This is a genomic window from Roseibium sp. M-1, from assembly GCF_054515675.1.
Window position 1 is genome coordinate 3,558,863 of sequence record NZ_CM137257.1, and the last position, 113,433, is coordinate 3,672,295.

The window sequence follows — 113,433 nt, forward strand, 5'->3', positions numbered from 1 at the left end:
ATCAGCACGGCGTCGGTGGTGCCGGCGACAACCAGATCGAGCTGGGATTCCGGCATGTCGTCAACCAGCGGGTTGAGGACATATTCGCCGTTGATGTAGCCGACGCGGGCGCCGCCAATCGGGCCCATGAACGGAACGCCGGAGAGCGTCAGCGCGGCGGAAGAGGCCACCATCGCGAGGATGTCCGGAGCGTTTTCCAGATCGTGCGACAGCACGGTGATGATCACCTGGGTGTCGTTCTTGTAGCCGTCCGCGAAGAGCGGGCGGATCGGACGGTCGATCAGGCGGGACGTGAGGGTTTCGTGCTCGGACGGGCGGCCTTCGCGCTTGAAGTAGCCACCCGGGATCTTACCGGCGGCAAATGCCTTTTCCTGGTAGTTCACGGTGAGCGGGAAGAAGTCCTGGCCCGGCTTCGGGGACTTGGCGGAAACGACGGTCGCCAGGACCTTGGTTTCGCCATAGGTCGCCATCACGGCACCGTCTGCCTGACGGGCAACCTTGCCCGTTTCGAGCACGAGCGGACGTCCGCCCCACTCGACTTCTACACGATGAATATCGAACATTATCTGTCCTTACAGCTTTGCCGGTTCCGGCTGCGTTCCTCGCAGCACCGTTCTGGAACCAGGCACGTTCCCGGTCGGCCCCGTATGGGCCGGTTACCGGCGGACAGGCCACGGGCAAGACGACGGGCTGCTTTCAGCATCACTTGCAAAAAGAAGCCGGCAATCCTGCCCCATGACTTGTCACGAGGTCTCTATAGTGCGTTTGCCATCAAATGGAAACGCCCTTGAGTCATTTGAGCGCCTGGCTTTTGCCGGACCCGGAACTCACCGCTCCGGCACCCTGCCGCCATGCGCCTTCAGAGCACGTCTCGTCTGATCTGTATCGCTTTTCACTGCCTGAATTCGAGGATTTCAACGAAACTAGCGATGCAAGACTTTCTTGTTGGACGCAACGCGCTTTAATAGAAAAACGCGGCGGACATTCCTGCCCACCGCGTTTTGAAAGTTTGGATCTTAGCGGCGAATGCCAAGACGCTCGATCAGCGACTTGTAGCGTTCTTCGCTCTTGCCGCGCGCGTAGTCCAGAAGGGACCGGCGCTGCGCAACCATCTTCAGAAGACCGCGGCGGGAATGGTTGTCCTTGCCGTGACCCTTGAAGTGTTCGGTCAGGTTGTTGATGCGCTCGGTGAGGATCGCAACCTGCACTTCCGGGGAACCGGTGTCGCCTTCCTTGATGGCGTATTCCTTGATGAGCTCAGCTTTGCGCTCTGCAGTAATCGACATCGCTCTTTCCTTTCAAAGAGTGGTGGCCCGTTGGCCGGGCGCGTTGAACTGCCGGAGACCGGCCTGATCCGGATGTTTCCAGAGCCGAGATGTCGTTCAGCAAAGGATCCTTCCGGACGAATTGGGCATCAGTGCCCAATGGCGGCGGTATATGGCAGAAAACCCCGCGGAAAGCCAGAAGAATCTCGCAGCTTTTCGCCATTTCCGAAATCAGAGATGAAACACACGGCTTGGCTGGAACCGGCCCTTGTCAATTGAGCCGATGGCGACCGGTACGTCGGCGTGGCTGGCGAAGGCGACCTCCGTGTTGAGCGGGGCATCGCGGCCACGCAACAGCACGGCCATGCCCTTGCGGATCCTGGCCGCATCGTCGAGCGAGACCGGGACTTCGACCAGTGCATCCATAGCATCGCGCACCGGCAGGACGAACTCCGCCACCAGATCCCCGATGCCGGCGCTTTCTTCCAAGGCTTCGGCAGCTTCCAGAAGTTCGTCCAGCCCGACCATGTCTTCTTCGCCGAAAGGGCCGACCAGCAGACGGCGCAGTTCCGTAACGTGACCACAGGTACCGAGGCGGCGGCCGAGATCGCGGGCGAGCGCGCGCACATAGGTGCCCTTGCCGCATTCGGCTTCGAAGACGGCACGATTTTGGTCCGGACATTCGACAAGGTTCAGCCGGTGCACGTCGATCGGGCGGGCTTCCAGCACAACCTCCTCGCCGTCGCGGGCAAGATCATAGGCGCGTTCCCCGGCCACCTTGATGGCGGAGAAGATTGGCGGCACCTGCATGATCGTGCCGACGAACTCGCCGAGAACGGCGGCAATCTCTTCCGGCGCGGGACGGACTTGCGAGGTGGCAATCACCTCGCCCTCGGTGTCGTCGGTATTGGTCTCCTCGCCCCAGGTCACTTCGAACCGGTAGACCTTGCGGCCATCCATGACGAAAGGCACCGTCTTGGTGGCTTCTCCAAAGGCGACCGGCAACAGACCCGAGGCACGCGGATCAAGCGTGCCGGCATGGCCGACCTTCTCCGGCGAGAAGATCCGCTTCAGCTTGCCCAGGGCATCGTTGGAAGTCAGCCCGTAGGGCTTGTCCAGCACCAGCCAGCCATTGATGGCGTTTCTTTTTCTTTTGACTTGTTTCTGACGTGCCATGTGTCTGCTGTTGGTTCGTTGAAGAGAGAGCGCAAGATCCTCTCCCTCTTGTCATCTATTCGCTTCGATCGCCGCATGCCGCGCCCTCACCCTGAGGAAGCGCGTAAGCGCTGTCTCGAAGACGGGCCGCTTGCTCCTGAGCGTGCCGCCCATCCTTCGAGACAGGCCTAGCGGCCTTCCTCAGGATGAGGTGGGTAGGTGCGGCGGCTAAGTTCCTGTGCCAGATCTCGCGGAACCCGATCTGCCGTTGCACTACAATACGGATGACAAATCAGAGATCTTCGCGCGATATCTTCGCCTAATCCTATTCCTCTTCGTCCGCTGCCAGGTCCCGGGAGACTTCCGGCGAATGCAGCAGCGTGCCGATGCGGTCGTCGTCGTCGAAGCGGGTGTCGAGCACGAAGCGCAGGTCCGGCATGTATTTCATGGTCAGGCGGCGCGAGACCTGGCCGCGCAGGAACTTGGCGCTGCGGTTGAGCGCCTTTTCCACCTTGTCCGCGTCCTTGCCGCCAAGCGGCATCACCAGGCAGGTCGCCAGGCGCAGGTCCGGGGTCATGCGCACTTCGGGAATGGTGACGATGACGCCGTCGAGATCGGGATCGGAGAAGCCGCCGCGGGTCAGAATGTCGGACAGCTCCTTGCGCACCGTTTCGCCAACGCGCAACTGGCGCTGGGACGGGCCACGGCTGTCCTGTCCGTGATGTCTTGCCATTGTTATTGTCCTTGCCGCCGTGCGGCCAGACCAGCCCGATACACTAAGCTGAGCCCGCCCGGTTTCCGGCGAATGTAACGCGCCGCATTGGCGCCAAATGAGAAAAGAGCGCGCTTTCGCGCGCTCTCATGTCTGAATTTCGGGCATGGCAGCTGGCCGCACATGCCCGGAAGGACTGGATCCGGCGATCAGATCAGAGCGTACGCGCGATCTGTTCGACGCGGAAGCACTCGATGACGTCGCCCGGACGCATATCCTGGTACTTCACGAAGTTCATGCCGCATTCCTGACCGGACTCGACCGACTTGACCTCGTCCTTGAAGCGCTTGAGCGTGCCCAGTTCGCCTTCGTGGATGACGACGTCGTCGCGGATGAGGCGGACATTGGCGCCGCGCTCGACCACACCTTCGGTAACCAGACAGCCTGCCACCTTGCCGACCTTGGAGATGTGGAAGATTTCCTTGATCTCCGCATTGCCGAGGAAGGTTTCGCGGCGTTCCGGCGACAGCATGCCGGAGAGCGCTGCCTTGATGTCGTCGACGAGGTCGTAGATCACGTTGTAGTAGCGGATCTCGATACCGTCGCGGCTGGCTGCTTCACGGGCCTGCTTGTTGGCACGCACGTTGAAGCCGAGGATCGGCGCCTTGGAGGCGGCCGCCAGCGTGATGTCACTTTCGGTGATGCCACCGACGCCGGAGAGCAGGATGCGGGCGCCGACTTCCTCGTTGCCGAGTTCGGTAAGCGCGTGGGCGATGGCTTCCGCCGAGCCCTGCACGTCGGCCTTGAGAACCAGCGGGAATTCCTTTTTGCCGGTTTCCTGCAGGCGGTTCATCATCTGCTCGAGCGAGCCGCGCGAACCGGAGGCGACCACGGAGGCCTTCTCGCGGATCTGGCGCTGACGGTAGTCGGTGATCTCGCGGGCACGGGCCTCGTTCTCGACCACAGCGACCATATCGCCGGCTTCCGGAGTGCCCTGGAAACCCAGAACCTCGACCGGCTTGGCCGGGCCGGCTTCCTTCACCTGGTTGCCGTTCTCGTCGAGCATGGCGCGGACACGGCCCCACTCGGCACCGGCGACGAGAATGTCGCCCGGCTTGAGGGTCCCCTTCTGCACCAGCACGGTCGCGACCGGACCGCGGCCCTTGTCGAGCTGCGCTTCGATGACGATGCCTTCCGCGGTGCGGTCCGGATTGGCCTGGAGTTCGAGAACTTCGGCCTGCAGCAGGATCATTTCCAGCAGCTTGTCGAGGTTCTGGCCGCTCTTGGCCGAGACTTCCACGTCGATGACGTCACCGCCCATGCCTTCCACGACGAGGGACTCGCTGAGGAGTTCGGTGCGGACCCGGTTCGGATCGGCGCCAGGCTTGTCCATCTTGTTGATGGCGACGATGATCGGCACGTCGGCAGCCTTGGCGTGCGCCACGGCTTCCTTGGTCTGCGGCATGACGCCGTCGTCCGCGGCCACGACCAGGATCACGATATCGGTCGATTTGGCACCGCGGGCACGCATCTGCGAGAAGGCCGCGTGGCCAGGCGTATCGATGAAGGTGATCTTGTTGCCGTCCTGATCGACCTGGTAAGCGCCGATATGCTGGGTGATACCGCCAGCTTCGCCGGTGACAACCTTGGACTTGCGGATCGCGTCGAGCAGCGAGGTCTTGCCGTGGTCGACATGGCCCATGATGGTCACGACCGGCGGACGCGGCTTCAGCGTGGAGGCCTCGTCTGTGGTGGTGAACAGTCCGGTTTCCACATCGGATTCGGAGACGCGCTTGACCGTGTGGCCCAGCTCCTCGGCGATCAGCTCGGCCGTGTCGGCGTCGATGACGTCGTTGATCTTGAGCATCTGGCCCTGCTTCATCAGAAGCTTGATCACGTCCACTGCGCGCTCGGCCATTCGGTTGGCGAGTTCCTGGATCGTGATGGCTTCCGGCAGGACGACTTCACGCGAGATCTTCTCGCGCACCACCTGCTGCTGGCCGCGCTTGGCCTTTTCCTGGCGGCGGCGCATGGAGGCAAGCGAGCGGGCGCGCTGGCCGTCGTCGCCACCCGTGGCAGCCGAAATGGTCAGCTTGGAGCGGCGGCGGTCTTCGCCGGCACGCGGACGGGCTGCCGGCGCAGGTGCCTGCTTCGGCCGCTTGACAGCGCGCACGCCCTTGTTGCGATCGTCGTCTTCGCCTTCTTCGCGGGCCGGCTTCGGACGCGCGGCGGCTGCCGGCTCCTTGCGCTTGCCCATGTCGTCAAGGCTGGGCGGCTTGCCGCCGTCGGCGTGGGCAGGCTTGCGCGCCACCCTGGACGTCGCTGCCGGTGCAGCCGGAGCGGGTGCGGCTTCTGCGGCAGGCGCAGCCGGTTCCTGCTTCGGCGCTTCAGCGGCAAGGCGTGCTTCCTCGGCTTCGCGCTTGGCGCGTTCCTCGGCTTCCACCTTGGCCTGGGCTTCTTCCTCGGCCTGACGCTGTGCGGCCTCGACGGCCCGGCGCTTTTCGTCTTCCACGCGCTGCTTGCGTTCTTCGGCGTCGCGTACCTTGGCCATTTCCAGGGCAGCCATACGGGCGGCGGCCTCTTCCTTGGTCAGGGTGCGCAGAACGTTGCCGTTGCCTTTCGGGCGCTGGCCGGACGCGGCGCGGCGCGCCTGCTTTGCGGCCTGCGGATCAGGCTGCGGTGCGGTGCGCGGTGCTTCGGCGGGCCTGTCGAGACGCTGGGTCGTCGGTGCCGGACCTTCCGGTTTCGGCTCCTGTCCCGGGATCACGACACGGCGCTTCTTCTTCTCCACGACGACGGCTTTCGACCGGCCGTGCGAGAAGGACTGCCGAACAGTTCCCTGATCGCCACCGCCGCGCTTGAGGCCAAGCGTCTTGCCACGCTCAACGCTGATTGTCTTGTCGCCCGGATTTTTCGTATCGCTCATATTGCCTTCAGTCCTGCGCAACTGCCCTTAATCAGGCGTCGCCATTAGCGCCGCTTGCCGCGGAAAAGCTGCGAAAATGCTCCAGATCACGTGCCCGTGCCAGGAAATTTTCGCTCGCCTGCCCCGCAAGCAGTGCAGCATGTATCACATTTGACCGGCCCAATGCCAAATCCAATTGGTCCGAATCGAACAAACGGACGAATTGGCATCCGTTTGTCGGCTCCTCTCTTGCCGCGGCCACCGCCGCCAGCTTCCGCACCCCGTCCTCTGCAGCGTCCGTGGCGTGGATCAGCCCCACGACGGGATCCCGCCGCAGAGCCGCTTCAACCTTTGCGAAACCGGTCACCAGCTCACCGGCCTTGCGCGTCATGGACAGCGCCTGTAGCGCCAACCGTTCCATGAGCGCATCGACCCGATCCGCCAGTCCCGGCTCGACACGGACTTCCGTCTTGAAGCCCCTGCCGAAAACTTTCTTCCGGTCCTTCTCGGCAACCGCCACGATCTCTCTCGTGGCGCTCACCCAGACACCCCGGCCCGGAAGAACCCGTTTCAGATCCGGGACCACCTGGCCCTCGGGATCGAGGACGAACCGGATCAACGAACTGACCGGTTGAACCTCCCGGGTGACGGCGCATTGCCGTTCGGTCGGTTCGTTCTTCCTTGGCACGCCGCCGTTCCTCCGGATCACCCGACCCGCCGCACCTGGCGCCGGGTCAAAAGCCGATTGCCTCTTGGTTATCCGTTCAGGATGGCGCCGCCATGCGGCTCTTCCTGAGCGACTTCGACCTCTTCGGCTTCCTCATCCTCATCGGCATACTCCCCGGCCTGGGCCGCGAGTTCCTCTTCGGTGATCCAGCCGGCCGCGAGACGGGCCGCCATAACGATGTTCTCTGCTTCCGCGCGGGACATGTCGAACCCGGTAAGAGCGCCGTCGAAGCGCTTGGTTTCGCCGTCCTTGCGTTCGGTCCAGCCGACGAGATCGTCGGCGGCACAGCCGGCGAGATCTTCCATCGTCTTGATGTCGTCCTTGCCGAGCGCAACCAGCATAGCCGTTGTCAGGCCGTCAATCGAGCGCAGGTCGTCGGAAACGCCGAGTTCGATGCGTTCCTCGTCGAGCTTGGCTTCGAGTTCGGCCAGATAGTCGCGGGCGCGGGCCTGGATCTCGACGGCGGTGTCGTCGTCGAAACCTTCGATCATCGCGATTTCGTCGAGCTCGACATAGGCCACTTCCTCAACCGAGGTAAAGCCTTCGGTCGCCAGAAGCTGGCCGACCATCTCGTCGACATTGAGGGCTTCCATGAAGAGTTGCGAACGCTCCAGGAATTCCTTCTGGCGGCGGTCGCTTTCTTCCTGCTCGGTCATGATGTCGATGGCCCAGCCGGTGAGCTGGGACGCCAGACGGACGTTCTGACCGCGGCGGCCGATCGCCAGAGACAATTGGTCATCCGGGACGACAACTTCAATACGCTCGGCGTCTTCGTCGAGAACGACCTTGGCGACTTCCGCCGGCTGCAGGGCGTTGACGATGAACGTCGCGGCTTCGTCGTTCCACGGAATAATGTCGATCTTCTCGCCCTGAAGTTCACCGACAACGGCCTGAACGCGGCTGCCGCGCATACCGACGCAGGCGCCGACCGGGTCGATCGAGCTATCCTTGGAGATCACGGCGATCTTGGCGCGCGAGCCCGGGTCACGGGCAACCGACTTGATCTCGATGACGCCGTCATAGATTTCCGGTACTTCCTGGGCAAAGAGCTTGGCCATGAACTGCGGATGGGTGCGCGACAGGAAAATCTGCGGACCGCGCTGCTCGCGGCGCACGTCGTAGATATAGGCGCGGATGCGGTCGCCGGTGCGGAAGATTTCGCGCGGGATCAGCTCGTCGCGGCGCACGATGCCTTCACCACGGCCCAGATCCACGATGACGTTGCCGTATTCGGCGCGCTTGACGACACCGTTGATGACTTCGCCGACGCGGTCCTTGAATTCGTCATACTGGCGGTCGCGCTCGGCTTCGCGCACTTTCTGCACGATGACCTGCTTTGCGGACTGGGCGGCGATACGGCCGAAATCGAGTGGCGGCAACGGTTCAGCAATGAAATCGCCAAGACCGGCTTCCGGGTTGCGGGCCTGCGCCTCGTCGAGCGCAATTTCCGTGGAGACGTTTTCTACGCTGTCAACGACCTGAAGCAGGCGCTGCAGACGGATCTCACCGGTCTTCGGATTGATTTCCGCACGGACTTCCGTCTCGGTGCCGTAGCGGGAGCGGGCCGCCTTCTGGATTGCGTCTTCCATCGCGTTGATGACGATCATCCGGTCGATGGATTTCTCCCGTGCGACCGCGTCAGCGATTTGCAGCAGTTCCAGCCGGTTCGCGCTGATTGCCATATTCCACTCCTCTTGCGCCAAGGATCGGTTCGGGCGCGTTCTTCTTTTCTCCGCCTGAGCTTGAGGCTCAGTTGGGCCTGTTGTCCTGTGTCAGCTCTTCGTCTTCGCCGCGCGCGGCAAGCGCTGCTTTTTCGGCCTGAAGAGCTGCGGTAATCAAATCGTCGGTCAGCACCAGCTTGGCTTCGCCGATATTTTCCAGCGGCAGCGCAACGGTGTCGTCCTCTCCCTCGCGCACATCCGGCAGGCGCAGCTTTGCGGTGCCGTCCCCGGCGCCGAGCAACTTGCCACGGAAGCGCTTGCGGCCGTCCAGCATCACGGCCATCTCGACCTTCAGCTCGTGACCGGCCCAGCGGTTGAAGTCGCCGGCACGCACCAGCGGCCGGTCGATACCCGGAGAAGAAACTTCAAGGTGGTAGGCCCGGTTGATCGGGTCCTCGACATCGAGCGCCGGCGATACGGCGCGGCTGATGGTTTCGCAGTCCTCGACGGTCATCGTGCCGTCCGGGCGCTCGGCCATGATCTGCAATGTGCAGCCGTTCTGGGCGCTGATCCGGGTCCGCACGAGCCGGTAGCCAAGGTCTTCGATGACCGGCTCCACAATTGCGGCAACACGGGCGTCAAGGCCCTGTTCCGTCACAATTCTCGGTTCGTGTGCGCTCACACCTGGCTCCTCGATGCGGCCGCTTCCGGCCTTGACTTTATTCACGCGATCAATCTCCGCCGGCTGACGCGAAGCGCCTCTGGCGGGTCGATCCTGAGCATCGGATGCCTGATCTGGCGTTTACATAGGGCAATCCTGCTCGAAATCCCGAATTCGACCGTTTCCGGATTATGTAAGCAAAAAAGAGCGGGTCCCCGGCGGGCCCACTCTCAAAGTGCTCAGATAAGCCGTTTGAGGTGAAACACGGGCTGTATAACGCCAAACTTGTCAAAAAGGCAAGAGGCCCGGCCAAATTCCTCAAAGAAGTTGCGGCAGGCCGGAAATGCGACCCGAATGCCTACGCTTTACGGCTAAACCCTGCGGAACGTCAGATAGCGGCCGATGCGGCCCTCGCGGTTGGCCTTGGCCTCGTAGCGGGTGCCCGGCCAACCGTCCCATGGGGTCTTCCAGTCGGCAGACGTTTCTGCCGTCCAGTCAAAGGCCGCATGGTCGCGGCAATGGCGCAGGGTCCAGTCGACATATGTGTCGATATCGGAGGCAAACCGGAACTCGGCACCGGGCTTGATTGCGCGGGCGTAGCGGTCGAGATTCTCTGCGTTGATAAAGCGGCGCTTCCAGTGACGCTTCTTCGGCCAGGGGTCCGGGTAGAGCTGGTAGGCAAGATCGAGACTCGCCTCCGGCAGCCAGTCGAGCACATTTATGGCATCGTCGTCATAGAGGCGGACATTCTGCAGGCCTTCGCCCACAACGGCGGTAACGGCCTTGGCCATGCTGCCGACAAACGGCTCGACACCAATGAAGCCGGTGCGCGGATTGGTCCTTGCCCGGTGAAGCAGATGCTCGCCGCCGCCGAAACCGACCTCCAGGCAGACCGTGTCGACATCCGCATCGAACAGATCTCTCAGATCCGCAGGCGCAGGCGCAGACAGGTCCAGCGACAGGCGCGGCAATTCGTTTTCCATCAGCGCCTCGCGGCGCGGGCTCAGTGGCTTGCCCTTGCGGCGGCCGAAAAAGGAACCTTCGTAACGGTCGGTCATCTTGCTACTTCAAAACGACAGATCGCCGGAGCGGAGCCGGCGATCTGCTTCTTCATCTTTATCCGGTCAGCGGGTACGTCGCTTATCCCGCAAGCGGGCGGAGCGCGTCAACCAGGTCGGTCCTCTCCCAGGAGAAGCCGCCATCGGCCTCCGGCTCACGGCCGAAGTGGCCGTAAGCGGCGGTGCGCTCATAGATCGGATTGTTGAGCTTCAGGTGCTGGCGGATGCCGCGCGGGCTGAGGCCCATGACATCGCGCAGTGCCTTTTCCAGCTTCGCCTCGTCGCAGCGGCCCGTGCCATGCAGGTCGACATAGACCGAGAGCGGCTCCGGAACGCCGATGGCGTAGGAAAGCTGGATGGTGCAGCGGTCGGCCAGATCTGCTGCGACAACGTTCTTGGCGAGATAGCGCGCCGCATAAGCCGCGGAGCGGTCCACCTTGGTCGGGTCCTTGCCGGAGAAAGCACCACCGCCATGGGGAGCTGCACCGCCATAGGTGTCGACGATGATCTTGCGGCCTGTCAGGCCTGCATCGCCGTCCGGGCCGCCAATGACGAAAGCGCCGGTCGGGTTGACGTGCCACACGGTCTCGCCGGTGATGAAGCCGTCAGGCAGCGCCGTGCGAATGTAAGGCTCGACGATTGCCTTGACGTCGGAGGAGGTCAGGGCCGGATCGAGATGCTGGGTCGACAGCACGATGGAGGTGGCAGCAACCGGCACGCCGTTTTCGTAGCGCACGGTGACCTGGCTCTTGGCGTCCGGGCCGAGCACCGGCTCCTTGCCGGATTTGCGGGCTTCTGCCAGCAGGCGGAGGATCTTGTGGGAATAAAGGATCGGCGCCGGCATCAGCTCTTCGGTCTCGCGGCAGGCGTAGCCGAACATGATGCCCTGGTCGCCTGCACCTTCGTCCTTGTTGTCAGCCGCATCGACGCCCTGCGCGATATGCGCGGACTGGGCGTGCAGGTGAACGGCGATATCGCAGTTTTCCCAGTGGAAGCCTTCCTGCTCGTAGCCGATGTCCTTCACGGCCATGCGGGCAAGATGGGCGATGTAATCGTTGGTAATGGTGGCCGGACCGCGGGTTTCTCCGGCGATCACGATGCGGTTGGTCGTTGCCAGGGTTTCACAGGCAACACGCGCTTCCGGCATTTCTCTGAGATAGGCGTCGACGACGGCATCGGAGATCCGGTCGCAGACTTTGTCCGGGTGTCCTTCGGAAACGGACTCGGAGGTAAACAGGTAATTCTGACGTGCCATTGGCGATCGTCCTTCTGGGAATGAATATGACAGAAGCGGCGATGAAATCGCCGCTTCGCGTGCATCAATCTTAGAAGTTCTTCGCCACGTCAAGCGTGAGGGAGAAATTTTGTCAGTCGTCGCCTGCAAGCGAGCGCACAAGATCAACGATCCGGCGGCGAACCTTCGGGTCTTCAATCCGCACGAAAGCCTTGTTCAGAGACAGGCCTTCGGAAGATGACAGGAAATCGACGACATAGGAAGTCGGCTGGGTTTCGCCGAAACCTTCCGCTTCTTCAGGCGTACCGGGTGCGTCTTCGAAGAAGAAGGACACCGGGACCTTCAAGATGGTCGCGATGTGCTGCAGGCGGCTGGCGCCGATACGGTTGGTGCCTTTTTCGTATTTCTGGATTTGCTGGAAGGTGATGCCAAGGGCTTCGCCGAGCTTTTCCTGACTCATGCCTAGCATCATGCGCCGGAGCCGTACGCGGCTGCCAACGTGAATATCGATCGGATTCGGAGACTTCTTACTGGGCATCTGTGTCGGTCTTTCTTGTTCTCGCGGAAGGCTCCGCTTGTTTTCGTTTGCACAAGCTCCCCTGAATTCCCCCCACAGGCTCAGAAGATCGAAGTTTGCCCGCAACCTTTCACTTGTACATGAAGCAGCCCTCAATCGGCTATTTCACGGTTGTATCACACTTTCTTCACTCAACTCAAACAAAAAATATCAATTTACGCGCGAATCGCGGTTGTATTGCCAAAATATGGCAAATACAACGCTAAGGATTGCAACAACCAGCATCGGTAGATCGCCAAAAATACCGTAGAGAGGAGTACCTATTCTCTGCGGAAGTTTGCCATCAATAAGGCCTCGCTCGAAGATGGCGAGCTCTTCGACCACCTCTCCCCTTGCATCGACAATCGCGGAAATGCCTGTATTTGCTGCCCTAATCAGCGGCAGCCCGGTTTCGATCGCCCGCATGCGCGCCTGGGCGAAATGCTGGTGCGGCCCGGGCGTGCGTCCGAACCAGGCGTCGTTTGTCACGTTGAGAAGAAAAGTGGGAGTTCCGGCAACAGCGCCCGGGCCGCCCGGAAAAATTGCCTCGTAACAAATCATGGGTAGAAAACTAAAACTTTCGGAGGTGGTCAATACACGCGACTGATACCCTGCCTTGAAGCCGTCAAGAGGGCCGGCAAGATTTAATATTCCGAGTTTTTCCAGCACAGGTTTCAGCGGCACATACTCGCCGAAGGGCACCAGGCGAACCTTGTCGTAAATGCCGCGCAGGGTGCCGTCGCCACCGACAATGAAGACGCTGTTGAAATAGTCCGGGCCGTTTGCACCGTTCTCTGCGCGGATTGCACCGGTCACAAGTTCCGACCGCCCGCCAAGTGCCTTGCCGATCCGGAACAGCGCGCCCGGCTCCTGCATCAGCAGGAAGGGAACCGCCGATTCCGGCCAGACCACGAGGCGCGGCTGTCCGATGCGGGCATTGCCGCCGAGCGGTGCCTCGGTCATATCGAGAAAGGTTTGGAAGATTTCGTCGCGCAGCTCCGGCCGCCATTTGTCCCGCTGGTCGATCGACGGCTGGACGATGCGCAGATCCAGCTCCGCCGGCGGCAGATCTGTCTGCCAGAGCCGGACGGTTCCGAACACGGCCGTCAGGGCCAGCACCGCCGCAGCACAAGCAACAGCCCTGACACGGGCACGAAAGGGACGGGAATCTGCGAGCAAAGCCGGCGCGGCAAAGACCGCGACCGTCAGGAAACCGAGACCGTAGATGCCGAAGAGACTCGCCGCCTGCGAGAGGGTCAGCGAGCCGGAAAGACCATAGCCGAAGGCGTTCCAGGGAAAGCCGGTGAGTATGTGGCCGCGCAGCCAGTCGGTTAGCGCAAGGCAGGCCGCAAGGAGCAGAATGCGCCGGAACTGGTCACTCCAGAGCATTGCCGCGACAGCGACGCCGAGACCGGTGAAGAGCGCAAGGCCCGCCGGCATGGCGAGCACGGCAAAAGGCATCAGCCAGGCGAAACGCTCCGCCTCGACCAGGAAGGCCGCACCGATCCACCAGAGGCCTGCGAGGAAATAGCCGAAGCCGAAGAGCCAGCCGAGCGCAAAGCCTGTCCTGAACCGTTTGCGCTTTCCGCCCTGCCCCGGATCGACCGCACCATCCAGCAGCCAGACAAGACCGGGAAAGGAAATCAGCAGCAGGACCGTGACATTGTAAGGGGGAAGCGCGGCGGCGGCGAGCGCCCCGCACAGCAGACACAACAGGCGGCGCTGCCAGCCCCATGCCAGAAGAAACGTGTTCGGCAGGACTGAAAGGCGTTGCGACAACCAGTGCATCAGGGGATTTCTCCAGTTCCGGCGCATTTGGCTGCGCCTGCGGACAGGAGATTTGTCGGCTCACAGGAACCGGGTCAAGGCCTAATCTGTTTCCGATGCCTTCCCGGAGGCGGCGTTTCAGCCGCCCCGGCTGGATACCACGGCCTTTCCGGGAGACGTTTCCGACTCTTCCCGCGCGCCCGGTTGAGCAGGGCCGGCGGTCGACGGTTCGGCTGCTCCCGCCTCCCCTTGCGAGCTGTCCGATTTCTTGGGCCTGCGGCGGATTTCCGGCTGCCGGATTTCCGTGCGCCGGCGGCGGATCTTCAGCCGCTTGATGCGCCTCGGATCGGCGTCCATCACCTCGAATTCGAAGCCCGGCACTTCTTCCGGCACCAGCAAAAGCTCGCCACGGACCGGCACGCGCCCGACGGAGAAATAGAGCAAGCCGCCGAGCGTATCGACGTCCTCGGAAATCTCGCCATCCGTCAACTGGGTGCCGAGCACTTCGTCGAGATCTTCCAGCGGCAGGCGCGGATCGGCGATCCAGACGCCGTCACCGGCAACAGCCAGCATCGCCTCTTCGTCCTCGTCGTGCTCGTCCTCGATATCGCCGACGACCTCCTCGACAAGGTCTTCCAGCGAGACCAGGCCATCGGTGCCACCATATTCGTCGATGACAAGCGCCATCTGGATACGATCTGCCTGCATCTTCGCCATCAGGTCGGTTGCCGGCATGGAAGGGGGGACGAACAGGAGATTGCGGATAAGGTCCGTCGACTTGAGCGTCACCGACAGGTCGACGCAGGACAGATCCAGATCCGGCATGTTGTGGCCATTGCGGGCGGGAACGCCCGAAGAAAGCGGTTGCAAGTCGGTTGCATCCGCATCCTTGTCCACAAAAGTTGCAGAACGGCCCGATGCACCTCGCTCCGCGATATAGGCCATCAGGTCCTTGATGTGAACCATGCCGCGCGGGTCGTCGAGGGTTTCCTCGTAGACCGGCATGCGCGAATGACCGCTTTTCTGGAACAGCTCCATCACCCGGCTGAGACTGGTTTCCAGTTCGACCGCGTCGATATCGGCGCGCGGGATCATAACGTCATCGACGCGCAGCTCCCTGAGACGCAGGATGTTGCCGAGAAGCATGCGTTCTTCCGGTGAGAAGGCAGCATCGCCCCCCTCACGCGCAAGCTCGTCTTCCAGGTTCTCGCGCAGGCTCGACGACTGGCGCCCCAAGCGCAGCATGCGTTTGAGATGATCGAGTATGGCCGCAGACTTCTGCGGCTTCGGCTGTTGCGGGTCTTCCCCGTCCTGTGACTGCCCGGTACTTGCGGATTTTTGCCCGCCCGCCGGACTTTGCGGTTCAACTGCGCTCATTGTCCATCAATCAAGAGGTCACACCCCATGATGCCCTCAAGCGCCATCGGCCACAAGAGGCCGGTCCGCATAAGGGTCATCGATACCCAGAGAGGCCAGGATGGCTTTCTCGAGGCTTTCCATCAATTCCGCTTCATCGCTTTCCTGGTGATCGTAATCGAAAAGGTGAAGCAAACCGTGAACTGTCAGATGGGTAAGGTGATCATTAAATTCAATTCCCATGTCGTCGGCTTCCGCCGCGACGGTTTCGTAGGCAAAGACGATGTCGCCGAGCAGCGGCCCGTAGACGTCGCCTTCAGGATCACTGCCGGGAAAGGACAGCACGTTCGTCGGCTTGTCCTTGCCGCGCCACTTGGCGTTCAACCCCTGGATCGTCCCGTCATCGGTGAAGAGGAGGGAGACTTCCGTTCCCTCCATCACCTGCAGGCCAGCCTCGGAAAAAGCGGCCGCAACCGCCCGGTCCGCCAGCTCCGCAAGGTCATCCTCATCGGGCCATGCGCCCGCCTCGATCGAGAGGTCGATCTGAAATCCGTGCGGCAGGGGGTCAGGCATGGTCTCGCATGGCTCTTCAGGAAGCTGCGGCTTCGCGCTGGCGTGGCGGCACGCCGTCACGGTCGGTGTGACGCTGGCGCTCGGCAAAGCGGCGCTCACGCGCTTCGGACTCTTCGCGGGAGGCGTTGTCATAGGCCGTGACGATGCGTCCGACCAGCTCGTGGCGGACGACATCGGTCTCGTTGAAGCGGATATGGGAGACTTCCTGAATATCCGTCAGCAGTCCGAGGGCCTCGCGCAGGCCGGACTTCTGGCCCGACGGCAAGTCGATCTGGCTCGGGTCGCCGGTGACGATCATCTTCGAGCCTTCGCCGAGACGGGTCAGGAACATCTTCATCTGCATCGACGTGGTGTTCTGCGCTTCGTCAAGCAGAACGACGGCGTTGGAGAGCGTGCGGCCGCGCATGAAGGCGAGCGGCGCCACCTCGATCATGCCCGACTGCAGGCCGCGATCGACCTTTTCCGCCGGCATCATTTCATAGAGCGCATCGTAAATCGGGCGCAGATACGGGTCGACCTTGTCCTTCATTTCCCCCGGCAGAAAGCCAAGGCGCTCGCCGGCTTCCACGGCGGGACGGGAAAGGATCAGGCGGGCCACATCGCCGCGTTCCAGAAGGGCAGCGGCATAGGCAACGGCCAGGAAGGTCTTGCCGGTACCGGCCGGACCGGTGCCGAAGATCAGGTCGGCGCGGTCCATGGCGCGGATATAGGCGTCCTGGGTCGGCGTGCGGGCGACGATGGTCTTGCGGCGCGTTGCGATCTGGGCAAAGGCAAGACGTGACTTGGGCTCCAGGGTCGGCAGCGGCAGCTGTGCCTCGGCGGTCGCCGCCATGCGCAGGGCGCCATCGACGTCGCCCGGATGGATCTCCTGTCCCTGCAGCAGGCGTTGATAGAGCGCTTCCAGCGCGTTGCGCGCCTGGGCGCAGCCGACCTGGGAACCCTTCAGCGTGACCTGATTGCCGCGGGCAATGGCGTCGATGCCGAGCCGTTGCTCGATCAGGGCGAGATTCTGGTCGAACTGGCCGAAGAGATCGCCGATCAGCCGGTTGTCTTCAAAGGCAAGGACAATATGGGTCATGTCGGAGGCCGAAGCGGCCGCAGCTGATTGAACCGAAGACTTGCGGGATGAAGAGTGGCTGTCGCGCGTCAAATGACGTCTCCTTTAGGCCGCCGGGGCCGGAATGGCGCCGGACCTTCCAGCTTCATCTTGCCCCGCAATCAGCCGTCCGAACAGAGAATTGGTCCCGATCTCAACGATTTCCACCGCTTGTATGGATCCGATCAGATGCTCGGGCGCGTCCACTTGCACCGGCTGCAACCAGGGCGACTTGCCGACCAGTTGTCCGGGATCGCGGCCGGTCTTCTCCAGCAGCACGTCGCAGGTCATGCCGCGGCGCGACGCATTGAAGGCTTTCTGCTGTTCTGCGACCAGTGCCTGCAGCTCGAGCAGCCGGGCGGATTTGACGTCTTCGGGCACCTGATCGTCCATGGTGGCGCCCGGCGTTCCCGGCCGCGAGCTGTATTTGAACGAGAAGGCCGAGCCATAGCCGACGCGGCGAATCAGATCCATCGTGTCCTTAAAGTCCTGATCCGTCTCACCCGGGAACCCGACGATGAAGTCGCCGGAAAGGGCGATGTCCGGCACGGCCGCGCGGATCCGGTCGAGCAGACGGAAATAGTCCTCGCGCGTGTGCCGCCGGTTCATCGCTTTCAGAATCCGGTCCGAACCGGACTGCACAGGCAGGTGCAGGTAGGGCATCAGGCTCTTGAGATCCCGGTGCGCCTCGATGAGGTCGTCGTCCATGTCGCGCGGATGGCTGGTGGTGTAGCGCAGCCGGTCGAGCCCGTCGATTTCCGCAAGGCGGCGCAGCAGACGGCCGAGCCCCCAGGTTTCGCCATCCTGAGCCAGCCCATGATAGGCATTGACGTTCTGGCCGAGCAGCGTGACCTCGCGCACGCCGGACGCCGCCATGCGCGTTGCCTCGGTGACGATCTGCTCCACCGAACGGGAAACCTCCGCGCCGCGGGTATAGGGCACCACGCAGAAGGTGCAAAACTTGTCGCAGCCTTCCTGAACGGTCAGGAAGGCGGACGGCGCCCGCTTCTGCAGCGGCCTTTCGGCCCGCTCCGACAGGTGATCGAATTTCGCGTCGATATCGAACTCGGTTTCGACGACCTTGGTGCCTGCGCGTGCTTTCTCAAGAAGCGAGGGCAGCTGATGATAGCTCTGCGGGCCGACCACAAGATCGACGATCGGTGCACGGCGGGAGATTTCCTCGCCTTCCGCCTGGGCGACGCAGCCGGCGACGCCGACCATCATGTCCTTGCCTGCCTTTGCCCGTTCTTCCTTGACCTTGCGGATGCGGCCGAGTTCCGAATAGACCTTCTCGGCGGCCTTTTCACGAATATGGCAGGTGTTGAGGATGACGAGATCCGCGTCCTCCATGTCTTGCGTCGTTTCGAAGCCCTCGGGTGCCAGCACGTCGGTCATGCGGTCGCTGTCATAGACGTTCATCTGGCAGCCATAGGTACGCACAAACACCTTGCGGGTGTTTCCTGCCTTGGCATTGCCGGTCGTCTCGACGGCGGTGGCAGCCGTTTCCTGCTCTCGTTCCATGCGGGTCGTCATTCGCTTCAAACAGCGCTCCCTGGCGCTTTACTCGGCCCTATCCGGCGGCCGGCATGTCGTGGGTTGGGTGCCGATGGGCGGGACCTTGTGGCCCTTCACGCCTGCCGTTCCAGCCAATTTCCGGCTCCGGGCAGCACCTGTCTAAATCAAGGCGCCAGCTTTAGCGGTTTTTTCCGCGTTTGAGAAGAACTCGATTGGCTTGATTTCGCCAGTTTCTTCGCTTTCGCCAGTTTCTTCGCCTTCAACGGTTTCTTGGCTTTCAATGGGCTTTTGCAGGAGCGAGGCGACAGTCATCGCCCGTACATCCGTTTCAAGCCGGCGCGTGAGCGCCTTCCGGTCCGTATCCCGGTCGACCAGAACCGGCTCGCCCCAGCGCACAACCACGTCCAATGCCCCGTGGGTAAAAATGCCCCACAAGTGCCCCGCAAGTTCCATATCGCCGTACCAGGCCACATGCGGCCGGTGTGCGCGTCCCATCGGCAGGCCGTAGAAACCCTGGTAGGCGACGGAGAGCGGCTGGACCCAGACCTTCCGTGTCTCTTCCCCGCCGACGGCACGAGTCGCCGCCCCCAGCAATGCGGAGCGGAACGGCAGCACGCAATTGCCGTCGTTCGACGTTCCTTCCGCAAAAAGAACCATGGCGTCGCCCTCCGCCATGCGCACTGCGATGGCATCGGCCACCTGGGCGGTTTCCGTCCGACGGGTGCGGTTGACGAAAACCGTGCGCTGGAGCTTGGCGAAGAGGCCGAAGACGGGCCAGCCGGAAACCTCCGACTTGGCAATGAAGGAGAGCGGCATCAGCGAGCCGATCACGGTGATATCGACCCAGGAGGCATGGTTGGCGGCGATCAGCAGCGGCCGGTCGGCGGCCGGTGTCCCGATCTGCCGGATCTTGATGCCGACAAGGCGGGTCGCGACCCGGTGCCAGAGATGGGGCAGGTTTCTTTGCGCCGGCAGCTTCAGTTTCACGGCGATCCATTGAAGCGGGATCAGCACAAGCGAGACCAGCGTCAGCACAAGGATGATGAAACCGCCCTTGATCTCAGCCATCGCCCTTGCCGCCTTTGTTGTCCTTGGGCGCATTCAAGGGAACGCCGTAGAGTTCCAGACGGTGATCCACCAGTCTGTACCCCAGTTTCTTGGCGATGAGATCCTGCAAGGCCTCGATTTCCTCGCTGCGGAACTCAATCACCTGACCGGAGCGCAGGTCGATGAGGTGGTCGTGGTGTTCGTCGGGAACAGTCTCATAGCGCGAGCGGCCATCGCGAAAATCGTGCCGTTCGATCATGCCGGCATCCTCGAACAGCTTCACCGTGCGGTAAACGGTGGAAATGGAGATGCCCGGGTCGATCTCGACGGCGCGGCGGTAGAGCTCTTCCACATCCGGGTGCTCATCGGAGGCGGCCTCGATGACCGAGGCTATGACCCGGCGCTGCTCGGTCATGCGCATGCCCTTGGCGATGCACATATCCGCCAGTGCCGATTGCCGCTCTTCAGCCATGGGTGCCGTCCGCTGTCTGGTTACCGTTCGTCGCTACAGCGCTTAACCAAGATCGATGCGCATGACAAGCGCCGTGCCGTCTCCCCCACTGGCGCCGTAATAGCCCTTGCGCGTGCCGACCTCCTTGAAACCGAGGCCGCGATAGAGCAGCAGCGCCGATTCATTGGCCGCGTCGACTTCCAGGAACAGGTGCTTGCAGCGCTCGCCATAGAGGCGGAAGAGAGCATCTTCCATCAATTTCTTGCCGATGCCGCGGCCACGCTGGCGCGGATGCACGGCGATGGTGATGACCTCTGCCTCGTCGGCGGCCCGACGCAGGATCATGAAGCCGAGCGGTGCGCGCGTGCCATAGGGGCTCGCCCGGCGGGCCACCAGGAACGTCGTGCCGTCCTGTGCCATCATCCGGCTGAGTTCATCGACATTCCATTTGTGCTTGAACGACAGCGCGTGAATTTCGGCAATCTTCGGCAGATCCTCGTCCAGCGCCTGTTCGATTACCGGCGGCTGGGTCCAGAACCACCAAAAGCTCATTGCCTCTCGATCCTTCCCTTCTTTTGCGGCGTCGCATCGGGCGGCCGCAAATAAAGCGGTGAAGGGGATGATTTCGCCGGTTCCGCGATGATCCCCAGTTCGGCTACGTCCCGAATACAGGGGAATGCGAGGCTAGACAATATCCGGCCGGACGGCAGGCCAAGGTGTTCCGAGATTTTTTCCGCGGCCGATCCGGCAAGTCGCGTGCCGTCGGGCAGATATTCCGCCAGCCCGGCGATGGCCCGGACACCCGCCTCTTCGGCCGGCGCACCCGACGCATGGAACAACTGGCAATAGACCTCGTCGCCCTTGCCCGAGAGCGCGACCAACAACGGCGCGCCTCCGTCCTTCGGCGCGGCGGCACGGGCGATGGCGGCGAGCGTCGTCACGCCGACGACTGGTTTGCCCAGCACCAGCCCGAAGCCGCGGGCAACAGCCAGCCCGACGCGCAGGCCGGTGAAACTTCCGGGTCCGACGGTGACCGCCACCCGGTCGAGATCGGAAAAGGCCGTCGACGTCTCGGCCATGACTTCGCCGATCATGTCCATCAGCTTTTCCGCATGTCCACGGCCGATCTCCTCGCCGCAGGCCTCATAGCACGCGGTTTCCACACCGTCGTCGAGGACGGCGGCAGCGCAATTGGCAAGGGCAGTGTCGATGGCTAGGACGCGCATTCCGGTTTGGCTCAAGGTTTTTCTCCACCCTGCCACTACCCCGGAGCGGTCCTTCTGTCGAGCGGGGCTTTGGACCTAAGTCCAATGGGGGGCTTGCGTTCCACAAGGAACGGGAGTCGGGAATATTACGGGTGCCCGTCGCGGTCCGGAAATTGATCCCCCGCAAAAACAGTCTCTCCGTCGTCATCCCGGATCTCCGCTTCGCTGCGTCCGGGATGACGATCTGCGAAGTTGAAACAAGAAAGGCCCGGCGGTTAGGCCGGGCCTTTGAAATTCTTCGGAAAACTCCCGATCAGATCGGGCGGACTTCCTCGACTTCCGGCACGAAATGGCGCAGCAGGTTCTGGATGCCGTGCTGGAGCGTCGCCGTGGAGGACGGGCAGCCGGCGCAGGCGCCGCGCATGGAGAGGTAGACGATGCCTTCCTTGAAACCCTTGAAGGTGATGTCGCCGCCGTCCTGGGCGACTGCCGGGCGGACCCGGGTCTCCAGCAGTTCCTTGATCGTGTTGACGGTTTCCTGGTCGCCTGCCTCGAAGAACTCGCCTTCCTCGATATTTTCGGACTCGTCCGTCGCCATGACCGGCTGACCGGACATGAACTGTTCCATGATGACACCGAGGATCGCCGGCTTCATATGCTGCCAGTCGGTGTCGTCCTTGGTGACGGTGACGAAGTCATGGCCGAAGAACACGGCGACGACACCCGGCACATCGAACAGCTTCTCGGCGAGCGGCGAGACGCCGGCATCCGCCTTGGAGCGGAAATCATAGGTGCCTTCCGGCAGCACGACGCGCCCCGGCAGGAATTTCAGCGTGGCCGGATTCGGCGTTGCTTCCGTTTGAATGAACATTTTCTTCGTCCTTGCGCTTCGTTCTCGCGCCCTTTTTCGGCCGTGTTCCGCGCATCCCCTCAAATCGCAAAACACCGATGAGTTCTTTTAGCGTAACTCGCTACAGTTTGGAACAGTTAAAAACTAGATAGGTGCAGATCCGCGCCGGTCAACCGGCACAGCGGAAGGATTTTTTAAGGACTGCCCCGTGGTTACGCCAGTGCTGCAATGGAATCGTCGTCCAGGTTGCCCGGAACGATGGTCACGGGGATCGGGAAGGTTCCCGCGGACTTGCCGGCAATGGAGGAGACGAGCGGACCCGGGCCTTCGGACCCGGTGCTTGCGGCCAGGATCAGGATGGCGATGTCGGCATCAGCCTCGATCAGGTCCAGGATCTCCTCGGCCTTGGTTCCCTCTCGCACGACGGTTTCCGGCTCGGTGCGGGCAACGGAGCGCACCCGCTCGGCAGCCTTGGCGAGCGAAGCCTCGGCTTCCTCCTGGGCTTCGGCCCGCATGATGTCCTCGACCCCCAGCCAATGCTGGAAGTCGCCCGGGGCGATGATGAAGACCAGCGTCACCACGCCGCCTGTCCGGGCCGCGCGCTTGGCGGCATAGACAATCGCCCGGTCACATTCGGGCGTTTCGTCGACCACGACCAGAAATTTCCGGCGGTGGCCTTCCTCGTTGCTTTTACGAATGGCTACCATGGAGCGCATGCTGCCATCGGTCCGCGCGCACCGCAAGCGGCGAAATCGCCGCGTTCACAGCCTGCATTTCCCCTCGACGGCGACCCGGGAAAGTCTACTTTAGAAAGGAGCAAGCGGGACAGCGGACACCGAGCGCATGGTGCAAGTCGACTGGTCAGCAAGAGGGCGCGCGCGCGTTTATACCTGTACCGTACTGGGGACAGCAGGCTGTATCGCGGCTGCCTTTGTCCTCGACAGCTTTTCCTTTATCGACGGGACCTGGCGCTGGGGCAGCAATCCACTCAGCAATCTCATCATCCCACTGCTGATCGCCCCGCCGATTTTCCTGTACCTTCTCAGCCGGATGCGGCTGCTATCCATCGCACATCAGGAGCTCGCCCAACTGGCTGCGACCGACAGTATGACCCAGATGCTCAACCGGCGGGCGTTTTCGGAGAAAGTCGAGAGATTGTTGCAACGGACGGATCCTGCGGGCGGTTACGGCACCGACGCACTTCTTGTCATCGATGTCGATCACTTCAAACAGGTAAACGACTGCTATGGCCACGATGCCGGCGACGACGCTCTGGTGCTGATTGCGGAAGCGATACGCGGCTGCCTGTGCACGGCCGATCTGGCCGGCAGGCTCGGCGGCGAAGAATTCGCCCTTTTTCTGCCCGGGCAGCCGCCTGACAGCGTCGCCAATTTCGCCGAGCGGCTGCGGCAGGCCGTCCGCAATATCCGGTTCTCGCCCGAAGGCAAACCGCATCCGCTGACGATCAGTGTCGGCGGCATCATTTTCGACGGCGCGCCGACTTTCAGGGAGCTCTACCGGCGCACCGACAAGCAGCTTTATCTCGCCAAGCACAACGGCCGCGACCGGGTCGAGCTCAAAGTTGTTGCCAGGGATACGGTCGAACCTGCCTGAACGGTCGGCTCTTTTGCATCGCTGAAACGGCAATACAATCCCAGCCTCATCCTGAGGAGCCTGGCGATGCCAGGCGTCTCGAAGGATGGGCCGCTTGCTCCGAGTGTGCTGCCCATCCTTCGAGACGGACCTAAAGGTCCTCCTCAGGATGAGGGAGTGAGTTGTTGAACCAACCGGTAAGAACTCGCAACCTCTCCGACTAAAGAATGAACTTCGACAGGTCGACGTTCTTGGCAAGGTCGCCGATGTTGTCGCGGACAAGCTTGGCCGTGATCTCGATCTCCTCGCCCGGCCGGTCGGGCGCGGTGTAGGAGATTTCGTCGAGGATCCGCTCCATTACCGTCTGCAGCCGGCGGGCGCCGATGTTTTCGACCGAGGCATTGAGATCAACCGCAATGGAGGCGATTTCCTCGATGGCATCCTCGGTGAAGGAGAGCTTCACCTTTTCCGTCTCAAGAAGGGCCACATACTGCTTGATGAGGCTGGCTTCCGGCTCGGTCAGGATCGCCCGGAAGTCGTCCTTGTCGAGGGCGCGCAGCTCCACCCGGATCGGCAGACGGCCCTGCAGCTCCGGCAGGAGATCGGACGGCTTGGCGACGTGGAACGCACCGGAGGCAATGAAGAGGATGTGGTCGGTCTTCACCGGACCGTGCTTGGTGGAGACGACGGTGCCCTCGATCAGCGGCAGCAGGTCGCGCTGCACGCCCTCGCGGGAAACATCACCTCCTGCACGGCCTTCGCGGGCGCAGATCTTGTCGATCTCGTCCAGAAAGACGATGCCGGAATTTTCCACCAGCGAGATCGCTTCCTCGACCACCTTGTCCTCGTCGAGCAGCTTGTCGGATTCCTCGTTGATCAGGAGCGCGTAGCTGTCGCGCACCGTGGTGCGCTTGGTCTTGGTCTGGCCGCCGAAGGCCTTGCCGAGGAGGTCGGAGACATTCATGACGCCGACGCTGGCCCCCGGCATTCCCGGCAGCTCGAAGCTCGGCATCTGGGCATTGGCCCGCACTTCGACCTCGATTTCCTTTTCGTCCATCTCGCCGTTGCGCAACTTGGACCGGAAACTCTCGCGGGTGGCCGGGCTGGCATTCTTGCCGACAAGCGCATCCAGCACCCGTTCCTCGGCAAGCACGTGCGCCTTGGCCTTTACCGCCTCGCGCTTCTGGTCGCGCACCAGCGTGATACCGGCTTCCACCAGATCGCGGACGATCTGTTCGACGTCGCGGCCGACATAACCGACCTCGGTGAACTTGGTGGCTTCCACCTTGGTGAAGGGCGCATTGGCGAGCTTTGCCAGGCGGCGGGATATTTCGGTCTTGCCGACGCCAGTCGGGCCTATCATCAGGATGTTCTTGGGAAGAACCTCCTCGCGCATCTGGCCTTCGAGCTGCTGGCGGCGCCAGCGGTTTCTGAGAGCAATGGCGACCGCGCGCTTTGCGTCCTTCTGGCCGACGATGTAGCGGTCGAGTTCTGAAACGATCTCACGCGGAGAAAAATCGGACATTTTCTAAGACACGCCTTCCGTGTTTTTAAGTTCCATCAGCAAGCTGTCGCCGGTGCGGCCCAGAAGCGCTTCAATCTCCGTAAACCCCGCCTTGCGGTAGGCCTTGACGGCCCTGAGGTTTTCCGGATCGGGATCGATGACGATCCGTTGATGGCCTTCCTGACGCAGGGTGCGAATGAACGCCTGCAATACTTGTGTTCCGAGACCCCTGGACAGATCCTCCGGTGCCGCGATCGAGAGATCGACACCCACAGCGTCCGAGGGAAGTTCGTTCAGCCAGGGATAGTCCCTGGCAAATTCCGTATGCTGCTGGTCGCCAACGAACCAGACCTGGATGTAACCCATATCCCTGCCGTCCATCTGGAAGATGAACGGCTTGGTCGTATCCCGTCCCTCGATCATGTCCCGGACGTAGCCGACCTCTTCCTGAGGGTCGCCCCACCATTCCCGCCAATGCGGCCTCTGCATCCAGTCCAGGAGCATCGGCAGATCGTTCTCGGAGACCGGTCGGAACGTGATCATCGCGGCCTAGTCCGCAGTGTCCAGCGATTCCAGCGTCACGCTGGTATTGGTGTAGACGCAGATTTCCGCGGCAACCGCCATGGCCTTGCGGGCGATGGTTTCCGCGTCAAGGTCCGTGTCGGAAAGCGCGCGGCCGGCGGCAAGGGCATAATTGCCGCCCGAGCCAATGCCCATGATGCCGCCTTCCGGTTCCAGGACGTCCCCGGTACCGGTCAGCACCAGCGAGACATTCTTGTCGGCCACCAGCATCATCGCTTCGAGGCGGCGCAGGTAGCGGTCGGTGCGCCAGTCCTTGGCAAGCTCCACGCAGGCGCGCATCAGCTGTCCCGGATACTGCTCCAGCTTGGCTTCCAGACGCTCAAACAGGGTGAAGGCATCGGCGGTCGCCCCGGCAAAGCCGGCGATGACGGCGCCCTTGGCCAGCGGCCGCACCTTGCGGGCGGTGTGCTTGATCACGGTCTGGCCGAGGGAAACCTGGCCGTCGCCGGCGATCACCACCTTGCCACCCTTGCGCACCATCATGATCGTCGTCCCGTGCCACTGGGCCGGTTCGCGCGTTTCGTTCATAAAGTCCTCTCGGGTTTCTTTTTCTGCCGCCCTATGTAGGCGGCAAATCCGGCATTTCCAAGCGGTCAATGCCGCGCAGGCCCAGGAGGGTCCTGAAGAAGGTGTCTACGATTGTTCTTCAAGCGTCAGTGGGACATCTCGATCCGGGTCGCCCTGAGCAGCGCCTCGACCAGCCGGTCGAGCTGCCCGCCCGCCCGCTCGTCAGTCAGTTCGCCCTTGTCGTCAAAGGCGCTTGCGGCTTTCGCCACGACGACCATCTGCGGAAGCACCATCGCTCCGAGACCGACTTCCAGGATGGTGCGCATGCCGATGAGGCCGCGCATGCCGCCAAAGGAACCGGGGGAGGCGGAGCCCAGCGCAAAGACCCTGGTCTTGAACGGATCGCCCGCCTCCTTCACCCGGCTGATCCAGTCCAGCGTGTTCTTCAGAAGCGGGGTGATACCGGCATTATATTCCGGACAGGCAAGGAAAATTCCGTCCTGACTCTGGAACAGGCGCTTGAGTTTCTTGGCGTTTTCCGGAACGCCATTGCTCCCTTCCAGATCGCCGTCGTAGACCGGCAGGGGATAGTCTTTCAGCGACAGGTGTGTCACCCCGGCATCCAGGATCGCCAGTTTCTTGGCGGCCAGCGCTGCCAGCTTGCCGTTGTACGATCCGCTCCGGCTCGATCCGGAGCAAACAAGGATTTTCGGGTTTCGCATCAACAGGTTCCCTGACCGCCTTCACCATCCTGCCCGTCAGAAGCCAGGCTGGTTCTCATTACGGGTCAGTGTAATCGGTTTTGCCGGAAATGGGAGATCAGGCTGTGGGCAACCCTGCCGGAAGCCGGTCAATGCCCCTTGCGATAGACCCAGACACGGGCCGGCGGCAGGTTCTTCCAGACCCATTCGGAACTGAGCACCGACACGGCCCGGCTTTCGGGCTTCACCGGCGCCGTCAGGCCATAGGAAAACTGGATGAAAGGTGCCCCCGGCTTCAAGAGCTCCAGAGCCTCGTCCAGGAGGGCCTTGCGTGCCGGTTCCGGCCGCGTCAACAGCGGCAGCGACGAGACGATGCCATCCAGCTGATGGCCCCGTTCCGCGCTGTCTTCCAGTACACCGCCAGCGGCAGACAGGGTCTCCCGCAAGGCATAGGCATCGCCGCGCACCACCCGCATGCCCGGATAGCGCAAGGCCAGAAGCTCGCAGAAATCGGAACAATATTCCACCAGGCTCAGCTGCTGGGTGGAAAAGCCGCGGTCGAGAAGAGCCCTGGTGACAACGCCTGTGCCCGGTCCGAGTTCAACCACGCGAGAATGCGGCCGCGGCGTCAGGTAGGAGGCCATTTTTGCGGCAAGCTCCGGTCCCGACGGCGTGACGGCCCCCGTCCTTAGCGGATTTTGCGCCCAGGATCGGATGAATTTGACTTCATCAAGGACCTTTGCCCGGACAGCGCTTGCCTTTTCGAGTTTCTCCCGAAGGGCTTCCCGGTGCCCGCCATTGCGTTTCAGCATTTTACCTCATTCTCCCCCACGGGGCGAATATAGGAGTGATTGCAACAAGATGCTATGGGCAAGCGCAGATACTGCATGCCGCGTCGAAACGGGTTCGGCCGGTTATGCACCGAGATTGTCGATGAAATCCTTCACCTTGGAGAAAAAGCCGGCCGATTCCGGATTGTTCTCGCCGGAGGATTCCTTTTCGAACTCCGCCAGCAGCTCGCGCTGGCGCCGTGTCAGGTTGGTCGGGGTCTCGACCGTGACCTGGATATACATGTCGCCATGCTGGCTGGAGCGCATCACGGGCATGCCCTTGCCGCGCAGGCGGAACTGCTTGCCGGTCTGGGTGCCTTCGGGAACCTTGACCCGGCTGGTGGCGCCTTCCACCGTCGGCACGTCGAACTGGCCGCCGAGCGTTGCCGTTGTCATGGAGATCGGCACGCGGCAGTAAAGATCAGCGCCATCGCGCTGGAAGAGTTCGTGCGGCTTGATCGACAGGAAGATGTAGAGATCCCCCGCCGGGCCGCCGCGGACGCCCGCTTCGCCTTCGCCGGCAAGGCGGATCCGGGTGCCGTCCTCGATGCCGGCCGGAATATTGACCGAAAGCGTGCGCTCCTGGGTCTTGCGGCCGGAACCGCCACAGCTGTTGCAGGGATCGGTAATGACCTGGCCGCGGCCCTGACAGCTCGGACAGGTGCGCTCCAGCGTGAAGAAACCTTGCGCTGCGCGCACGCGGCCGGCACCGCCGCAGGTGCGGCAGGTGCTGGGGCTGGTACCGGGCTTCGCGCCCGAACCGGAACAGTTGTCGCAAGTGACGCTGGTCGGCACTTCGATTTCCACCGTCTTGCCGGTGTAGGCCTCTTCCAGGGAGATATCGAGATTGTAACGCAGGTCCGCCCCGCGTTCGCGCCCGCCGGAGCGGCGCCCGCCACCCATGCCGAAGAATTCCTCGAAGATGTCCGACATGGTGGAGGAGAAGTCGTGCGCGCCCGCACCGCCGCCGCCGCCGAAACCGCCGTTTTCGAAGGCCGCATGGCCGAAACGGTCATAGGCGGCCCGTTTCTGGCCGTCCTTCAGCGTGTCATAGGCCTCGTTGACTTCCTTGAACTTGGTTTCGGCCTCGTGGTCGCCCGGATTGCGGTCCGGATGGAATTGCATCGCCATCTTGCGGTAGGCGCTTTTCAGCACCTTGTCGTCCGCATCGCGCGAAACACCCAGCACCTCGTAGAAATCACGTTTCGACATCAAGATCTTCCGGTCTTGTTGTTGCACCGCTGGCGGCCCTGGCAAAAGCCGGCGCCAATTACGGCGAAGGCGCCGGGCACTTATGCCCTTTTCATCAGGCAGTCAGGCAACCGGCGCCGGGAATTCCGCAGCCAGCCGTTTCCGGCTGGCTGCCTTTTTACAGTTAAGCGGATTTTTTGTCGTCTTCGTCTTTGACTTCTTCGAAATCCGCATCGACGACATCGTCGGCCTTGGCCTTCGGGTCGGCTTCTTCCTCGCCTTCCTGGGCTTCAGCTTCCGCCTGGGCGGCCTGATACATGGCTTCGCCAAGCTTCATGGACGCTTCGGCAAGTGCCTGGGTCTTGGCCTTGATGTCTTCCAGGTCCTCGCCTTCCAGCGATGACTTGAGGCTTTCAAGCGCGGTTTCGATCGCGGACTTGTCGTCGCCGGAAACCTTGTCGCCATAATCCTTCAGCGACTTCTCGGTCGAGTGCACGAGCGACTCGCCCTGGTTCCTGGCTTCAACCAGTTCTTTCCGCTTCTTGTCCTCGTCGGCATGGGATTCAGCGTCCTTGATCATCTGTTCGATGTCATTATCGCTGAGGCCGCCGGAGGCCTGGATGCGGATCTGCTGTTCCTTGCCGGTGCCCTTGTCCTTGGCGGACACGTTGACGATGCCGTTGGCGTCGATGTCGAAGGCAACCTCGATCTGCGGGACGCCGCGCGGTGCGGGCGGCAGGCCGACCAGGTCGAACTGGCCGAGGATCTTGTTGTCCGCCGCCATTTCACGCTCGCCCTGGAAGACGCGGATGGTCACGGCCGTCTGATTGTCTTCAGCGGTCGAGAACACCTGGCTCTTCTTGGTCGGGATCGTCGTATTGCGGTCGATCAGACGGGTGAAGACACCGCCGAGGGTCTCGATGCCGAGCGACAGCGGGGTGACGTCGAGCAGGAGAACGTCCTTGACGTCGCCCTGCAGAACGCCGGCCTGGATCGCCGCGCCCATGGCCACGACTTCATCCGGGTTCACACCCTTGTGGGGCTCCTTGCCGAAGAACGTCTTCACGGTTTCCTGGATCTTCGGCATGCGGGTCATGCCGCCGACCAGAACCACTTCGTCGATCTCGCCCGGTGCGAGGCCTGCGTCTTTAAGCGCGGCCTTCATCGGCTCGATGGTGCGCTTGACCAGGTCTTCGACCAGCGATTCAAACTTGGCGCGGGTCAGCTTCAGGGTCAGGTGCTTCGGACCGGAAGCGTCCGCCGTGATGAACGGCAGGTTGATTTCGGTCTGGGACGAAGAGGACAGCTCGATCTTGGCCTTTTCTGCAGCTTCCTTCAGGCGCTGCAGGGCAAGCTTGTCGTTCTTCAGGTCGATGCCCTGGTCCTTCTTGAACTCGGCCGCCAGATAGTCGACCAGGACCATGTCGAAGTCTTCACCGCCGAGGAAGGTGTCGCCGTTGGTGGACTTCACTTCGAAGACACCGTCGCCGATTTCCAGAACGGACACGTCGAAGGTACCGCCGCCAAGGTCATAGACCGCGATGGTCTTGCCGTCGTTCTTGTCGAGACCGTAGGCAAGCGCTGCCGCCGTCGGCTCGTTGATGATGCGCAGCACTTCAAGACCCGCGATCTTGCCGGCATCCTTGGTTGCCTGGCGCTGCGCGTCGTTGAAGTAGGCCGGAACGGTGATCACCGCCTGGGTCACTTTTTCACCGAGATAGCTCTCGGCGGTTTCCTTCATCTTCTGCAGAATGAAGGCAGACACCTGAGACGGGGAGTATTTGTCGCCGTTGGCTTCCACCCATGCGTCGCCATTGTCGGCCTTGACGATCTCGAACGGGACGAGCTTCTTGTCCTTCTCGACGGTCGGGTCGGAATACCGGCGACCGATCAGGCGCTTGACGGCGAAGAGGGTGTTTGTGGGGTTCGTAACGGCCTGGCGCTTCGCCGGCTGGCCGACGAGACGTTCGCCGTCGTCGGAGAAGGCCACCATCGACGGGGTGGTGCGGGCGCCTTCTGCGTTTTCGATAACTTTGGAATCCTTGCCGTCCATGACGGCGACGCACGAGTTGGTCGTGCCGAGGTCGATACCAATGACCTTTGCCATTTTAAGCCTCTCTTTCTAGCAAACCGGAAAGACCCATGAAGGCGTCAGTCCGGCTCCTCTCACTTGGGTTCCGGGTTTCCCCGGACAACGCACCAGAACCAGGGGTTCGGGATTTGGCGCGAAGCTTGACCGCTATATAGGTGGATGAAACTTTGCCTGCAAGACATCTGTCCACCGGCAATGCGCGAGAGCGGAGATTCTCGCGAAAGTCTTGCCTCAAGGTTACCGGCTTCAGGATCTGCACTGGAAAGATCTTTTCCCCGACAAAGCACCTTCAATCCCGGCGTCACCCGGGCAAGCAAGACGCTCTTACAAACAGGGGTAACACCGGGATCGGCCCGATGCCGTCAATTGCTCCGAAGTCCCGATAGCTGAATTCGGTGCCCGATTCCGGAATTGATAAGAGCTTTGACGTACGATCGGTTCAAAGTCCCGCTGCGCCTGAGAGGGAGGACCTGAATGCAGAATGCCGCGCTTTGGACCCGGATCGCCGCCTGCCATCCCGACGATGTGGAGGCCGATTTTCGCTTTTCGCACCGGCTTGCCCGCGACAATGGCTGGAGGAAACGCTATGCGGAACGGGTCGTGCTGGAATATCTGCGCTTTGTCTATCTCAGCCAGCTGAAGGCGGGTATCGTAACGCCGAGCGACGAGGTCGATCAGGCCTGGCACCTGCATCTGACCTATACCAAACATTACTGGGGTTGCTTCCGCGAAGCGCTCGGCCAGCCGCTGCACCACATGCCGACAAAGGGTGGACCGGACCAGGCGGCGCTGTTTCGGCAGGCCTACGCTCGCACGCTGGATCTCTACCGGGACGAATTCGGCGAACCGCCGGCCGATATCTGGCCGCCGGAGGACATCCGCTTCGGCAAGGCCCCCCACTTCCAGCGGGTCAACACCCGGGATGTCTGGCTGATCAGCAGGCCGACCCTGCCCGGCAGACTGAGCACGGCGCTCAACCATTTCGGCCGGCTGCCGTCGAAAGCGAGTGTCGCAGCACTGGCCATCGCTGCCTTCGCCTTCGGCACCGGGCTGGCCTTTGCGCACGGCGAACCACAGGGTGACACATTCATTGAACGTCTGCGCAGCATGGTCTGGCACTGGGCGACGGAGCACACAATCATCTTCCTGGCGGTTGTCTTCGTGATCTTCATCGTGGTGCGCGCCATTTTCATCAAGGCGACCGGAGGCGGTTCTTCCGGCTGCGGGGCCGGATCCGGCTGTGGCACCCATGGGAGCGGAGACGGTGGCGGTTCTGGCTGCAGCGGATGTGGTGGCGGCGACTGAAGTCATTCGCTAGAAAGGCCTCATGCAGGACCTTTCGATCAATGGCCTTCACGGCCTTTCCTATCTGCCCGGCCACTTCGACCGCGCCGGCCAGGAAGCGCTTCTGGAAGAGATCCGTGCAATCGTCGCGGAGGCCCCCCTGTTTCGGCCGGTCATGCCGCGCACGGGCAAGCCGTTTTCGGTCAGGATGAGCAATTGCGGTCCGCTCGGCTGGGTGTCTGATATCAAGGGCTACCGCTATGAGCCGACCCATCCGGAGACGGGCTGTCCGTGGCCTGCAATGCCGGAGCGGTTGCTCGGCCTCTGGGCCGGGGTTGCCCCGGACCCCCCTGAACCCGAGGCCTGTCTCATCAACTTCTATGAGCCCGGCGCCAGGATGGGCCTGCATCAGGACCGGGACGAGGAGATGTTCGACGCGCCGGTGGTGTCCATTTCCCTCGGCGACAGCGCGACGTTCCGCGTCGGCGGGCTCACCCGGAAAGACCCGACGAAATCCTTTCGCCTGCAATCCGGCGACGTCGTCGTCCTCGGCGGCGAGGCTCGGCTCGCGTTCCACGGCATCGACCGGGTGCTGGCGGGCACCTCCACGCTTCTCAAAAGCGGCGGCCGGATCAACCTGACGCTAAGGCGGGTGACGCCGGCTTGATCTTTCGGCTCAGGCTTCGACGTAGCGCGCCTCATAGCTCACCGGAAAACTCACCGACCGGGCGATGTAACACACCTTGTGGATCTCGTGATGGATGGCGTCCGCCCTTGCCAGATCCGTCCCCGCCGGCACCGTGATGACGGGCTTCAGGACGGCACGCAGGAAACGGCCCGCACCCGAGGCCTCTGTCTCGCCCACGGCCACCGGCGCATCCTCATAAGAAGAGACCGCGATGCCTGCATTGCTGGCCAGGTGCAGGTACCAGAGCATGTGACAACTTGCCAGGGAAGATAACAGCAGGTCTTCCGGGTTGTGCAGGGTTGGGTCGCCGCCGAGAAGCGGGTCGTTCGAACAGTGAACCACCGGTTTGCCCGGCGTCCGGATCTCCCAGGTCCGGTCATAACCGCGATAGGTTCTGGTGCCCTCGCCCCGGTTGCCGGTCCATCGGATCAGCGACGAATAGTCATGCTCTTTGCCCATAGGCACCTCCAAAATGTATACATTTATACATTTTTCAATTGCCCGCCGGTGTCAAGAGGTCTATAGGCAAATTACAGAGGAGACTTCATGTCTGCAGAAAAGATCGCGACCGCGCTGGAAGACGAGATTGTCAGCGGAGCCCACCGGCCCGGCGTGGAATTGAAACAGGGAGAAATTGCGGCCCGGTTCGCCGTCAGCCGCATCCCCGTGCGCGATGCGCTGCAGCTTCTGGCCGCGCGCGGGCTGATCGATCTTGTGCCCAACCGGCGGGCCCGGGTCATCCGCCTGTCGGCCGCCGAGATCGAGGAAGTCTACGATCTGCGCGTTCTTCTGGAAACGGATTGCCTGCGACAGGCCATCCGGCGGGTGACGCCGGCGGAGCTGGAGCGCATCGACAAGGCGCTCGCCCATTCCAACATCGATGCAACGACAAGCCGATGGGCCGAGAGCGACTGGATGTTTCACGAGACGCTCTATGCGCCGGCCCGCCGCCCGCGACAAATTGCGATGATCGAAGAACTGCGCCGGACCTGCCGGATCCACATCGCCGGCTACGGAATTCTGCCGTCGCGCACGGAAGACTGGCTGCAGGACCATGCAGACATAGTGAAGGCGATGAAGACCGGGGCGGAGGACGAAGCCGTCAGGATCCTCGAGCGCCACATCGCGACCGCGCGCGGTACATTGCTCGCGGCGTTGGCGGACTGAGGCCGGGAACCGGCATCAGGGGCACCCCGCCAAAGACCAGCCTGGAAAACTCTAGAACAGCAGATAGGTAGCGACGACCGCGCAGGCGGCGATTACCCAGAGCGCGGCCCGGCCGGACCTCGTGTGTCTGGCTTCTGCCTTGCCGATCGCCTCGGAAGTTTCCTCGTCGAAGCGCAGGCCGCCCTGCGTCATGCGCTCAAGCTCTTCCGACATACGGCCGATCCGGTCCGCAAAAAGCGGCAGGTCGTTGGCGATCCTGGCCAGGGCGCCCAGAACATCGCCGGCATCGCGCAGCTTGCCGACCGGACCGAGATTGTCCTTGATCCAGCTGCCGACTACCGGCTCGGCCGTCCGCCACATGTCCAGATTCGGATTGAGCGAGCGCGCGACACCTTCCACCACGACCATGGTCTTCTGCAGCATGATCAGCTGGGTCTGGGTGTGCATCTCGAAGAGCTCGGTCACTTCGAAGAGCTGCGTCAAGAGCCGCGCCATCGAAATCTCGCTGGCGTCATGGCCGTGGATCGGCTCGCCGATGGCGCGGATCGCCTGGGCGAACATGTCGACATCCTGGTGCGCGGGCACATAGCCGGCCTCGAAATGCACCTCCGCCACCCGGCGGTAGTTGCGGGTGATGAAGCCGAAAAGGATTTCGGCGAGGAACCGCCGCTCGCGCTTGTTGAGCCGGCCAATGATGCCAAAATCGACCGCGACCAGCGTGCCGTCCGGCTGGACGAAGAGATTGCCCTGGTGCATGTCGGCATGAAAGAAGCCGTCGCGGAGCGTGTGACGCAGAAAGCTCTGGATCACGGCGGCACCGAGCGCCTCCAGGTCATGACCGTCCTCGATCAGGCCCTCGACGTCCGACATCTTGCGGCCGTCGATCCATTCCATGGTGAGCACGCCCTTGGCGGTGCGCAGCCATTCGACGGAGGGGACCCGGAAGCCCGGATCATTGGCCGTGTTTTCCGCCATTTCGGAAAGAGCGGCCGCTTCCAGGCGGAAATCCATTTCCATCGCGACCGACTGGGCGAGCGTATCGACGACAGCCACCGGCCTGAGGCGGCGTGCCGGCGGATGGAACCGTTCGGCGAGGCGGGCGACGAGGTAATAGCTCTGCAGGTCACGCTGGAAGCGCCGGGCGACCCCAGGCCTCAGGACCTTGACGGCGACCTTGCGCTCCGACCTATCCTTGTCGCGGATGATCGCGGGATGCACCTGAGCGATGGAGGCCGCGGCGACAGCCTCGCCGAACTCGGCAAAGACTTCTTCCACCGGCTTGCCAAGCTGTTCGGCGACGGCGGCACGGGCTGATTCATGATCGAAGGCGGGCAGCCGGTCCTGCAGCGCCGACAATTCGCGCGCGGCTTCCTTGCCGACCACATCGGCCCTGGTTGCCAGGAACTGGCCGAGCTTGACGTAGGAAGGTCCGAGCTTGTTGAGCGCGTCCGAAAGGCGCAGGTCTGCGCGTTTGTTGCGCACCGCGCGCCGTTCCAGAAGCCGCGCGCAGGCAATGGCAAAGCGCGGCCCGGCCGGAAGGTCCGGCAGGGACACAAGGCCGAACACGCCTTCGCGCGCCATCACGAAACCCGCCCGCACCAGGCGGAGGAAGGGCATTACCTGAACGGCCATGGATCAGAGTTTCCAGCCGGAATGCAGCGCGGCGATGCCGCCGGAATAGTTGCGGAAATTCACCCGCTCGAAGCCGGCTTCGCGGATCATGTCGGCGAAGCGCTCCTGGTTCGGGAAGTTGCGGATCGATTCCACCAGATACTGATAAGGGTCGCCGTCACCCGTGACCCAGCGGCCGATGGCCGGGATCGCGTTGAAGGAGAAACTGTCATAGACCTTGTCGAGCAGCGGCACATCGACCTCGGAAAATTCCAGGCACAGGAAGCGACCGCCCCGTTTCAGCACCCGGTGCGCCTCCCGCAGGGCCTTCGGGATATCCGGCACGTTGCGGATGCCGAAGGCGATCGTATAGGCATCGAAGCTCTTGTCCGGGAACGGCAGCTCTTCCGCATTGCCCTGGCTGAAGGTGATGAGATCGGAAAGGCCCGCCTTTTCGGCGCGGTCGCGGCCGACGCCCAGCATGCTCTCGTTGATGTCGCAGACAGTGGCCCGAACGGTCCCGCCCGACCGGTTGACGACGCGCGTGGAAATATCGCCGGTGCCGCCGGCAACATCCAAAAGACGCCAGCCGGAGGTGGACGACTTGGGCGGCGCCAGGTACGAGACCATGGCGTCCTTCCAGACCCGGTGGAAGCCGCCGGACATCAGGTCGTTCATCAGGTCGTAACGGTCCGCGACCTTGTGAAAGACGTCGTCCACCAGCGCCTGCTTCCGGCCTTCGGCAACCTTCGTAAAGCCGAAGCTGGTCGGCATCTCTTCCGGCGCGCGGCCGGTTCTGCCGGACTGGCTATGAGCCTGTTGCGTCATGAAAGCGCCTCCAAGGTCGACCCCGCCGCCCGCATCCACTCACCGGATTTCAAGCGGTTCTTCATTTCAAAATGTCTTCAAAGTGCGCCGGACCATAGTACAAGCCTCTGACAAGCGCTATCTCTACCGGACAGATTAGCCATATGCCGCAGGCCTATAGCCTGCCGCAAGACCGGATACCAGACCCCAGATGCCCGAATTGCCGGAAGTCGAGACCGTAAAGCGGGGGCTAGCCCCGACCTTTGAAGGCGCCTTGATCACGAAGCTCGACCAGAACCGTGCCGACCTGCGCTTTCCGTTTCCCGACAGGTTTGCGGACCGGCTGACCGGACGGCGGGTGACCGCCCTGTCGCGGCGCTCGAAATATCTTCTGTGCGATGTCGACAGCGGCGATGTCCTGGTCATGCATCTGGGCATGTCGGGCTCGTTTCGCGTCGAAAACGACCGGCTGGCGCACTCGCCGGGCGCTTTCGTCCATGAGCGGAGCAAGAACCCGAAACACGACCATGTGGTCTTTCACTTGCAGACCGCGGCGGGAGACCCCGCGCGCATTCTTTACAACGACCCGCGCCGTTTCGGCTTCATGGACCTGATCCCGCGCCCTGACCTGGCTGCCCACGCCTTTTTCCGCGAACTCGGGATGGAGCCGCTCGGCAACGATTTGAGCGGGGAAACGCTGGCGCGGCTTTTCGCAGGACGCAGGACGCCGCTGAAAGCGGCCCTCCTCAACCAGAAGCTCATTGCCGGTCTCGGCAATATATATGTGTGCGAGGCGCTCTGGCGGACCGGACTCAGTCCGGAGCGGGCAGCCGGCACCCTGGTGACGAAGACCGGGCGCCCGACCCGCAAGGCGGAGGAACTCGCCGACAATATCCGGGCGACCCTGGAAGAGGCGATCCGTGCGGGCGGATCCTCGCTTCGGGACCACACGCAGGCGGACGGTTCGCTCGGCTATTTCCAGCATTCCTTCGCCGTTTACGATCGCGAGGGGGAGGCTTGCCGGACATCCGGCTGCAAGGGCACAGTGACGCGGCTGGTCCAGTCGGGCCGCTCGACCTTTCACTGCCCGGCCTGCCAGACCTGACTCTTCGGACAAGCTTGCCAGACCCGCACGCGGTCGGTTAGGCATGGCCCGTAGAAATTGCATGTCCAGGGATCCTCCGGACCGGATGCGGGTCTTGCGGCCTTCTTCTCGTCCCTGGCGGACCCCACCACTGGGAGCGGGCAACATGGGATATGAGAACATCCGCGTCGAAAAGCGCGGCAAGGTCGGAGTGATCACGCTGGACCGGCCGAAGGCGCTGAATGCGCTGAACAAGGCCCTGGTCGACGAACTCGGCAGCGCGCTCGACGGCTTCGATGCCGACGAAAAGATCGGCTGCGTCGTCATCACCGGCTCGGAAAAGGCCTTTGCCGCCGGTGCGGACATCAAGGAGATGCAGCCGCACGATTTCTCCTCCGCCTACCAGACGGACCTGATCACGCCTTTCGATCGCGTTTCGCGCAACCGCAAGCCGATCATCGCGGCCGTTGCGGGCTATGCTCTTGGCGGTGGCTGCGAGCTGGCGATGCTGTGCGACTTCATCATCGCGGCGGACACGGCAAAATTCGGCCAGCCGGAAATTACACTCGGTGTCATTCCGGGAGCCGGCGGCACCCAGCGCCTGACGCGCTTCGTCGGCAAGTCGAAGGCCATGGACATGGTCCTGACCGGCCGCATGATGGATGCGGAGGAAGCCGAGCGCAGCGGTCTTGTCAGCCGGGTCGTGCCCGCGGACGACCTTTTGGAAGAAACCATGAAGGCGGCGGAGAAGATCGCCGACTTCTCGCTGCCCGTCGTCATGATGGCCAAGGAAAGCGTCGACCGCGCCTATGAGACGACCCTTTCGGAAGGGGTGCGTTTCGAGCGGCGTGTATTCCAGGCGCTCTTTGCCCTTCAGGACCAGAAAGAGGGCATGACCGCCTTTACCGAGAAGCGGGCACCGCAATTCCGCAACAAATAAACTTCCGGCAAACGCCGATAAGCCGTTGACGTCGCCCAATAGCGCGATTATAAGCAGCGCCCAATCGGTGGCGGTTTTCCGCCGCCGTTGTTTTTTGATCGGGTCTTGCCGCCCTCGCGCCTTGGTCCCGATCGCCACCGGACATTTGTCCCAATTACCGATCAGGATTGAGCCCATGGCCAACACACCATCGGCCAAGAAGGCGGCCCGCAAGATTGCCCGCCGGACGGCCACGAACAAAGCCCGTCGCAGCCGCGTGCGCACCTTCCTGCGCAAGGTTGAGGAAGCGATTGCTTCCGGCGATCAGGCAGCTGCAAACGAAGCCTTCAAGGCCGCACAGCCGGAAATCATGCGCTCTGCCAGCAAAGGCACGATGCACGCCAATACGGCTTCCCGGAAAGTTTCCCGCCTCAATGCCCGCATCAAGGCACTCGGCGCGTAAACGACCCGTCATACGACCGTTAAAAAGACCCGGCCTCAGTGCCGGGTTTTTTTTAGCCACGCAATTTTGTGGATGACCAAAATCGACAACCTGAACGGGCAATATTGGAATTTCTACCAAGTATTACGCTGACAAGGAATTGTTTTAATTTTCAATGATTTGCACACATGTAGGTGCGAAGGATCGCGATCGATACGGATTCGATACGAGTCAAGCTATCAGTTCCGAATTTTTTTTTGAAATTGTAGTTTTTGCTTTGTGACAGTCCGCGTCAGAGCAAAAAGTCATTGCGGTAAAACGCATTTGTTCGCTCCTTCGCCGGAGCCCAAAACCCCGTCCCCAAGGGGTGAAAACCGCCGCTTTCCGCCCTAAGGAAAAACACGCGGTTGCCCCGTCGGTCGCGGTCTGTATATTAACAATACGGCTGGCGGGAAAGACCAGCGATCAACTGAAAAATCGGTGCTTGGAACAAAAATGAAAAAGTCTAATCGAACCATAGCTAAGCACACGGCATTTAGACCGGAGAATGAATACATTCCTGTATTCGGCATTCCGGGCGCTTAGCGCCGATCTAGACTAGAATTTCTTCCCGAACATCGTGAATATTATTTTAAGTCAATAGCGCTTCGCTATTGAAGGGGGCCGTTTTGCAAATTGAAGATGGATACGCAGGCAACGTGAGCGTCCAGGAGGCTTTCGACAAGCTCTCCAGCGACGACGCCGCGATGCTCGTCGATGTGCGCACGCAAGCCGAATGGTCCTTTGTCGGCCTGCCGGACCTGCGGCCGATCGGCAAGGAACCGGTGCTGGTGGAATGGCAGAGTTTTCCGCCGTCGGGAGCTAATCCTGATTTTGCAAGTTTTCTTTCCGACTTTTTGGTCAAAAAAGGACTTGACCAAAACGCCCCGATCTATTTTTTGTGCCGCTCCGGCGCACGCAGTCAGGCAGCAGCAATTGCCCTGACGCGGGCCGGTTACACGCAATGCTTTAACATCTCTGATGGGTTCGAAGGCCCCCTCGATCAGGAGGGCCACCGCGGAACCCGGTCCGGCTGGAAAGCCGCCGGACTGCCCTGGATACAAAGTTAGCAACCCCGCCTCAGGTCGGGGGCAAGCGACGGGATACGTCCCTTCGCCGAACGGATAACCGTCCCAAAAGGGACATTATAATGCTGCAAAAGCAGCAAGGCGTCGAAGACCGGCTGTGGCGGATCGTTCTTCAAGTGTACAGGAGGCAGATGACATGCAGGTTCAGGAGGCAGGCGGCTCCGAACAGTGGAAGCGGGTCAAGAAACAGCTCCGCGCCGAACTGGGGGACGATGTGTTCACCAGCTGGTTCGCGCGGGTGGATCTTGAGGAACATCAGGACGGCACGGTCCGTCTGTCGGTTCCCACCCGGTTCCTGAAGCAGTGGATCCAGAACAACTACAATGACCAGCTGATGGGTCTGTGGCAGCGCGAATGCGACAATGTGCACCGCATCGAGCTGACCGTGCGCGGCGCTATCCGTCCGCGTCAGACCCCGGTTGCCCAACCGAGCCTCGCAGCACCGCAGGGCCCGAAGCCGGCCGCCGTCGACAGAGGCGGCGACGCGCTTGCCGATGCGGCTCAGGTCACCCGCGCCCAGGCTGTTACCGCTGCCCTCGGCCGCGGTGAAAGCAGCCAGGACAGCGCCCGGGACGTCCTTCAGGGTGCCGCACTGGACCCCAAATACACGTTCGAGACCTTTGTTGAAGGCGAGTCCAACAATCTGGCTCTTGCGGCGGCCCGTCAGGTTGCCGCCGGCGGCCCGGTGACCTTCAACCCGCTCTATCTGCATGCGTCCGTCGGGCTGGGCAAGACCCACCTGATGCAGGCCGTGGCAGCCAAGGCCCGCGCCGGCGGCCGCAAGGTGCTTTACCTGACGGCAGAGCATTTCATGTACAAGTTCGTGGCCGCGCTGAAGTCCCAGTCCGCGCTCGCGTTCAAGGAAAACCTGCGCACGATCGATCTGCTTCTGATCGACGACATGCAGTTCCTGCACGGCAAGCAGGTGCAGCAGGAATTCTGCCATACGCTGAACGCACTGATCGACGGTGCGCGCCAGGTGATCGTTGCCGCCGACCGGGCTCCCTCCGAGCTCGACACGCTCGACGACCGCGTCCGCTCGCGTCTCTCCGGTGGCCTTGTGGTCGGCATCCAGGAGCCGGATTTCGTGCTCCGCCGCAACATCCTGGTTTCGCGCGTGGAAGCGGCCCGCAAGACCTATCCGCAGTTCGACGTTCCGGACGGCGTGCTGGATTATGTCGCCCGGCATGTGGCTTCTTCGGGCCGCGACCTGGAAGGTGCCCTCAACCGCCTGATTGCGCATAATCAGCTGACCAACCAGCCGATCACGCAGGAGATGGCGGAAATGACCCTGCGCGATCTGGTTCGCTCCAGCGAGCCGCGCCGGGTCAAGATCGAGGACATCCAGCGGGTGGTCTCCAAGCACTACAACGTGACCAAGGCAGACCTTCTGTCGGCCCGCCGCACCCGGACGATCGTGCGCCCGCGCCAGATCGCCATGTATCTGGCCAAGGTCATGACCCCGCGTTCGCTGCCGGAAATCGGCCGCCGCTTCGGCAACCGGGACCACACCACAGTGTTGCACGCAGTGCGCAAGATCGAGGAAATGGCCCGCGCTGACTACGCACTCGCACAGGAGCTGGAACTGCTGAAGCGGATGCTGGATGCCTGAGCCCGGAAGGGCTTTGGCAATAGGGTTAAAATACCCGATATTCTCATGAAATTGGGGGCGTTCCGGCGGAACGCCCCCTTGCTTTTGGAGCCGGTTAAGGGCAGTGTCGTCCCCCCGCTCCTCACCGGAGCCAACAATATTCAATCAGCCCGGCAGTCCAGCCAGGCGTTTCATGAGTACGGAACGAGAGTATGAAAGCGACCCTCGAGCGGACCGACCTCCTCAAGTCCTTGACCCATGTTCACCGGGTGGTAGAGCGCCGGAATACCATACCCATCCTGTCCAACGTTTTGCTGCGGGCAGATGGCGGTGCCATCAATCTAAAGGCGACCGACCTCGATCTCGAAATCGTCGAATCCGTACCGGCCATGATCGACATGCCGGGCGCAACCACCGTTCCCGCGCACATGTTCTACGACATCGTGCGCAAGCTGCCGGAAGGCTCGCAGGTGGTGCTGGAAACCACCAGCGACAACGCCACGCTCGAAATCCGCGCCGGCCGGTCTAAATTCACCCTGCAGATGCTGCCGGAAACCGATTTCCCGGATCTCACCGCAGGCGACTTCAGCCACGGCTTCTCCTTGACCGCAGGCGATATCCGCAAGCTGATCGACGCAACCCAGTTTGCGATCTCCACAGAGGAGACCCGCTATTATCTGAACGGCATTTACCTCCACACCGTCGATGCGGGTGCAGGCATGCAGTTCCGCGCCGTTGCGACTGACGGTCACCGTCTTGCCCAGGCGGAAGTGCCGGCTCCGTCGGGTTCCGCCGGCATGCCGGGCATCATCGTACCGCGCAAGACGGTCGGCGAAATCCAGAAGCTCCTGGAAACGCCGGATGCCAATGTGCAGGTCGAACTCTCCGACACCAAGATCCGCCTCACCACAGGCTCGGTGATCCTGACGTCCAAGCTGATTGACGGCACCTTCCCGGATTACGGCCGTGTGATCCCGCAGAACAACGACAAGGAAATGCGCGTTGACCGGGACGAGTTCAAGGAAGCTGTCGACCGCGTGTCGACGATTTCTTCCGAACGTGGCCGCGCCGTGAAACTGTCGCTGTCCGAAGGCCGCATGGTGCTGACGGTGAACAACCCGGATTCGGGCAGCGCCACGGAAGAGCTGGCCGTCGAATACGATGCAGATCCTCTGGAAATCGGCTTCAACTCACGCTACCTGCTCGACATCGCCACTCAGCTCTCGAGCGACACCGCTCTTTTCCGTCTGGCCGACAGCGGTTCCCCGACCCTCATCCAGGACAACACGGTCGATGACTGCCTGTTCGTCCTGATGCCGATGCGGGTCTGATCCGGACACGAACGGATAACAAAGCGGAAGCGGGACGATGACAGCATTCCGGACGGCGCAGCTGACCCGTCTGTCCCTGACCGGCTTCCGCAACTACACCTCCCTCACAATCGCGCTTTCCGCCAGGATGGTCGCCTTTGTCGGCGCGAACGGCGCCGGCAAGACCAATATCCTGGAAGCCGTGTCATTCCTGACCGCCGGACGCGGCCTGCGCCGTGCCGCCCTCGCCGATATCGCCCGCAAAGACGGCGACGGCAGCTGGAGCGTCGCGGCCACCATACTCCTCGACGGTATGGAAACGAAGATCGGCACCGGTCTTGCCGCCGGATCGCCCGGCCGCAAGGTGCGCATCGACGGGGAGGAGATGCGCGGTTCGGAAACCCTGCTCGACTATATGCGCGTCCTGTGGCTGGTGCCGGCGATGGACGGGCTCTTCACCGGCCCCGGCTCCGACCGGCGGCGTTTTCTCGACAGGCTGACACTGGCTCTCGATCCGGCCCATGGCCGGCGGGTCAGCGATTTCGAAACGGCCCTGCGCCAGCGCAACCGCCTGCTCGACCAGGGCGGTTCGGATGCATATCTCAGCGCTCTGGAACAGCAGGTGGCCGAACTCGGTACGGCCGTCTCCATCGCCCGCAGCGAGACGGTCGGCCTCCTCGGCCGCATGATCGCGGAGCAGGCCGCAACGGATCTGCCTTTCCCCCATGCCGCCGTCGCGCTGGAAGGCGCTTTCGAGGCGGAGACGATCGGCCTCAGCGCGTCCGACCGGGAAGACCATTACCGAAGGCTGCTGCGCGACGGCCGCTCGCGGGACCGGGCCGCCGGGCGCACGCTGAACGGTCCGCATCTCAGCGACCTTGCCGTACAGCACGCGGCCAAGGCGATGCCGGCGGCGCAGTCCTCGACCGGCGAACAGAAGGCGCTGCTGATCGGACTGATCCTGGCCCATGCCGAACTGACCACGAAAGTCTCCGGCATGACACCGGTGCTGCTGCTCGACGAAGTCGCTGCCCACCTCGATCCGAACCGCCGCGCGGCCCTCTTTTCCAAGCTCGATTCCCTCGGCGGACAGGTCTTCATGACGGGCACGGACGCGGCCTTGTTCGAGGCCCTTCCCGGCGGCTCGGAGCTGTTTGATGTGAAGGATCACCAGAGCCGCCTGATCAGAGGCTGATCAGACCCTTAAATCCGCCGGATTCTTATGGTTTTCCACCAGAATCCCCTTGCTGGCTTGCCTGAGGCCGGCGCGCGGTTGAACCCCCGCCGGAACCCCGTATAACGGGGTAAGAAACGATAAATCGATTGGTGATTGATTCGCATGAGCGACATGTCCACGTCCGAGCCCAGCCCGACCCCGGAAACCAATGGTGCCGCCGAATACGGCGCCGACAGCATCAAGGTCCTGAAGGGCCTCGACGCGGTGCGCAAGCGGCCCGGCATGTATATCGGCGATACCGATGACGGCTCCGGCCTGCACCACATGGTCTACGAAGTGGTCGACAACGCCATCGACGAAGCGCTGGCCGGTCACGCCGACCATGTGACGGTCACCCTCAATCCGGACGACTCGGTGACCGTCTCCGACAACGGTCGCGGCATCCCGACGGACCTGCATTCGGAAGAAGGCGTCTCGGCTGCCGAAGTGATCATGACCCAGCTGCATGCGGGCGGGAAATTCGACCAGAATTCCTACAAGGTCTCCGGCGGTCTGCACGGCGTGGGTGTTTCGGTGGTGAACGCGCTCTCCACGCGGCTGGACCTGCGCATCTGGCGCAACAACCAGGAACATTTCATGTCCTTTGCCCATGGCGACGCCCAGGCACCGCTTGCGGTGGTGGGGCCTGCCAATGGCAAGAAGGGCACCGAGGTCACGTTCCTGCCCTCGCCGGAAACCTTCACCAAGACCGAGTTCGACTTCAGCACGCTGGAACACCGCTTGCGGGAACTCGCCTTCCTCAATTCCGGCGTCCGCATCATCCTGACCGACAAGCGCGGCGTGGAGCCGCGGGTCGAGGAACTCTTCTATGAAGGGGGCCTCGAAGCCTTCGTGCGTTATCTCGACCGGGCCAAGCACCCGCTGATCGAGGCGCCGATCATCATGCGCGCCGAAAAGGACGGCATCACCGTCGAGGCGGCCATGTGGTGGAACGACAGCTACCACGAGCATGTGCTGTGCTTCACGAACAACATTCCGCAGCGCGACGGCGGCACGCACCTTGCCGGTTTCCGCGCCGCCCTGACGCGCCAGGTCACCGGCTATGCCGAGGCCACCGGCCTGATGAAGAAGGAGAAGGTGAACCTTTCCGGCGACGACTGCCGCGAAGGCCTGACCTGCGTCCTCTCCGTCAAGGTGCCCGACCCGAAGTTTTCCTCCCAGACCAAGGACAAGCTGGTCTCCTCGGAAGTCCGTCCGGTCGTGGAAAACCTGATGTCGCAGACCCTGAGCGACTGGCTGGAGGAAAACCCGGCACCGGCCCGCGCCATCGTCTCCAAGGTGGTGGAAGCGGCTTCCGCCCGCGAAGCTGCCCGCAAGGCGCGTGAGCTCACCCGCCGCAAGGGGGCGCTCGACATTGCTTCGCTGCCGGGCAAGCTTGCCGACTGCCAGGAGCGCGATGCCTCCAAGGCCGAACTCTTCCTGGTGGAGGGCGATTCCGCTGGCGGCTCGGCCAAGCAGGGCCGCCACCGCGAGAACCAGGCCGTGCTGCCGCTGCGCGGCAAGATCCTGAACGTGGAACGGGCCCGCTTCGACAAGATGCTGTCGTCGAACGAGATCGGCACGCTCATCACCGCGCTCGGCACCGGGATCGGCAAGGAAGAGTTCAACATCGAGAAGCTGCGCTACCACAAGATCATCATCATGACCGATGCTGACGTCGATGGCGCGCATATCCGTACCCTGCTGCTCACCTTCTTCTTCCGGCAGATGCCGGAGCTGATCGAGAACGGCTACATCTATATCGCCCAGCCGCCGCTCTATAAGGTCAAGCGCGGCCAGTCCGAACAGTATCTGAAGGACCAGAAGGCGCTGGAAGACTACCTGATCGGCCAGGGCCTGGACGATGCATCTCTGACGCTGGCAAGCGGCGAAGTCCGCATGGGTCAGGACCTCAGAGCCGTCGCCGAGACCGCCCGCACCATCTCCGACATCTTCGACGGGCTGCATTCGCGCTACAACCGCGACGTCGTCGAGCAGGCTGCGATTGCCGGCGCCCTGACGCCGGAGATCCTGGACGACCATGCCAAGGCCGAAGAGGCCGCCGCCTATATCGCCCGGCGCATGGATATCCTGGCCGACGAATTCGAGCGCGGCTGGACCGGCGAAGCCCGGGAAGACGGCAGCCTGGTGTTCAAGCGCACGGTGCGCGGCGTCCAGGAAGCGGCGACGATCGATGCGGCGCTGCTCGGCTCCACCGATGCCCGCCGCCTTGCCGCCCAAGCCGGCCATCTGCGCGAGATCTACGGCAAGGCCGCCGTCCTGCGCCGCAAGGATGTCGCGACGGAAATCCGTGGGCCCCGCGCCCTGCTCGCCCAGGTCTATGCCTCGGGCCAGAAGGGCATTTCGCTACAGCGCTATAAAGGTCTCGGCGAGATGAACCCGGAACAGCTCTGGGAAACGACGCTCGACCCGAATGTCCGCTCGCTGCTTCAGGTGAAGGTGCGCGAGGCGGACGATGCCGACGACATCTTCACCAAGCTGATGGGCGACGAGGTCGAGCCGCGGCGCGAGTTCATCCAGGAAAACGCGCTGGCGGTTGCCAATCTCGACATCTGAACCGTCAAGGACACAAAGAAAGAGCGGCGATTTCGCCGCTCTTTTCGTATCCGCACATGATCCCTCTCAGGCGCCCGGCCAAGGTACCGGACGGCCGAAATAGAAGCCCTGCGCCGCCTCGATGTTGAGTTCGCGCAAAAGCGCCGCTTCCTCGGCGGTTTCCACATGCTTGGCGATCACCTTGATGCCGAGCTCATGGGCGGCGCGCACAAGGCCGTTGAGGATTGCCGCCTTGGCCGGCTCCTCCACCACCTGCTGGGTGAGGCTCGATTCCAGCTTCAGCCATTCGACACGCAGGCTCGTCAGCCGCGACAGTACCGGCCAATGCCCGGCGAAATCGTCGATGGCGGTCTGGCAGCCCAATTCCGAGACGAACTTGAAGAAGGATTCCACCGTTGCCGGCTCGCGCAGGAAGTCCTTTTCGGCAATCTCCAGGCAGAGTTTCGAGGCAAGCAGCGGATTAGCGGACAAGCGGTGGTAAAGCCCGTCGCGGAAATTCGGATCACGGGCCGAGTCCGCCGAAACGTTCATGGTCAGGATCGTGCGTTCCGGATTGCGCTCTGCCGCATCCAGCACCTTGTCGAGCGTCCAGGCATCGACCTGCGCAATGAAACCGGAACGCTCGGCCGCGCTGATCCAGGCCCTCGACGACAGGCACCGAGCGCGGTCGCCCTGAAGGCGCAGGAGAACTTCCGAGCCGCAGAGCCGCTCCCGCCGCAGGCACATGATCGGCATGGCGTAAAGCGTCAGTTCATTGCCGCGGAAGCTGCCCGGTTCCGGCAGGTCGGCCAGTTCGACGCCATTGCCCTCGCAATCGGCCGATTGCACGGTATGGATCTGGACGGAGCGTCCGCCGAACCGCTTGCCGCGCAGGCAAGCCCGGTCGGCAAGTCCAAGGAGGGCTGCCGCCTCCCCGTCGCGAATGACGACCCCGCCGCCCAGAAAGGCAACGCCGATGGAGCCGCCGATGGTGAACACCCTGTCGCCGACTTCCAGGCGGATCCGGTCGAAGCCGTCGAGAATCTTTTCGGCGATGTCGAGCGCGGCTTCCTCGTTGGCGGCAGGCACCATGCCGGCAAACTCGTCGCCGCCGATCCGGGCAGCGGTCCCGAATTCGCCCAGTGTCAGCCGCAAACACGCGGCAACGCGCAACAGCATGTCGTCGCCCGCATCGTGCCCGCCAAGATCGTTGACCTTCTTGAATTCGTCGAGATCGATATAGAGCACCGCAAGCCCGGTCGCCTTGTCCGCTGAAAGCCGCGTCAGCTCACGCTTTAGTGCCCGGGTGAAGGCACGGCGGTTTTCCAAGCCCGTCAGCGGATCGAGATAGGCAAGGCGCCGGTTCTCCGCAATCTCGACCGGGCAGTCCACATTGCGGCGGATGATTGCCATCGATGCACCGTCGGCGAGGTTTCCGGGCAGAGGCACGATGCGCATTTCGCACATCAGGCGCTCGCCCGTTCGGCCGGCGGCTTCGACGCCGCTGCGTTCGGGAATGTAAAGCGTCTGCGGCAGGCCCGGCTCCAGGCCTCCAATCGCTTCGGCAAGCAGCCCGGCATCATACTCGCTGCCGGTCTGGGACAGCAGCCGGGCGGCCTTTTCAGCCGCGCTTTCGGATCCATCGAAAACGAGGACATCGTCCGGAAAATGATCGAGAAAGTTCAGGCCCTGATTTTTCGCCCCTGCTCCGCCCGTCAGTTCGAGGCCCGGCAATCCGGAAATCTCGTCCTGGCCGGTCTCTTCCATGTCGAACTGGACAAGCACGGCCTGCCGCTCGCCGGTGAGCGAGACGAAGGAGGTGCAGATCATGTGGTGGCAGAAGGTGGCACCCGAGCTCAGCAATATGGTGCCGCTTGCCTGGGCCGGAACGCCGCTGAATGCGGCCGAGAGCACGGCCTCGCAGCGTCGCCAGCTGCCTTCCGACAGAAGCGCGGGCAAGGAGGCGGGCAACGGAGAAATGCCCCGCTCGGCGCAAGTGGCAACCATGTGCATGTTGTGCACCAGGATGCTTCCGTCCTGGGCGACATAGGCCGCCGCATGCGGAAGCACTTCCAGCAGAGACGTGTGAAAGTCCGTGAGCGTATTCTTGTCTGCACGACCGGATTGCTCCAGCCGGTTGCTTGTGAACCGTTGGCTGACCTGCACCAGACCGCCCTTTCAAAAATTGCCGTTCAAATGGCGCCAACTCAAATACACATGCGCCGCCCCTATGTAAAAAGTACTAGCACAATTCAGCTTTCAAAGCTGAAACAGAAAAACTACCCACAACTCTTAGAATTTTTATAGTAAACAAGAAATTTACGAAATGTCTCAAAATATATTTAAAATTTTATACTTATTTGAACCGAATGCCTCCTTCTGCCTGAAAAATCGCCACATTTTCATCACGCCCCGGACCTAAAGGCGCCCCTACGGAATGCTAGGTCCCGTCTCGGAAAACCTTGGTCAAATGATAGCCGGGCGGCGTGGCCGCCCTTTGGGGAACACCCATGAAGAGAAACGAATTGACGCGTCAATCCTGGCGCGCAGGACTATGTGTTGCGTTGCTCATGAGCATCGCCTGGCCGCTCACGGCAGAAGCAGGTGTCTATCAGCAATGCGGCAAGGCGTCCTGGTACAAGCTGGGCGGCACCACCGCCAATGGCGAGCGCTCCAATCCCAACGGGCTCACCGCGGCCCACCGGACACTGCCCTTCGGCACGCTGGTGAAGGTCACCAATCTTGCCAACGGCAAGTCCGTCACCGTCCGGATCAACGACCGCGGGCCCTTCGCCAAAGGCCGCGTGATCGACGTTACCTGGGCGGCCGCAAAGGAGCTGGGCTTCGTGCGAAAGGGCATTACACGAGTGGAAGTGTCCGCCAAATCGGCAAAAACCGGCAACGAATATAAGCAGATCTGCCAATAACAACTTTTTGGCGATGGCATGAGAGCCGCGCAACAGCTAATTTGTTGCGCGGATTGCCAAATTTAAGACGCTGAATTTAATGAGTTAATTTTTTAGGTCATATTATTGCGGAAATGACTCAGTATGAATAACGATCAGTCACATTACAGTGAATCAAAAAATAAAATATTTTACGGTAATGACAATCCGGAAAGATGCCGCTAGAGTTGCCGCCGTGGTCGATGGGGCCACGTGCACAGTAACTTTATTCGCGCAGTCTAACGGCTGCGCGTTTTTTTTATGTGACGCTCGAAAGCCGTTCCCTTGCGCACGCAAAATCGAGGCGGACGGCCCACAATCCCCCTTCAGATCTCCTCACCATCCTCCAGCCGTTTCAGAAAGACTGCCGCGCTGGTCCTGTAGGCCAGCTGCGTTTCCGCGTTCATTTTCGACCACGTGGCGTAAGGCTGGGCTAGCCGCGGATTGCCGCCGAGCACCCCGGCATTGCGGGCCAGGAAATCCCAGTAGAGCGCATTGAAGGGGCATGCCCCGGCACCCGTCTTGCGGCGGACGTCATAGGCGCAGGCCACGCAATAGTCAGACATCTTATTAATGTAGTTGCCACCCGAGATATACGGCTTGGAACCGAGCAGACCGCCATCGGCAAACTGGCTCATGCCGATCGTGTTCGGTGCTTCCACCCATTCATAGGCATCCGCATAGACCATCAGGTACCATTCGTGGACCTGGCGGGGCTCGATACCGGCGAGAGTTGCGAAATTTCCAGTGATCATCAACCGCTGGATATGATGCGCGTAGGCCTCCTCAAGCGTCTGGCCGATCGCCTCCGCGAGGCAACGCATGCGCGTCTTGCCGGTCCAGTAGAAATCCGGCAAGGGCCGGCTCGCTCCCAGCGCATTCCTCTCCACATAGCCCGGCATCGTCAGCCAATAGACCCCGCGCACATATTCCCGCCAGCCCAGTATCTGCCGGACAAACCCCTCCGCAGCGTTGATGGGGACCCGTCCCGCGCGCCAGGCGGTCTCGACCTTGCGGCAAAGCGTGCGGGCATCGAGCAGCCCCGTATTCAGATAGGCCGAGAGGACGGAGTGAAACAGGAACTTCTGCCCCGTCAGCATGGCGTCCTGATAGGTGCCGAACTCCGCCAGCGCTCCTTCCAGAAAATGCGCGCAGGCCTCTTCCGCCTGTTGCCGCGTTACGGCAAACCAGAAGGGTTCGAGATCGCCGATATGCCCGTCAAATCTTTCCCCCACGAGGTCGAGCACCTCGCGGGTGATCGCGTCCGGTGCGAACCGCTTCGGCTGGGGCAGAAACAGGTCCGGCTTCGCGGCCTTGCGGTTCTCCGCGTCGAAGTTCCACTTGCCGCCCGAGGGCGCTTCACCGTCCATCAGGAGACCGGTCCGGCGGCGCATGTCGCGATAAAAATGCTCCATGCGCAACTGCCGGCGCTCCCCTGCCCAGGCTCGGAAGTCCGATAGGGGGCAGAAGAAGCGGCTGTCTGTGAGGATCTCCACCGGCAGGCCGAGCACCTCGGGCCAAGTGCGCATGTCCTCAAGCACCCGCCACTCACCGGGCTCCGTCACCAGCAGGCGTTCCGGTGCGAGGCGTGCACAGGCCCGGGCGACCTCTCCCCTGAAGCTGCCGGTATTCCCGGGATCGTCCAGCGTCACATAGTCGACCGTCCAGCCGGCCTCGCGCAGCTCCAGCGCGAAGTGGCGCATGGCGGAGAAGAGGAAGGCAATCTTCTTCTTGTGATGGCGCACATAAGTCGCCTCCTGCATCACCTCGACCATCAGCACCCTGCCGGTTGCCGGATCCACCCGCTTCAGGCTGGAAAGGGCCGGCGTCAGCTGGTCGCCAAGAACAAGGACAAGCGCACGGCAAGGCGCTTGCTTTTTCGCTTGATCGGCAGGGCGGGTGTCTCGTTGCTCGGTGCTCATGCCTTTCCTACGCAGCAAAGGCATCGTCCTATCACCTCAGGCCAGGATATTTTGCTGCGGCCTTGCAGGAAAGGCATCGACCAAGAACTCTCCGCGGCTGCTCACAAGGCAGCTCGGCGCAGGAGGGCTTGTGGCTCGAAAAGGACCTACCAGGCTCCCGGCACACTCGAAGCCGCTGTCGCTCCATTTGTCCCAGTCCCAGTCCCAGTCCCAGTCCCAGTCCCAGTCCCAGTCCCAGTCCCAGTCCCAGTCCCAGTCCCAGTCCCAGTCCCAGTCCCAGTCCCAGTCCCAGTCCCAGTCCCAGTCCCAGTCCCAGTCCCAGTCCCAGTCCCAGTCCCAGTCCCAGTCCCAGTCCCAGTCCCAGTCCCAGTCCCAGTCCCAGTCCCAGTCCCAGAGGATTTTCGTGCAACCCAGCCGGCCCGGGCAAGGCCCTGCTAACTTGTCCAAATCTTCAGAAAGCCATTGCCGAGACCGGCGGGATCTAGTATCAGACCCCTCTATCCGCCGCGAACTCCCGTTCGCGCGACGAAGCACCCGTAGCTCAGCTGGATAGAGCGCTGCCCTCCGAAGGCAGAGGTCACAGGTTCGAATCCTGTCGGGTGCGCCAAATTTTCAAAACTCTGCCCTATTTAAGAACGCCGAACACCGCCGATTGCCGCACAAAAGACGCCCGAAAAATGGTCCACAATGAAGAAGCGTAGAAACGGCGGCAATCGGCGGTGAGAAGTTCGAATCGCGTCCTGCCCATTCTTTCCCCGCGCAGAGGTCGCGGATACCCTCCCTTTTGAACGTCCGCTCTTTTGCCTTGCTTTCGACAGCCATTCGTGGGTGGCGTCGCTTTTCTGACCAGCCTGATAGGTGGCTTGGTGAAGCCAGTTCGGGTTGAGTCGAGGCCTGAGCACGGAGGCGACGGTCGAGCGGCTGAAATAACGATCAGCGTCACGCCGATCTGCCGGGAAGCCACGGCGCCCACGACAAAGTTCCCGACGATCGCCGCTGCCCGCGAACTGCGGGGCTCCCCCTCATACGTCACAGAGCGGGTTTCATTGGCCTTGCAGTGGACAGGGCAACCCGAAACTCCAGAATTGGCGATCGTTGCCCCAAGACGCTAGCCGTTACCCCTCGAGCGGGCAATAACGACATCACCCGGCTAAGCCGATAGCGCCAAGTGCGGCCGCACGTCACTAACAGCCTTTTCCGCCATCCGGATTTCGTGGGCCTTGCCCCACTGCGCCATGACCGTAACGGCCTGATTTAGGCTGCGGCCATAATCGGTGGCCGTGTACTCCACTCGTTGCACCTTGCCTGGAAAAACCTGCCGACTGACGAGATCGTCGGCTTCCATTTCCCGAAGCTGCTGTGCAAGCATTTTCTCGCTGATCCCGGCCAGAACCCTCTTGAGCTCCCCGAAACGGCGCGGCGCCACGTTGATCTCCCAGAGTATGTCCGTTTTCCATTTTCCGCCGATCACGTTGAGAGCGCTCGCGAAACCGCAGTCGTCGTCAGGCAGGCGCTTCATCCGTGTCTCCTTCCTTCAAAGTAACCACTGACTCGAAAGTGCGTAGTTTACCTAGTCCCTCGGGTCGACCTATCAAGTGGCGCCTTTAAAGATGGAGTTCAAACACGATGACTACAATAGGTTTTCTCGGCGCTGGCCGAATGGGGGCGGCGCTTGTCGCTACATTGCTCGAGGCCGGCCACCCAGTGCATGTCTGGAACAGAACTGCCGAGAAGACCGAGGCCCTCGCGGCCCTTGGAGCGCGGCCGGAACTCACTCCCGAGGCTGCTGTCGCAGCGGCGGATATCGTCATGGTCAGCTTACTGGACTACATCGCAAGCGACGCGTTGTTTCAGAGGCCCGAGGTCACCGCGGCCCTCAAGGGCAAGCTGCTGGTGCAACTCACCTCCGGTTCACCGAAGACGGCGCGCGACACCGGCTCATGGGCGACGGCCGAAGGGATCGACTATCTCGATGGAGCGATCATGGCGACGCCCAACTTCATCGGCGGGGTGGACACCCAAATCCTCTACAGTGGCGCGCGCGACAGCTACGATAGACACGCGGCCGTGCTTAGAGCGCTAGGCGGCAAGTCCACGTTCGTCGCCGAGGACTTCGGCGTCGCATCGGCGCTCGACAGTGCTTTGCTTGGTCAATTGTGGGGCACGCTGTTTGGCACACTTCAAGCGACTGCCATCGCTCGGGCCGAGGGCATAGCTCTGAACGACTACGCCGCATCTCTCAAACTCTTCCAGCCGGTGATCGAGGGCGCTGCAGCGGACCTGCTCAGCCGGGTGCGCGACGGCCGCGACCGGGGTGACGAGGCCACTCTCGCAACGATCGCAGCTCACAATACCGCGTTCCAGCATTTGAGACACATCGTTGCGGAACGCGGGCTTAGCCCAATGATCACCGACGCGTTTGATAGCTACCTCGCGGCGGCGATAACAAACGGGCACCCCGATGACGACTTCGCGATGCTTGCACGCTACATGGTCTCGCGATGACCGAGCCGCAGATCGCTGAGACGCGCACCGCAACGTGCTCTTGCGGCAGTTTTCGCTTGAAAGTTCGGGGAGCGCCAGAGCGGGTTTACGCCTGCGCGTGCCTGGAGTGTCAGAGAGCGACCGGGTCGGCGTTTGCCTATCGTGCCCTCTATAGCAGACAGGCGGTGGTCTTTGACGAAGGAGACAGGCGCCGGTTTCGGCGCATCACGGACGCCGGCATGTGGATGGACCAGATATTCTGCCCGGCCTGCGGAACGATCATCTACATGGAAGCCGAGGTCATCGAAGACAAGCTGGTGGTCTCCGTCGGCTGTTTTGGTGAACCAGACTTCGCTCCGCCAGCGTCGATCTTCTGGTCGAGGCGCCGTCACGACTGGTATCAGCCGGTCGAGGGCATCGCTCTTATAGATTAGCGACAAGGCGCCAGTCCACACGCGCCGGCTGCGGAGCCCAGCGTTGGATGGCCGACCGCGCCGGCGCAGCGCAAGCACCTGTGTATGAAGGCATCAGAGGGCTATGGCGTCGCTGTCGTTGTCATCATCATCTGGCGCGGCGTGCCAAATACCGGCGATAGTGCGATATGGCCACCGACTTCCACCGGACTACGCCCATGCAAAAGAACAGGAGATAGCAGGCGAGCGAAAAAGTGTAGAAACCGTGATGTTACGGCGGTGGAAGAAGTTCGAATCTCTTCGAGTTGAGTGGTTGGTTTCTACTCAACCGGCAAGTGCCATATTTCATTTGGTTTGGCATGGGCCATTTCACCCCAGATCTATTTGGCTTGCGAACGCAGAACGCTGCTGCATTGCGCTGCACGCGTTTCGGCCAGCACGCGGGCCCGGCCATGTTTCATGGCATACTCGGCGGTCCCTCCCATGCTGGACACAGCGGTCCATACGGCCTTAGTTACTCATCCGGGCAGACCGAAGGTTTTCCTCTCCTGACCACGCTGGAACGATATGCAACCGCAACAATGCAGGCACTTGCTACGTTGGCACACACGCTTGCCAGGACGGGCAGCGTGTAGCTTTGGGTGAGATCAAACGCGAGGCCGGCAGCGCTCGGACCAGCCAGCGTTCCAAATGCGACGCTGGTGTAAAGGACCCCGATGATCCCGCTGACGTTTCGCCCGCCAAAATCGTCCATCACTACGGCTGGAAGCAGCGCCACCCAGCCTCCATAGAACAGTCCGTACATCAGCGCGAACATGGTGAGTTGCCATGCCTGTGTGGATAGTGCCCAAACACCCATGGCGAATGCCATGCCGACGAACATCACCAATAGCGACGCCTGTCGCCCGAGCCGATCCGCCAGGCCCCCGAGAAGGAAGCGTCCCGCGGTGCTGCCGATACCGATTGCTCCAAAGATCAACACGGCGGAAGATTGCGGAATGCCCTGATCAATGGCGTATGGCACAAGATGGGCGAACGGAACAAACACCCCGAACGAGCAGAACAGACAGGCGACATAGAGCGCGATAAAACGCGGCGACCGGATCGCCTGACCAATCGAAACGCCCTTCGGCAGGGTGGGCTCCTGTAGGGGCACGATTTGATCGCCGTCCGGCGCGAGTCTGCGATCACGAGGATCATCGACGATCAGGGCGGACATGCCGGCGCCGATCGTCGCGGCAAGGCCGCCAAGCAGAATGTAGCTTGCGCGCCAATCCAGAAGGTCAATCAGCCAGGAAGCGAGCGGCGGCATGACGAGCGTTCCAACACCTATCCCGCTCACTGCAATTCCTGATGCGAAGCCTCGACGACGCGTAAACCATCGCTGCACGGTGCCGAGCACTGGCACATAGGACAGCCCGACTCCGAGCCCGACGCCAAGACCGTATGCCAGGTAGACCTCCATCAAGCTGCGAGCCGCGCCCGCCAAGGCCAGTCCCGTCCCGAGAAGGATCATGCCAACGATAGCCAGGGTGCGTGAGCCAATCCGGTCGGCGAGCGGCCCGCTGATCACACCAATGCTGAAATACAGAAACCCGGCCAGCGAAAATACAAGCGAGGTCGAGCCCCTTGAGGCCGAAAACTCCCTTTGAAGCGGCTCGAAGAAGGCGCTGAAAGTATAGGCACTGCCGAAACCAAGCAGGGTTACGGTGAAAGCGGCGGCAACAACGAACCAGCCGTAGAAAATGCCGGAACGGGAACCGATGGATGTGCTGCTCATGATGGCTCTCCGTCAGGCGGTCGGGTGACGGCGATGCCAGCTGGTAACCTCCTGGAAAGTAACGCCGGCGCGAAGCAATGTCGGCTCACCCAGATGCGCAGCCACCAACTGGAACGCGATCGGCAGTCCGGTATCGGTGTAGCCGCCAGGCAGCGTGATCGTGGGATTGCCTGTCATGTTGAAGGGGCAGGTGTAGCGCTGGAGCTTAAAGATGAGGTCGGGCTGCGTTCCGAGAGAATGTATCGTCTCGAGACTGAGTGGGCCGAAGGGATGCACCGGCGTAAGCAGGAGGTCGATCGTGCCGAACAAGGCGGCCATCCTGCCTCGCAGATCCAAGCGCCGCAGCAGGATTTTCTGGTAGTCCGTACCGGAGAGTGCACGGCCGTCTTCAACGACCGATGCCAACACAGGACCGTATTCCGATTTGCGCAGCGGATAGGTTGCTTCGTGAGCGACTGCTGCCTCGACCGCGCAATTGAGAGTCCAATCGGTGATTGCTTGCGTCACATCGGGACAGGTGACCTCCACGATCGTGGCACCCATCGAGCGAAAGACGTTCTCCGCCTCGGAGAGCACTGCCTTGACGGCTGGATCGACATCGTTGCCGTTCCAGCCAGGGTCGATGCCGACGCGCAGCGCGCCCACACCTTGACCGACCAGACCGGCATAGTCAGGCACGGGATCAAACAGCGCAGTCGGGTCTCTCGGGTCATAGCCAGCGATAGCCGCCAGAAGCAGAGCGCAGTCCTGCGCGCTGCGCGCCATCGGGCCGACGTGGTCCAGGGTCGCGGCAAGCTCGAAAACGCCGTGGCGGCTGACGCGGCCCCAGGTTGGTTTCAGGCCTGTAAGACCGTTTGCCGCGCAAGGCCAGCGGATCGATCCCCCGGTATCGGAGGCGACCGCGCCGTAGCAGAGACCTGCAGCCGTGGCTGCACCCGCACCGCTCGACGAGATGCCGGGCCAATAGTCCGGGTTCCAAGGGTTTTTCGGCGGGATGACGGACGGATGATGATCCGAATAGGCACCCTCTGTCAGTTGAAGTTTGCCGAGGATGATAGCGCCGGCCTCCCTGAGGCGGTGCACAACCGTTGCGTTTTCAGATGGACGAAAATTCCGGTGTATCGACATTCCTGCAGCGGTCGGATGGCCTTCAACCCAGCATAGGTCCTTCACCGCGAGCGGCACGCCGTGCAACGGTCCGCGATAGCGGCCATCCTTGATTTCCGCTTCCGCCAGCTTCGCCTGAGCCAGCGCATCATCCGCTGTGACGAGAGCGTAGGCATTCAGCGAACGATTTAGCCGGGAGATACGTTCGAGCAGCGTGTGCGTTATGTCCACCGGCGATGCGGTACCCGCGTTCAGGCGTGCGGCAAGTTCGGCGAGTTCAAGGTAGTGAGGGGCGGCGGTCAGTACGTTCATGTCAATCTCTCTTGCTCGGATTCGGCTTGGCTCATCCAAATGCAGGTGGGTGCGCTCACCAACATCACCTTTTATCTTTGCGTCAGGTGGACTAAATTCATTGACTGACGAATAAGAGGCGTTTCTCTAAGAAAGCCTGTATGATCTCAATGCACAAACTAGATATTCTCCGCCTTTCGAATTAGGAAATCTAAATGATTTCGGGTAAGCTTCCTCCACTCAACGCACTGCGCGCCTTTGAGGCCACTGCCCGACATTTGTCGGTGAAGAATGCTGCCGCTGAGTTGTGCGTGACACCAGGCGCGGTCAGCCAGATGCTCAAAACCCTGGAATTGCATCTAGGGACGAAGTTGTTTCACCGCGTCAATCGAGGCATCCTCCTAACCGAAGCGGGGCAGAATTACCTTCCGCCGATCCGCAACGCCTTCAGGCAGGTGGTCGAGGCGACGCAGCGCATCGCGACCGCGGCGGACTCGACTCTGACCGTGAGTGTCACACCCTTCTTTGCCGCAACGTGGCTCGTCCCGCGCCTAAAGCGATTTCAGGACGCTCACCCGGACATTGACCTGCGGGTCCTTACCAGCAGCGCCCTCGCGAATTTCTCCCGTGACGGTGTGGATGTTGCCGTCCGTCATGGTCTCGGCCGATATCCAGGGCTCCATAGCCACCGGGTCCTTGTGGTGGAAATCGTGCCGGTGGCAGCCCCCTCGCTCGTGGACGAAAGAGGCAGGCCAACCTCCGCTACTGACTTGATCCACTGGCCTCATATTCACGATGCCGAGCGAAAGGGCTGGCATCTTTGGTTCCAAGCGCAGGGCGTTGAGAACATCCCAGCGCCTCGCGGTCCGTCGTTCGACGACTCAAGTCTCCTCCTCAAAGCCGTGCTGAGTGGGCAAGGCGCAGGCCTTTTGCCCGCTGCAATGATTGAGACGGAGCTTAAGGAGGGCCGCCTCATGCGGCTTGCAGATACAGCCCTCCTCGATGAATTTGCCTACTATCTCGTCTATCCTGCAACGAGCCACATCCAACCGAAGATCGCCGCGTTCAGGTCTTGGATACTCAAAGAAACCACATACTGATGTATGGGATGCTGCCGTCGGCTCGACACTCGTGACCTTCGATGACCACGATAGACTCGAATTCTCGCCCAGCCTCAGCGAGCAAGCGCGCACCCAACTGCGCTCGCATTGTCCCGTCGCGCTGACGGATCAGCACTGCCGACGGCTCGCCTGCCACAGCGCGCGAGCAGGGTCAATGGGAGAAGAACCAACCGAAACACGTCATATTTTCAAGAGCTTCCAGCCGGTTCTCAAGCCTCATATTAGAGCGCTATAGCGTAGACATAGTTCTCATCTTCGCCCGGCGCGGCACGCCAGATTCATATCAACAAAACAACCACTTAGCAAGGAACACCCACTTCGGTTTGGGTGACACTCCGGCGTACGGAAGCAATACGGAAGCAGCAAAGATCCTTTCATAGCGCGCTTTATCGCACTCGCTTCGGCTTGAGCCCACTCAGGGCTACGCGCCAATTCCTAATCTGAGGGTCACGCGTTCGAATCGCGCCGGGCTCACCAGATTTTTCAATGAGTTATCTAATCTGCACCGTTTCAGCTGGAAGAACCGAAACGGTTTTTGAAACGGGTTTCGTTAATTGAAAGCCTCGAAACAGTCTGTTACCCGTATCTCTGGCCGGACAATCATAATGCAATCGCTTATCAATGCCTGGCTGGGTCTTTATGCTCCCGGACCTAGGTCACAGAAGCACTACAGACGCGGCCCGTGTACGGACAACGGCTTCATCGAAAAGCTCTGGCTCCCATTGAAGCAGGAAGCGGTTCATCTGGAGGACCTGATTGACGGCTTCAATGCATATCGCGTTATCACGGACTGAATAGATGGAGTGGTTGCCGCTCTACCCACCCGACGGGCTCTTTTGGAGGATCGTCGGGTTAAGTCCAATGGGTGGAGAGGAAGGCGAACATGACCAAAGAGACGATGTTCAGGATCAAAAATCCCAGTCCTCATCTTCCGTCGCAACAGCCTTGCCGATGACATAGGACGACCCGGAGCCCGAGAAGAAGTCGTGGTTTTCGTCGGCGTTGGGTGAAAGCGACGCCATGATAGCCGGGTTCACCTGGCAGACGCTGTCTGGAAACAGGGCCTCGTAGCCGAGATTCATGAGGGCCTTGTTGGCGTTGTAGTGGAGGAAATGCTTGACGTCCTCGGTGAGGCCGACGCCGTCATAGAGGCTTTCCGTGTAGCGGCTCTCGATCTCGTAGAGATCGAACATCAGGGCAAAGGCGAAATCCTTGATCTCCTGCCGCTCGGCCTCCCCTGCCTTCTCCAGCATGCGCTGGAACTTGTAGCCGATGTAATAACCGTGCACCGCCTCGTCGCGGATGATCAGCCGGATGAGATCGGCCGTGTTGGTGAGTTTTGCCCGGCTAGACCAGTGCATCGGCAGGTAGAAGCCGGAATAGAACAGGAAGCTCTCCAGAAAGACGCTGGCGATCTTCTTTTTCAGCGGCGACGACGCGGCGTCGTATTCGTTCAGGATCAGCCGGGATTTTGCCTGAAGGAACTCGTTCTCCTCCGACCAGCGGAAGGCCTCGTCGACATCCGCCGTGCGGCAGAGCGTGGAAAAGACCGACGAATAGCTGCGGGCATGCACCGCTTCCATGAAGGCGATGTTGGTGAGCACCGCCTCTTCATGCGGGGTCAGGGCGTCTGCCATCAGGGCCGGTGCGCCCACCGTGTTCTGGATGGTGTCCAAAAGCGTCAGGCCGGTGAAGACACGGATGGTCAGCTGCTGCTCGTCCTCGTGCAGGGTCGCCCAGCTCTGGATGTCGTTGGAGAGCGGCACCTTTTCCGGCAGCCAGAAATTCACTGTCAGACGGTTCCAGATTTCCAGGTCCTTGTCGTCCTGCAGCCGGTTCCAGTTGACGGCCTTCGGCACCTTCAGTGCAAGGCCGGAGACGGGGGTATGGATGGTCATGGGTCTCACTCCTCAAAGCGAACAGGACACGCAGCCCTGCACTTCCGTGCCCTCAAGGGCCATCTGGCGCAGGCGGATGTAGTAGATGGTCTTGATGCCCTTCTTCCAGGCATAGATCTGGGCGCGGTTGACGTCGCGCGTCGTTGCGCTGTCGCGGAAGAACAGGGTCAAAGACAGGCCCTGGTCGACATGCTCGGTCGCGGCCGCATAGGTGTCGATGATCTTTTCCGGACCGATCTCGTAGGCATCCCGGTAATAGTCGAGATTGTCGTTGGTCATGTAGGCGGCGGGATAATAGACGCGGCCGATCTTGCCCTCCTTGCGGATCTCGATCCTGGAAACGATCGGATGGATCGAGGATGTGGCGTTGTTGATGTAGCTGATCGACCCGGTCGGCGGCACGGCCTGAAGGTTGCGATTGTAGAGCCCGCCGGCCATGACGGATTCCTTCAGCGCCTGCCAGTCGGCTTGTGTCGGAACATCGATGCCGGCGTCCTGGAAAAGCTGCTTCACACGTTCGGTCTGCGGCTCCCACACCCGGTCGGTGTATTTGTCGAAGAAGCTGCCGTCCGCATAGCGGCTCTTCTCGAAGCCCTTGAAGCTTCTGCCGCGTTCCCGCGCCAGGGCATTGGAGGCGCGGATGCAGTGATAGGCGACCGCGCAGAAATACATGCTAGTGAAGTCGACACCTTCCTCCGAACCGTAGTGGATGCGTTCGCGGGCGAGATAACCGTGCAGGTTCATCTGGCCGAGGCCGATGGCGTGGCTTTCGTCGTTGCCGCGGCGCACGGAGGGTACGCTGTCGATGGCGCTCATGTCCGAGACCGCCGTCAGCGCACGGACAGCGGTTTCAACGGTCGCCCCCAGATCGCCGCCATCCATCGCCCTGGCGATGTTGAGAGAACCGAGATTGCAGGAGATGTCCGTACCGAGGTGAGCGTAAGAAAGATCCTCGTTGAACTCTGACGCCTCGTTGACCTGCAGGATCTCCGAGCACAGGTTCGACATGTTGATGCGCCCGTCGACCGGATTGGCACGGTTGGCCGTGTCCTCGAACAGGATATAGGGATAACCGCTCTCGAACTGGATTTCGGCGATGGTCTGGAAGAAACTGCGCGCCCGGATCTTCTTCTTGCGGATGCGCGGGTTGTCGACCATCTCGCGGTATTTCTCCGTCACGGATACTTGCGAGAAGGGCACGCCGTAGACCCGCTCGACGTCGTGCGGCGAGAACAGGTACATGTCCTCATCTTGCCTGGCGAGTTCGAAGGTGATGTCCGGAATGACGACGCCAAGCGACAGCGTCTTGATGCGGATCTTCTCGTCCGCGTTCTCCCGCTTGGTGTCGAGAAAGCGCAGGATGTCCGGGTGGTGGGCGTTGAGATAGACCGCGCCCGCGCCCTGGCGCGCGCCGAGCTGGTTGGCGTAGGAGAAGCTGTCTTCCAGCAGCTTCATCACCGGAATGACACCGGAGGACTGGTTCTCGATCCCCTTGATCGGTGCCCCCGCCTCGCGGATGTTGGTGAGAAGCAGGGCCACCCCACCGCCGCGCTTGGAGAGCTGCAGCGCGGAATTGATACCGCGGCCGATGGATTCCATGTTGTCTTCAAGGCGCAGCAGGAAGCAGGAGATCAGCTCGCCGCGCTGCTTCTTGCCGGCGTTCAGGAAGGTCGGCGTCGCCGGCTGGAACCGGCCGGATATGATCTCGTCCATCAGCCGCATGGCGAGATCCTCGTCACCCGCCGCCAGCGTCAGCGATACCATCACCACGCGGTCCTCAAACCGTTCCAGGTAGCGCTTGCCGTCGAAGGTCTTCAGCGTGTAGCTGGTGTAGTACTTGAAGGCACCGAGGAAGGCCGGAAAACGGAACTTGCGGGCATAGGCGGCTTCGAAGATCGCCTTGACGAAGGCCGCGTCGTATTGCTCCAGCACCTCGTTCTCGTAGTAGCCCTCGCGCACCAGATAACCGAGTTTTTCCTCCAGCGAATGAAAGAACACCGTGTTCTGGTTGACGTGCTGGAGGAAATACTGGCGCGCCGCCTGACGGTCGGCGTCAAACTGTATCCTGCCATCCGCGTCATAAAGGTTCAGCATCGCGTTGAGGGCGTGATAGTCGAGATTTGCCGCCGTGCTTGCCGGGCGGTCTAGGACTGTCGTTTCCAAAATTCTGTCATCCCGTGTTGGACGCGGTAGAGATCGGTCTCGGTTCCCGCAAGCTCGAAGCGGTAGAGCAGCGGGACGCAGCATTTCTTCGACACGACATCTCCGGCATAGGCAAAAAAGCTCCCGAAGTTGCGGTTGCCGGAGGCAATGACACCTGTCAGGAAGGATCGCGTCGGCGCATCGTTCAGGAAGCGGATCACCTGGCCGTGCACTGCACCCCGTCCCTCTCCATCCGCAAAGGTCGGCAGGATCAGGATGAAGGGCGCGTGGACAACAGGAAGCGCTTCCGACTTGTTCCGCGGGATGCGGAGCGCCGGGCTTCCGAGTTTTTCGATGAACCGTTGCGTGTTTCCCGAGGCACTCGAAAAATAGACGAGCCGGGTCAAGGCCCTAGCTCAGAGCCGCGATCTTGTCCGGGCGGAACCCGGCCCAATGATCACCGCTGACTTCCACGACCGGCACCTGTTTGTAGCCAAGGGACTGGACGTGCTCGAAAGCATCCGCATCTTCGCTGAGATCGATGATGATGTATTCGACGCCGCGCTGGTCGAGCGCGCGGTAGGTGGCGTTGCACTGAACACAGGACGGCTTGCTGTAAACGGTGACGGTCATGTCTCTTGCACCCCGAAGAAGTTTCCAGATTGTGGACGGCTGGAGGCACGAGAGAGCATGTGGGAGGCACATGCCTTCAAGCGTCGCCCGGACCCGCCGTCCGCTGACGTTGTTCATTCAAGGCAGGTCTCCTGGCTCACGGGTCGAAGCCCTGTCATCCGCCTTCCCGGGATATCCCAGTGGTCATTGGATGACGGCTCGCCGTTCACAGTTGCGGGGGCAGCGCCGGATTTGCCTTTGGCAAAGCGCACCGGCTTCCCTCTTAGCCGGCAATTCAAAAGAATCACCAGACCCTGAATACCAGATACAGTATGGGGGACAGCTCTGAAGTCAATATGAAGCGTATCTGACGCGGAAATCGAGCGGGGAAAATCTCTGCCCCGCAAGCCTTTCCGTCGATTTCCGGCAGGCTGCGGACCTTGTTGGCGGCCGGCCGTTCCGGCAAACCGATTCTCTCCCGGTGAGAGCGTTAAGTGTGTGCATCCATATGCGCATGATCGTGTCTGCGGCCGGGGGGCTGTGTAGAGAAGTTTTCCCGTCCTCCTTGCCGAATCCGGCTGCGAGACGGTATCCGTCACGCCGACGGCGAGCCCGGTGAGACTTTCGAGGGGCCGGCCGGCGGTTTGACATCGACGCTCCGGCCTGTCACTCAACGCCGGGAAACCGGGCTGACGCCCATTTCACTGACCTTGAGGCCGCCGCTGCGGCCGCTGGCAATGCTGGATTCGGATTATCATGATCGAGACGCCCTACTACCTGATCGACAAGGCCGGCCTGCTCCGCAATCTGGAGAAGATTGCCTATGTCAGGGAGCGCTCGGGGGCCAAAGCCCTGCTCGCGCTGAAGTGTTTTGCCACCTGGTGTGTGTTCGATTTCATGCGCGACTACATGGATGGCACGACCTCGTCGTCGCTGAACGAAGTCCGTCTCGGTCACGAACGCTTCGGCAAGGAAACCCACGCCTATTCGGTCGCCTATGCGGATTACGAGATCGACGAGGTGATTTCCCACGCCGACAAGATCATCTTCAATTCTATCGGCCAGCTGGAACGGTTCGCCGGCAAGGCTGACGGCATCGTGCGCGGCCTGCGCCTCAACCCGCAGGTCAGCTCCTCCAGCTTCGACCTTGCCGATCCCGCCCGCCCGTTCTCGCGTCTGGGCGAATGGGACGTTGCGAAGGTGGAAAGGGTCATGGACCAGATCAGCGGCTTCATGATCCACAACAACTGCGAGAACCGGGATTTTCCGCTGTTCGATCGCATGCTCGGCGATATCGAAGAAAAATTCGGCACCCTGCTGAAACGCGCGGAGTGGGTGAGCCTCGGCGGCGGCATCCACTTCACCGGCGACGACTATCCGCTCGATCTCTTCGCCGATCGGTTGAAGGCGTTCTCTGAAACCTATGGCGTTCAGGTCTATCTGGAGCCGGGCGAAGCATCGATCACCAGATCGACCACGCTGGAGACGACGGTGCTCGACACGCTGTTCAACGGCAAGAACCTTGCCATCGTCGACGCCTCCATCGAGGCGCACATGCTCGATCTGCTGATCTACCGCGAAACAGCCAAGGTGGCGCCGGATGAAGGTCCGCACCGCTACATGGTCTGCGGCAAGTCGTGCCTTGCGGGCGATATTTTCGGCGAGTTCAGCTTCCCGTCAGATCTCAAGACCGGCGACCGTGTCTCCATCCAGGATGCAGCCGGTTACACTATGGTCAAAAAGAACTGGTTCAACGGTGTGAAGATGCCGGCGATCGCGGTTCGGGAGCTGGACGGTTCGATCACGACCGTCCGCGAATTCAGCTACGAGGATTACGAAAGAAGTCTGTCCTGAGGCTTGACGTCCAAACACCCCCAGGTTCCAAGGAAGGTTTACGGGTCAAATGAAAAAGAATGTTCTCATCATCGGCGCCGGAGGTGTCGCTCAGGTGGTGGCGCATAAATGCGCTCAGAACAACGATGTTCTCGGCGATATCCATATCGCCTCGCGTACGAAGTCCAAATGCGACGCCATCATCGCAACGGTTCACGAGAAGAACGCGCTGAAGCAGCCGGGCGTTCTGCAGGCGCATGAACTGAACGCCCTCGATATCGAGGCGACCGCGGATCTGATTGCGAAGACGAATTCCCAGATCGTCATCAATGTGGGCACGGCCTTTCTCAACATGTCCGTCTTGAGCGCCTGCCTCAAGACCGGTGCTGCCTATATCGATACGGCCATCCACGAGGAGCCGGGCAAGATCTGCGAGACCCCGCCCTGGTATGCGAACTACGAGTGGAAGCGCGCGCAGGAATGCGAGAAGGCGGGCGTCACCGCGATCCTCGGCGCCGGTTTCGATCCGGGCGTCGTCAACGCCTATGCGCGCCTTGCCAAGGACGACTATCTCGACAAGGTCACCGAGGTCGACATCGTCGACATCAACGCGGGCAGCCACCAGCAGTATTTCGCCACCAACTTCGATCCGGAAATCAATTTCCGCGAGTTCACCGGCAGCGTCTTTTCCTGGCAGCAGGGCAAATGGCAGGAAAACCGGATGTTCGAGATCGGCAAGGAATACGACCTGCCCGTCGTCGGCAAGCGCATGGCGTATCTGTGCGGCCATGACGAGGTGCATTCGCTGGCCAGGAACATGGACGGCGCGGACGTGCGCTTCTGGATGGGGTTCGGCGAGCACTATATCAACGTCTTCACCGTCCTGAAGAATATCGGCCTCCTGTCCGAAAAGCCGGTGACCACCGCAGAGGGGCTGGAAGTGGTGCCGCTGAAGGTGGTCAAGGCCTGCCTGCCGGATCCCTCGTCGCTGGCGCCGGAATACGAGGGCAAGACCTGCATCGGCGATTTCGTCAAGGGCATCCGGGACGGCAAGGAGCACGAGGTGTTCATCTACAACGTTGCCGACCATGCGGAGGCCTACCGGGAAGTCGGCAGCCAGGGCATTTCCTATACGGCCGGTGTGCCGCCGGTTGCCGCGGCGATGCTGATCGCGACCGGCGAGTGGGACGTAAAGAAGATGGCGAACGTCGAAGAGCTGCCGCCGCATCCGTTCTTGCGGCTCCTGAACCGCATCGGCCTGCCGACCCGCATCAAGGATGCAAACGGCGACCGGGCGATCGAGTTCTGAGATCCGGCGGGCGGACGATCCGCCCGAACCCTTTACTCGAACGGAAACCGGCGGCAGGCGAAATTCCAGCCGCCGGTATCTTTGTTTGGCAGCTGGCAGTCCTGCAAAATCAGCTTCACGCTAATGGCGATCCTGCCGGAAATGGAATCAATTCCTGGCCGGGCAACGGCAATTCAGGCTCGCTTCCGGGTGACAGATTGTCCCCGCAAAGCGCGGGCGCGCCTCAAAGCCGGCCGGCTCGGCGATGGGCGTCTGAGAGCTGCGGAGCGAATTTATTTTCAGTCATTTCAATTTCTTGCGGATTTTCCGCCCCTTAGGCGGCTTCATATGCCATGCTTTCAGCGTGGAAAATGCAGGTCAGCTATGCAAATTTAAGAGTGCGATTCTTGGATTCCCTCATTGAAATCTTAACTTCGCTCCCGTATCTGTCCGGCAGATTAAATAACCATCACCCCGCACAAGAGTTGGGCATAGTAGGAGGTCGCCATGACCCGTGATGAGCTCATTCGCGAATACAAGGAACACAGCGGCTCCTGGCCGGCGCTGGTTGGCGTCTATGCTGTGCTTGTCGGCGCGATGGTTCTGTCCGGCTATCTGATGGTCGGCTGACCCTCCTCTGTGCCCGGTGCGTGCGCCGCGGCGCACTGGCTGGTTTGTCAAACACCCCCGAAGGTTTTCCTTCGGGGGTGTTTGCTTTTGACGGGTCTTCCAGCAGGTCAGACCTTGGCAGCTTCTCCGATCTGGTCCGTGCCGCGTTCTTCCAGAAGCGTCGTCAGCCAGTTCGGGTCCATCTCCGGAACCGAGGACAGAAGCAGGTCCGTATAGGGGTGATGCGGCGGGGTGAACATCTCGTCCTTCGGTCCCTGCTCCACCACCTTGCCTCGTTGCATCACCACCACCTCGTCGGCAATCGAACGCACCGTCGCAAGGTCATGAGTGATGAACATGTAGGCAAGGTTGAACTCCTGCTGCAGCCGGTCGAGCAGCTTCAGGATGCCTTCCGCGACCAGCTGGTCGAGCGCGCTCGTCACCTCATCGCAGATGATGAAGGCGGGATCGGCCGCCAGCGCCCGGGCGATGCCCACGCGCTGCTTCTGGCCGCCCGAGAGCTCCGGCGGATAGCGGTTGTAGAATTTCGACGGGTCGAGTTCGATCAGATCGAGCAGTTCGTCCACCCGGCTCTTGAGTTCCGCACCGCGCAGGCCGCCATAGAATTGTGCCGGCCGGCCGATGATCTCGCTGATCCTGATCTTCGGGTTCAGCGCGGTGTCGGCCATCTGGTAGATCATCTGCGCCTGGCGCAGCTGGTCCTTGGACCGGTCGGTGTATTTGGCCGGCAGCGGCTGACCCTTGAACAGGATCTTGCCCTTGGTCGGCGGCAGCAGGCCGGTGATGCAACGGGCCGTCGTCGACTTGCCGGAGCCCGATTCCCCCACCACGGCAACCGTCATGCCGGGATAGATGTCGAAGGAGACATCGTCCAGCACCTTGGTCTTGCCGTAGGCCGCATCGATCCCCTGCACGGAGATGATCGGCACGGCGTCGGCCCCTTTCGGCCGATGCTTTTGCGGCCGCTGGAAGCTGCGCACGGCCCACAGGCTCTTGGTATAGTCTTCCTTGGGCGAACCGAGCATCTGCGCCGTCGGCGCTTCTTCCACTTCCTCGCCCTTCAGCAGCACCTTGATCGTGTCCGCCATCTGCGCCACCACAGCAAGGTCGTGGGTGATGTAGATCGCGGCGGTGTTGAACTGATCGACGATATCGCGGATGGCCGCCAGCACCTCGATCTGGGTGGTCACGTCCAGCGCCGTCGTCGGCTCGTCGAAGATGATCAGGTCCGGCCGGCAGGCCATGGCCATGGCGGTCATGGCACGCTGAAGCTGGCCGCCCGAGACCTGGTGCGGATAGCGGAAGCCAATCTCACTCGGATTGGGCAGGCGCAGCCGCTCATAGAGCTGCATCGCGTCTTCCTGTGCCTCGACCCGCTTCGAGATGCGGTACTGGATCGGCGCTTCCGTATGCTGGTCGATGATCTTGTGAGCCGGATTGAAGGACGCGGCAGCCGACTGGGCCACATAGGCGATGCGCGAGCCGCGCAGCGCCCTCAGGTCGCTTTCGGGTGTCGTCGTCAGTTCCATGCCGTCGAACTCGATCGACCCGCCCGAGATGCGGCAGCCGTCGCGTGCAAAGCCCATCGACGCCAGGCCGATGGTCGACTTGCCCGCACCGGATTCCCCGATCAGGCCCAGGACCTCACCCTTGTGCAGGGTGAGGTTGACGCCATGAACGATCTCGGTCCACTTTTCGTCCGAATAGCCTTCGATCCGAAGGTCCGTGACCCGAAGCAGAACGTCTTTTTTCGGAACCATTCTTACATCTCCTTCAGGCCGGAGGACCGGAACAGCATCCAGTCGACAACGAAGTTCACCGCGACCGTCAGGAGCGCGATGGCGGCGGCCGGGATGAGCGGTGTCATTTCACCAAAGGAAATCAGCGTCGCATTCTCGCGCACCATCGAGCCCCAGTCCGCAGTCGGCGGCTGGATGCCGAGACCAAGGAACGAAAGTCCGGCGATGAGCAGGAACACGAAGCAGAATTCCAGACCGAATTCGGCGATCAGCGGTGCGGTTGAATTGGGCAGGATTTCCCGCCGGATCAGGTACCAGGTGCCTTCACCGCGCAGTTTCGCCGCCTCGATATAGTCCATCACCACGACGTTGCCGGCCACCGCCCGTGTGAGGCGGAAGACGCGGGGTGCGTAGATGATGGCAACCACGATCACGATCACGAAGAGGCTGGTGCCGAAGATGCTGAGCATGAGCAGCGAGAAGATCAGCGAGGGCACCGACATGATGACGTCGGCGAAGCGGCCCATGAACTGGTCGAACCAGCCGCCTTTCGTCGCCGCCAGAAGCCCGGCGAGCGCGCCCATGACAAAAGCCAGCAACGTTGCGAGCAGCGCCAGGCCGACCGAGTTGCGCGCGCCGTAGATAAGACGGCTGAACATGTCCCGGCCGAGCTGATCTGCCCCAAGCAGCATGTTCTCGTCCGCCGGCGCGAACGCCGATGCGATCACCTCCGCCTCGCCGTGCGGGGCGATGATCGGGGCGAAGATGCCCGCGATGGCATAGGTGAAGATCACGAACATGCCGAAGGAGGCCGTGAGAGGTGCCGTCCTGAGTTCCTTCGCGACGCTTTGCGGCGTGATGATGATCAAGAACTCGCGGAAGGCGTAGGACGTGCCGGCGGCAAGCGCCAGGATGCCCGCGGCGGTGGTGACGAAGCGCAGCGCAGGAACGCCGCCGATGATCCCCATGACGAAGGACGCCAATGTCAGGGAGAAGATCAGGATGAAGATATTGCGCTTCTTGTAAAAGGCTGCCAGGCACGAGGCCCCAATGAGCAGCGCGTAATATCCGATGACGAATGTACTCATGTCGCTGCCCTCACTTCGGGTGCCGCAGGCGCGGATTGGTCAGGATCGCGCCGACATCCGCTGCCAGATTGAGCAGGATGAAGGTCGCCGCGAAGATGAGGCAGCAGGCCTGCACGATCGGGAAATCACGCTTGGCAACTGCGTCCACCAGGAGCTGGCCGATGCCGGGATAGACAAAGACCACCTCCACCAGGACCACACCGGTGATGAGGTAGGCGAGGTTGAGGGCCACGACGTTGATGATCGGGGCCCAGGCATTCGGCAGGGCGTGCTTGACGATCACCTTCCAGGGCGGAACGCCCTTCAGCCGCGCCATCTCGATATAGGGCGAGGCCAGAAGGTTGATGATCGCCGCGCGCGTCATGCGCATCATGTGCGCCGTCACCACCAGAACCAGGGTGAGTGCGGGCAGGAACGTCCGGTGGAGCAGATCACCGAAACTCATGTCGGCGCTAAGGCTTGCAATCGCCGGAAAATAGTTTGTCTTGACCGCCAGATAGAGGATCAGGATGTAGCCGAGAAAGAATTCCGGAGAGGAAATCGAGGTCAGCGTGACGACGTTGGCGACCCGGTCGAAGAGCGTGTTGCGCAACAGCGCCACGATCACGCCGAGGATGATGGAGATCGGCACCGCAATGACGGCGGCATAGGTCGCCAGGAAGAGCGTATTGACGAAGCGTCCGCTGATCGCGGCGCTGACCCGCTCGCCTGAAACGAGCGATACGCCGAAATCACCGGTCAGGGCGCCGCCGAGCCAGGTGAAATAGCGGAAGATGGCCGGTTGATCGAGGCCGAGTTTGGTACGCAGGGCCGCCACCGTCTCCGGTGTCGCCCCCTGGCCGAGAACCGCCTGGGCAATGTCGCCAGGCAGAAGTTCAACGGCAAAAAAGATCAGGATTGAGACCACGAACAGCGTGATCACACCCAAGCCCAGCCTTTTCAGGACCAGCCGTAGGATGTCCCCCATTTCTCCCTCCAGAATAGGAAAACCCGGCGCAGCGCCAGGATCTTTGGGGAAGCAGGTTTCGGGCGCGATCCGCACGCGGTTGCCGCCGGGACCGCGCGGACAGGAGAGGATCTTCGACCTCTTCTGACCCCGCATCCCGAACGGGAGACAACCGGCTTAAAACCACATCCAATTCCTAATTCCCCACAAACCCCGGAACGGCCGGACACATACCGGGCGATACCTGTCAGCTTTTGTTGCTTTGCATTGGCAGGCGCCCGACGATTTTTGCGGCCCTGTCCCGAAATCGGGACAAGGCCAGTTTGTCAGGCGGCGGACCCCTCCGCCGCCTCATCCTTCGATCAGGCTTCAAACCACCAGCGGCTGGCGGCACGTGCGCCGTCGTTTTCCCAGCTCGGAGCCAGTTTTTCCGGCGTGCCGACCTTGGCGCTGTTGGCGTAGACGAAGTTGTTGAAGAACGGGATGATGGTACCGCCATCGTCGCGTCCGAGGACAGCCATTTCGCGGTACATTTCCGCACGCCGCGTCTCGTCCAGTTCCGCCTTCGCCTGCAGCAGCAGTTCATTGAAGCGCGGGTTGCGCCAATGGGACTCGTTCCAGGCCGCGTCGTCCTTGTAGGCGAGCGTGTACATCACGTCCGGCGTCGGGCGGGCACCCCAGGAGACCAGGCAGAAGGGCTTCTTCAGCCAGACATCCGAGTAGTAGCCGTCGTTGGGCTCGCGCACGACGTTGATGGTGATGCCCGAGGCCTTGGCCTGCTGGGCATAGAGAACCGCCATGTCGACCGCACCGGCATAGACGCTGTCGGCGACGGAGAGATTGACCGTCAGGCCCTCTGCGCCGGCCTTCTTCAGAAGCGACTTGGCCTTGTCCGGATCGTAGCTGTTCTGCTCGAGCCCTTCCGGGAAGTAGGGCTGGGCCGGGGAATGGTGGAAGTCGTTGCCCTTGGTCGCCGCGTCGTAGGCGATCTTGAGGATGACTTCGTCACGGTCGATCGAGTGTTTCAGTGCGTTGCGCACGTCGACATTGTCGAACGGGGCCGTGTCACAGAACATCGGCAAGGTGATCGCACCTGCGGACGGGATGTTGTGGATCTTGATGTTCGGGTTCCGCTGCAGGAGCGCCATGGTCTTCAGTTCGATCAGCGAGACCGCATCGACGTCGCCGGTGACGAGCGCCGCCTGGCGGGCGTTCGGATCGTTCAGCGTGATCATCTCGACCTTGTCGAAATAAGCACCTTCACGATGCCAGCCGTCATGCCGCGTGAGGCTGAACTGGACGCCGAATTCGCCGCTGTCGATCTTGTAGGGACCTGTGCCGTCGCCGGACTTCCAGTCGATGGAGCCGTCGTCGGTCGCCGGGCAAATCGCAAGGTGATAGTCGGTCAGAAGCCACGGGAAGTCGGCGTTGCCGCCGGACAGCTTCACCACGACAGTGTAATCTCCGTCCTTGGTGATGTCGGTGACATCCGCCAAAAGCGCTTTGGCGGCAGATGTCGTTTCATCTCCGCGGTGGTGGTTCAGCGAGGCGATGACGTCGTCCGCCGTCATCTTCTTGCCACTGTGGAAGGAGGCATTCTCGGTGAGCTTGAAAGTCCATTGGGACGCATCCGCGCTGGCTTCCCAACTGTCGGCGATGTCCGGACCGAGCGAACCGTCACCCATGATCATGGTGAGGTAACTGCGGTGGGTATGCGCCAGGAAGATCATCATGCGGGTGACGTAGGTACCCGGATCATGCGAGTCGGAGGTGTTGCCGTCATGGATGCCCCAACGGAACGTGCCGCCCTGCTGCGGCGCCGCCTTTGCCTTGGTGGACCACAGGCCCGTAGCTGTGGTGGCCGTCACGCCGGCCAGGACGGAATAGCGGATGAAGTCGCGCTTGGTGATCCCGCCGGAGCGGGCCGCCTTTTCAAGACGGTCAAGCATCTCTTTGTCTTTGGTATTTGTCATCTGTCTCCCCTTCTGGATGTTCAGTGGCTGCGGACAGCCAGCTTCCCAAACGTAGCATCGGCGGAATTTTCGCTTCCGGAATGCTCATTTGCGACATTCACATAACAAAACACGAACTACCCTGCTTCGGCCACCCCTTAGGGGAAATTCATCATTTAAAATAATTAATGTTGGTCGCTCGCCTGGTTATTGTGCAGGGCAGCAATATTATGCCTGCATTTTAGTTCCAAGACCGGCACGGAAAATGCTACGCGCGTATATTTTCATCTACTGGAACATTTCTCGGCAAGATCTATTCGCCGGAGAATGATTATTCTCCGGCAATGTCGGAAAATGCGTTGCCAGTTCGGTTTCCGGCAGGCGCCTGCGGAAAATCGCGCTCATTCTCTTGATAAAACGACCGATACCCGGAGAGCAGAATGACTGTCGCCCATCGCAATCGAAGCGGCGGACGTGCCGGCCGCAGGGCCATCCGCACCGCCCCCGACCATGCCATGCTGCCAGGCCTGAAACGCAACCTGCCCCTGTGCGAGCCCATGGACGAGGAGCAGATCCGGCGCATGGATGATGCGTCGATGAGCATCCTGGAAGACGTTGGCATCATCTTTCGTGATCAAATCGCCCTTGCCGACTGGAAGAAAGCAGGCGCAAAGGTCGTCGGTGAGCGGGTCTATCTCGACAGAGGGCTTGTGCGCGAGCTGATCAAGACGATCCCTTCCAGCTTCACCTATCATGCCCGCAATCCGGAGAAGAACGTGCCGCTCGGCGGCAACCGCTCCATCTTCGTGCCGATGACGGGTGCGCCCTATGTCCGCGACCTCAACAACGAGCGGCGCAACCCGACGCTGGCGGATCTTGCCGTCTTCCACAAGCTCAGCCACATGCTGCCTGCGCTGCATTCCAGCGCCCATCATATCGTCGAACCCTACGACCACCCGATCAGCCACCGGCACCTGCGCATCACCTATTCGTCGATGAAGCATTCGGACAAGACCTTCATGGGCATGACGACTAGTCCGAAGAACGCCGAAGACGTCATGGACATGTGCGTGATCCTGTTCGGCGAAGACTATCTGGAGGATCATCCGGTCACGACCGGCAATTGCAACGGCAACTCGCCGCTTGTCTGGGACGAGACGATGCTGGGGGCGATGCGCGCCTTTTCCAGGCGCAATCAGCCGGTGCTGTGCTCTCCCTTCGTTCTTGGCGGGGCCAACACACCGGCCTCTGTCGTGCCGGCCGTCGCCCAGCTCAACGCGGAAGCCCTGAGCGCGCTCGCCTATACCCAGGTGATCCGCCGGGGAGCTCCGGCGATCTACGGCCATTACCTTTCGACCGTGTCGATGAAGTCCGGCGCACCGATGGCGGGAACCCCGGAAATCAGCCTGATGAACTTCATGATCGGGCAGATGGCGCGGTTCTACAACGTGCCCTGGCGCACATCGGGTAATCTCGGCGGCGCCAAGACCTTCGACGCCCAGGCCGGTTATGAAAGTGCCACGACCCTGAGCGCCGTCATCCACGCAGGCGCCAACTACATCTGGCATGCCGCGGGCTGGAACGAGGCCGGCATGCACTGCTCGGTCGCCAAATTCATCGTCGACGCGGAGCAGTGCGCCATGATCTACCGCATGGCGGAAGGCCCGCGCTGGGACGATTTCGACGAGGGCCTTGCGGCGATCCGCGATGTCGGTCCGGGCGGACATTATCTCGGTCATCCGCACACCCAGGAAAACTTCCAGCGGGCGTTCTTCATGCCGGAGATGTTCGACAACAACTCCATCGAGCAGTGGAAGGCGGAAGGCGAGGTGGAAATCACCGAACGCGCGTTGAAACAGGCCCGCAAGCTCCTGTCGGAATATGAGGAGCCAGCGCTCGATCCGGCCAGGAACGAGGCCTTGCTGGACTATATCGCCCGCCGCGAGCGCGAAATACCGGCGGCAGATGCCCTGAACCAGGACTATTGACGGCCGCGCACCCATGGGTGCGCGCCAAGTCTTTCCCTTTCCGATCCCTTCTGCCCAACGAGGCGGCTCATGAAAATCAAATCGGTCGAGATCTTCCGCCATGACCTGCCGGTCAAGGGCGGACCCTACCGGATGGCCAATGCGGAAGTCTGGTCCCTTGAAACCACGCTGGTCAAACTGACCGCCGACAACGGCCTGACCGGTTGGGGCGAGACCTGCCCCGTCGGCCCGACCTATGCCGAGGCTCATGCCCGAGGCGCACAGGCCGCCCTGCAGCAGATCGCACCGGCCCTGATCGGCCGGGAGATCCAGCCGCTGACAATCGGCCGGCTCATGCATGGCCAGCTCAACGGCCATAACTATGCCAAGGCTGCCATCGACATCGCAGTCCACGACCTTCTCGGCAAACACCTCGGATTGCGGGTTGCCGACCTGCTCGGCGGCGTCGCTTCGGATCGTGTCCCGTCCTACTACGCCACAGGCGTTGGAGCCCCGGACGACATTGCCCGGATCGCGGCTGAAAAGCTTGCCGAAGGCTATCCGCGTCTGCAGATCAAGATGGGCGGGCGGCCGGTGGAACTCGATATCGAGACCATCCGCAAGGTCTGGGAGCAGATTGCCGTGTCCGGCATGCGGCTTGCCGTCGACGGCAATCGCGGCTGGACAACGCGCGACGCGCTGCGCGTCAGCCGGGAATGCCCGGAGATCCCCTTCATCCTGGAACAGCCCTGCAACCGCATCGAGGATCTGGAGAAAATCCGGCCGCAGGTCCATCACGGCATCTACATGGACGAGAACGGGGTGGACCTCGCGACGATCATACGCGCCGCGGGGCGCGGGCTGGTGGACGGCTTCGGCATGAAGGTGACCCGGATCGGCGGACTGCAGCAGATGGCTGCGTTCCGGGACATTTGCGAGGCCGCCACCCTGCCCCATACCTGCGACGATGCCTGGGGCGGCGATGTCATCGCCGCGGCCTGCATCCATGTCGCCGCCACCGTGAACCCCAAACTTCTCGAAGGCGTCTGGCTGGCCGAACCCATGATCGACGGGTCCTATTCGATCGGCGAAGGCGTCCGCATCCGGGACGGACATATCGATCTGCCGGAAGGCCCGGGCCTCGGCGTCGAGCCGGACGAAAGCCGCTTCGGCGCGCCCATTGCTTCTTTTTGATCAGGAGACTTGAATGCGTTTCAAAGGCAAGCGTGCCCTTGTGACCGGCGCTGCCGGCGGAATTGGCCAGGTCATCACGGAGATGCTGCGGGCGGAGGGTGCGCTTGTGGCCGCCGCCGACCGGGATTGCGATGCGGTCGAGGCGGAAGCAAGACTTTCCGGTAACCTGCTGGACGCTTCCTATGCAGGCAGCCTGCCCCAAATGGCGGCCGGCGCGCTCGGCGGACTGGACATCATCGTCAACAACGCGGGTGTCATCACGCGTGGCCCCGTGACCGAAACCAGCGACCAGGATTGGGCGCTGTCGGTCGGCGTCAATGTCGAGGCCCCCTTCCGCATCTGTCGGGCGGGCATTCCGCTGCTGGCGGAAGCCGGCGGCGGTGCCATCGTCAATCTCGCCTCCTGCTGGGGAGTGCATCCGGGTCCGAACCATGCCGTCTATTGCATGACCAAGGCGGCAATCGCCTCGCTGACCCAGTGCATGGGCCGCGACCATGCCCATCAGGGCATCCGCATCAATGCCGTCTGCCCCAATGAGGTCGACACACCGATGCTGCGCACCGGGTTCGAAAAGCGCGGTTTCGATCCGGCGACAGCCATTGCCGAACTCGGCAAGACGGTCCCGCTTGGTCGGGTCGCCAAGCCGGACGACATTGCGGAAGTGGTGCTGTTCCTCGCGTCCGACGCCGCCCGCTACCTCTGCGGTTCGCTGGTCGAGGTCAATGGCGGGAAATCGGTGGCATGAGACGGTTCGAAGGCAAGGTCGCTTTGGTGACGGGCGGGCGCAGCGGCATCGGCCGCGCCATCGCGCATCGCTTGCGCGATGAAGGCGCCCGGGTCTTTACCGCTCAGCGCAGCGAGGATCCGGATTTCGACCATGTGCGGGCGGATTTTTCCGACATGGAAGCCCCTGCCCGCATCATCGACGACGCCGTCTCGCGTGGCGGGCGGCTGGACATACTCATCAACAATGCCGGTTTGATGCAGGAAGCTGCAGTCGAGGACATGTCGCCGGCCGATTGGCAGCGCTCGCTGACGGTGAACCTGACCACGCCGTTTCTGATGATCAAACACGCGCTGCCGCATCTGCGCGCTGCGCGCGGTGCCATCGTCAATGTCGGGTCCATCGAGGGCATCGGCTGCAATCCGCTGCATGCGGCCTATTCGGCCTCCAAGGCCGGCCTGCACGGGCTCACCCGCGCCGTTGCCGTCGATCATGGCAAGGACGGCATCCGCTGCAACGCGGTTGCGCCGGGCTGGATCGATACGGATCTCAATCTCGATTTCATCAACGCGACGCCGGACCCCGACGCCTTCCGGCGGGACATCGGCAAGATCCACCCTGTTGGACGGACAGGCAGGCCGGAGGAAGTCGCGGCCCTGGTTGCTTTCCTGGCCGCGGAGGAAAGCGGTTTCGTCACCGGTCAGGTCTATACGGTCGATGGCGGCCGGATGACGAAGCTGAGCCTGCCGTAACAGAATCAGACCCGGAATGCCTTGCGTATGGCGGATTTCATGGACACGACAAGATCCGGATCGGCCCCAGCAGCCGATCCGATGACAAGCTTTGACACCGGCGTCGGGCCGAACCCGTGCTCGGCGTTGAGCAGCCTGAGGTGACCTGCCAGTGTGGAGCGACCCAGGAGGCCGATCGCGACACCCGCCTCCACGGCCGCCGTGACCCCCGCAACGCTCTGGCTTGAAAACGCAATCCGGTATGGTTTTCCTCGGGCCTCCATCGACTTGAGCGCCGCGTCGCGCCACCAGCAGGCCCTGTCGAAGAGGGCGACCGGGACCGGATCCTCCGCCAGAAGATCCCGGTAACGCGACATGACCCAGCAAGTCGGGTCCTCGAATACCACCTCTTCAGTCCTGCCGGTCGTTTCAACCTCATAGACGGCGAGATCCAATAATCCCTTGCAAAGCAGTTCCGGAAATTCGGTGCTGATCGCACAGGTCACCTCCAGCTCCACGTGGGGGTGCGACTGCGAGAAGGCGGCCAGGATCTGTGCGAGCTTTGCCCGGCCATGATCGTCGGGAATACCGAGGCGAAGCCTGCCGCGCAGGCCATCGGCCGTAATGTCGCGCAGGACGGTATCGAGCCGTTCAGTCACATCTCTGGCGACCGGCATCAGGCGCTGTCCGGTTTCGGTCAGCGTCACACCGCGCCCCGTCCGCTCGAACAGCTCCCGGCCGAGCACTTCTTCCAGGCGCATGATCTGAAGACTGGTTGCCGACTGAGACCGCCCGATCAGCCGCGCGCCATCCGTCATACTTCCCGTAGCCGCGACAGCCAGAAAGGTCCTGAGAAGTTCGCTGTCGAGGCTTTTCATCTGTTTTCTCAATAACCGATATTAAAGATATTCGTTTCTCATATATCTTAATCACGCCTAGTCTGAAGACGTCAATCACGGGAGGTCTTCATGGACGGACAGCAGGCAGCGACTTCAAGGATATCCGGATCACGCGTGTTTGCTGCCACAGCCGGAGCGTTGCTCCTTGCAGGGCTTGTCTGGGCGTGGCCGCACTTCTTCCTGCAAGGTGTTTTGTTCACCGGCCAGGGTCTGTTTGACGTTGCCCCGCTGGTCGTTCCGGGCATTGCCCTGACCGCGTGGGTCATGGCCAGCGGCGCCGACAAGATCATCGGCCGGGCGTTCGAAGGCCGTCTCCTGCGCACGGTTCTCGTGGCCTCTGCCGTCGGCGCGATCACACCGGTCTGCGGGGTCACGATCCTGCCGCTGATGGCCGGTCTGCTCGCCGCCGGTGTTCCCCTTGCCCCTGTCATGGCATTCTGGCTCTCTTCACCCGTCACCGATCCGGCGATGCTGGCGACCACGGCGGCAACGCTCGGCATTGCCTTTGCCGTGGGCAAGACCGTCGCGGCCTTCGGTCTCGGCGTTTTCGGCGGCGCAATCACGGCTGCAGTCATGACTGACACAAACGGCAAGTCGGCGTTGCGAACCGGTGGTCTTGCGGCGAAGTTGACGGCATCGTGCTGCGGTGTCGCGGCCTCTTTCGAACCTCGGGTCTGGCGCGATGGCGTCCGGCGCAAAGCATTCTCCCGGCAGGCAGCCGCGACGACACGGCTGATCCTGATCTGCCTCGTTCCGGCTTTCTTCGCTGAATATGCGCTGAACGCCGCCCTGACACCGGGATCCCTGGCAGTCTATGTCGGCGAGGAAACCTGGTGGGCCATTCCGGCGGCGGTCTTTGTCGGCGCACCTGCCTATATCGACGGCTATGCAGCTCTGCCGCTTACTCGCGGCCTGATCGACAATGGCATGTCGCCCGGAGCAGCGATGGCGTTTCTGGTTTCCGGCGGCGTCGTCAGCATCTGGGGTGCGCTGGCAATCTTCCCGGTTCTAAAGCTACGGCCGTTTCTGCTCTATCTGGGGCTCGCCGTGACGGGTTCTCTGATCGCGGGCTATGTGTTCGAATGGATTTATTGAAGATCCTGGAACTCTAAAATCAGCCGCATTAACAAGGCCTCTCCTGCACATTCCCCTCGTCCTGTGGCGCCTTGCGAAGCCAGGGTTTTCGAAGGATTTGCCACCTGTTTCAGCGCCTGCAGCCCGTCCTTCGAGACGGGCCTGACGGCCCTCCTCAGGATGAGGCAGAACAAGCAGATAAGTCTGCCGGTCTCATTCTTCCGACGCCCGCCATTCCTTCCAGCGCAGCACGGCATTGGCGCCAATTTCTCTGAACGGCTGGGGCGGCAGCTTTCTCGGCCGGGTTTCTGCGCCGAAGTGGCGGGTGATGTCGCTCTGCGCACCCAGGGCAAGCTCTGCCGCACCGATGCCCGTCAGCGTTCCGCGTGCCGTGCCGAGGCCGTTCTGGACGCAGCCGGAATAGAGATCGTCTTCCAGTTCCCGCATGACGGCAACGCCGTTCAGCGACAGGCAGAGATGGCCGGCCCAGCGGTATTCCATCTTCAAGCCGGCCAGCTGCGGAAAGCGGCGGTCGAACTTGCGCTGCATGACGGCGGCCGCCCGGGCGACGCTTGCGGGGGAGAGGTTCATGTCGGGTTTCAGAACCGCGCAGGTGCGGGTGACGATACGGTTGCCGCCCTGACCTCTATCGATGCGGCGGAGCGTCGTGCCCATCGGGTCCGACGGCGTGATGCCCCAGCGGGTCTTGCCGCCGAGTTTCCTGCAGGCGTCTGCATCAAGTTCCGGCGTCATGACGGCAAAGAGGAAAAGCTGCATCAGCCGGTCGCGCTCAAAGCCGAAGCTCTCCAGATGACCGTTGACAGTGAGGATGATCTTTGCCGCCGAGACGGAGCCCCCGGGCGTGACAAGCTTCCAGCCGGCGCCCTCGCGGGCGAAGGACAGGACCGGGCTTTCCTCGAAGATGCGGACATCTTGTTGCCGCAGGCCCCTTGCGAGGCCGCGGATATAACCTGCCGGCTGCAGCATGACGGTGCCCGGCGTATAGAGCCCACCGAGATAGTGATGACTGCCGGTCAGATCGGCCATCTGTTGCCGGTCGAGCAGCTCATAGTCTTCGCCGAGACTGGTCAGGTGCTCCGCGTAGCTGCGGTTATGCGCCTCCGCCTTGGCACTCGCGGCGCCGTTGATCTTGCCTGCGGGATCGAAATAGTTCGGGTCGATGCCAAAGTCGCTGACGGCTTCCCGGGCAAAGGCAATGGCCTTGCGGTTGAGGGCGATAAGGGAACGGTCGTCGCCTGCCCCGGCATAGTCCTCCGAGGTCAGTTCATGCGGCAGATCGATCATGAAACCGGAATTGCGCCCGGCCGATCCTTCCGCAACCCGACCCGCATCGATGACGGCGATCTTCAACTTGCTGTCGATCTGGAGGAGCCGGCGGGCTGCGGAAAGACCGGCAAACCCGGCACCGACAATGGCTATGTCGGCACTGGTTGCTTCCCTCAGCACGCCGGGCGCCGCCTGCGGCGGCAGGATCCTGTTCCAGGCCGCCGGACCTTGCAGGTTCGGCAGGGTCTTGGCGGCCCGGTGCGTCATGCGACGGCCTCGTCCTCGTCGTCGGAGAGATCCAGCCAGATGGTCTTGATCTGGGTATACTGGTCGTGGGCGGCGAGGCTGTTGTCGCGGCCGCCAAAGCCGGACTGCTTGAAGCCGCCGAAGGGCGTGGTGATGTCGCCTTCGCCAAAGCAGTTGACCGTGACCGTGCCCGCGCGGATCGCCCGGGCACCGCGCAGGGCTTTCCGCGCATTGCCGGTGAAGATCGAGGCGGCGAGGCCGTACTCCGTGTCGTTGGCAAGGGCGATCGCCTCGTCGAAGCCGCGCACGGTCATGACGCTCAGCACCGGGCCGAAGATTTCTTCCCGTGCAAGGCTGGAGCCCGGATCGGTTTCCAGGATCGTCGGCTCTACAAAGGCGCCGTCGTGGCTCTTGCCGCCAAGCAGCACCTTCGCGCCCTTGTCGAGATAGGAGCAGACCTTGCCGAAATGGGCACTTGAGACAAGCGCGCCGACCCGGTGCTCGGGATCAAGCGGATCACCGAGGGTCCATTCGCGCGCATGGGCCAGGATACGCTCCAGCAGGGCGTCCTTGATCTCCTCCTCCACGATCAGGCGGGAACTTGCCGAGCAGTTCTCACCCATGTTCCAGAAGGCACCATTGACGATGTGGGCGGCGACCCGGTCGAGATTTTCCGCATCCTTCAGGACGACGCTCGGGTTCTTGCCACCCATTTCCAGGACGACTTCCTTGAGGTTGCTGTCGGCGGCATAGCGCAGGAAGCGGCGGCCGGTTTCCGTCGAACCGGTAAAGGAGATCATGTCGACATCCATGTGCCGGCCGAGCGGCTCTCCGACTTCCGGGCCGGTGCCCGGCACGACGTTGAAGACGCCGCGGGGAATGCCGGCTTCCATGGCAAGTTCGGCCACACGCAGGGCCGTCAGCGAGGTTTCCTCAGCCGGCTTGACGATGACCGAACAGCCGGCGGCGAGCGCCGGACCGATCTTCCAGGCAAGCATCAGCAGCGGAAAGTTCCACGGCAGCACCAGCCCGACGACGCCGACGGGTTCGCGCACGATCATGGCAATGTGATTGTCGGAGGCAGGCGAAACCTGATCGTAGATCTTGTCGATCGCCTCCGCGTGCCACTTCAGGCAATGGATGGTTTCAGGCACATCCACCGTCTCGCAGTCATAGATCGTCTTGCCGCTGTCGAGGCTTTCCATCACCGCCAGTTCCCGGCGGTTGCGGGTCAGAAGCTTGGCGAAGCGGATCAGGATATCCTTGCGTTCGCCCGGATGAAGTTTCGACCAGCGGCCGTCGTCGAACGCCTCGCGTGCCTTGAGCACCGCGAAGTCGACATCCTCCGCGCCGCAGGCGGCTACCTTTGCAAGCGCCTTTCCGGTGGCGGGATTGACCGTCTTAAAGGTCTTGCCGGAGGCGGCAGGACGATAAGAGCCGTCGATGAAGGCATTCCCCGGCAGGTCGAGCTTTGCAGCAACGGCCTTGTATTCTTCGTGCGTCAGAAGGTCGGTCATGGTCAGGCTCCTGCCTTGGTGTCTTGGGCAGTGATGTCTTGAATGGTGGATTTCAGAACCCGGACAACCTGATCCAACTGGCGCTTGTCGTCCTTGTTGAGCGCCTTCAGAGGCGGCCGTGGCGGACCAGCGTAGAGCCCGGTCATCTCGACGCCATGCTTGACGCACTGAATGAACTTGCCACCCTGTTCCAGCACCCGCATCAACGGCAACATCGCCGACATGATCCGCCGGCCCTTGGTGAAGTCGCCCTCGACGGCACAGGCCTGGTAAAGTGCAACATGTTCCTTCGGCAGGAAGTTGGAGCCGGCACAGACCCAGCTGCGCGCACCCCAGGCGAAAAATTCCAGCGCCTGGTCGTCCATGCCGCAGGACATCTGGATATGCGGATAATCCCGTGCCAGCAGATGCACCCGGTTGATGTCGCCGGAACTTTCCTTGATGGCGCAGACATTGCGCGAGCGGCCGACGCGGTCGAGGAATTCCTCGCCCATGTTGACGCCCATGCGGCCCGGATAGTTATAGAGCATAACCGGCAAGTCTGCCGCCCGGTCGATTGTCAGGACGTTGAGCGCGTTTTCCCGCTCAGTCGGCACCGCGTAGGGCGGCGAGCCCACCAGGATGGCAGCGGCCCCCATTTTTGCCGCCCCTTCAGCAAGGGTAACGGAATCCGGGGTGCGCATGGTGCCGGTACCGACGATCAGCGGTAGACGGCCAGCGAGCTTGTCCTTCGTGAACCGGGCAAGTTCCAGCCGCTCTTCGATGGTCTGGGCGTAATTCTCTCCGGTCGAACCACCGGAAATCAGTCCATGGACGCCAGCCTCGACGAGGTGGTCGATCACCTTTTCCAGTTTGTCCCAGACAACATTTCCGGCGCCGTCATAGGGCGTGACGACAGGCGTATAGATGCCCTCGAATTTCATGATGGGGGTCATGGCGATATCGGCCTTATGCGGATTTCAGGTTTGACAGCACGCCCAGCGGCGCTTCCAGGCCTGCGGGCATGACGAAGAGTTCGATCTGGTCCCGCGACAGGGCCCAGTGTTCCAGGGCCAGTTCGGCGGCGCGGTTGTCGTCTCCGTTCTCGATGGCACCGATCATTTCGTCGTGCTGACGGCCTGCCAGCTCCAGCCGGTCTTCCTTCGTGCCCGACTTCGGACGGAAGAACGTCATGCCGATCCTGGTGTGATCGATCAGCAGCCGGTCGAGACTGGCGAGAAGATAGCTGTTGCCGGCCATCAGACCGGTGATGCGGTGGAAGCGGTCGTTGGTGAGCGCGCGGGCAATCACATCGCCGCTTTCCATTGCTGCACGAAAGTCGGCCTGCGCCTGTTTCAGTTCCGCAATCTGCGCCGCCGTCGCGTGCTGGGCTGCGAGGCGCAGAACCGCGCTGTAGATCAGGGGGGCCGCCAGGAAGAAATCCCGTAACGTGTAATGGGTCATGTCCGATACGCGAGCGCCGCGGTTGAGCTGCAGCGTCACGTAGCCTTCGCCGGCAAGCTGCTGCAGCACTTCGCGCAGCGGCGTGCGGGAAAGTCCGTAGACATCGCACAGCTCCGTCTCTTCCAACGCGCTGCCGGGCTTGCGCTCCAGTGTCAGGATTGCGCGTTTCAGATCTTCATAGGCCGTCGATTTGGCCGTGCCGCGGACAGGGGGCATCGGAACCTCCGCTTTCGAATTTTGTTGACTGATTTGTATACATGATGTGTACAATGGCAACACAAAAATAATACAAGCGCCTGCGGCCCCCTGATGGGCCAGAGGCGACAGAGGCCGGAGAAAAGCGACATGTCCCGTACAAGCGATGTCACCTTCCTGTTGCTCGACGATTTTTCCCACATTGCCTTTTCCTGCGCGGTCGAACCGCTGCGCATCGCCAACCTGCTTCAGGGTGAGGAAATCTACCGCTGGCGGCTGGCTTCGCCGGACGGGACGCGGGCAATCTGCTCCAACAGGTCCGTCACCCTGGTCGACCAGGGGCTCGACCCCTTGCCGCCGCGATCCAGCCTATTCCTGGTGTCGGGCCAGAATGTCGGTGACCGGGCAACGCCGGAGGTACTCGCCTTTCTGCGCCGGGAGCGTGCCCGCGGCACACAGATCGGCGCGATCTGTTCCGGCGCCTATGTGCTTGCCAAGGCCGGGCTGCTGACTGACCGGCGCGCGGCCATCCACTGGTCCTTCCACGACAGTTTCGAAGAGAACTTTCCGGAGGTCGAACTCTGCAAGAACGTCTTCGTCGCCGACGAGACCTTCGTAACGGCCTCCGGCGGCACAGCGGCAGCCGACCTGATGCTGCACCTGATCGGCGAGAAACACGGCACGGACCTTGCCGTCGCCATCGCCGACATGATGGTCTATTCCGGCGTGCGCCCGGCCACAGCCCGGCAGCAGATCTCGCTGCAGGCCCGCCACGGAATCCGCAATCCGCATATCGCCGAGGCCATTCGCCTGCTGAACGAAAGCGCGCCCTATTACCTGCCGACCTCGGAGATCGCCCGCAAGATCGGCATCTCGACGCGCCAGTTGGAGCGGTTGTTCCAGAAACATCTGAAAGTCTCGCCCAAACGCTTCGCCATCGACCAGAAGCTGACGCGGGCCCGCAACCTCTTGCTGCAGACCGAAGGCTCCATTTCCGAGATCGCGCTCGCCTGCGGCTACGAATCCGCCTCGCACTTCATCCGCACCTACCACAACCGTTTCGGCGTCACGCCGCATAACCAGCGGCTTTGCGCGGCCGGTCCGGTGGCCGCCTTCCAGAGAGCGTAGACCTTCGTCCTACCCCCCTCGGTAAGGATTGCGGGGTGCGAAGAGATGCAAATTGGTTCAGGATCAGCAAGGAGACCGAAAGACGGGCAGTCACGCGAGGCGGAAAGAGGGCAGATGAACGCGATGCAGGACGACCATCCATGCGGTTCCTGATCTGCGGCCGGCAGACCCAGGGCGGGCGGGAGTATCAGGAAGATTCCTGGTCGCTGGTGACCGCAGACGGCAGCCACCACCTCAATGCGAACGAGGACGGGACTTACTCGTCGGACGGCAATGCTCTGGTGGTTCTTTCCGACGGGATCGGGTCGGGCGGTCACGGCGATATCGCCAGCCAGGTGATTGTGGGCGGTTTCGCCAGGCATCTGCAGAAGGTCGAAACGGTTGCGCCTGAGGATATGCTGGCCGCTCTCACTGCAGTTGACGCAAACCTCGGGCAGCTCAAACAGGAAAACGGCTATGGCGAATCCATGGGCGGAACCGTCGTCGCCGGGCTGTTCCGGGACAACGCGCTGACCTTCCTGTCGGTCGGCGACTCGCATCTCCTGCGCTTCCGGGACGACGAAATCCACTACATCAACGAAAAGCACGCCTTCGGTTTTGAACAGGGCCTGCTCGCGGCGACAGGCGAGAAACCCTGGAGCGACGTCGTTCTGCATCCGGGCCGCAGCAGCATCACCTCGGCCGTGATCGGCTTCGGCATCGACACCTGGCAGATCGCAACGCGCGAGATCCGGCCCGGCGACACCTATCTTCTGGCGAGCGACGGAATTGAAGTCGTCGACAGCGAGTTGCTCCGGCGTCTTGTCGGAGCCTTTCGCGACGCCGGTCAGCCACAGGCCCTCAATGCACTCATCCAGGCGATCGATGCCCACGGCCGCTACCTGGAAAAAGGCCAGCACGACAATGCCACGCTGGTGATGGTTCACTGCGAGGCGGACACGGCGGCGGAAGAAGAGAACGAGGATGCGGAAACGGTCCAGACGTCGGCCCGAATGTCGGCCCGGACGCCAACCGAGGATCCGGCACCGGAGGTCAGGCCTGCCAAAGAAAGGCAATCCCGGCGCGGGCCCCTCCTTGCGGTCCTGCTTTTGCTGGTGGCCGTATCGGCGATTGGCGCCTACCTGTTCCTTGGCAGGCAGCCGGCCGATATCGGCAGCTTCTTGGAAAGAACCGGTTCGCCAGACGACCTGCAACAGCAATAGAAGCCACCAGTTGCCTTTGGGTCGGCAACAAAGGGCCCGATGCCCCCCTTGAAACCTTGGAAGCGGTTCATGGAAATTTCATGCGTTCGTCGCTATCTCGCAGAAGGGACCACGTTCCGATCGAGGCTCAAACTCTGATCCCGTGACGGTGCCGAGGGGCTTGAAAGCTGTATGAAACGTATTCTTCTCGCCGTCCTCCTGCTTCTCGTTGCCGCCGCGGTTGGCCTGTGGATGCTCAATCCGGCGGACCTTGCCACCCGGTCTTCCCGCTTTGAAGCGCTGCAGCCCACCCTTCATTCCGACGAGGACAAGGGCGTGGCTCTGTTCGCCTTCGGCGATTTCGGCGCCCTGACCTCCGACACGCTGCAGACCTCCGCCGCACCCTGGAAACTGATGGTGGCGGCGCTCGCACTTCAGGAAACAGGCGGAAATCCCGACAAGATCGGCGAGGTGGAGATTGCCGCCCTCTTTCGCCGCTTCGGCTTTCACAGCCCGTCCACAATAGAGAACTGGCCGGACACCCTGCCGCAGCCTGATCTGTCGGTGCCGCTCGGTCTCAACACCGGCGTTGCCGAACATGCACAGCTTCCGGTCGCCGTTACCATCAGCAATTCGGGCTGCGCGGCCTGTCATTCCAGCGTCGTCTACCGGCCGGACGGCAGTCCCGATCCTTCACGGGTCTGGCTCGGCATGCCGAACGGATCGATCAATCTGGAGGCCTATACCGAGGCGCTCTATGCCGCCTTCAGGGATCAGGCCGGCGACAGCACGTCCATGCTGGCAGCGGTACAGACGTTGTTCCCCGACACGACCTGGGCCGAGCGCCAGACGCTGCGTTTTGCGCTTCTGCCGGTCTTGAAAAAGGAAATAGAGGCGCGTGCGGAGAAGCCGGGCCGCCTATTGCCGTTTCACGCCGGCGTTCCGGGCGCGACCAACGGTCTCGACGCCCTGAAGCTCCGGCTTGGCCTGATCGACAAGACCACGTCTGTGCAGCACAGCGTCGCCAATTCTGTTCCGGATCTCGGCGGACGGCTCTGGCGGCGCAGCTTCCTGAACACGGCGACCTACGCGCCGCCCGGGACGGATCAGCGACGGGAGACCGTGGCAGCCGATATCACTCCCCACCATCTGCGCCAAATGGCACCGCTCGTTGCCTATTTCACCGTGCCGAGCATGGGCGTCTCCAATGAAACAGCCGAAGCGCATATCGGCGATGCGGAGAATGTGCTCGCCTGGGCTGCCGGTTACCGGCCGCAGCCCTTCCCCGGAACGATCGACAGGGCGAAACTGCAGCAGGGCCGGGAGATTTTCGCGGCAAACTGCAGCGCCTGTCATGGCCGTTACGATGACAGTCTCGCAGCGCCCGCCCTTGTTTCATTTCCAAACTGGCAAGGCGATGTCGGCACGGATCCGCGCCGTATCGAGCTGACGGACGAGGAGGTTGCAACCGCGGTCAATGCCGGCTCTTTCGGACGCTACATCAATGCCCAGAGCGCAAGTTCCTACGTCGCTCCGCCGCTGACCGGCATCTGGGCAAGCGCTCCCTACCTGCATAACGGCAGCGTGCCGACGCTCTGGCATTTGATGCATCCGGAGACGCGGCCGGACCGCTTCAGCGTTGGCGGGCATGCACTCGATCTTGAGAAGGCTGGCCTTCAGGGTATCGACGACGGCCAGGGCGGCTGGTTGCCCCCGGCCAGCTATGAGCCCTGGGCCATGGCGGTCGAGATCGACACCGGCCAATACGGCCTGTCGCATGACGGTCACGCGGACGAATTCACCGCGCTCAGCACTGAAGACCGTGCCGCCTTGCTGGAATATCTCAAACTTCTCTGACGAGTTCGGCCGCTCCCAGCCGGGCTTTTGCCGGCTGCCTGGCACCCGGATGCGGCCCGACCCGCAGAACCGTGATCAGCCGGTCCGTTTCCGGCAGACCCAGAAGCCGAACCACTTCGCGGTTGGCATCGGGATCATCCGCCAGCACGGCCATCGGCCACGCGGCCAGTCCCGCCGCCGTCAAGGCGATCCAGAAATCATAAAAGTGCATGCCGCTGGTCCAGCAGTCTTCATCCCGGGGCCGGTGAAAAGTGGCAAGTCCGGTGGCGCTGCGCGTCTTGGCGCCTTCGGAAACGATCGCCTTGCCGAGGCCGAGCCGGTCAAGCATTTCGAAAACCGGACGGCGGAGAACGATTTGGGCGGCACGGGCTTCGAAGCCGGACATCGCAAGCGCTTCGGCCGAGAGCCCGTCCTTCGACCAGCGCGGATCGCTGCGGGTGAACCGCATCCAGTGGCACAGCTCCGCCCGGAAGGCCGGATTGCGCATGATGCCGAGGCTGGACATATCATTTAGCTCGGCAAGCCGATGGATCTGGCCGCTTTCTGCCGCCAGCGTCACGTCGCTCCGGCGGTTGCAGATGTCCGTCAAGTCGGCGAGGTTGGCAGCGGACGTTTTTGAAAAGCCGCCGCGCCAGGTGGTCCGTTTTTGCAGAAGACCGAGGTCCGGAGCTGCTGCGGGCTCGCCTCCAAATTCCAGGCGTGCCTTGCCGCCGTCGATCTCCCATCCCTTCACGCCGAGACCCTGCCGCGCAAGGGCCAGCACGGTGCCCCGAAGGGCCGTGCCGCCGCTGAACCTGGCGTCCTGGCCCTTGGGATCGCCGACGGCAAGCAACCTGTCGGCTGCCAGTGTCAGAAGCAGCGCACCGGTCCCGTCCCGTTGCCAACGGGTCGGCTGGGTGTTGTGGACGGACGGCGCGAGGTTCGCTTCTTCGGCGATTTGCGCCAGTTGGGCCGGCCTCATGTCAATGCCTTCCGATAGAGATGCACGCGATGGAGCTTGCGGGCACCGGCCTTTTCCTTCTGCGCCAGGCTGGCCGGGTTGACGTCCGCGATCCAGGTGTTGCCGAGGGTCGTATAGCCCGCTTCCTTCATGGCCAGGATGACGCGCCGCAGAACGACCGGATTGACGCCCTTGCCCTGCATGTCGGGCCGGACGGCAGAGAAAATCAGCACCGCGCGCCGGTTGGAGATTTTGTGCCGGAGAAAATGCCAGGGCATCAGGAGACCGGGCCGCGAGCGGATTTTCTTCAGGAACGGATTGAGGTCGGGGACGCACAGGATCGTTGCCACCGGCTCGCCGCGATAGGTCAGGAGGGCCGAAATCCTGGGATCGATGATCCAGGCCATATCCTTGGCCTGAAAGTGAAACTCATCCGCGCTGACGGGCACGAACATCGGGTTTTGCGCAAAGGCGGCATTCAGGAGCTTTCGCGACTGTTCCATGCGTTCGCGCACGTTCCGGCGCGAGATCGGTGCGAAGGCGAAGTCCGGATCGTCCAGGATCGCCTGCTGCTTCGGTCCGATCTCCGGCGCCTGCGTCGTGGCGAGGTCGACCTCGAAGGTGGTCATCGGAAATTCGGCTGCGTAGCCGTTTTCTTCCAGGAGCTTCGGGATATGGGGCGGGTTCCAGACGAGATCGGTATAGGGGATCTCGTCAAATCCGTCCGTGACCACCCCGGCCTGCTGCATCGCCGTCAGGTTGAAATTCCCCATGATTTCGCTGAAGCCGCGCTTTCGGGCCCAGTCTTCCGCCGCCCCCAGCAGGGCCGCCGCGGCTTGCCTGTCGTCGGCGCAGTCGAAATAGCCGAAACAGGCCCGGTTCCAGCCATGGTGCTTGTTCGAGGCCCGGTGGACATGGGCGGTCAGCCGGCCGATCGGCGGGCCATCGCGGCGGGCAGCGAAGATGGCAATGTCATCCTTGGCTGAAAAAAGAGGATTGCGGCCCGGGTCAACAAAGCGCGCAAGGTCCGATTTCAGCGGCGAAACATAGGCGCTGTCCTTGCCATAGGCATGGAACGGCGCTTCGAAAAAAGCTTCGAAATTACCTTCTTCCACGATAACGCTCATGGCGTTTCCTCCCGCCTGGCATCCCGCTCGGCAATGACGCGCGCCAGCCGGAAGGCCGAGCGCAGCTCACTGCCGGAAGAGGCCGCGATTCCCGTCGGCGTGCCGACGGCAACCGCCAGCGGTGTCTCGGAAACAAGCATGGCCTCCCGGCCGCCGACGCGGGCAATCAGCTCCCGCACCTGGCTTTCGCCAAGGGTGTCGTCGGCCGGTGTCTTCGGCAGGTCGGAGAGACCTACACCGTCAGAGTCGCCAAGAACCCGGACAAGTTCCGAGCCGTCATAATCGGCAAGATCCCTTTGCCGCAGGAGGGAGTATCCGGCCATCAATCCTTCCAGCTCGAGCGCATTCAAGAACCGATCCAGAGAGCCCGTTTCCTGCAGGGCTGCCACCAGCGACGCCTGGGTCCGGTCCCGCCTTATGGCGACCGCCGTCAGGCCGATCACGAGAACGAGCATGAGCGCGGCGGCGATGGCCGCGGCATTCAGCATATCCGTCGCAGACAGGCCTGCTTCGAGGCCGATCAGCCAGGCGGCAAGAACAGAGAGAATGGCGATTGCCAGGATCGAAAGGAGCAACCTGCCGATGTCGGCAAACCGCGCTTCCAGGGTGAGGGTCATCCAGGCGGCCGTGAGCGCGCCGAGCCCCGAAAGATAGGGCAGTTCGGCGAGCGCCACGAACCCGTAGTCCGACAGGAGCAGGAGCACGATGATCGGCACCGTCAGGGCGCAGCGGTCGACCGTGATGTTTTCCGTATCCGAAAGGCTTGCCCTGTCGCGCGTCACCAGCAACCAGAATACCGCCGCAAAGGACAGCAGTTGGAAGGCGAGCAGCGCATAAAGAAAGCCGAAGCTGTAGGTCAGCGGCAGGATGAGCGACAGACCTGCGAACGCCGCCACTCCGGCGGCAATGAAAAACTTGACGCGGCGCGGCGCATGGCGGCGCAGCAACCCTTCTGTGAGGATCAGAGCGGCAAGCGGGATCGTGGCCGCGGCCATGATCGTCAGCGTCCTGAAGAGGCCAAATGCGGTCAGCCAGTCCGCAGCCCGCACGAGATAGAAGAGGGCCGTCACCAGGAGCGCAAAGCGGAACTGCCGGGCAAGGCCGGTCCCTGACGGATCGATCTGGGCCCGGACGATCAGAAGTCCCGTTACCGTTGCGGCGGCGACCGTCAGATTGGTCGTTAGAAACGGATCACTCACCGTCCCCCTCCATCATCCGCAGCAACTGGCGCCGTACCAGCGGCCGCAGCAGCGCCGCGGCAATGCCTGGCAGGGGATGCTCGACACGAGCCTTGTAGGGATTGAAGAACCAGCCGCGCTCGTCGGTCCGGGTCGGCCGCCCGAGCAAGAGGCCAAGCGTCTCGTAGGCCATCAGCGTGCCGGTGCAGACGACCATCGGCGCGAAGGACATGCGGCTGCGCTTGCCGGCCGCAACCTCGCCGGCAAGATCGAGATCGATATAGTGGCGCGAGGAGGAATTCAGCATCACGTGGAGCGCTTCCGCCACGAAGGCGTCCCGCCTCTGCGTTTCAGTGAGCGCGTTCCATTCCGTGTCGACGGTCGGATAGCCCAGGCGCTCCTCGGGCATCGGCCGGCCCGCCCGCGTCAGATAGACCGACGGCAACGGCGAGGCATAGGCATCGATGACCGGCCGCCCGGCTTGCCGCGAGAGGCGATAGAGGAGCAGGGAGGCACCGAGATCATCCGTGCCGTTGATGACGACATCGGCTTCGCCGACCAGGCGTTCCGCCTGCTCCGTCCAGCTCCCGTCATGGACTTCGATATTTGCTTCCGGATTGATCCGCAGACACTGCTCCTTCGTCGCCTCGGCCTTGTCCCGGTCGACATGATCGAGCGTTGAAAAGACCTGGCGATTGAGATTGGAGATCTCGAAGGCGTCGAGATCCGCCAGGATCAGACGGCCGACACCGGCGCGGATGAGGGACTGGATCGCCGCGCCGCCCATGCCGCCAGTGCCGCAGACAAAGACGCAGGCCTGCCGCAGCCGGTCCTGTTCGTCCTGGGTGACGAAGCCGATGTTGCGGGTCGTGAACTGCAAATAGGAAAAACTCATCGTGCGCGTACCGGTCCATAGTCGGATTTTGTGTCGAACCACTGAATGGCCGGCAGCAAGGCCCTGCGGGCAAAGATGATCGCGCCGAGGGCTGCGATCTGAACAAGCGATCCGCGGGGCACGGTTCGCGTCGCATAGCGCTGCGCGGCGGCCAGATCGATCAGGCCGATCTGCAGGACATCGTCGCCGCGGCCATAATCCAAAACCTCTCCGCACCAGTCGTTGAAGGCGGCGCTCCTGTGCTTCGGCGCTTCGTCGAAAGTCTTCTTCAGATTGTCGGAGCCGCCCGTATAGGCGTTGCGGATGATGAAGTGCCGCTCGTCGAAATCGGCATCCGGACCGACGCCGAAGACGTGCCGGTGGCTTGCCATGATTTCACGGGCGATCAGCACCTTGCGGAAGTCCCGCGGCTCGCGCCCGTCAGGCGCTGGACTGACTTCGGAAAAGGTCTCGCTCACCATGCCGACCACCGCAGGCACCTGGGTGACGTTGGACACATAGATCGGCCGCAAGCCCCCGCGCATGAACAAAAGAAGGCAGGTGAGGCCATAGAGGATCCAGGACAGGCCCTTGCTGCGTTCGTTCGGATCGACCATGACGAGGCCGAGATGAAGAACGCGGACCGTCGACTGCCGCAGGTTGACGCTCATCAGCGCCAATGCATTGAAGGCTACAGGCTTGCCGTCCTTGCGCCGGCGCACAAGCGTGATGACCGAGTTCTTGAGATGCTCCCGTCCCTCGCCAAAGACACCGTAGTCGAGGTCTCCGGCGGAAAGCGTTCCGGCGGCAATCGCACGCAGGTCCCGGCGCAACCCGGTCAGCCGGTCTTCCGGCATCCAGTCTCCCGGCCGTTCGACGATATCGACCTGATAACCGCCCGTCGCGAAAGACGCATCGAGCCGGTCCCGGCTGAAAGCCTGAGCAATCAATCCCATGCGTTCAGGATCTCAAGCTCAACGGTTGAAAACCCATTGTGAATTCCCCCATGCGTCCCACTCGGCTGAAGCGTGAAAACCTGCACTGCAACCCCTGACAAAAGACCCGTCAGGGCTAAACGTTCGATGAATGTCCTTGAAAAAACTTCAGAGCCTGAGCGGCATAACCATGCCGCATGTGCAGACTTCAGTACAGCCCGACTTCCGCCCGCTCAGTCCTTATCCCGGCAGGGCCCGGCAGAACTGGAAGCACCGCAAACGCATCCTCGCCCCCGGTCCTTCCGGGGAGCTTTGATTTTTGCAAGACTGCTGTTGCAAGTGAATTGCGACCTCTCTCTTCAGGGTGCCACCCCGGCTCTCCGCTTCGCTGCGGCCGGATTGCCTTACCGCGTGGCGTCGTAGCGCGCCTTGGTCTCCGCGTTCATGGGATAGAGCCCCGGCAGACGGGCGCCGGCTTCGACTTCGCCCACAATCCAGGCCTCCATGCGCTCCTGTTCCGGCGCTTCCTTCAGCACGTCCTCGAGGAAAGCAGCCGGGATAACGACCGCCCCGTCGCCGTCGGCAACGATGATGTCGTCCGGGATGACCGCGACGCCGCCGCAGCCGATTGTTTCCTGCCAGCCGACAAAGGTAAGGCCGGCAACGGACGGCGGCGCCGAGACACCGCTGCACCAGACCGGCAGGTCGGAGGCGAGAACGCCGGTGAGGTCGCGCACCGTGCCGTCGGTGACCATGCCGGCCACATTGCGCTTCTTCATGCGCGCGCAGAGGATATCGCCGAAGACACCCGCGTCGCGAATGCCCATGGCGTCGATCACCGCGACGCAGCCTTCCGGCATTTCCTCGATGGCCGCGCGGGTGGAGATGGGAGAAGCCCAGGATGCCGGGGTCGCCAGGTCCTCGCGCGCGGGCACGAATCGCAGGGTGAAGGCCGGGCCGACCACCCGTGGCAGCGACCGGTCAAGCGGCATCGCTCCGCGGATCCAGACATTGCGCAGGCCTTTTTTCAGCAGGATCGTGGTGAGGGTCGCCGTCGTGACCGATTTCAGGATTTCGACGGCTTCAGTGGTCAGGGTCATGATTGTCTCCGGGCAAACCAGGCCCTGACCATAACCGTTCCGCCGGGTTGCCGGAATCCCCTGTTTCCTTGATCCGCCGCTACTTGATCTGCGCCTCGCAGGCGGCCTTGACCGCGGTGATGTTGCCCCCCTCGTCCTGCACCTCGATCAGGAGGATCTTGCCTTCCGCGGTGGTGAGGAGGGCGAGGTTGCAGGTGTCCTTCGCAGGCGTCGGCACCTTGGAATAGGTCTTCTGGTTGTTGGAGGTCCAGTAGTAGACCAGTTCCTTCGGGTCCTGCTGCTGGACATTGAGGCCCGTGCTGTCGCTCTTGATCTTCTGCTTGTAGGCAATGACCTCAGCGGGCGGTCCGTAGGCTGCGAAGAATTCGGCCGTGGAGCGGCCGATATACTCGCTCTTGAGGCGGGGAGACTGGCTGGACGACTGGCAGGCGGCGACGAAGACAACGAGTGCCGGCACAAGCGCCGGCATGACCCTGCGGGCAAGCACGCGGCCGGCAGGGCCTGCCGTCCGGTTCAAAGCACCGCTCGCTAGTGGAGCGAATTTGACATTTGAGTCCCGCTCGCGGTTAGGCTGATGCTCAAATGTCAAATTCAAAAGCTCCACTAGAATCATATATTTATCTAGTGGTTCTTATGATTCTGACATTTGCTCCAGCGCTAGCAGCAAGGGGATGCAAATGTCAGAATCGAACCACTAGCGGGCCTTTCCATTGCGCTTGCATCAGGGCGTTCCTCGCAGGCCCGGGTCTTGCTGCCTTCAGGAAATCGTCAGTTCCAGCGCCGGATGCAGGCGCTGGAGGTTGCGCAGGGACTTCGACTGCCACGGAATGGACTTGGACCCCAGCACCCGGACGCCGACTTCCGGCTGCTTGCGGATCTCGATGGTAAATTTCGCCAGGAGGTTGATGCCGGAGCTGTTCAGAAACTCCAGGCTGGTCAGATCCATGGTGATGAGTTCCGGCTTGGCGCCCAGAACGGAATTCATGATCTCGAGAATTGGCGCATAAGCGTCCGTACCCGAAAGCCGCATCGTTCCTTCATAGTGGATCGTCGAACCTTCAGTCCAAACGCGGTAATCGTTCGTGCTGATTTCCATTTTTGTCTTCCTTCGGAATTATTTCGGCGATCAGGAAAGTCGCAACGAAGCATAGGTCGTCAACTCAACGCCTTCACTTACACGCTCCGACGCGAAAGACCAGCCCAATCTCGCGCCGTAGTCGCTCATAAGTGTCAAGATGCCGAGCCCGGATCCGGTGGAGTCCGGATCCAGCGCGTTCTCCTCGATCCGTTCCAGCAGCAGCTCGCCGGGCTCGCGCTCCAGCAGCGTCTTCAGATGCGCCTGGAACCTGGTCGCGGTTGCCGGGTCGATCCGGTTCTGGATCTGGATTTCGAACGTATCGGCCTCCAGGCTGCTGCGAATCTCGATATCGCCGCCGTGCCGGAACTTGATCGCGTTCTCCAGGATCTCGTTCAGCATATAGCTGATGCTGTGGCGCGCATCGACCGGATCAATGCCCCGGCCGCAGGCCCGGCTGAAATATTCCCCGATAAAATCCGAGGTGACGCCGCAATGATGCCAGCTGAGTTCCAGCGGTTCTGCCATGAGCGTGACGCAAAACCGCATTGCCTCGTTGCTGTTCGTGGCTGCCGTTTCTCCAAAATCCTCGACCATGCCCTACCTATGCTTCAAGACAACAAGCGTGATGTCGTCAAATACTTTGTAGCCGCCGATATGCGACTTCACATCATTAATGACCGCTTCGGCAATCCCCTTTGCGGGTTTTTCGCGGTTTTCATGTGCACTTTGCGTCAACCGGTCGAGGCCGAACATTTCGCCCTGCTCGTTTTCCGCCTCCGTGATTCCGTCCGTGTGCAGGATCAGGATATCGTCATGGCCGAAGTCGAGATCGAGCGTGGCGACAAACGGGGAAATGTCGGCTTCCAGACCAACCGGGAAGCCGAGGTCGATCGTGTCGATGCGCTCGGTCTCGCCGTTGGCACGGATGATCAGCACTTCCTCGTGCTGACCGGAAAGCGTCACCCTGCCGTCCTCGTAATCGACGAAGGCCAGCGTCAGGTGCTTGTCCGACCTGGTGCGGGTGATATTCTTGTAAACCGCCCGGTTGAGAACATCGAGGAAGGCGATCGGATCCCGGTCGCCCTTTTCCTGCAGGGCTCTTGCGACCGACTGCACCATGAGCATCAGGACGCCGCTCTCCAGGCCGTGGCCGGTCACGTCGCCGATGCCCACCTTGATGTGGTTGCCGTCGAAGAGGACGTCGTAATAGTCGCCGCCGACCTCGTCCGCCGGTTCCATGAAGGCGGCAATCTCCAACTGGGGAATGCCCTCCAGCTCGCTGCGGCGCGGCAGCACCATTTCCTGGATGCGCTTGGCAACGTCGAGTTCCGCGCCGAGGCGCAGGTTCTCGGATTTCAGTCGGTTGTTAAGCGCGACGATCTCGCTGTTCGCTGTCTCCAGTTTCCGGGTGCGTTCCTCGACCAGGTTTTCCAGGTTTTCCGTGTGATAGCTGATTTCGGCGGCCATGCGGTTGAAGGCAAGGCCCACGGCAGCGACCTCGTCCCGCGTCGGGATTTCGACACGGACCGAATAGTCCTTGTTCTGCAGGGCTCTGGCGGCAGCCGCCAGCTGCGACAGGCCCTTGGTGATGCGGCCGGAGATGGCGTAGACGGCCAGGATCACGATCAGAAGGCTGACGACCAGCGCGGCAACCTGCCAGGTGACAATCCGCTGGGTAGCGTCCGACAGTTCCTTCTGCACTTCGGTCAAGGGCCCGTAGATCTCGTCGGTCGCGACCATGAAGCCGAGAGTGAGGTTCTCCGCGACGATCTTTTCCCCGTCCCAAAGGTTGATCGGCGCCAGTTCCTTCAGGACGACGATGTAGCCCTCGCCCGTGTGAGTGCTGCCGTCAATCTCGTTGATATGCTGCTGGTCGCCAAGGGTCAGCGTATCGATCACCGTGCCGGTGTCATGCGGCAGCTGCAGATTGGCGACTTCGGGATAGCTGCTCTGGGACAGGTACCGGTTGATACCCGTCACGCCCTGACCTTCGCCGCCGACGGAGACGAGGCCAAGCGTCTCGGCGCCTGCCTCGCTGACGGCCAGAATGTTGCCGGAGGAGGAACTCAGGAAACCGAAGCCGGTTTCGGCGATCTTGACGTTTTCCACCAGGCTGGAGAGCTGGTCGAGCGTGATGTCGACCGCGGTCATGCCGGCAACCTCCGTCCGTTCCTTGTTCCAGAGCGGGTAGAAGAAACTGACGATCTTGGCGCCGGTGATCGCGTCGATATAAGGCGCGGTGCCGACAATGTCGCGCTGGACCGGCCGCGAGGACTGGTCTGCCAGCCAGCCTTCCCAGCCCTCGTAGACGCCGGGGAAGAAGAAGTCCCAGAAATTGGCTTCGTTGTGGCCGGGATAGAGCTTGTCGAAGGTCTGCGCCTGGTCCGTATAGGGCGTCGTGCGCATGATCGGGCGGTCTTTCGGCCCGACATAGTAAAGCTGCAGCTTGGGCGAACCGGTTTTCAGCATGCCCGGGGCAACGATGTTGAAGGCGGAGCTGTCGGCGATCTGGTCCGCCACTTCCGGCAGGGGATTGCCTTCGTCGTCAAGCAGGTAGCCCCAGACACTGACGACGGACTCGCCCGGCGTGTTCTGGGCCCAGCCGGCCTGCGGGTTGTAGACCAGGTCATCGCCGAGGCGCGGATCGTTTTCCACGGTCTGCCCGACCAACTGGCCGGTCTCCGGATTGTCGATCAGGGTCTGCATCGCACCGCCGAGCGCCTCGATTTCCGAATAGACCTGATCAAGCAGCAGATCGGTGCGCAGGGCGGTCGTGTCGATATAGGTGCGCAGATATTCCTCCGTCGCCCCCGTCAGACCGGAGGCGACCTTTTCCGTTGCGTCCTTCGACAGGCGCTGCACGTTCCAGATGGCGATGCCGCCGCCCAGCATCAGATCGAAGATCACCGCGGCGCTGACCACCGCAATGAATTTGGCGCGGAAACTGTGCCGGGAGAACCGGCCGATCTTCTCCGGTTCCTGTTTTTCCGGCATTTCCGGGGTCACGGTTGTCACACTCATTTCGGCTTCCGTCCCGAGGCAACCCAGATCGGCCAGCCTGCATATCCTTTTGGATGAAGCGCCGCGAAGATGTGATCCTGGAAGCCCTTGCGGAATTCCTTGATCTGTTCCTCGCTGTCGCCGCGCTCAACGGCCATCTGGCCGGCATAGACGTCTTCCCAGGACTGGATGATGTCCGCGAAGTCCTGCGGGTTGCCGTCGAGATTGGTGACCATGAAGGACTCCATGCGAATGTCCTCCAGGCCGGCTTCCATCAGGTAGCGCCGGCTTTTCGGCCCGAGCTCGATGTCCATGTTGAAATGCGCCCACAGCCGCGCGACTTCCGTATAGGTCCGCTGGATGCTGTCTGCCCGCGGCTCGCCAAGGCAATGGGAGTTCTTTTCGTTGGTGATATAGATCCGGCCGCCGGGTTTGCAGATCCGCAGGAGCTCTTTCAGGATCAGCTCCGGCCGGTCGAACACCTGCAGCGAATGCCGGCAGGTGACAAAATCGAACTGGTTGCTTTCCAGAAGCATGTCGGAGGCATCGCCGAAGACGTAATCGATGCCGCGGACACCAAAATCCGCGGCGACCTTGCGGGCATAGTCGAGACTGGAGCGGCTGTGATCGAGCGCCACCAGGCGCGACGGGCGATATTCCTTCTGCATGAGCACGGCAAAGTCGCCGATGCCGCAGCAGATGTCGGCAACCTGCATGTCGGGCTCGAGGCCGTGTTTTGCCAGCAGCGTACGCTCGTGATGCCAGGTCAGCTTGGTTTGGGTCCTGAGGATCGGGATGAAACCGCCTTCTTCCAGGAAGGTCTGGCCGGGATAGAACTCGCTGTCGTATTCGCTGACCGTGATCTTGTCGGACATGGTCTCAAGGACCGCGAATTTCCGTGTCGCCCAGCCGACGACGCTCGACGTGGTCACATGGACGCGCAGGTCGCTGCGGCCGCGCACCAGGTCAAGAATCTTGCAGGCGACCGTGTGGAAGGCGACATTGTTCATGCGTACCAGCCGGCGCACATTCACGTAGAAGCGGCCGCTGACGCGCGCGACGGATTGTTCCAGGGCGGCGATGCAGCTGTTCAGCTCTTCCGCCCGTTGAGGGCGCAGGCTGCCGCGCAACGAAAATTCCTGGTCATTTTCGTTATAGGCCCACTGAAAGCCCTGGGTCATGTTGTCAGCGATCATCATTCACCGTCCTCAAGCGCGAGTTCCGCGATCAGGCGCATACGGCCGTCGTCCAGCCGCTCTATGGCAAGTTTGGCGCCGTAATCGACGCCGAGTTCCAGAAGTCCGAGGCTGGCATCCGGCTCCCTGTCGGCAAAGAGCGCCTCCAGATAGACCGTTTCCGCGTTGTCGCCATTGACCTTGCCGATGGCTGCCTCATAGGTGCCGTAGGTTTCGGCGTCGGCCGGAAAGGTGAGCTCGATCCGGTCGAGATTTCCCTGGCGGCGGATGGCGCAGTTCAGTTTGCCGCTGGTGCCGTGGGTGCGGTACACCGCTTCCAGAAGCTCGTTTACCGCCGACGAATAGAGATTGGAAAAGAGCAGCGAATCGAGCCGGTTGTGGCTGACCATGCGGGCGAGGTAGCCGGACATCAGATCGCAATGCGTCCAGTCCGAACAGAAATCCTTGATATCCAGGTCGAGGTGAATCATCTGCGGCAGGTCGGAACCCGGCGTAAGGCCTTCAGATGGTGCCTGCATTTTTATACCCCCGCTGGCGTCGTCCATCGCACCATGACGTGGTGCAGTGCAGTTATATACTCGGAACATGGAAATTACGGCCGAGGTGACTCGTGACACCGATAATTCATGTATTAAACAATACTGTGTCGCTCGTTGCCAAGCGTATCCGAGAGAGGTTTCTACAACCTTGCAGGAACCTACGGTTATTCCGGTTAAGGCCTTGTAACCGCGCCTGTTTCAACGAACCAGATAACGGAACAACCTTCACAGGACTTTAATATCAAACGGTGCGGCCGGCAGCAGCCAGGCCGGGCACCTGCGGCGGTAACAGCCATTTTCTTCAGCTTATAAAACAAAACCCCGCCCGGAGGAACCGGGCGGGGCCGGAGGCAGTGCCTCATCGTTCAAAACGCGTACGGCTTATTTGTAGTCGTACTTGCCGTCTTTCCACTCGTACCAGACATAGCCCGGCAGGGTGACGTCGCCCTTGTCGTCGAAGGACAGGTCGCCGAGAACGGTTGCGAAGTTGCCGCTGTCCAGAGCGCCGACGACGGCGTCGTAATCGGTCGAACCGGCAGCCTTGGCAGCTTCGGCCCATGCCTGGATGGCGGCATAGGTGTAGAGCGCGTAGCCTTCTGCGGTCTTGCCGGCGTCTTCAAGCGCCTTCACGACCGGTGCTGCGCCCGGGTTCTTGCGCGGGTCCGGGGAGAAGGTCATCAGGGTGCCTTCGCCGGCCGGGCCGGTGATCGACCAGTATTCGTCGGTCACGAGCGCGTCGCCGGATACCAGGACGGTGCTCATGCCCTGGTCAACCATCTGACGCTTCATCAGGCCGGCTTCAGTGTGGTAGCCACCGACATAAAGAACGTCGATGTTTTCAGCCTTCAGCTTGGAGACCAGCGCGGTGTAGTCCTTTTCACCGGCGGTGTAGGCTTCGTAGAGGGTTTCATTCTTGCCGGCAGCGTTCATGACTTCCTTGGTGGCGTCGGCGAGGCCTTTGCCGTAGGCGGTCTTGTCATGGACGATGGCGATGTTCTTGTCGCCGAATTCCTCTGCCAGATAGGTACCGGCAACCTGACCCTGCTGGTCATCACGGCCGCAGACGCGGAACGTGCCCGGGCCCGGACGCTCGTCGGTGAACTTCGGGTTGGTGGAAGCCGGAGAAATCTGAATGATACCTTCTTCCGCATAAACGGCGGAAGCCGGGATGGACGAACCGGAGCAGAAGTGGCCGGCCATGAAGACCACGCCCTTGCCAACCATCTGGTTGGCAACGGCAACGGCCTGTTTCGGGTCGCAGGCATCGTCGCCCACTTCCAGAACCAGCTGTTCGCCATTGACACCACCGGCAGCGTTGATGTCCGCCACGGCCTGCTCGGCACCGGCCTTCATCTGTTCGCCGAAGGAGGCGTACTGACCGGTCATCGGACCTGCCGTTGCGATCACGATGTCTGCAAAAGCTGCAGTGGACATAGCCATACCGGCAACTGCAGCAACGCTAGCCAAAAGATACTTTTTCATCATCAACTCCCCTGGTTCCAGTTATCTGGACCACTTGGATTGGAAGCTCTAGCTTCCGGTCTGGCCGGACTTCGGACGTTTCCTGTTATTGTTCGTCCTTACCGGCCGGTTCCCCATCGATGTCAAAAACACCGCTGGAATTCATCACCCTTCAGCATAGGTGTCCGTCTCTCCGGACTTCAACCGCCAGCTGAACGGGCTCGTCTTTTCGTAAAGCCAAACATACTGTGTCGTCATCTGGTTGGTGCGGGTATACCGCCATCCCGCGAGCCCGATTGCAAGCAGAATGATATAGTCCACAACGAGATAGTGTATCGACAGGAGCGTTCCGCTGAACAGGGCGAAGGTCAGGAACCGGATCGCCAGGGTCAGCAGGAACACGAACCAGAACAGCACGTAAAGCGGCCGCCAGGTGTTGGCACAGGCGCGTCCCGTCATCCAGGCTGCACCGCCCCCGAGGACGCACAGCAGGATCAGGAAAACGCCGATATTTGTCTGATAAAGAATACCCATGGCGCGCTCCCTAGTGCTTTCCGCCTTCAAGATAGGCCGCCTGCACGTCCTCGCGGGCGAGCAGTTCCTTGCCGGTGCCCGACATGGTGATCTTGCCGTTCACCATGACATAGGCCCGGTGGGCGAGCTTGAGCGCGTGATAGGCGTTCTGCTCCACCAGGAAGACGGTCAGGCCGTCGCTCTTGTTGAGGTCCCGGATCGCGTCGAAGATCTGCTTCACGATGATCGGCGCGAGACCGAGGGAGGGCTCGTCCAGGAGCAGGAGGCGCGGATTGCTCATCAGCGCCCGGGCGATCGCCAGCATCTGCTGCTCGCCGCCAGACAGGGTGCCGCCACGCTGGTTGCGGCGTTCCTTGAGGCGCGGGAACAGGTCGAAATTGCGCTGCAGGCTGGCTTCCAGATCCTGGTTGCCGGCCATTTCAGCGCCCATGACGAGATTTTCCATCACGCTCATGCGCGGGAAGATCCGCCGCCCTTCCGGAGACTGCGCAATGGACTTGCGCATGATCTCGTGGGTGGGCATGCGGGTGATGTCCTCGCCGTCATAGATGACCTGGCCGGTGGTGGCCTGCGGCGTGCCGCAGATGGTCATCATGAGGGTGGACTTGCCGGCGCCGTTGGCACCGATCAGGGAGACGATCTCGCCCCGGTCCACGGTCAGATCGACGCCGCGAAGCGCGATGATCTTGCCGTAATGGGTTTCGACGTTCCTGACTTCGAGCAGGTGATCGGATGTTGTCACAGGCCGACCTCCTCTTCCACCGCATCGACTTCGTCGTCCGGCACGCCGAGATAGGCGGCGACCACTTTCGGGTCGTTCTTCACTTCGTCCGCGGATCCGTCGGAGATCTTCTCACCGTAGTCCAGAACCACGACATGGTCCGAAATTTCCATCACAACGCTCATGTCGTGTTCAATCAGCAGGATCGAGGTGTCGTGCTCCTTGCGGATATACTGCAGGAGCGCGTTCAGCTCGCCACTTTCCTTGGGGTTGAGGCCGGCTGCCGGTTCGTCCAGGCACAGGAGCTCGGGGCCGGAACACATGGCACGGGCGATTTCCAGGCGGCGCTGGTCGCCATAGGGCAGGTCGGCGGCCGGCGCGTCGGCCCGGTCGATCAGACCGGTCTTGTCGAGCCAGTAGCGGGCTTTGTCGACCGCCTTTTTCTCCGCATGCCGGAACGTGGCCAGGCCAAAGATGCCGGCGATGGAATAGCCGGACGCCAGCATCAGCGGATTGTGCTGTGCCACCATCAGGTTTTCCAGGAGCGTCATGCCGCCGAAGAGGCGGATGTTCTGGAAGGTACGGGCGACCTTCGCCTTTGCCGAGATCTGGAAGTCCGCCATGCGTTCGAGCAGGTAATGCTCGCCGTTGGAACGGTTCATCACGATCCGGCCCTCGGTCGGCTTGTAGAAGCCGGTGACGCAGTTGAAGACGGTGGTCTTGCCGGCGCCGTTCGGACCGATCAGGGCGGTGATATCACCGCGCCCGACGTTGAAGGAAAGGTCGTCGATCGCGACCAGGCCGCCGAAGCGCATGGTCAGGTGTTCGATCGTCAGAACAGGGTTGTTGTCCCAGGAGGTCATCCGTGGCCCTCCTGAACGAGATCCGCACTGATGCCCTTGCCCTTCTTGCCGCTCAACGTGATGGACGGCATGCGGGTGGAGATGAGGCCACGCGGCTTCCAGACCATGATGACGACCATCAGGAGCCCGAAGACCAGCATTCGGTATTCCTCAAGCCCGCGGAAGAACTCGAACCCGCCGATCATCACGATGGCCGCGATGACCACGCCGATCTGGCTGCCGAGGCCGCCGAGAACCACGATGGCGAGGATCACGGCAGACTCGATGAAGGTAAAGCTCTCCGGCGAGATGAAGCCCTGGCGGGTGGCGAAGAACGACCCGGCAAAGCCGCCGAACATCGCGCCGAGCGCAAAAGCGGTCAGCTTGGTGTTGGTGGTGTTGATGCCGAGCGAGCGGCAGGCGATCTCGTCCTCGCGCAGGGCTTCCCAGGCCCGTCCCACCGGCAGCTTGCGCAGCCGCATGGTGACGAAGTTGGTAAGCAGCGCCATGATCAGGATCAGGTAATAAAGGAAGATGATGCGGTGGATGGAATTGAATTCCAGCCCGAACGTGTCGGCAAAGCCACCCGGTCCGCGCTCGAATTCGATGCCGAAGAAGCTCGGCCGCGGAATGCCGGAAATGCCGTCCGGTCCACCGGTGAAGTCATACCAGTTGAGAAGAACCACCCGGATGATTTCCCCGAAGGCAAGGGTCACGATCGCCAGATAGTCCCCCCTGAGCCTGAGCACCGGGAAACCCAGGATAATGCCCCAGAACGCAGCCAGGATGCCGGCGAGCGGCAGGCAGATCCAGAAGGAGAAGCCGAAATACTGGGCGAGCAGGGCGTAGGAATAGGCACCGACCGCATAGAAGGCGACGTAGCCGAGGTCGAGCAGGCCGGCAAGGCCAACCACGATGTTGAGGCCCCAGCCCAGCATCACATAGGTCGTCACCAGAATGGCGAGATCGAGATACTGGCGCGACCCGCGCGAGCCATAGATCGACATCACGATAAACGGCAGCAGCACGGCCACGAGAAGGAAGACCGGCATGGCGAACTTGCCGAGCGCCGCCAGGGGCTGCGCACTTGGCATCGCTCCCTTGATCATCCCGGTGACGGGCCGGTCGGCCTTCCAGACGAAGAGATTGAGGAGCAGGCGTCCGCCGAAGACGATTGCCACGGCAATGGCGACCGCAACCCAGCGGTATTCGATGCCGAGCTGGCCGCCGAGACCGCTGGCGACCTCGGCTTTCATGCCGATCAGGACACTGAACAGGGCGAGCGCGATCACGCCTCCTGCCGCCGCATCCTTGAGCGACTCCATGAAGAGGTTCTCAGATTTTGCAGACATGGATCAGACCTTCTCCACTTCCGGCTTGCCGAGCAGGCCTTCGGGCATGAAGATCAGCACGATCGCAAGGATCGAGAAGGCGGCGACGTCCTTGTATTCGACCGAGAAATAACCGGACCAGAAGGTCTCGATGAGGCCGATCAGCAGTCCGCCGAGCATGGCACCCGGCAGCGAGCCGATACCGCCCAGAACGGCTGCGGTGAAGGCCTTCACCCCGGCCAGGAAGCCGATATAGAAGTCGATCACGCCGTAGTACAGCAGGAACATCAGGCCGGCGACGGAAGCGAGCGAAGCGCCCATGACGAAGGTGAGCGAGATCGTCCGGTCGACGTTGACTCCGAGCAGCGAAGCCATCTTGCGGTCCTGCTCGCAGGCGCGCTGTGCGCGGCCGAGCGAGGTCTTGCTGATGAGGAGCGTGAAGCCGATCATCAGGGCGACGGTCACCACAATGATGAGGATCTGCGTATAGGAAAGCTGCACGATGAAGCCCGAACCGTCGGCTCCGCCGTCAGTCAGCGTAAAACCGCCGGAGATCAGGGGCTGCAGCGGCTTGTTGCGGGCGCCCTGGGAGATCTGCACGAAGTTCTGCAGGGCGATCGACGCGCCGATGGCGGTGATCAGCGGTGCCAGACGGAACGATCCGCGCAGTGGCCGGTAGGCGATCCGCTCGACCGACCAGCCCCAGACCGCGGTCAGGGCCATCGACAGGATCAGGACGCCGACAAGTGCCAGGATGAGAAGCGCGACAGGCAGGGAAGCCGTGATACCGAGCGCAACGATGAAGATAAGCGCGATGAACGCGCCGACCATGAAGATATCGCCATGGGCGAAGTTGATCATACCGATGATGCCGTAGACCATCGTGTAACCGATGGCGATAAGGCCGTAGATCGACCCCAGCGTCACGCCGTTGATGAGCTGCTGAAGAAAGTAGTCCATTTTCTTTTAGTGTCCCCCGGAAGCCTTTGCCGCTTCTTTGAACGAGGCATTTTTGCCTTCATTAAAGGTTCATTAGCAAGTCGCGCCGGGAGAGACAATTCCTCTCGGCAGACCGGTTTCAGAAAAATAGATTCCTTCGATTTTTCTCAGTTTCGCGGAAAAATTCTCCGCGACATCCAAGTTTAGCCCAAAAATTCCCTGGCACGCGAACAATCTTTTCACGGTCGTCCGGCGTTTCACCCACCGTAGCGGAAACCGGTCGCGCAACACCGGTTCCTGCGCTCGTCCTTGTGCCGGCTGGGGATCTTCGCTAGATTTTCGCGGCAAAAACAGGAAGCAAATTGTCCGACACCGATACCCCACCTCCGGCGTTTCTGACCACAAAGGAAGTGGCCGATCTGCTGCGTGTCAAGGAACGCAAGGTCTATGATCTTGCCGCGGCAAACGAGATCCCGCACCGGCGAATCACGGGTAAGCTTCTGTTTCCTGCCGGAGAACTTCAGTCCTGGATCGCAGGGCCTGCCGCCGCCAATCCGAGCATGCGCCCGAACGTGCTTGCCGGCTCGCACGATCCTCTTCTCGACTGGGCCATTCATGCCTCCGGCTGCGGTCTGGCGATGCTGTGCAACGGCAGCGGCGACGGGCTGGAGAAGTTCGCAGCCGGCACCGCCGCCCTCGCCGGCCTGCATCTGCCGGAGCAGGACGGCTGGAACATTGCTACCGTCAGAGACCGCGGTTTGCGCGATGCGGTGCTGATCGGTTGGGCAAGGCGCAAGCGTGGCCTGCTGGTTTCCCCGGACATTTCCGGTTCGATCAGTTCCGTTGCCGACCTGAAGGGGCGCCGTGTCGCCCTGCGCCAACCGGGCGCCGGGGCCGCTCTCCTCTTTTCGCAGCTTCTTGCCGCGGCCGGCCTCAGCGAGGCCGACCTTGCAACGATCGGCGCTCCCACGCATACGGAAAATGACGCGGCGGCGGCGGTTGCCGCGGGCGAGGCCGAAGCGGCCCTCGGTATCGAAGCCATGGCAAAGCCGTTCAGACTGGATTTCCTGCCCCTTACAGACGAATGCTTCGATCTCTTGATCGATCGCAAGTCCTATTTCACAGAACCGGTGCAGACATTGATTGCTTTTGCCCGCACGGCGGATTTCCGGGACAAGGCGGCCGCGCTCGGTGGCTACGACCTAGAGGTTTCCGGCACTGTCCGCTGGCTTTCCGCCTGATCAGAACGGCCTATTTGAGACGGACCCAGACGATGAGTGACATCCGCCCGCATGAAGTCAAGGTTCCGGTTTCCGAGCCGGACGACGCCCGGCTCTATTTCATCGGCCGGATCCACACGCCCTTCAAGGAGCGCAAGGACTGCCCGCGCCAGGGCAAGCAGGACGGGCCGGAATGCCGCATCGAAATCTTTGAGCCCTGGGTGCCGGCGCTGAAAGGCATCGCGGACTACGACCAGGTCGAAGTGCTCTATTGGCTGGACAAGGCGCGGCGGGATCTCGTGATCCAGAACCCGGCGCACAGCGACAGCACCTTTGGCACTTTTGCCCTGCGCTCGCCTGTACGCCCGAACCCGATCGGCACCGTGCTGGCAAAGCTTGTCTCCGTCGATGGCCCCACTCTGATCGTTCGCGGTCTTGACTGCCTCGACGGCACCCCGCTTATCGACCTGAAACCGGACCGCTGCGCCTTCAGCCCGAAAGCGCCGCCCAAGGTCTGACGGAACAGCTTGCGCCCTTCGGTCAGCTTGACTAGGTCTTCTGACAACCGACAATCCAGCCGCAAACGCCGACACGAGAGCGGCCCTGGGAGGACTTCATGCCAACAGAAACGCTTGCCGGCGAGACCGCCGTAAACGACGTCGTGTCCATCGAGATCAATGGAACCACTGGCCTGATCGCACTGGACAATCCTCCGGTCAACGCAGCCTCTCATGCAGTGCGCTCCGGCCTGTGGCAGGCCGTCGAGACCCTGCAGGGAGCGGACGGCGTCGACGTCATCGCGCTCTATGCCAGGGGCCGGACCTTCATCGCCGGGGCCGATATCCGCGAGTTCGGCAAACCGCCGCTCGACCCGTGGCTACCGGAACTCTGCAACTTCATCGAAAGCTCGACGAAGCCCATCGTCTGCGTCCTGCACGGCACCACGCTTGGCGGCGGACTGGAAGTCGCCATGTCCTGTCATGCCCGTGTGGCCCTGAAGGGCACGAAGGTGGGCCTGCCGGAAGTCACGCTCGGCATCCTGCCCGGCGCCGGTGGCACACAGCGCGCTCCGCGCCTGGCCGGCATCGCCACCGCGCTCGACATGATAACCAGCGGCAGGCAGGTCCCGGCGGAGGAAGCCCTTGCGAACGGCCTGATCGACCGGATCGCAGACGGCGATCCGCGCACGGTTGCCCTGGACGCCGCGCAGGATCTGAAAGACGGCGAACTGCCAAACCGCCGGACCGGCGACCTCACCGCCGAGCCGGATGCAGCCGCCATCGACGCGATGCGCGCAAAACTCGCAAAGAGCCAGCCGCTGCTGTTCTCGCCGCATAAATGCGTCGATGCGGTCGAAGCCTGCCACCTGCCCATTCTGGAAGGCATGAAGGAAGAACGCCGTCTTTATGAGCAGTGCATGAAAAGCCCGCAACGCGCAGGCCTGATCCATGCCTTCTTCTCCGAACGCGCCGTCACCAAGATCCCGGAAGCATCGGCAGAGGCGCGTGACATCAACTCCGTCGGCGTCATCGGCGGCGGCACGATGGGATCCGGCATCGCGACTGCGACCCTGCTGGCCGGCCTTCCCGTCATGCTGACCGAGCGCGACCAGGGCGGCCTCGACCGCGGTGTTCAGACCATCACGTCAAACCTTGAAGGCGCGGTGAAGCGCGGCAAGCTGACGGCCGAATCGCGCGACGACATTCTGGCGAACAAGCTCAGTACCTCGACGGATCTCTCGGCCTTCGCAAATGTGGATCTTGTCATCGAAGCGGTCTTCGAGGAGATGAGCGTCAAGCGGGAGATCTTCAGTACGCTCGACAAGGTCTGCAAGCCGGGTGCCGTGCTGGCGTCGAACACGTCTTACCTCGACATCAACGAGATCGCGGCCACGACCTCGCGTCCTCAGGACGTCATCGGTCTGCATTTCTTCTCGCCCGCCCATGTGATGCGGCTGCTGGAAGTGGTTGTCGCCGAGAAGACCGGTGCAGATGTGGTCGCTACCGGTTTTGCGCTGGCACGCAAACTCAAGAAGATCGCGGTGCGCTCCGGCGTCTGCGACGGCTTTATCGGCAACCGCATCATGACCTTCTACAAGAAGGCCGCCGATTACATGATGATGGACGGCGCCTCGCCGGAAGAAATCGATACCGCCATGCGCGGCTTCGGTTTCGCCATGGGCCCCTATCAGGTCGCCGACCTTGCCGGTCTCGACATCAGCTGGGCCGCCAACAAGCGCCGCGCCGCCACCCGCCCGGCCGAGGAACGCTATATCCCGATCGCGGACCGTCTTTGCGAGAACGGCTGGTTCGGCCGCAAGACCGGTCAGGGCTTCTACATCTATGACGACCAGGGACCACGGCCCAACCCGGACGCACTTGCGATCATCGATGAGGAACGCGCCAGGGCCGGCGTCACCCCGCGCAGCTTCACACCGGAGGAAATCGTCAGCCGCTTCATGACGGCGATGATTGCGGAAGGCACACGCGTCCTGGAAGAGGGCATCGCGCTCCGCCCCATCGACATCGACGCCGTTTTCCTCAACGGTTACGGCTTCCCCCGCTTCCGCGGTGGCCCCATGCATACCGCAGACACAATCGGCGCGGCGGAACTCGTCAAGCGGATCGAAGACTATGCGACGGAAGATGCCTATTACTGGCAGGTTCCGGCGCTGTTGCGGAAAATGGCCGCAAGCGGCGGGACATTCGGGGAGATGAACGGGTAGGCGGAAGCCTGCGATGCATGTGAGGCGTCACCCCGGACGGAGCGAAGCGACGAGCCGGGGCCTACTCATTTCCAGAGCGGCCAAGAAATGTTCCGCGACGCTCCACGGTTCTTACGCAAGACCTTTACGCTGATTGCAAGCTGACAGGCGAGTAGGCCCCGGATCTGCGCTTCGCTTGTCCGGGGTGACTCAGGCAGTTACCGGCTTGGTCCCCGTGTTGCCTCCAGCCCGCCGGCCGCATAGTCCGGCACGCTTGCTCCCAGTTTCAATCCCAGCTCCGGATTGGAAGCATTGCCGTCCAGCGCCCGTTTCTTGACGCCCTGCAGGATTGCGCCCATGCGGAAGAAGGCAAAGGCGAGGTAGAAGCCGAAATCGGGAATGCCCGAGAGGCCCATGCGGGTGCAATAGGCGTCGATGAAGGCCTGGTCTTCCGGTATGCCGAGCTCTGCCCGGTCGACACCGGCCAGTCCCCGCCCCTCCGTGCCGGGTGGCCGTTGCCACTGCATGATGAGGGCCGCGAGATCGGCAAAGGGATGACCGATGGTGGAGAGTTCCCAGTCGAGCACGGCAACGCAGGCGGGACCGTCCCCGGCAAAGAGCAGATTGTCGATACGATAGTCTCCGTGAACGAGCGTGCGGCGCCCGTCGTCTTCAGGCACGTTTGCGTCCAGCCAGCCGATCAGATCATCCATCGCCGGAATGGTCTCCGTCTCGCTCGCCCGGTACTGTTTGGTCCAGCGGTCGATCTGGCGGCGATAGTAATTCCCGGTGGGACCGAAATCGGCAAGGCCGCGAGCCTCCAGATCCAGGGCGTGGATGGCCGCCAGAACCCGGTTCATCTCGCCATAGAGCGCTGTCCGTGTTTCCCGGTCGACACCAGGCACACGGGGGTCGTCGAAGTTGCGTCCCGCGACACGTTGCATGATGTAGAAGGCCGAGCCGATGACACCGTCGTCCTCACAAAGCACATGCATCCGGGCAACCGGGACCTCCGAGCCGGCCAGCGCTTTCTGCACCCGGAACTCCCTGTCGACCGCGTGGGCTGATTTGAGCAACACACCCGGCGGCTTGCGGCGCAGGACGTAAGTGCCGGAGGCTGCTGTCAGGCAAAAGGTCGGGTTCGACTGGCCGCGATTGAACTTCTCCGCGCTGAGCGGGCCCTTGAACCCGGGCAGGTTCCGCTCCAGCCAGCCAGTCAGGGCTGTGAGGTCAAGATCGGAGCTGCCGGTCATGAGGGGGAACTCCCTTTGGCCAACCGGCCACGCCTACCCCTCGGACCTGTCGCGCAACTTGCTCCTTCCTCATCCTGAGGAGCCGCGCGAGCGGCGTCTCGAAGGATGGGCCACTTGCTCCGAAGTTTGCCGCCGATCCTTCGAGACAGCGCTGCGCGCTTCCTCAGGATGAGGGTGGTGGGTAGGGCACGTCCGGAGGTCCTCCCCATCACAGCTTCCCGTTGGAATATTTCCTGAGCTCCCTCCGCGAAGCGTAGGTTTCGAAGATGCGTCCAGATGGCTGCCAGTGGGAAATCCTGGCTAATACCGGCCGCCTCAACTCTCCGCACCTCATCCTGAGGAGCGAGCTTGCTCGCGTCTCGAAGGATGGGCCGCTTGCTCCGGAGTTTGCCGCCGATCCTTCGAGACAGCGCTGCGCGCTTCCTCAGGATGAGGTCGTGAAGGAGGAGACACCCGGCTGCGAAGCGACCCTGGCCCATCACAGCTTCCCGTTGGAATATTTCCTGAGCTCCGTCCGCGAAGCGCAGGTTTCGAAGATGCGTCCAGATGGCTGCCAGTGGGAAATCCTGGCTAATACCGGCCGCCTCAACTCTCCGCACCTCATCCTGAGGAGCGAGCTTGCTCGCGTCTCGAAGGATGGGCCGCTTGCTCCGGAGTTTGCCGCCGATCCTTCGAGACAGCGCTGCGCGCTTCCTCAGGATGAGGATGTGGGGAGGGACGGACCTGTGGTCGACATTCCCTGAGGCAAGCCGAGGAGGCTCATCCATCACAGCTTCCCGTTGGAATATTTCCGGAGCTCCGTCCGCGCCACCTGGCGGCGATGGACAGCGTCCGGACCGTCTGCGAAGCGCAGGGTTCGAAGATGCGTCCACATGGCGGCTAGCGGGAAATCCTGGCTGATGCCGGCAGCGCCGTGCACCTGCATGGCCTCATCCACCACCTTCAGTGCCGTGAGCGGTGCCACCACCTTGATCTGGCTGATCCAGGGCTGGGCGGCGCGCGTGCCTTGCGTGTCCATCACCCAGGCGGCCTTGAGACACAGCAGCCTTGCCATTTCGATTTCCATGCGCGCATTGGCGATGATGTCGTAATTGGCGCCGAGATCCATCAGCCGCTTGCCGAAGGCCTCACGGGTCATCGCCCGCCTGCAGAGCATCTCCAGCGCCTTTTCCGCCTGGCCGATGGCACGCATGCAGTGGTGGATGCGGCCCGGGCCAAGCCGCCCCTGCGCCACCTCGAAGCCGCGGCCCTCGCCCAGCACCAGGTCTTCCGCCGGCACGCGCACATTCGTAAACCGGATATGCATGTGACCGTGAGGAGCGTCATCTGCGCCGAAGACATGCATCGGCCGCAGCACCTCGATACCGTCTGCCTCTGCCGGCACCAGGAACATGGAATGGCGGCTGTGCTTGTGAGCTTCCGGGTCCGTCGCGGCCATGACGATATAGAGCGCACAGCGCGGATCGCCCGCCCCGGTCGCCCACCACTTGTCGCCGTTCAGCACCCAGTGATCGCCATCCCTGACAGCCGTCAGCGCAATGTTGGTGGCGTCCGAGGAAGCGACGTCGGGCTCCGTCATCAGGTAGGCGGAGCGGATGTCACCCTCCAACAACGGCTTCAACCAGCGCTGCTTGTGCGCGTCGGTGCCGTAGCGTTCCAGCACCTCCATGTTGCCGGTGTCCGGCGCATTGCAGTTGAAGACTTCCGCCGCGATGCCGACCTTACCCATTTCCTCCGCCAGATAGGCATATTCCACCGTCGTCAGGCCAAAGCCCTTGTCGCTGTCCGTCAGCCAGAAATTCCAGAGGCCCCGCTCTTTCGCCTTGGCCTTGAGTCCGTTCAGGATCTCCATTTGGCGGTCCGTCATCTTGAAGCGGTCGCCGGAAGGGTGGCGGCCGACCTCCTCGTGATACTCGTGGTCGAGGGGCGCGATTTCGGTTTCCACCATCTGGCGCACCCGCTCGATCAGCGGCTTCACCCGGTCGGTCATTCCAAGATCCATCAGACCCCCCTAAGAGATTTCATTGCGCAGCAGCTCGACGGCCGCCCTGTATTCCCGTTCCATGCGGTCAACGACCAGCGCGGCCGGCCCCACCGACTTGATCGCGCCGATGCCCTGCCCGGCGCCCCAGATCTCACGCCAGGCCTTCGGCTTGGGGCTGTCGTCGGGCATGACGCTGACATCCCAGTCCTCCGGCAGTTGTTCGGGATCGAGCCCGACGCGCCGGAGA

At 61.9% G+C, this 113,433-nt stretch carries 104 protein-coding genes, 1 tRNA gene and 1 riboswitch (2 of these 106 only partly in view); of the genes, 33 read left to right on the forward strand and 72 right to left on the reverse strand.

What is annotated here, in order from left to right; genetic code table 11:
• The 22 genes from pnp to ACX3M4_RS16140 form a co-directional block, all read right to left on the reverse strand.
• Positions 1–563 carry the 5' end (the start) of a polyribonucleotide nucleotidyltransferase gene (gene pnp, locus ACX3M4_RS16035; protein WP_459354006.1) on the reverse strand. Its footprint begins 1,573 nt before the window's first position, so only the first 563 of its 2,136 coding nucleotides appear in the window; its start codon is at positions 561–563; its stop codon lies beyond the left edge, outside the window.
• Between the two features lie 453 nt (positions 564–1,016).
• Complete coding sequence (rpsO, locus tag ACX3M4_RS16040) at positions 1,017–1,286, reverse strand: 30S ribosomal protein S15 (protein ID WP_459354007.1); 270 nt, start codon at positions 1,284–1,286, stop codon at positions 1,017–1,019.
• A 210-nt stretch (positions 1,287–1,496) separates the two neighbouring features.
• Positions 1,497–2,441, reverse strand: a complete 945-nt coding sequence (truB, locus tag ACX3M4_RS16045; protein WP_459354008.1) for a tRNA pseudouridine(55) synthase TruB — start codon at positions 2,439–2,441, stop codon at positions 1,497–1,499.
• Positions 2,442–2,745: 304 nt separating this feature from the next.
• A complete protein-coding gene (gene rbfA, locus ACX3M4_RS16050) occupies positions 2,746–3,153 on the reverse strand; it encodes a 30S ribosome-binding factor RbfA (protein ID WP_459354009.1) in 408 nt (135 codons plus the stop codon).
• Between the two features lie 193 nt (positions 3,154–3,346).
• The gene (infB, locus tag ACX3M4_RS16055) at positions 3,347–6,058 is read right to left on the reverse strand and encodes a translation initiation factor IF-2 (protein ID WP_459354010.1); all 2,712 of its coding nucleotides are present in this window, start codon (positions 6,056–6,058) and stop codon (positions 3,347–3,349) included.
• Positions 6,059–6,089: 31 nt separating this feature from the next.
• A complete protein-coding gene (locus ACX3M4_RS16060) occupies positions 6,090–6,725 on the reverse strand; it encodes an RNA-binding protein (RefSeq protein WP_459354011.1) in 636 nt (211 codons plus the stop codon).
• A 68-nt stretch (positions 6,726–6,793) separates the two neighbouring features.
• A complete protein-coding gene (gene nusA, locus ACX3M4_RS16065; RefSeq protein WP_459354012.1) occupies positions 6,794–8,446 on the reverse strand; it encodes a transcription termination factor NusA in 1,653 nt (550 codons plus the stop codon).
• A 67-nt stretch (positions 8,447–8,513) separates the two neighbouring features.
• Positions 8,514–9,107: a ribosome maturation factor RimP gene (gene rimP, locus ACX3M4_RS16070; RefSeq protein ID WP_459359441.1), complete on the reverse strand. Its 594-nt coding sequence runs from the start codon at positions 9,105–9,107 to the stop codon at positions 8,514–8,516.
• Positions 9,108–9,457: 350 nt separating this feature from the next.
• Positions 9,458–10,144 (reverse strand): tRNA (guanine(46)-N(7))-methyltransferase TrmB, encoded by a 687-nt coding sequence (gene trmB / locus ACX3M4_RS16075; protein WP_459354013.1) that lies wholly within the window; start codon positions 10,142–10,144, stop codon positions 9,458–9,460.
• A gap of 82 nt (positions 10,145–10,226) precedes the next feature.
• Positions 10,227–11,399: a methionine adenosyltransferase gene (gene metK, locus ACX3M4_RS16080; protein WP_459354014.1), complete on the reverse strand. Its 1,173-nt coding sequence runs from the start codon at positions 11,397–11,399 to the stop codon at positions 10,227–10,229.
• Positions 11,400–11,511: 112 nt separating this feature from the next.
• A complete protein-coding gene (locus tag ACX3M4_RS16085; RefSeq protein WP_297579229.1) occupies positions 11,512–11,916 on the reverse strand; it encodes a helix-turn-helix domain-containing protein in 405 nt (134 codons plus the stop codon).
• Between the two features lie 189 nt (positions 11,917–12,105).
• Complete coding sequence (gene lnt / locus ACX3M4_RS16090; RefSeq protein ID WP_459354015.1) at positions 12,106–13,722, reverse strand: apolipoprotein N-acyltransferase; 1,617 nt, start codon at positions 13,720–13,722, stop codon at positions 12,106–12,108.
• Positions 13,723–13,839: 117 nt separating this feature from the next.
• On the reverse strand, positions 13,840–15,078 hold the full coding sequence (locus ACX3M4_RS16095; RefSeq protein ID WP_459354016.1) for a hemolysin family protein: 1,239 nt from the start codon (positions 15,076–15,078) through the stop codon (positions 13,840–13,842).
• A 36-nt stretch (positions 15,079–15,114) separates the two neighbouring features.
• Positions 15,115–15,630: an rRNA maturation RNase YbeY gene (gene ybeY, locus ACX3M4_RS16100; protein ID WP_459354017.1), complete on the reverse strand. Its 516-nt coding sequence runs from the start codon at positions 15,628–15,630 to the stop codon at positions 15,115–15,117.
• 16 nt (positions 15,631–15,646) lie between these two features.
• Complete coding sequence (locus ACX3M4_RS16105) at positions 15,647–16,708, reverse strand: PhoH family protein (protein ID WP_459354018.1); 1,062 nt, start codon at positions 16,706–16,708, stop codon at positions 15,647–15,649.
• An 84-nt stretch (positions 16,709–16,792) separates the two neighbouring features.
• Positions 16,793–18,247: a tRNA (N6-isopentenyl adenosine(37)-C2)-methylthiotransferase MiaB gene (gene miaB / locus ACX3M4_RS16110; protein WP_459359442.1), complete on the reverse strand. Its 1,455-nt coding sequence runs from the start codon at positions 18,245–18,247 to the stop codon at positions 16,793–16,795.
• 153 nt (positions 18,248–18,400) lie between these two features.
• Entirely contained in the window at positions 18,401–19,309 is a 909-nt protein-coding gene (olsA, locus tag ACX3M4_RS16115; RefSeq protein WP_459354019.1) for a lyso-ornithine lipid O-acyltransferase, read from the reverse strand.
• Positions 19,302–19,760 carry a Fur family transcriptional regulator gene (locus ACX3M4_RS16120; protein WP_459354020.1) on the reverse strand — a complete coding sequence of 153 codons (459 nt, stop codon included), beginning with the start codon at positions 19,758–19,760 and terminating at the stop codon, positions 19,302–19,304. Before ACX3M4_RS16120 ends, olsA begins: the two co-directional genes overlap by 8 nt.
• Before the next feature lie 42 nt (positions 19,761–19,802).
• Positions 19,803–20,291 carry a ribosomal protein S18-alanine N-acetyltransferase gene (gene rimI / locus ACX3M4_RS16125; protein WP_459354021.1) on the reverse strand — a complete coding sequence of 163 codons (489 nt, stop codon included), beginning with the start codon at positions 20,289–20,291 and terminating at the stop codon, positions 19,803–19,805.
• Positions 20,288–20,965, reverse strand: coding sequence for a tRNA (adenosine(37)-N6)-threonylcarbamoyltransferase complex dimerization subunit type 1 TsaB (tsaB, locus tag ACX3M4_RS16130; protein ID WP_459359443.1), 678 nt, complete (start codon positions 20,963–20,965; stop codon positions 20,288–20,290). Before tsaB ends, rimI begins: the two co-directional genes overlap by 4 nt.
• Before the next feature lie 292 nt (positions 20,966–21,257).
• On the reverse strand, positions 21,258–21,815 hold the full coding sequence (locus ACX3M4_RS16135; protein ID WP_459354022.1) for a NifU family protein: 558 nt from the start codon (positions 21,813–21,815) through the stop codon (positions 21,258–21,260).
• A gap of 191 nt (positions 21,816–22,006) precedes the next feature.
• Positions 22,007–22,501 carry a universal stress protein gene (locus ACX3M4_RS16140; RefSeq protein WP_459354023.1) on the reverse strand — a complete coding sequence of 165 codons (495 nt, stop codon included), beginning with the start codon at positions 22,499–22,501 and terminating at the stop codon, positions 22,007–22,009.
• A 136-nt stretch (positions 22,502–22,637) separates the two neighbouring features.
• Here ACX3M4_RS16140 and ACX3M4_RS16145 point away from each other — a divergent pair, with 136 nt between their 5' ends.
• On the forward strand, positions 22,638–23,408 hold the full coding sequence (locus tag ACX3M4_RS16145) for a GGDEF domain-containing protein (RefSeq protein WP_459354024.1): 771 nt from the start codon (positions 22,638–22,640) through the stop codon (positions 23,406–23,408).
• Positions 23,409–23,607: 199 nt separating this feature from the next.
• Here ACX3M4_RS16145 and hslU read toward each other — a convergent pair whose 3' ends face one another.
• The 7 genes from hslU to dnaK form a co-directional block, all read right to left on the reverse strand.
• A complete protein-coding gene (gene hslU, locus ACX3M4_RS16150) occupies positions 23,608–24,912 on the reverse strand; it encodes an ATP-dependent protease ATPase subunit HslU (RefSeq protein WP_459354025.1) in 1,305 nt (434 codons plus the stop codon).
• Between the two features lie 3 nt (positions 24,913–24,915).
• Positions 24,916–25,434: a GNAT family N-acetyltransferase gene (locus ACX3M4_RS16155; RefSeq protein ID WP_459354026.1), complete on the reverse strand. Its 519-nt coding sequence runs from the start codon at positions 25,432–25,434 to the stop codon at positions 24,916–24,918.
• A gap of 6 nt (positions 25,435–25,440) precedes the next feature.
• Positions 25,441–26,001: an ATP-dependent protease subunit HslV gene (gene hslV / locus ACX3M4_RS16160; protein WP_459354027.1), complete on the reverse strand. Its 561-nt coding sequence runs from the start codon at positions 25,999–26,001 to the stop codon at positions 25,441–25,443.
• 125 nt (positions 26,002–26,126) lie between these two features.
• Entirely contained in the window at positions 26,127–26,702 is a 576-nt protein-coding gene (locus tag ACX3M4_RS16165; protein ID WP_459354028.1) for an NADPH-dependent FMN reductase, read from the reverse strand.
• Positions 26,703–26,830: 128 nt separating this feature from the next.
• The gene (locus ACX3M4_RS16170; protein ID WP_459354029.1) at positions 26,831–27,493 is read right to left on the reverse strand and encodes a class I SAM-dependent methyltransferase; all 663 of its coding nucleotides are present in this window, start codon (positions 27,491–27,493) and stop codon (positions 26,831–26,833) included.
• 102 nt (positions 27,494–27,595) lie between these two features.
• A complete protein-coding gene (dnaJ, locus tag ACX3M4_RS16175) occupies positions 27,596–28,723 on the reverse strand; it encodes a molecular chaperone DnaJ (RefSeq protein WP_459354030.1) in 1,128 nt (375 codons plus the stop codon).
• 163 nt (positions 28,724–28,886) lie between these two features.
• Positions 28,887–30,809, reverse strand: a complete 1,923-nt coding sequence (dnaK, locus tag ACX3M4_RS16180; RefSeq protein ID WP_459354031.1) for a molecular chaperone DnaK — start codon at positions 30,807–30,809, stop codon at positions 28,887–28,889.
• A gap of 459 nt (positions 30,810–31,268) precedes the next feature.
• Between dnaK and ACX3M4_RS16185 the strand changes: the two genes are divergently transcribed.
• Positions 31,269–32,099 carry a glycine-rich domain-containing protein gene (locus ACX3M4_RS16185; RefSeq protein WP_459354032.1) on the forward strand — a complete coding sequence of 277 codons (831 nt, stop codon included), beginning with the start codon at positions 31,269–31,271 and terminating at the stop codon, positions 32,097–32,099.
• Positions 32,100–32,121: 22 nt separating this feature from the next.
• Positions 32,122–32,745, forward strand: coding sequence for an alpha-ketoglutarate-dependent dioxygenase AlkB family protein (locus ACX3M4_RS16190; RefSeq protein WP_459354033.1), 624 nt, complete (start codon positions 32,122–32,124; stop codon positions 32,743–32,745).
• A gap of 9 nt (positions 32,746–32,754) precedes the next feature.
• On the opposite strand, the gene ACX3M4_RS16195 is transcribed toward ACX3M4_RS16190, so the two are convergent.
• Positions 32,755–33,225 carry an OsmC family protein gene (locus ACX3M4_RS16195; RefSeq protein WP_459354034.1) on the reverse strand — a complete coding sequence of 157 codons (471 nt, stop codon included), beginning with the start codon at positions 33,223–33,225 and terminating at the stop codon, positions 32,755–32,757.
• Between the two features lie 87 nt (positions 33,226–33,312).
• On the opposite strand from ACX3M4_RS16195, the gene ACX3M4_RS16200 reads away from it, so the two are divergent.
• Entirely contained in the window at positions 33,313–33,933 is a 621-nt protein-coding gene (locus tag ACX3M4_RS16200) for a GntR family transcriptional regulator (protein WP_459354035.1), read from the forward strand.
• A 51-nt stretch (positions 33,934–33,984) separates the two neighbouring features.
• On the opposite strand, the gene ubiB is transcribed toward ACX3M4_RS16200, so the two are convergent.
• Positions 33,985–35,565, reverse strand: a complete 1,581-nt coding sequence (gene ubiB, locus ACX3M4_RS16205) for a 2-polyprenylphenol 6-hydroxylase (protein ID WP_459354036.1) — start codon at positions 35,563–35,565, stop codon at positions 33,985–33,987.
• A gap of 3 nt (positions 35,566–35,568) precedes the next feature.
• The gene (gene ubiE, locus ACX3M4_RS16210; RefSeq protein WP_459359444.1) at positions 35,569–36,318 is read right to left on the reverse strand and encodes a bifunctional demethylmenaquinone methyltransferase/2-methoxy-6-polyprenyl-1,4-benzoquinol methylase UbiE; all 750 of its coding nucleotides are present in this window, start codon (positions 36,316–36,318) and stop codon (positions 35,569–35,571) included.
• Positions 36,319–36,562: 244 nt separating this feature from the next.
• Between ubiE and mutM the strand changes: the two genes are divergently transcribed.
• The 8 genes from mutM to gyrB all read left to right on the forward strand — a co-directional run bounded on the left by mutM (position 36,563) and on the right by gyrB (position 46,617).
• Positions 36,563–37,456 (forward strand): bifunctional DNA-formamidopyrimidine glycosylase/DNA-(apurinic or apyrimidinic site) lyase, encoded by an 894-nt coding sequence (gene mutM, locus ACX3M4_RS16215; protein WP_459354037.1) that lies wholly within the window; start codon positions 36,563–36,565, stop codon positions 37,454–37,456.
• A gap of 145 nt (positions 37,457–37,601) precedes the next feature.
• Positions 37,602–38,375: an enoyl-CoA hydratase gene (locus ACX3M4_RS16220; protein ID WP_459354038.1), complete on the forward strand. Its 774-nt coding sequence runs from the start codon at positions 37,602–37,604 to the stop codon at positions 38,373–38,375.
• A gap of 175 nt (positions 38,376–38,550) precedes the next feature.
• Positions 38,551–38,817 carry a 30S ribosomal protein S20 gene (gene rpsT, locus ACX3M4_RS16225; protein WP_459354039.1) on the forward strand — a complete coding sequence of 89 codons (267 nt, stop codon included), beginning with the start codon at positions 38,551–38,553 and terminating at the stop codon, positions 38,815–38,817.
• A gap of 632 nt (positions 38,818–39,449) precedes the next feature.
• Positions 39,450–39,905, forward strand: coding sequence for a rhodanese-like domain-containing protein (locus tag ACX3M4_RS16230; RefSeq protein WP_459354040.1), 456 nt, complete (start codon positions 39,450–39,452; stop codon positions 39,903–39,905).
• Positions 39,906–40,059: 154 nt separating this feature from the next.
• Entirely contained in the window at positions 40,060–41,535 is a 1,476-nt protein-coding gene (gene dnaA, locus ACX3M4_RS16235; protein ID WP_459354041.1) for a chromosomal replication initiator protein DnaA, read from the forward strand.
• A 191-nt stretch (positions 41,536–41,726) separates the two neighbouring features.
• Positions 41,727–42,845 (forward strand): DNA polymerase III subunit beta, encoded by a 1,119-nt coding sequence (dnaN, locus tag ACX3M4_RS16240; RefSeq protein ID WP_459354042.1) that lies wholly within the window; start codon positions 41,727–41,729, stop codon positions 42,843–42,845.
• 37 nt (positions 42,846–42,882) lie between these two features.
• On the forward strand, positions 42,883–44,019 hold the full coding sequence (recF, locus tag ACX3M4_RS16245) for a DNA replication/repair protein RecF (RefSeq protein ID WP_459354043.1): 1,137 nt from the start codon (positions 42,883–42,885) through the stop codon (positions 44,017–44,019).
• Positions 44,020–44,163: 144 nt separating this feature from the next.
• A complete protein-coding gene (gene gyrB, locus ACX3M4_RS16250) occupies positions 44,164–46,617 on the forward strand; it encodes a DNA topoisomerase (ATP-hydrolyzing) subunit B (protein ID WP_459354044.1) in 2,454 nt (817 codons plus the stop codon).
• A gap of 66 nt (positions 46,618–46,683) precedes the next feature.
• Here the strand turns inward: gyrB and ACX3M4_RS16255 are convergent, their stop codons facing one another.
• A complete protein-coding gene (locus tag ACX3M4_RS16255; RefSeq protein WP_459354045.1) occupies positions 46,684–48,762 on the reverse strand; it encodes a putative bifunctional diguanylate cyclase/phosphodiesterase in 2,079 nt (692 codons plus the stop codon).
• 344 nt (positions 48,763–49,106) lie between these two features.
• Between ACX3M4_RS16255 and ACX3M4_RS16260 the strand changes: the two genes are divergently transcribed.
• Positions 49,107–49,523: a septal ring lytic transglycosylase RlpA family protein gene (locus ACX3M4_RS16260; RefSeq protein WP_459354046.1), complete on the forward strand. Its 417-nt coding sequence runs from the start codon at positions 49,107–49,109 to the stop codon at positions 49,521–49,523.
• A gap of 344 nt (positions 49,524–49,867) precedes the next feature.
• Here ACX3M4_RS16260 and ACX3M4_RS16265 read toward each other — a convergent pair whose 3' ends face one another.
• Positions 49,868–51,463, reverse strand: coding sequence for a cryptochrome/photolyase family protein (locus ACX3M4_RS16265; protein WP_459354047.1), 1,596 nt, complete (start codon positions 51,461–51,463; stop codon positions 49,868–49,870).
• A gap of 36 nt (positions 51,464–51,499) precedes the next feature.
• Positions 51,500–51,910, reverse strand: coding sequence for a hypothetical protein (locus tag ACX3M4_RS16270; RefSeq protein ID WP_459354048.1), 411 nt, complete (start codon positions 51,908–51,910; stop codon positions 51,500–51,502).
• 83 nt (positions 51,911–51,993) lie between these two features.
• Between ACX3M4_RS16270 and ACX3M4_RS16275 the strand changes: the two genes are divergently transcribed.
• Positions 51,994–52,070, forward strand: a tRNA-Arg gene (locus tag ACX3M4_RS16275).
• Between the two features lie 543 nt (positions 52,071–52,613).
• Here ACX3M4_RS16275 and ACX3M4_RS16280 read toward each other — a convergent pair.
• A complete protein-coding gene (locus ACX3M4_RS16280; RefSeq protein WP_459354049.1) occupies positions 52,614–52,982 on the reverse strand; it encodes a winged helix-turn-helix transcriptional regulator in 369 nt (122 codons plus the stop codon).
• Between the two features lie 107 nt (positions 52,983–53,089).
• Between ACX3M4_RS16280 and ACX3M4_RS16285 the strand changes: the two genes are divergently transcribed.
• Together ACX3M4_RS16285 and ACX3M4_RS16290 are read left to right on the forward strand one after the other, a co-directional pair.
• Positions 53,090–53,968, forward strand: coding sequence for an NAD(P)-dependent oxidoreductase (locus tag ACX3M4_RS16285; RefSeq protein ID WP_459354050.1), 879 nt, complete (start codon positions 53,090–53,092; stop codon positions 53,966–53,968).
• Positions 53,965–54,381, forward strand: coding sequence for a GFA family protein (locus ACX3M4_RS16290; RefSeq protein WP_459354051.1), 417 nt, complete (start codon positions 53,965–53,967; stop codon positions 54,379–54,381). The genes ACX3M4_RS16285 and ACX3M4_RS16290 overlap by 4 nt, the downstream gene beginning before the upstream one ends.
• Positions 54,382–54,874: 493 nt before the next feature.
• Here the strand turns inward: ACX3M4_RS16290 and ACX3M4_RS16295 are convergent, their stop codons facing one another.
• Positions 54,875–56,140 carry an MFS transporter gene (locus ACX3M4_RS16295; RefSeq protein WP_459354052.1) on the reverse strand — a complete coding sequence of 422 codons (1,266 nt, stop codon included), beginning with the start codon at positions 56,138–56,140 and terminating at the stop codon, positions 54,875–54,877.
• 12 nt (positions 56,141–56,152) lie between these two features.
• The gene (locus ACX3M4_RS16300) at positions 56,153–57,559 is read right to left on the reverse strand and encodes an amidase (RefSeq protein ID WP_459354053.1); all 1,407 of its coding nucleotides are present in this window, start codon (positions 57,557–57,559) and stop codon (positions 56,153–56,155) included.
• Between the two features lie 194 nt (positions 57,560–57,753).
• On the opposite strand from ACX3M4_RS16300, the gene gcvA reads away from it, so the two are divergent.
• Both gcvA and ACX3M4_RS16310 read left to right on the forward strand, forming a co-directional pair.
• Positions 57,754–58,638 (forward strand): transcriptional regulator GcvA, encoded by an 885-nt coding sequence (gene gcvA / locus ACX3M4_RS16305; RefSeq protein ID WP_459354054.1) that lies wholly within the window; start codon positions 57,754–57,756, stop codon positions 58,636–58,638.
• Between the two features lie 626 nt (positions 58,639–59,264).
• Complete coding sequence (locus tag ACX3M4_RS16310) at positions 59,265–59,453, forward strand: hypothetical protein (protein WP_459354055.1); 189 nt, start codon at positions 59,265–59,267, stop codon at positions 59,451–59,453.
• A gap of 114 nt (positions 59,454–59,567) precedes the next feature.
• On the opposite strand, the gene nrdF is transcribed toward ACX3M4_RS16310, so the two are convergent.
• Genes nrdF through nrdH form a run of 4 tightly spaced genes read right to left on the reverse strand, consistent with a single transcriptional unit; the run spans position 59,568 to position 63,332 of the window.
• Positions 59,568–60,557, reverse strand: coding sequence for a class 1b ribonucleoside-diphosphate reductase subunit beta (gene nrdF / locus ACX3M4_RS16315; protein WP_459354056.1), 990 nt, complete (start codon positions 60,555–60,557; stop codon positions 59,568–59,570).
• A 12-nt stretch (positions 60,558–60,569) separates the two neighbouring features.
• Positions 60,570–62,720, reverse strand: a complete 2,151-nt coding sequence (gene nrdE, locus ACX3M4_RS16320) for a class 1b ribonucleoside-diphosphate reductase subunit alpha (protein ID WP_459354057.1) — start codon at positions 62,718–62,720, stop codon at positions 60,570–60,572.
• On the reverse strand, positions 62,702–63,106 hold the full coding sequence (gene nrdI / locus ACX3M4_RS16325) for a class Ib ribonucleoside-diphosphate reductase assembly flavoprotein NrdI (RefSeq protein ID WP_459354058.1): 405 nt from the start codon (positions 63,104–63,106) through the stop codon (positions 62,702–62,704). Before nrdI ends, nrdE begins: the two co-directional genes overlap by 19 nt.
• Before the next feature lie 4 nt (positions 63,107–63,110).
• Positions 63,111–63,332, reverse strand: coding sequence for a glutaredoxin-like protein NrdH (gene nrdH / locus ACX3M4_RS16330; RefSeq protein ID WP_459354059.1), 222 nt, complete (start codon positions 63,330–63,332; stop codon positions 63,111–63,113).
• A 104-nt stretch (positions 63,333–63,436) separates the two neighbouring features.
• Positions 63,437–63,643: riboswitch (cobalamin riboswitch) on the reverse strand.
• A gap of 424 nt (positions 63,644–64,067) precedes the next feature.
• On the opposite strand from nrdH, the gene ACX3M4_RS16335 reads away from it, so the two are divergent.
• The 3 genes from ACX3M4_RS16335 (at position 64,068) to ACX3M4_RS16345 (ending at position 67,062) form a co-directional block, all read left to right on the forward strand.
• On the forward strand, positions 64,068–65,165 hold the full coding sequence (locus tag ACX3M4_RS16335; RefSeq protein ID WP_459354060.1) for a carboxynorspermidine decarboxylase: 1,098 nt from the start codon (positions 64,068–64,070) through the stop codon (positions 65,163–65,165).
• A gap of 49 nt (positions 65,166–65,214) precedes the next feature.
• A complete protein-coding gene (locus ACX3M4_RS16340; RefSeq protein WP_459354061.1) occupies positions 65,215–66,453 on the forward strand; it encodes a saccharopine dehydrogenase family protein in 1,239 nt (412 codons plus the stop codon).
• A gap of 486 nt (positions 66,454–66,939) precedes the next feature.
• The gene (locus tag ACX3M4_RS16345) at positions 66,940–67,062 is read left to right on the forward strand and encodes a hypothetical protein (RefSeq protein ID WP_459354062.1); all 123 of its coding nucleotides are present in this window, start codon (positions 66,940–66,942) and stop codon (positions 67,060–67,062) included.
• A 107-nt stretch (positions 67,063–67,169) separates the two neighbouring features.
• Here the strand turns inward: ACX3M4_RS16345 and ACX3M4_RS16350 are convergent, their stop codons facing one another.
• The 4 genes from ACX3M4_RS16350 to ACX3M4_RS16365 all read right to left on the reverse strand — a co-directional run bounded on the left by ACX3M4_RS16350 (position 67,170) and on the right by ACX3M4_RS16365 (position 72,808).
• On the reverse strand, positions 67,170–68,822 hold the full coding sequence (locus ACX3M4_RS16350) for an ABC transporter ATP-binding protein (protein ID WP_459354063.1): 1,653 nt from the start codon (positions 68,820–68,822) through the stop codon (positions 67,170–67,172).
• A 2-nt stretch (positions 68,823–68,824) separates the two neighbouring features.
• Positions 68,825–69,889 carry an ABC transporter permease gene (locus ACX3M4_RS16355; protein WP_459354064.1) on the reverse strand — a complete coding sequence of 355 codons (1,065 nt, stop codon included), beginning with the start codon at positions 69,887–69,889 and terminating at the stop codon, positions 68,825–68,827.
• A gap of 10 nt (positions 69,890–69,899) precedes the next feature.
• Positions 69,900–70,856 carry an ABC transporter permease gene (locus ACX3M4_RS16360; RefSeq protein ID WP_459354065.1) on the reverse strand — a complete coding sequence of 319 codons (957 nt, stop codon included), beginning with the start codon at positions 70,854–70,856 and terminating at the stop codon, positions 69,900–69,902.
• Between the two features lie 341 nt (positions 70,857–71,197).
• Positions 71,198–72,808 carry an ABC transporter substrate-binding protein gene (locus ACX3M4_RS16365; protein ID WP_459354066.1) on the reverse strand — a complete coding sequence of 537 codons (1,611 nt, stop codon included), beginning with the start codon at positions 72,806–72,808 and terminating at the stop codon, positions 71,198–71,200.
• 419 nt (positions 72,809–73,227) lie between these two features.
• Between ACX3M4_RS16365 and ACX3M4_RS16370 the strand changes: the two genes are divergently transcribed.
• The 4 genes from ACX3M4_RS16370 (at position 73,228) to ACX3M4_RS16385 (ending at position 77,424) form a co-directional block, all read left to right on the forward strand.
• Positions 73,228–74,775 (forward strand): trimethylamine methyltransferase family protein, encoded by a 1,548-nt coding sequence (locus ACX3M4_RS16370; RefSeq protein ID WP_459354067.1) that lies wholly within the window; start codon positions 73,228–73,230, stop codon positions 74,773–74,775.
• Between the two features lie 69 nt (positions 74,776–74,844).
• A complete protein-coding gene (locus ACX3M4_RS16375; RefSeq protein ID WP_459354068.1) occupies positions 74,845–75,948 on the forward strand; it encodes a mandelate racemase/muconate lactonizing enzyme family protein in 1,104 nt (367 codons plus the stop codon).
• Between the two features lie 13 nt (positions 75,949–75,961).
• Complete coding sequence (locus ACX3M4_RS16380; protein ID WP_459354069.1) at positions 75,962–76,693, forward strand: SDR family NAD(P)-dependent oxidoreductase; 732 nt, start codon at positions 75,962–75,964, stop codon at positions 76,691–76,693.
• Positions 76,690–77,424, forward strand: coding sequence for an SDR family NAD(P)-dependent oxidoreductase (locus tag ACX3M4_RS16385; protein WP_459354070.1), 735 nt, complete (start codon positions 76,690–76,692; stop codon positions 77,422–77,424). Before ACX3M4_RS16380 ends, ACX3M4_RS16385 begins: the two co-directional genes overlap by 4 nt.
• A gap of 5 nt (positions 77,425–77,429) precedes the next feature.
• On the opposite strand, the gene ACX3M4_RS16390 is transcribed toward ACX3M4_RS16385, so the two are convergent.
• Positions 77,430–78,281, reverse strand: a complete 852-nt coding sequence (locus ACX3M4_RS16390) for a LysR substrate-binding domain-containing protein (protein ID WP_459354071.1) — start codon at positions 78,279–78,281, stop codon at positions 77,430–77,432.
• 90 nt (positions 78,282–78,371) lie between these two features.
• Between ACX3M4_RS16390 and ACX3M4_RS16395 the strand changes: the two genes are divergently transcribed.
• Positions 78,372–79,397: a permease gene (locus ACX3M4_RS16395; RefSeq protein ID WP_459354072.1), complete on the forward strand. Its 1,026-nt coding sequence runs from the start codon at positions 78,372–78,374 to the stop codon at positions 79,395–79,397.
• Positions 79,398–79,589: 192 nt separating this feature from the next.
• Here the strand turns inward: ACX3M4_RS16395 and ACX3M4_RS16400 are convergent, their stop codons facing one another.
• From ACX3M4_RS16400 to ACX3M4_RS16415, 4 genes are read right to left on the reverse strand one after another with little or no spacing between them, the layout of a single operon-like run.
• Complete coding sequence (locus ACX3M4_RS16400) at positions 79,590–80,930, reverse strand: NAD(P)/FAD-dependent oxidoreductase (protein WP_459354073.1); 1,341 nt, start codon at positions 80,928–80,930, stop codon at positions 79,590–79,592.
• The gene (locus ACX3M4_RS16405; RefSeq protein WP_459354074.1) at positions 80,927–82,426 is read right to left on the reverse strand and encodes an aldehyde dehydrogenase; all 1,500 of its coding nucleotides are present in this window, start codon (positions 82,424–82,426) and stop codon (positions 80,927–80,929) included. Before ACX3M4_RS16405 ends, ACX3M4_RS16400 begins: the two co-directional genes overlap by 4 nt.
• 2 nt (positions 82,427–82,428) lie before the next feature.
• The gene (locus ACX3M4_RS16410; protein WP_459359445.1) at positions 82,429–83,349 is read right to left on the reverse strand and encodes a dihydrodipicolinate synthase family protein; all 921 of its coding nucleotides are present in this window, start codon (positions 83,347–83,349) and stop codon (positions 82,429–82,431) included.
• Between the two features lie 25 nt (positions 83,350–83,374).
• Positions 83,375–84,085, reverse strand: a complete 711-nt coding sequence (locus ACX3M4_RS16415) for a GntR family transcriptional regulator (protein WP_459354075.1) — start codon at positions 84,083–84,085, stop codon at positions 83,375–83,377.
• A gap of 129 nt (positions 84,086–84,214) precedes the next feature.
• Here ACX3M4_RS16415 and ACX3M4_RS16420 point away from each other — a divergent pair, with 129 nt between their 5' ends.
• The 3 genes from ACX3M4_RS16420 to ACX3M4_RS16430 all read left to right on the forward strand — a co-directional run bounded on the left by ACX3M4_RS16420 (position 84,215) and on the right by ACX3M4_RS16430 (position 88,230).
• On the forward strand, positions 84,215–85,192 hold the full coding sequence (locus ACX3M4_RS16420) for a GlxA family transcriptional regulator (RefSeq protein ID WP_459354076.1): 978 nt from the start codon (positions 84,215–84,217) through the stop codon (positions 85,190–85,192).
• 140 nt (positions 85,193–85,332) lie between these two features.
• A complete protein-coding gene (locus ACX3M4_RS16425) occupies positions 85,333–86,394 on the forward strand; it encodes a PP2C family protein-serine/threonine phosphatase (RefSeq protein ID WP_459354077.1) in 1,062 nt (353 codons plus the stop codon).
• Positions 86,395–86,565: 171 nt separating this feature from the next.
• Positions 86,566–88,230, forward strand: a complete 1,665-nt coding sequence (locus tag ACX3M4_RS16430; RefSeq protein WP_459354078.1) for a c-type cytochrome — start codon at positions 86,566–86,568, stop codon at positions 88,228–88,230.
• Here ACX3M4_RS16430 and ACX3M4_RS16435 read toward each other — a convergent pair.
• From ACX3M4_RS16435 to ACX3M4_RS16520, 18 genes are all read right to left on the reverse strand, one after another.
• The gene (locus tag ACX3M4_RS16435; RefSeq protein WP_459354079.1) at positions 88,217–89,191 is read right to left on the reverse strand and encodes a hypothetical protein; all 975 of its coding nucleotides are present in this window, start codon (positions 89,189–89,191) and stop codon (positions 88,217–88,219) included. The genes ACX3M4_RS16430 and ACX3M4_RS16435 overlap by 14 nt on opposite strands.
• Positions 89,188–90,297: a GNAT family N-acetyltransferase gene (locus ACX3M4_RS16440; RefSeq protein ID WP_459354080.1), complete on the reverse strand. Its 1,110-nt coding sequence runs from the start codon at positions 90,295–90,297 to the stop codon at positions 89,188–89,190. The genes ACX3M4_RS16435 and ACX3M4_RS16440 overlap by 4 nt, the downstream gene beginning before the upstream one ends.
• Positions 90,294–91,496 (reverse strand): hypothetical protein, encoded by a 1,203-nt coding sequence (locus ACX3M4_RS16445; protein ID WP_459354081.1) that lies wholly within the window; start codon positions 91,494–91,496, stop codon positions 90,294–90,296. Before ACX3M4_RS16445 ends, ACX3M4_RS16440 begins: the two co-directional genes overlap by 4 nt.
• Complete coding sequence (locus ACX3M4_RS16450) at positions 91,489–92,370, reverse strand: ThiF family adenylyltransferase (RefSeq protein WP_459354082.1); 882 nt, start codon at positions 92,368–92,370, stop codon at positions 91,489–91,491. The genes ACX3M4_RS16445 and ACX3M4_RS16450 overlap by 8 nt, the downstream gene beginning before the upstream one ends.
• Complete coding sequence (locus ACX3M4_RS16455) at positions 92,367–93,305, reverse strand: hypothetical protein (protein WP_459354083.1); 939 nt, start codon at positions 93,303–93,305, stop codon at positions 92,367–92,369. Before ACX3M4_RS16455 ends, ACX3M4_RS16450 begins: the two co-directional genes overlap by 4 nt.
• Positions 93,306–93,688: 383 nt before the next feature.
• A complete protein-coding gene (locus tag ACX3M4_RS16460; protein WP_459354084.1) occupies positions 93,689–94,384 on the reverse strand; it encodes a ribonuclease activity regulator RraA in 696 nt (231 codons plus the stop codon).
• Positions 94,385–94,463: 79 nt separating this feature from the next.
• Positions 94,464–94,901 carry a hypothetical protein gene (locus tag ACX3M4_RS16465; RefSeq protein ID WP_459354085.1) on the reverse strand — a complete coding sequence of 146 codons (438 nt, stop codon included), beginning with the start codon at positions 94,899–94,901 and terminating at the stop codon, positions 94,464–94,466.
• A 240-nt stretch (positions 94,902–95,141) separates the two neighbouring features.
• Positions 95,142–95,480: a slr1659 superfamily regulator gene (locus tag ACX3M4_RS16470; protein WP_459354086.1), complete on the reverse strand. Its 339-nt coding sequence runs from the start codon at positions 95,478–95,480 to the stop codon at positions 95,142–95,144.
• Positions 95,481–95,510: 30 nt separating this feature from the next.
• Positions 95,511–96,056 (reverse strand): slr1658 superfamily regulator, encoded by a 546-nt coding sequence (locus ACX3M4_RS16475; protein ID WP_459354087.1) that lies wholly within the window; start codon positions 96,054–96,056, stop codon positions 95,511–95,513.
• A 3-nt stretch (positions 96,057–96,059) separates the two neighbouring features.
• Positions 96,060–98,483 carry a SpoIIE family protein phosphatase gene (locus tag ACX3M4_RS16480; RefSeq protein ID WP_459354088.1) on the reverse strand — a complete coding sequence of 808 codons (2,424 nt, stop codon included), beginning with the start codon at positions 98,481–98,483 and terminating at the stop codon, positions 96,060–96,062.
• Positions 98,480–99,658: a methyltransferase domain-containing protein gene (locus ACX3M4_RS16485; protein ID WP_459359446.1), complete on the reverse strand. Its 1,179-nt coding sequence runs from the start codon at positions 99,656–99,658 to the stop codon at positions 98,480–98,482. The genes ACX3M4_RS16480 and ACX3M4_RS16485 overlap by 4 nt, the downstream gene beginning before the upstream one ends.
• Positions 99,658–100,176, reverse strand: coding sequence for a ubiquinone biosynthesis methyltransferase UbiE (locus ACX3M4_RS16490; protein ID WP_459354089.1), 519 nt, complete (start codon positions 100,174–100,176; stop codon positions 99,658–99,660). Before ACX3M4_RS16490 ends, ACX3M4_RS16485 begins: the two co-directional genes overlap by 1 nt.
• 402 nt (positions 100,177–100,578) lie before the next feature.
• Positions 100,579–101,679, reverse strand: coding sequence for a branched-chain amino acid ABC transporter substrate-binding protein (locus ACX3M4_RS16495; RefSeq protein WP_459354090.1), 1,101 nt, complete (start codon positions 101,677–101,679; stop codon positions 100,579–100,581).
• A gap of 144 nt (positions 101,680–101,823) precedes the next feature.
• Positions 101,824–102,192, reverse strand: a complete 369-nt coding sequence (locus ACX3M4_RS16500; RefSeq protein WP_459354091.1) for a DUF6867 family protein — start codon at positions 102,190–102,192, stop codon at positions 101,824–101,826.
• Positions 102,193–102,202: 10 nt separating this feature from the next.
• The gene (locus ACX3M4_RS16505) at positions 102,203–102,934 is read right to left on the reverse strand and encodes an ABC transporter ATP-binding protein (protein ID WP_459354092.1); all 732 of its coding nucleotides are present in this window, start codon (positions 102,932–102,934) and stop codon (positions 102,203–102,205) included.
• Positions 102,931–103,776 carry an ABC transporter ATP-binding protein gene (locus ACX3M4_RS16510; protein WP_459354093.1) on the reverse strand — a complete coding sequence of 282 codons (846 nt, stop codon included), beginning with the start codon at positions 103,774–103,776 and terminating at the stop codon, positions 102,931–102,933. Before ACX3M4_RS16510 ends, ACX3M4_RS16505 begins: the two co-directional genes overlap by 4 nt.
• A complete protein-coding gene (livM, locus tag ACX3M4_RS16515; protein ID WP_459354094.1) occupies positions 103,773–105,107 on the reverse strand; it encodes a high-affinity branched-chain amino acid ABC transporter permease LivM in 1,335 nt (444 codons plus the stop codon). Before livM ends, ACX3M4_RS16510 begins: the two co-directional genes overlap by 4 nt.
• 3 nt (positions 105,108–105,110) lie before the next feature.
• Positions 105,111–106,046: an ABC transporter permease subunit gene (locus tag ACX3M4_RS16520; protein ID WP_459354095.1), complete on the reverse strand. Its 936-nt coding sequence runs from the start codon at positions 106,044–106,046 to the stop codon at positions 105,111–105,113.
• 341 nt (positions 106,047–106,387) lie between these two features.
• On the opposite strand from ACX3M4_RS16520, the gene ACX3M4_RS16525 reads away from it, so the two are divergent.
• The 3 genes from ACX3M4_RS16525 to ACX3M4_RS16535 all read left to right on the forward strand — a co-directional run bounded on the left by ACX3M4_RS16525 (position 106,388) and on the right by ACX3M4_RS16535 (position 109,970).
• Entirely contained in the window at positions 106,388–107,266 is an 879-nt protein-coding gene (locus tag ACX3M4_RS16525; protein ID WP_459354096.1) for a substrate-binding domain-containing protein, read from the forward strand.
• A gap of 32 nt (positions 107,267–107,298) precedes the next feature.
• On the forward strand, positions 107,299–107,763 hold the full coding sequence (gene tsaA / locus ACX3M4_RS16530) for a tRNA (N6-threonylcarbamoyladenosine(37)-N6)-methyltransferase TrmO (RefSeq protein ID WP_459354097.1): 465 nt from the start codon (positions 107,299–107,301) through the stop codon (positions 107,761–107,763).
• A gap of 98 nt (positions 107,764–107,861) precedes the next feature.
• On the forward strand, positions 107,862–109,970 hold the full coding sequence (locus tag ACX3M4_RS16535; RefSeq protein ID WP_459354098.1) for a 3-hydroxyacyl-CoA dehydrogenase NAD-binding domain-containing protein: 2,109 nt from the start codon (positions 107,862–107,864) through the stop codon (positions 109,968–109,970).
• Between the two features lie 197 nt (positions 109,971–110,167).
• Here ACX3M4_RS16535 and ACX3M4_RS16540 read toward each other — a convergent pair whose 3' ends face one another.
• Complete coding sequence (locus ACX3M4_RS16540) at positions 110,168–111,202, reverse strand: phosphotransferase family protein (RefSeq protein ID WP_459354099.1); 1,035 nt, start codon at positions 111,200–111,202, stop codon at positions 110,168–110,170.
• Between the two features lie 266 nt (positions 111,203–111,468).
• Here ACX3M4_RS16540 and ACX3M4_RS16545 point away from each other — a divergent pair, with 266 nt between their 5' ends.
• The gene (locus ACX3M4_RS16545; RefSeq protein ID WP_459354100.1) at positions 111,469–111,945 is read left to right on the forward strand and encodes a hypothetical protein; all 477 of its coding nucleotides are present in this window, start codon (positions 111,469–111,471) and stop codon (positions 111,943–111,945) included.
• Positions 111,946–111,968: 23 nt separating this feature from the next.
• Here ACX3M4_RS16545 and ACX3M4_RS16550 read toward each other — a convergent pair whose 3' ends face one another.
• Together ACX3M4_RS16550 and ACX3M4_RS16555 are read right to left on the reverse strand one after the other, a co-directional pair.
• Positions 111,969–113,204, reverse strand: coding sequence for an acyl-CoA dehydrogenase family protein (locus ACX3M4_RS16550; RefSeq protein WP_459354101.1), 1,236 nt, complete (start codon positions 113,202–113,204; stop codon positions 111,969–111,971).
• 9 nt (positions 113,205–113,213) lie between these two features.
• On the reverse strand, positions 113,214–113,433 hold the 3' end of the coding sequence (locus ACX3M4_RS16555; protein ID WP_459354102.1) for an NAD(P)H-dependent flavin oxidoreductase. Its footprint extends 767 nt past the window's final position; only the last 220 of its 987 coding nucleotides appear in the window; the start codon falls outside the window, past its right edge; its stop codon occupies positions 113,214–113,216.

Excerpts from the sequence above, each read along its gene's own strand:
- ACX3M4_RS16385 (WP_459354070.1), top strand. The coding sequence starts at position 76,690 with ATGAGACGGTTCGAAGGCAAGGTCGCTTTGGTGACGGGCGGGCGCAGC.
- ACX3M4_RS16360 (WP_459354065.1), bottom strand. The coding sequence starts at position 70,856 with ATGGGGGACATCCTACGGCTGGTCCTGAAAAGGCTGGGCTTGGGTGTG.
- ACX3M4_RS16500 (WP_459354091.1), bottom strand. The coding sequence starts at position 102,192 with ATGGGTATTCTTTATCAGACAAATATCGGCGTTTTCCTGATCCTGCTG.
- ybeY (WP_459354017.1), bottom strand. The coding sequence starts at position 15,630 with ATGCCTGACCCCCTGCCGCACGGATTTCAGATCGACCTCTCGATCGAG.
- metK (WP_459354014.1), bottom strand. The coding sequence starts at position 11,399 with ATGGCACGTCAGAATTACCTGTTTACCTCCGAGTCCGTTTCCGAAGGA.
- olsA (WP_459354019.1), bottom strand. The coding sequence starts at position 19,309 with ATGGCTGAGATCAAGGGCGGTTTCATCATCCTTGTGCTGACGCTGGTC.
- ACX3M4_RS16400 (WP_459354073.1), bottom strand. The coding sequence starts at position 80,930 with ATGACGCACCGGGCCGCCAAGACCCTGCCGAACCTGCAAGGTCCGGCG.
- ACX3M4_RS16140 (WP_459354023.1), bottom strand. The coding sequence starts at position 22,501 with ATGGTAGCCATTCGTAAAAGCAACGAGGAAGGCCACCGCCGGAAATTT.
- ACX3M4_RS16120 (WP_459354020.1), bottom strand. The coding sequence starts at position 19,760 with ATGGCTGAAGAGCGGCAATCGGCACTGGCGGATATGTGCATCGCCAAG.
- ACX3M4_RS16405 (WP_459354074.1), bottom strand. The coding sequence starts at position 82,426 with ATGACCGACCTTCTGACGCACGAAGAATACAAGGCCGTTGCTGCAAAG.
- gcvA (WP_459354054.1), top strand. The coding sequence starts at position 57,754 with ATGATTTCGGGTAAGCTTCCTCCACTCAACGCACTGCGCGCCTTTGAG.
- ACX3M4_RS16535 (WP_459354098.1), top strand. The coding sequence starts at position 107,862 with ATGCCAACAGAAACGCTTGCCGGCGAGACCGCCGTAAACGACGTCGTG.
- miaB (WP_459359442.1), bottom strand. The coding sequence starts at position 18,247 with ATGGAACGAGAGCAGGAAACGGCTGCCACCGCCGTCGAGACGACCGGC.
- ACX3M4_RS16475 (WP_459354087.1), bottom strand. The coding sequence starts at position 96,056 with ATGGTCGAGGATTTTGGAGAAACGGCAGCCACGAACAGCAACGAGGCA.
- hslV (WP_459354027.1), bottom strand. The coding sequence starts at position 26,001 with ATGAACGAAACGCGCGAACCGGCCCAGTGGCACGGGACGACGATCATG.
- ACX3M4_RS16420 (WP_459354076.1), top strand. The coding sequence starts at position 84,215 with ATGTCCCGTACAAGCGATGTCACCTTCCTGTTGCTCGACGATTTTTCC.
- ACX3M4_RS16460 (WP_459354084.1), bottom strand. The coding sequence starts at position 94,384 with ATGACCCTGACCACTGAAGCCGTCGAAATCCTGAAATCGGTCACGACG.
- ACX3M4_RS16355 (WP_459354064.1), bottom strand. The coding sequence starts at position 69,889 with ATGAGTACATTCGTCATCGGATATTACGCGCTGCTCATTGGGGCCTCG.
- tsaA (WP_459354097.1), top strand. The coding sequence starts at position 107,299 with ATGAGTGACATCCGCCCGCATGAAGTCAAGGTTCCGGTTTCCGAGCCG.
- ACX3M4_RS16295 (WP_459354052.1), bottom strand. The coding sequence starts at position 56,140 with ATGAGCAGCACATCCATCGGTTCCCGTTCCGGCATTTTCTACGGCTGG.
- hslU (WP_459354025.1), bottom strand. The coding sequence starts at position 24,912 with ATGTCCGATTTTTCTCCGCGTGAGATCGTTTCAGAACTCGACCGCTAC.
- ACX3M4_RS16095 (WP_459354016.1), bottom strand. The coding sequence starts at position 15,078 with ATGAGCGCAGTTGAACCGCAAAGTCCGGCGGGCGGGCAAAAATCCGCA.
- ACX3M4_RS16365 (WP_459354066.1), bottom strand. The coding sequence starts at position 72,808 with ATGACAAATACCAAAGACAAAGAGATGCTTGACCGTCTTGAAAAGGCG.
- ACX3M4_RS16520 (WP_459354095.1), bottom strand. The coding sequence starts at position 106,046 with ATGGACTACTTTCTTCAGCAGCTCATCAACGGCGTGACGCTGGGGTCG.
- ACX3M4_RS16425 (WP_459354077.1), top strand. The coding sequence starts at position 85,333 with ATGCGGTTCCTGATCTGCGGCCGGCAGACCCAGGGCGGGCGGGAGTAT.
- dnaA (WP_459354041.1), top strand. The coding sequence starts at position 40,060 with ATGCAGGTTCAGGAGGCAGGCGGCTCCGAACAGTGGAAGCGGGTCAAG.
- ACX3M4_RS16550 (WP_459354101.1), bottom strand. The coding sequence starts at position 113,204 with ATGGATCTTGGAATGACCGACCGGGTGAAGCCGCTGATCGAGCGGGTG.
- ACX3M4_RS16340 (WP_459354061.1), top strand. The coding sequence starts at position 65,215 with ATGAAAAAGAATGTTCTCATCATCGGCGCCGGAGGTGTCGCTCAGGTG.
- ACX3M4_RS16370 (WP_459354067.1), top strand. The coding sequence starts at position 73,228 with ATGACTGTCGCCCATCGCAATCGAAGCGGCGGACGTGCCGGCCGCAGG.
- tsaB (WP_459359443.1), bottom strand. The coding sequence starts at position 20,965 with ATGCGCGTCCTAGCCATCGACACTGCCCTTGCCAATTGCGCTGCCGCC.
- recF (WP_459354043.1), top strand. The coding sequence starts at position 42,883 with ATGACAGCATTCCGGACGGCGCAGCTGACCCGTCTGTCCCTGACCGGC.
- nrdH (WP_459354059.1), bottom strand. The coding sequence starts at position 63,332 with ATGACCGTCACCGTTTACAGCAAGCCGTCCTGTGTTCAGTGCAACGCC.
- ACX3M4_RS16480 (WP_459354088.1), bottom strand. The coding sequence starts at position 98,483 with ATGAGTGTGACAACCGTGACCCCGGAAATGCCGGAAAAACAGGAACCG.
- ACX3M4_RS16310 (WP_459354055.1), top strand. The coding sequence starts at position 59,265 with ATGCAATCGCTTATCAATGCCTGGCTGGGTCTTTATGCTCCCGGACCT.
- livM (WP_459354094.1), bottom strand. The coding sequence starts at position 105,107 with ATGTCTGCAAAATCTGAGAACCTCTTCATGGAGTCGCTCAAGGATGCG.
- ACX3M4_RS16260 (WP_459354046.1), top strand. The coding sequence starts at position 49,107 with ATGAAGAGAAACGAATTGACGCGTCAATCCTGGCGCGCAGGACTATGT.
- ACX3M4_RS16380 (WP_459354069.1), top strand. The coding sequence starts at position 75,962 with ATGCGTTTCAAAGGCAAGCGTGCCCTTGTGACCGGCGCTGCCGGCGGA.
- ACX3M4_RS16265 (WP_459354047.1), bottom strand. The coding sequence starts at position 51,463 with ATGAGCACCGAGCAACGAGACACCCGCCCTGCCGATCAAGCGAAAAAG.
- ACX3M4_RS16085 (WP_297579229.1), bottom strand. The coding sequence starts at position 11,916 with ATGCCCAGTAAGAAGTCTCCGAATCCGATCGATATTCACGTTGGCAGC.
- dnaK (WP_459354031.1), bottom strand. The coding sequence starts at position 30,809 with ATGGCAAAGGTCATTGGTATCGACCTCGGCACGACCAACTCGTGCGTC.
- ACX3M4_RS16290 (WP_459354051.1), top strand. The coding sequence starts at position 53,965 with ATGACCGAGCCGCAGATCGCTGAGACGCGCACCGCAACGTGCTCTTGC.
- ubiB (WP_459354036.1), bottom strand. The coding sequence starts at position 35,565 with ATGGCCGTTCAGGTAATGCCCTTCCTCCGCCTGGTGCGGGCGGGTTTC.
- rpsO (WP_459354007.1), bottom strand. The coding sequence starts at position 1,286 with ATGTCGATTACTGCAGAGCGCAAAGCTGAGCTCATCAAGGAATACGCC.
- nusA (WP_459354012.1), bottom strand. The coding sequence starts at position 8,446 with ATGGCAATCAGCGCGAACCGGCTGGAACTGCTGCAAATCGCTGACGCG.
- nrdF (WP_459354056.1), bottom strand. The coding sequence starts at position 60,557 with ATGACCATCCATACCCCCGTCTCCGGCCTTGCACTGAAGGTGCCGAAG.
- ACX3M4_RS16455 (WP_459354083.1), bottom strand. The coding sequence starts at position 93,305 with ATGGGATTGATTGCTCAGGCTTTCAGCCGGGACCGGCTCGATGCGTCT.
- ACX3M4_RS16155 (WP_459354026.1), bottom strand. The coding sequence starts at position 25,434 with ATGATCACGTTCCGACCGGTCTCCGAGAACGATCTGCCGATGCTCCTG.
- ACX3M4_RS16280 (WP_459354049.1), bottom strand. The coding sequence starts at position 52,982 with ATGAAGCGCCTGCCTGACGACGACTGCGGTTTCGCGAGCGCTCTCAAC.
- ACX3M4_RS16510 (WP_459354093.1), bottom strand. The coding sequence starts at position 103,776 with ATGACCTCCTGGGACAACAACCCTGTTCTGACGATCGAACACCTGACC.
- ACX3M4_RS16335 (WP_459354060.1), top strand. The coding sequence starts at position 64,068 with ATGATCGAGACGCCCTACTACCTGATCGACAAGGCCGGCCTGCTCCGC.
- ACX3M4_RS16395 (WP_459354072.1), top strand. The coding sequence starts at position 78,372 with ATGGACGGACAGCAGGCAGCGACTTCAAGGATATCCGGATCACGCGTG.
- ACX3M4_RS16135 (WP_459354022.1), bottom strand. The coding sequence starts at position 21,815 with ATGTTCATTCAAACGGAAGCAACGCCGAATCCGGCCACGCTGAAATTC.
- infB (WP_459354010.1), bottom strand. The coding sequence starts at position 6,058 with ATGAGCGATACGAAAAATCCGGGCGACAAGACAATCAGCGTTGAGCGT.
- ACX3M4_RS16185 (WP_459354032.1), top strand. The coding sequence starts at position 31,269 with ATGCAGAATGCCGCGCTTTGGACCCGGATCGCCGCCTGCCATCCCGAC.
- ACX3M4_RS16165 (WP_459354028.1), bottom strand. The coding sequence starts at position 26,702 with ATGCGAAACCCGAAAATCCTTGTTTGCTCCGGATCGAGCCGGAGCGGA.
- ACX3M4_RS16200 (WP_459354035.1), top strand. The coding sequence starts at position 33,313 with ATGTCTGCAGAAAAGATCGCGACCGCGCTGGAAGACGAGATTGTCAGC.
- ACX3M4_RS16545 (WP_459354100.1), top strand. The coding sequence starts at position 111,469 with ATGCGTCCAGATGGCTGCCAGTGGGAAATCCTGGCTAATACCGGCCGC.
- ACX3M4_RS16345 (WP_459354062.1), top strand. The coding sequence starts at position 66,940 with ATGACCCGTGATGAGCTCATTCGCGAATACAAGGAACACAGCGGCTCC.
- ACX3M4_RS16415 (WP_459354075.1), bottom strand. The coding sequence starts at position 84,085 with ATGCCCCCTGTCCGCGGCACGGCCAAATCGACGGCCTATGAAGATCTG.
- ACX3M4_RS16375 (WP_459354068.1), top strand. The coding sequence starts at position 74,845 with ATGAAAATCAAATCGGTCGAGATCTTCCGCCATGACCTGCCGGTCAAG.
- ACX3M4_RS16435 (WP_459354079.1), bottom strand. The coding sequence starts at position 89,191 with ATGAGGCCGGCCCAACTGGCGCAAATCGCCGAAGAAGCGAACCTCGCG.
- rpsT (WP_459354039.1), top strand. The coding sequence starts at position 38,551 with ATGGCCAACACACCATCGGCCAAGAAGGCGGCCCGCAAGATTGCCCGC.
- ACX3M4_RS16190 (WP_459354033.1), top strand. The coding sequence starts at position 32,122 with ATGCAGGACCTTTCGATCAATGGCCTTCACGGCCTTTCCTATCTGCCC.
- ACX3M4_RS16195 (WP_459354034.1), bottom strand. The coding sequence starts at position 33,225 with ATGGGCAAAGAGCATGACTATTCGTCGCTGATCCGATGGACCGGCAAC.
- ACX3M4_RS16285 (WP_459354050.1), top strand. The coding sequence starts at position 53,090 with ATGACTACAATAGGTTTTCTCGGCGCTGGCCGAATGGGGGCGGCGCTT.
- mutM (WP_459354037.1), top strand. The coding sequence starts at position 36,563 with ATGCCCGAATTGCCGGAAGTCGAGACCGTAAAGCGGGGGCTAGCCCCG.
- ACX3M4_RS16170 (WP_459354029.1), bottom strand. The coding sequence starts at position 27,493 with ATGCTGAAACGCAATGGCGGGCACCGGGAAGCCCTTCGGGAGAAACTC.
- rimI (WP_459354021.1), bottom strand. The coding sequence starts at position 20,291 with ATGAGCTTTTGGTGGTTCTGGACCCAGCCGCCGGTAATCGAACAGGCG.
- ACX3M4_RS16495 (WP_459354090.1), bottom strand. The coding sequence starts at position 101,679 with ATGAAAAAGTATCTTTTGGCTAGCGTTGCTGCAGTTGCCGGTATGGCT.
- rbfA (WP_459354009.1), bottom strand. The coding sequence starts at position 3,153 with ATGGCAAGACATCACGGACAGGACAGCCGTGGCCCGTCCCAGCGCCAG.
- ACX3M4_RS16490 (WP_459354089.1), bottom strand. The coding sequence starts at position 100,176 with ATGCAGGCACCATCTGAAGGCCTTACGCCGGGTTCCGACCTGCCGCAG.
- ACX3M4_RS16430 (WP_459354078.1), top strand. The coding sequence starts at position 86,566 with ATGAAACGTATTCTTCTCGCCGTCCTCCTGCTTCTCGTTGCCGCCGCG.
- ACX3M4_RS16440 (WP_459354080.1), bottom strand. The coding sequence starts at position 90,297 with ATGAGCGTTATCGTGGAAGAAGGTAATTTCGAAGCTTTTTTCGAAGCG.
- trmB (WP_459354013.1), bottom strand. The coding sequence starts at position 10,144 with ATGACCGACCGTTACGAAGGTTCCTTTTTCGGCCGCCGCAAGGGCAAG.
- ACX3M4_RS16350 (WP_459354063.1), bottom strand. The coding sequence starts at position 68,822 with ATGGTTCCGAAAAAAGACGTTCTGCTTCGGGTCACGGACCTTCGGATC.
- ubiE (WP_459359444.1), bottom strand. The coding sequence starts at position 36,318 with ATGCCGACCAGCTTCGGCTTTACGAAGGTTGCCGAAGGCCGGAAGCAG.
- lnt (WP_459354015.1), bottom strand. The coding sequence starts at position 13,722 with ATGCACTGGTTGTCGCAACGCCTTTCAGTCCTGCCGAACACGTTTCTT.
- truB (WP_459354008.1), bottom strand. The coding sequence starts at position 2,441 with ATGGCACGTCAGAAACAAGTCAAAAGAAAAAGAAACGCCATCAATGGC.
- ACX3M4_RS16220 (WP_459354038.1), top strand. The coding sequence starts at position 37,602 with ATGGGATATGAGAACATCCGCGTCGAAAAGCGCGGCAAGGTCGGAGTG.
- dnaJ (WP_459354030.1), bottom strand. The coding sequence starts at position 28,723 with ATGTCGAAACGTGATTTCTACGAGGTGCTGGGTGTTTCGCGCGATGCG.
- ACX3M4_RS16145 (WP_459354024.1), top strand. The coding sequence starts at position 22,638 with ATGGTGCAAGTCGACTGGTCAGCAAGAGGGCGCGCGCGCGTTTATACC.
- ACX3M4_RS16410 (WP_459359445.1), bottom strand. The coding sequence starts at position 83,349 with ATGAAATTCGAGGGCATCTATACGCCTGTCGTCACGCCCTATGACGGC.
- dnaN (WP_459354042.1), top strand. The coding sequence starts at position 41,727 with ATGAAAGCGACCCTCGAGCGGACCGACCTCCTCAAGTCCTTGACCCAT.
- ACX3M4_RS16470 (WP_459354086.1), bottom strand. The coding sequence starts at position 95,480 with ATGGAAATCAGCACGAACGATTACCGCGTTTGGACTGAAGGTTCGACG.
- ACX3M4_RS16450 (WP_459354082.1), bottom strand. The coding sequence starts at position 92,370 with ATGAGTTTTTCCTATTTGCAGTTCACGACCCGCAACATCGGCTTCGTC.
- ACX3M4_RS16540 (WP_459354099.1), bottom strand. The coding sequence starts at position 111,202 with ATGACCGGCAGCTCCGATCTTGACCTCACAGCCCTGACTGGCTGGCTG.
- ACX3M4_RS16105 (WP_459354018.1), bottom strand. The coding sequence starts at position 16,708 with ATGACCCATATTGTCCTTGCCTTTGAAGACAACCGGCTGATCGGCGAT.
- ACX3M4_RS16390 (WP_459354071.1), bottom strand. The coding sequence starts at position 78,281 with ATGAAAAGCCTCGACAGCGAACTTCTCAGGACCTTTCTGGCTGTCGCG.
- ACX3M4_RS16300 (WP_459354053.1), bottom strand. The coding sequence starts at position 57,559 with ATGAACGTACTGACCGCCGCCCCTCACTACCTTGAACTCGCCGAACTT.
- gyrB (WP_459354044.1), top strand. The coding sequence starts at position 44,164 with ATGAGCGACATGTCCACGTCCGAGCCCAGCCCGACCCCGGAAACCAAT.
- ACX3M4_RS16485 (WP_459359446.1), bottom strand. The coding sequence starts at position 99,658 with ATGATCGCTGACAACATGACCCAGGGCTTTCAGTGGGCCTATAACGAA.